Source organism: Citrobacter sp. Cf087 (genome assembly GCF_030334285.1).
Taxonomy (GTDB): domain Bacteria; phylum Pseudomonadota; class Gammaproteobacteria; order Enterobacterales; family Enterobacteriaceae; genus Citrobacter; species Citrobacter freundii.
Genome location: NZ_JAOWED010000029.1, coordinates 404,668 through 520,010, shown reverse-complemented (window position 1 = coordinate 520,010; position 115,343 = coordinate 404,668). Strand labels below are relative to the sequence as shown.

The following is a 115,343-nucleotide window of genomic DNA, read 5'->3' as shown; positions in this document are numbered from 1 at the left end:
ACAGAACTGTTGGATTTGGTTGGTCTTGGTGACAAGCACGATAGCTACCCGGCCAATCTTTCTGGTGGACAAAAACAGCGTGTGGCAATCGCCCGTGCGCTGGCAAGCAATCCCAAAGTGCTGCTGTGTGATGAAGCCACCAGCGCACTCGATCCGGCAACGACCCGCTCGATTCTGGAATTATTGAAAGACATTAACCGTCGTCTGGGACTTACCATTCTGCTGATAACCCATGAGATGGACGTTGTAAAACGCATTTGTGACTGCGTGGCGGTCATCAGTAATGGTGAACTGATTGAACAGGACACCGTTAGCGAAGTGTTCTCACACCCGAAAACGCCGCTGGCACAGAAATTTATCCAGTCCACGCTGCACCTGGATATCCCGGAAGATTATCTGGAACGGTTAAAAGCCGAGCCAGAAGCAGACAGTGTGCCAATGCTGCGCATGGAATTCACCGGTCATTCCGTTGATGCGCCATTGCTCTCTGAGACGGCCCGTCGCTTTAACGTGAATAACAACATTATTAGCGCGCAGATGGATTACGCCGGCGGTGTGAAATTCGGCATCATGCTGACTGAAATGCACGGCACACAGGAAGATACACAAGCAGCCATCAACTGGTTGCAGGAACACCATGTAAAAGTAGAGGTACTGGGTTATGTCTGAGCCGATGATGTGGCTGCTGGTTCGCGGCGTATGGGAAACGCTGGCAATGACCTTTGTGTCCGGTTTTTTTGGTTTTGTGATCGGTCTGCCGGTTGGCGTGTTGCTGTACGTAACGCGTCCGGGGCAAATCATTGAGAACGCGAAGCTCTACCGTACGCTCTCTGCGCTGGTGAACATTTTCCGTTCCATCCCGTTCATCATCTTATTGGTTTGGATGATTCCGTTCACCCGCATGATCGTAGGCACCTCTATCGGACTGCAGGCCGCTATCGTCCCGCTGACCGTCGGCGCCGCGCCGTTTATCGCCCGCATGGTGGAAAACGCGCTGCTCGAAATCCCGACCGGGCTGATAGAAGCCTCTCGTGCGATGGGCGCCACGCCGCTGCAAATTGTACGTAAGGTATTACTGCCAGAAGCGCTGCCAGGACTGGTCAATGCGGCCACCATCACCCTTATCACGCTGGTTGGTTACTCCGCGATGGGTGGCGCCGTTGGTGCCGGTGGTCTTGGGCAGATTGGCTATCAGTACGGTTACATTGGCTACAACGCTACCGTAATGAATACAGTGCTGGTATTGCTCGTCGTTCTGGTTTATTTAATTCAGTTATCCGGCGATCGCATCGTCCGGGCTGTCACGCACAAATAACGTTGCACACAACACTAAAAACTCATTAAGAAAAGGAAATAAGCATGGCGTTCAAATTCAAAACCTTTGCGGCAGTTGGAGCCCTGATCGGTTCTCTGGCACTTGTGGGTTGCGGTCAGGATGAAAAAGATCCTAATCACATCAAAGTGGGCGTTATTGTTGGCGCAGAGCAGCAGGTTGCAGAAGTCGCGCAGAAAGTAGCTAAAGAAAAATACGGTCTGGACGTTGAGCTGGTCACGTTTAACGATTACGTTCTGCCTAACGAAGCGCTGAGCAAAGGCGATATTGATGCTAACGCCTTCCAGCACAAACCGTACCTGGATCAGCAGATCAAAGATCGCGGTTACAAGCTGGTTGCTGTAGGCAATACTTTTGTTTACCCGATTGCGGGCTATTCCAAAAAAATCAAATCACTGGATGAGCTGCAGGACGGTTCACAGGTCGCGATTCCAAACGACCCGACTAACCTTGGCCGTTCCTTGCTGCTGCTGCAAAAAGTGGGCTTAATCAAGCTGAAAGACGGTGTTGGCCTGCTGCCGACCGCGCTGGACGTGATTGAAAACCCGAAAAACCTGAAGCTGGTTGAACTGGAAGCGCCGCAGTTGCCGCGTTCTCTGGACGATGCTCAAATCGCACTGGCGGTCATCAACACCACCTACGCCAGCCAGATCGGCCTGACCCCGGCAAAAGACGGTATCTTTGTTGAAGATAAAGATTCTCCGTACGTAAACCTGATCGTGACTCGTGAAGACAACAAAGATGCTGAGAACGTGAAGAAATTCGTTCAGGCATACCAGTCTGATGAAGTGTACGAAGCAGCAAACAAAGTCTTCAACGGCGGTGCTGTTAAGGGCTGGTAATTTTAGGCTGTTTACCAAATATGTAATATCATCAGGACGGGCGCTTGCCCGTCTTGTCATTTATGCAAGCACCTGATTCAATATCTGACGTTTAGATCATTCATTGAGGAAATATTATGCGTGCTTTACCGATCTGTTTAGTAGCACTCTTGCTGAGCGGCTGTTCTATGTTAAGCAGATCCCCTGTTGAACCCGTTCAAAGCACCGCAACCCCGCCGAAAGCGGAGCCGGAAAAACCGAAAGCACCGCGCGCGACGCCGGTAAGAATCATTACTAACGCTGAAGATTTAGTAGGCAAGCCGTTCCGCGATCTTGGCGAAGTTAGCGGTGAATCCTGCCAGGCATCCAACCAGGATTCCCCTCCGAGCATTCCAACCGCGCGCAAACGCATGCAGATTAACGCATCAAAAATGAAAGCTAATGCGGTATTGCTGCACAGTTGCGAAGTGACCAGCGGAACACCGGGTTGCTATCGTCAGGCGGTTTGCATCGGTTCTGCACTGAACATTTCGGCGAAATGAGCCATTTTCAGTTCGAGAAAATAGGCGTTATCCGCTCACCATATAAAGAAAAGTTCGCCGTTCCACGCCAGCCAGGTCTGGTGAAAAGCGCCTGCGGCGAACTGCATTTGCTCGCACCTTATAACCAGGCCGATGCCGTTCGCGGCCTGGAAGCCTTCAGTCATTTGTGGGTGATTTTTGTTTTTCACCAGACAATGGAAGGTGGATGGCGTCCGACCGTGCGCCCTCCCCGTCTTGGTGGCAACGCCAGAATGGGTGTCTTTGCCACACGTTCAACGTTTCGTCCTAACCCTGTTGGCATGTCGTTGGTAGAGCTGCGGGGCATCCGCTGCCATAAAGAGCACGTAATCCTCGAACTCGGTGGACTGGACCTTGTTGACGGAACGCCAGTAGTGGATATTAAGCCGTATCTGCCGTTTGCCGAATCGCTGCCTGATGCTCGCGCCAGCTATGCCCAGGACGCACCTCAGGCCAGCGTCGAGGTGACGTTCAGTGAAGATCTCGCGGAGCAGCTATCAAAGCTCGAACAACGTTACCCGCGTCTTCGTCAGTTTATTACCGAAGTGCTGGCGCAGGATCCGCGTCCTGCCTACCGTAAAAATGAGGAAGAAGGCAAAACCTACGCCGTCTGGCTGCTGGACTTTAACGTCCGCTGGCGCGTCACACCGTCAGGATTTGAGGTCTTTGCTCTGGAAGCCCGCTAATTTGCGTCGCGTACTCTTTTGACATCCCTTTCTCGCTGGTAAACTAAACCACTTTTGTTTTGTGCCAGGCTCGTTTTGAGCCTGTTCGATCGTTCAACTGGAACCGTAACAACATGCGTACTAGCCAATATCTGCTCTCCACTCTGAAGGAGACACCTGCCGACGCCGAAGTCATCAGCCACCAGCTGATGCTGCGCGCCGGGATGATCCGCAAGCTGGCCTCCGGGTTATATACCTGGCTGCCGACCGGCGTGCGCGTCCTGAAAAAAGTCGAAAATATCGTGCGTGAAGAGATGAACAACGCCGGTGCGATCGAGGTGTTGATGCCGGTCGTTCAGCCTTCTGAACTGTGGGAAGAGAGCGGCCGTTGGGAACAATACGGCCCGGAACTGCTGCGTATTGCTGACCGTGGCGATCGTTCGTTCGTCCTCGGCCCAACGCATGAAGAAGTGATCACCGACCTGATCCGTAACGAGCTGAGCTCTTACAAACAGCTGCCGCTGAACTTCTATCAGATCCAGACCAAATTCCGTGACGAAGTCCGTCCGCGTTTCGGCGTGATGCGTTCCCGCGAATTCCTGATGAAAGATGCCTACTCTTTCCACACCTCTCAGGAATCCCTGCAGGAAACCTACGATGCGATGTACGCTGCGTACAGCAAAATTTTCAGCCGTATGGGGCTGGATTTCCGTGCAGTACAAGCGGATACCGGTTCTATTGGCGGCAGCGCCTCTCACGAATTCCAGGTGCTGGCACAGAGCGGCGAAGACGATGTGATCTTCTCCGACTCCTCCGATTATGCGGCGAACATCGAATTCGCCGAAGCCGTTGCGCCGAAAGAGCCGCGCGCAGCAGCAACTCAGGAAATGACGCTGGTTGATACTCCGAACGCCAAAACCATCGCCGAACTGGTTGAGCAGTTCAACCTGCCTATCGAAAAAACCGTGAAAACCCTGCTGGTGAAAGCGGTTGAAGGCAGCAGCTACCCGCTGGTCGCCCTGCTGGTTCGTGGCGATCACGAGCTGAACGAAGTCAAAGCGGAAAAACTGCCGCAGGTTGCCAGCCCGCTGACCTTTGCCACCGAAGAAGAAATTCGTGCGTTGGTAAAAGCAGGTCCAGGCTCGCTCGGTCCGGTGAATATGCCGATTCCGGTGGTTATCGACCGTACCGTTGCAGTAATGAGCGATTTCGCTGCCGGTGCCAACATCGACGGTAAACACTATTTCGGTATCAACTGGGATCGCGACGTAGTCACCCCGGAAGTTGCAGACATCCGTAACGTGGTCGCCGGCGACCCGAGCCCGGACGGCAAAGGTACGCTGATGATCAAACGCGGTATCGAAGTCGGCCACATCTTCCAGTTGGGTACCAAGTACTCTGAAGCGATGAAAGCCGCCGTACAGGGCGAAGATGGTCGTAACCAGATCCTGACCATGGGTTGCTACGGTATCGGGGTCACTCGCGTGGTTGCTGCTGCTATCGAACAGAACTATGACGATCGCGGCATCGTATGGCCAGACGCCATTGCCCCGTTCCAGGTCGCGATTTTGCCGATGAACATGCACAAGTCCTACCGCGTGCAGGAACTGGCTGAAAAACTGTACGCTGAGCTGCGCGCTCAGGGCATTGAAGTGCTGATGGACGACCGTAAAGAGCGTCCGGGCGTGATGTTTGCCGATATGGAACTGATCGGTATTCCGCACACTATCGTGCTGGGCGACCGTAACCTCGACAACGACGATATCGAATACAAATACCGTCGTAACGGCGAGAAAGAGCTGATTAAAACCGGCGACATCGTCGACTTCCTGGTCAAAGCCATTAAAGGCTAATACCAACAAAAAGGCCCTGATTATCAGGGCCTTTTTTCTATCGATTAATTACACGCTTTACCGGGGATAAATTTCGCGTCTTTATCCGCCATCAACGTTTTCACTTTCTCACCCGTATCCGGGTTTGACTCCAGCGTGAAATGCGCCTCAAGCGTCAGCAATACGGACTGTCCGTTTTCTGCACGCGCAGCTAAATAGTCACGTTCAAGCTGAGCATTATTCGCCACCGGCATCCGTTTACCCGTTGCGCAGTCGGTAAAGATTGCCGCGTCAGCCATATAGAAATACATGCCTCGCATCGGCATTGGCGTCACCGGTAAGCTGGCGGAAACTGGCTGGAGCGTGTAGTTAAACTGTGACTCAATCGGGTTACCTTCACGATCGAGCATTTCCAGCGCCTCGCCTTTAGCCCGGTAGTACGACTTTTCACCTTTGCTGTCGGTCAGCACCAGCTTGTCGGCAGTGCGCGCCCATGTGCCATAAGAGGCAAACGAAGACGGTTCATCCCGCACGCCCTGATAACGTTCATTCATCACCCATGTACCGTCTTTTTCCAGAAACAGAGAGGTTTCAATCCCTTCACAGTCCGCGCAAGGTAAGATGCCACGCCAGCTTTGCTGCATCGGTTTTAATTCTGCCGCCCGCGTCGGCTGTAGTACTTCAACTTCAGTACGGTTATTACAGCCGATCAAGGAAAAAAGCGTGCATGCAGCGACTACGGACAATATTGCTGTTTTCACTATCAATTCCTTATAAATTTTTATTCCCGCTCGTCAGTCTTGCGTTCGACGAACTCTCCCACGCAGTGCTTTCACTGTGGATTTTTGCGCCTTCGATGACAACCTGCGCTCTTTCGAGGCGCGTGTAGGGCGAGTTGCCTGTCGGCTTTTTTGCACTGCGGTTAATTCTTTTATCACCGCTACCAGCCGGGAGATTGCCGCTTCCCGATTAAGTTCCTGGCTACGGTATTCCTGCGCCTTAATGATAATAACGCCATCACCGCTAATCAGATGATGGCTGGCGGCAAGCAAACGTTCCTTGTAATACTCTGGCAGGCCAGAGGCCCGAATGTCAAAGCGCAAATGGATAGCCGTCGAGGTCTTGTTAACGTGCTGACCGCCCGCGCCCTGCGCCCGAATCGCCGTGATTTCCAGCTCATTATCAGGGATAGAGACGTTTCGGGAGATAACAATCATGAACGCGGCTGCCACGCGGTCAGATGAATTTCCAGATTGTTCTGAGAGTCAGACAGCCAGATAGCACCGTCCTGGATAGTTGCCTGCAGCGCCATTGTACGACCTGCAAAATCACTCAGTTGCGCCAGTTGTTCATCATCCAGATACCACACGGTCAGATTTTTAAACTGCGCGCACTTGTTCTGATTTTGCTGCCACCAGATCTGAGCCGCACGGCTGTTGTAAGCAAACAGGGCAACCTCACCAGACTGGGTACAGGCTTTTTTAATACGGCGCTCATCCGGCAGACCCAGCTCAATCCAGAGATCGATACCCAGATGGTCGTTACGCAGCCATGCTTCAGGCTCGTCTTCCGCACTCAGGCCACGCGTGAACTGCAGCCGTTCATCGGCATATTTGATCCAGGCCAGCAGGCGCAACATCATGCGCTCCTGGGTTTCAGAGGGGTGACGCGCCAGCGTCAAGGCCGCGTCAAGGAACTGGTTGCGGTCAAGATCCGCTACGTTGACGACGGCTTTATAAATTGTCGCTTTAAGCGCCATGAGAGAACTCCTTTCGAATCAGGCGCACATTGTAGCGAAAACTGCGGCAAAAGGCTGCTAACTGCTCCACTATCAAGGCGCTGATATTGCTTGAATGAGTATGGTATAGTCACCTTGCTAAACAGAGTTTATCTTCGTAGGCTTAGACTTGCATCCACGGTTAAGTCAGAGTGCTGACAGGAGGGCATGTGGAAAAATATTGTGAGTTAATACGCAAGCGGTACGCGGAAATCGCCAGCGGAGACTTAGGGTATATCCCGGATGCGCTGGGTTGCGTATTGAAGGTGCTTAATGAAGTGGCGGCAGACAGCGCCCTTCCAGAGTCGGTCAGGGAAAAAGCGGCGTATGCTGCCGCGAACTTACTGGTGAGCGATTATGTCAATGAATGAAACGTATCAACCCATCAACTGCGATGATTACGACAATCTTGAACTCGCCTGCCAGCACCATTTGTTACTGACGCTGGCGCTAAAAGATGGCGAAGTTTTGCAGGCGAAAGCGAACGACCTGGTTTCACGCAAAAACGTGGAGTATCTGGTCGCAGATGTCGCAGGTGAAACCCGGGAGCTTCGTCTCGACAAAATTGCCAGCTTCAGCCACCCGCAGATCGGTACCGTGGTGGTCAGCGAATCTTAACTTTTTTCGCCTTATCCGGCCTACTTTCCATGTGAAACGTAGGCCTGATAAGCGCAGCGCCATCAGGCATGCCATACCAGACTTACGCCTTCTTCACCTTCTGCCGTCCCCTCACGCGTCACGAAAACACCCGCAGCCGAAATCAACGTTTCGCCGTAAAACAGCAGCGGTGTGGTATCTCGTCGCCAGGGCGGGATCCCCTGCTCCTGCCAGATTTTCTTTAATTTCCGTCCGCCGTTACGCCCGACAATATGCAATAACCCTGGCGCTTTAAAACGGATACTGACGACTTCATCCGCTTGCGGCAAGCGCAAATCACCCGCAGAGATTAACTGAACCGAACCCAATCCGGCAGGCAGCGTCAACGGTGTTTTCCACTCTAACCACGGGATAACAGTTTCGCTTTGCCCATCGACTGACTTCACCCACCACAGCTGTGACTGATAACGACGGACCTCGTACTCCCCGAGGCGAAAACTTGGTGACGCATCTTCCCGCGCCAGCGCCACTTCCTGCCAGATACGTTCCAGCCCATCACGGGAAGGCATCGGCGCATTTAACCCCGCCAGCCAGCGACGAAGCAGCGCGGCACGACGCACGCCGCTCATCATCATTAATGGCGTCAGTAACAGTGTTCCGCGGGATGTGATGCAATCGGCTAAATCGCTGGCCAGCAGTTCATCCAATAAACTCTCCTGCTCAGCGCACAGCGCAGCGCTGCGGGCAACGGCTTGCGCGAAGTGCGGCCAGCGCTGTTGGAGCAATGGGGTAACGCGCAATCTGAGGAAATTGCGATCGTAGGTATCATCCTGATTGCTTTCATCTTCAATCCAGCATAATTCATGCTGCCGTGCCCATGCTTCAAGCGCCTCTCGCGTTTGCGCCAGCAGCGGTCGAATCAGCTGGGTTCCGGCAAACGGAGAGCTTTCCCCCATGGCGGAAAGTCCGGCAGGACCACTGCCGCGTTTAAGCGCCAGCAGAAAGGTTTCACACTGGTCATCGAGATGCTGTGCTGTCATCAGCACCTCGCCCGGTAGTAAGGTCTGCGCAAACGCCTGATAGCGCGCACGTCGCGCCTGGGCTTCGATGCCCAGACCATCATCCTCAAGGTATACCCGCTCAACCACCAGCGGCACCTGCCACTGCGCGCATACCGACTCACAGTGCTGTACCCAACTGTCTGCGTGTGGGCTTAATCCGTGATGAATGTGGATTGCGCGTAAAGCAACATCAGGATGCAGCGCTCGCCACAGCACCAACTGATGCAGCAATACGGTGGAATCCAGCCCGCCGCTAAAGGCGACCAGAATCGATTGAGAATTCAGCAGCGAAGTGTTCAGCGTGAGTGTCGTCATGATGGTTACTTACAATGGCATTGCCCGGCACGTTACCGGGCTAACGCCACAATGACAAGCCCTACAGCTCGTACAGTTCGAGGGGTAATCCGTCCGGATCGTTAAAAAACGTAAAACGTTTGCCGGTAAACGGATCGATTCGTACCGGCTCGCATTTCACATCATGGCTTTCCAGATGAATTATCGCCTTTTCCACGTCATCTACGCTGAACGCCAGATGACGCAAACCGCAGGCTTCCGGTCGGCTCGGACGGCAAGGTGGAAACGGGAAAGAAAAAAGCTCAATCACATACTGGCCGTTCAATGCCAGATCGCCTTTCCACGAGTCTCTCTCTTCCCGATAGGCTTCGCTCATCAGTGTAAAGCCAAGCACATCGCAGTAAAATGCCTTACTCGCCGCGTAGTCAGTCGCAATAATGGCAATATGGTGAACCTGTTTTAATCCCAGCATAGCGTCATCGCCTCTTTCATTTTTCTGTCAGAACGTTACTCGAACGTCTTGGGGTCAGGCAAGTCGTTATGCCATTTTTAAGACTCTCACGCGATACAGGCCATCCTCACCCAGTTTAGCGCCATGGATATCGGTTTCAAATCCAGGGTAGCGCTGCCCTACCGAGCACAGCATCAGAAGAAAATCGAGGACAGCCCGGCTTTTGGCAGTGATCATTTCCCCGGGCATCAAAAGCGGCACACCGGGAGGATAAGGCAGGATCATATTGGCAGAAACGCGCCCCACCAGTTGATCAAGTGCTACCGTTTCGACCTCACCTTTGATCTGCCGCTGCCAGGCCTGGTGCGGCGTCATTTTCATTTCCGGCAAGGTATCAAATGCCCGCAGCATCAACCCGGAGAGATCATGCTGGCGGATCAACTGATGGATCCCTTGCGCCAGATCCTGAATACGCATATTGCGATAGAAATCGGGATCTTCAGCATATAGATCCGGCAGCATATTTTTCACACGTAAATTCAGATCGTACGAGCGCTTAAATTCCGTCAGGCCACGTAGCAGCCCCATCGCCCGGGTTTTATCAATACCAATGCTGAACAGGAACAACAGGTTATACGGTCCCGTCTTCTCGACTACGACGCCGCGTTCATCAAGGAATTTCGCCACCAGCGCCGCGGGGATCCCCTCTTCGCTCATATTTCCCTGTTCATCCATTCCCGGCGTCAAAATCGTGACCTTCACCGGGTCAAGGAACATGTGGTCGGCATCAGCATCCACAAATCCGTGCCAGTCTTCACCTGGCGCTACCGGCCAACATTCTGCTTCATCTACCTTTTCCGGCTGCCAGATATCAAAGAACCAACCATCCGACTCTTCACGCAGACGCTGCACTTCTTTACGGAAATGCAGCGCCCGTTCCACCGAACGATTGATTAACCGCTTGCCTGAATTGCCACGCAGCATTGCCGCCGCCGTTTCTATCGACGCCACTATCGGATAGCTCGGAGACGTAGAGGTGTGCATCATAAAGGCTTCGTTGAACGTGTCTTCATCATAGTCGCCCTTAATGTGGATCAGCGAAGCCTGTGACAACGCCGCCAGCATCTTGTGGGTGGACTGAGTTTCAAAAATCACCTTTCCCGGTACCCGTTCGCCGCTCATCCCGCTTTTCCCCTGATAGATCGGATGAAAATGGGTATACGGCACCCAGGCTGAATCAAAATGGATGGAGGGCACATCCAGGGTTTGTTTGATCCAGTTGGTGTTATACAACAGGCCATCATAGGTGGAGTTGGTGATCACCGCGTGGACCGGCCATTGCGCCTGATTGGTTTCCTCAACTTTGCGTTCAATGCTTGCGTGGGTAAATTCCCGACGGGGTATACCGCCGAGGATCCCCAGCGCGTTACGCGTAGGTTTTAGCCAGATGGGCACCACATCACTCATCATCAGCAAATGCGCCAGTGACTTATGGCAGTTGCGGTCAATCAGGAGCGTACTGCCTGCAGGTGCAGCATACATACCGACAATCTTGTTCGATGTCGAGGTGCCGTTGGTCACCATATAGCTCTGCTCGGCACCAAAAGTACGCGCGATATACTCCTCCGCTTCCAGGTGCGGACCGGTATGATCAAGCAATGAGCCCAGTTCGGTTACGGAAATGGACACGTCGGCTTTCAGCGTATTACCGCCAAAGAAATCATAGAACAGGCAGCCGACCGGACTTTTCTGGTACGCCGTTCCCGCCATGTGCCCAGGCGTGCAGAAGGTATACTTCCCTTCCTTCACATAGGTAAACAGCGCTTTGGTGAAAGGAGGCGTGATGTTATCGAGGTATTCGCTGGTGTACTGGCGGATGCGGGTGGCAATGTCTTCAGACTGACCCAGCGCATACTCAAAAAACCACAGCGCCATGCGCAGGTCGTGCGCACTGACATCCATCGTCGAATGGGTATTAATAAAGGCGTAGAGCGGGAGATACTCGTTGAGCTGGTTGATGTCGCTGCACAGTTCCAGACTGTATTCATCCCAGTCAAAAATGACGCCGCAAATTCGCGGGTTATGTTCGATAAACTTCAGCAGGTCGACGCTATTCTGCGGCCAGATAATCTGAAACCCCTGCTGCTGCAGCGCACGTTCAAGTTCCTTGATGGGCTCATCTTTATAAAAGACGCCATGCGGTCCCATGATGGCAATGATATTCATGCGTTCCTCCTGGAAAAACCTTAGTTAATCATAGCCTGGCCAAACCACAGGTAAAAAAAAGGGCCACAGCATTGTGGCCCTTTTCAGAATTAATGCAGTTTACGCGTAACCGTAGCTCATCAGACGCTGGTAACGACGGTTTTTCAGATCATCTTTGCTTAACACGTCGAGATCGGCGAGATCGGCCAGTAGCTGTGCCTTCAGGGACGCAGCCATTACTTCAGGGTTGCGGTGCGCGCCGCCCAGCGGTTCCGGGATGATAGAGTCAATCAGCTTCAGCTCTTTCAGACGCGGCGCGATAATTCCCATTGCTTCTGCGGCCAGCGGCGCTTTGTCGGCGCTTTTCCACAGAATGGAAGCACAACCTTCCGGGGAGATAACGGAATAGGTGCTGTACTGCAGCATATTCACTTTATCGCCCACACCGATAGCCAGCGCGCCGCCGGAACCACCTTCACCGATAACGGTGCAGATTACCGGCACGCTCAGACGTGACATTTCGCGCAGGTTGCGCGCAATCGCTTCTGACTGACCACGTTCTTCCGCGCCCACGCCCGGGTAAGCCCCTGGGGTGTCGATGAAGGTAATGATCGGCATGTTGAAGCGCTCGGCCATTTCCATCAGGCGCAGCGCTTTGCGATAGCCTTCCGGCGCTGGCATGCCGAAATTACGGCGAATCTTTTCTTTGGTCTCACGGCCTTTCTGATGACCAATGATCATCACCGGACGGCCATCCAGACGCGCGATACCGCCGACAATAGCTTTATCATCCGCATAGGCTCGATCGCCCGCCAGCTCATCAAATTCATCAAACGCCAGGCGGACATAATCCAGGGTGTACGGACGCTGTGGATGGCGCGCCAGTTGGGCTACCTGCCATGCGCCAAGATCGGCGAAGATTTTACGCGTCAGTTCTACGCTTTTTTCACGCAGACGATGCACTTCTTCATCGATGTTAATATCCAGTTTCTCATCCTGACGGCTAACCGCAGTCAAAGAATCGATTTTTGCTTCCAGCTCTGCAATCGGCTGTTCAAAATCAAGGAAATTCAGACTCATAGTATTCCTGTATTAGTCAAACTCCAGTTCCACCTGCTCCGAACCAATAAGGCCACGGAGATCGTTTAGCAAACGATCGCTCGGAGAGACACGCCACGTCGCGCCAAAACGCAACCGCGCACGTGCATCCGCCCTCTGATAGTAGAGATGTACTGGAATTGTCCCCGAGCGGTGGGGTTCCAGAGACTGACGGAGTCGGTTTAAAAGCTGGTCATCAATTTGCCTGTCCGTCAGCGAGATAGCAAGCCCGCGAGCATATTTTTCCCGGGCTTCGTCAATATCCATGACTTCACGGGCCATCATTTTAAGCCCGCCACTGAAGTCATCAAAGCTGACCTGTCCGCTGACGATAAGTATGCGGTCTTTTTCCAGCAATTGCTGGTATTTATCCAGAGCATCGGTAAACAACATAACCTCCAGACGTCCGGAACGGTCATCCAGTGTACAGATGCCGATACGATTGCCGCGCTTGGTGACCATTACCCGCGCAGCAATGACGAGCCCCGCAGCCGTGGTGACTTTACCACGTTCTGTCGGATGCATGTCTTTCAGCCTGTAGCCTCCGACATAGCGCTCAATTTCTTTTAAATACTGGTTGATGGGGTGTCCCGTCAGGTAAAGCCCCAACGTTTCACGCTCACCGTCTAATACCACCTGCTCCGGCCACGGTTGGCAGCTGGCATAGGATTGTTCAATTTGCTCCGGTTCTTCCGCCAGCACGCCAAACATATCGGCCTGACCAATAGCTTCGGCTTTTGCATGCTGATCGGCGGCTTTTAGTGCGTCGTTGAGCGAATTCATCAACGCCGCACGATGCGGGCCAAGGCGATCAAACGCCCCGGACATGATTAGCTTTTCCAGCACCCGGCGGTTAAGTTTTTTGATATCCGTGCGCGCGCAGAGATCAAACAGCTCACGGAAGTAGCCGCCTTCGTTACGCGCCTCAATAATAGCTTCAATTGGCCCTTCACCCACGCCTTTTATCGCGCCGATGCCATAAACAATCTCGCCATCATCATTCACGTGAAAATGGTAAAGCCCGGAGTTGATATCCGGCGGCAGGATTTTGAGCCCCATGCGCCAGCATTCATCCACCAGTCCGACGACTTTCTCGGTGTTATCCATATCGGCGGTCATTACCGCCGCCATAAACTCGGCAGGATAATGCGCCTTCAGCCACAGAGTCTGGTAAGAAACCAGCGCATAGGCAGCGGAGTGCGATTTGTTAAATCCGTAACCGGCGAATTTCTCCACCAGGTCAAAGATTTTCATCGCCAGTTCGCCGTCTACGCCGCGCTTTTTCGCCCCTTCTTCAAAGGTGCCGCGCTGCTTGGCCATTTCTTCCGGCTTTTTCTTACCCATCGCACGACGCAGCATATCCGCGCCGCCAAGGGTATACCCGGACAACTCCTGGGCAATCTGCATAACCTGTTCCTGATACAGGATAATGCCGTAGGTCGGCTCCAGTACCGGTTTCAGACACTCATGCTGCCATTGTACATCCGGATAGGAAATCTCTTCGCGACCATGCTTACGGTCGATAAAGTTATCTACCATCCCCGACTGTAGCGGGCCAGGGCGGAACAGAGCCACCAGTGCGATCATATCTTCGAAGCAGTCAGGCTGCAGACGTTTGATCAGGTCTTTCATGCCGCGGGATTCAAGCTGGAAGACCGCCGTGGTCTCCGAGCGTTGCAGCATATCGAAGCTTTTCTTGTCATCCAGCGGGATAGCCGCAATATCCAGCGGTGGCTCACCGTTCTTTTCACGGCGCGCGTTGATCATTTCCAGCGCCCAGTTGATGATGGTGAGCGTACGCAGACCGAGGAAGTCGAACTTCACAAGACCGGCATATTCCACATCGTTCTTATCAAACTGAGTAACCGGGTGCAGCCCCTGTTCATCGCAGTACAGCGGAGCAAAATCAGTAATTTTGGTCGGTGCGATAACCACACCACCGGCGTGCTTACCGGCGTTACGCGTGACGCCTTCCAGCTTACGCGCCATATCGATCAGCGCTTTAACCTCTTCATCTGCCTCATAAATTTCCGGCAGTTGGGGTTCGGCTTCAAAGGCTTTTGCCAGCGTCATGCCCGGATCGGGCGGCACCAGCTTCGAAATACGGTCAACGAAGCCGTACGGATGCCCCAGTACGCGGCCCACGTCGCGGATAACCGCTTTTGCTGCCATCGTACCGAAGGTAATAATCTGCGAAACCGCATCACGACCGTACATTTCCGCCACGTGCTCGATGACCTGGTCGCGTTTCTCCATACAGAAGTCAACGTCGAAGTCGGGCATTGAGACACGTTCCGGGTTAAGGAAACGTTCGAACAGCAGGTCAAATTCCAGCGGGTCGAGATCGGTAATTTTCAGCGCATAGGCAACAAGTGAGCCAGCGCCGGAACCACGTCCCGGGCCTACCGGTACGCCGTTATCTTTCGACCACTGGATAAATTCCATAACGATCAGGAAGTAGCCCGGGAATCCCATCTGGTTGATAACTTTAAGTTCAACTTCCAGACGTTCATCGTAAGGTGGGCGCTTCTGCGCACGAACTTCAGGGTCAGGGAACAAAAATTCGAGACGTTCTTCCAGCCCTTCGCGTGATTTCGCCACAAGGAAATCTTCGGTGGTCATATCGCCGGTCGGGAACTGCGGCAGGAAATATTCGCCCAGACGCACCGTCACGTTGCAGCGTTTAGCTATCTCGACGGTGTTTTGCAGTGCTTCCGGAATATCGGAGAACAGCTCGCACATCTCATCTTCGCTGCGCATGTACTGCTGCGGCGAATAGTTACGCGGGCGTTTCGGGTCATCAAGGGTAAAGCCGTCGTGGATCGCTACGCGGATTTCATGCGCATCGAAATCTCCGGTTTCAAGGAAGCGGACATCGTTAGTCGCCACCACCGGTAGACCACGCGTTTCGGCCAGTGCTACGGCTGCGTGCAGATAATTTTCTTCATCTTGCCTGCCGGTGCGAATCAGTTCGAGGAAATAGCAATTGGGAAAATGTTCTTCGTAAAACGCCACGCACTCGTCAACCAGTGCGTTATTGCCGCGCAGCAGACTTCGTCCGACATCGCCCATGCGACCGCCGGAGAGCAAAATCAAACCTTCTTTTAACTCGACCAACCAGTCCCGGTCGATAACCGGTCCTTCTGCGCCATAGCCGCGCTGATAGGCTTTCGAAATCAACAACGTCAGGTTCTGATAGCCGGTATTATTTGCGGCCAGCACGGTAAGCTGCGTGAGTTCATCGCCCAACAGCTCACTGCGGACATGAAAATCTGCGCCAACTATCGGCTTGATACCCGCGCCATGGCCCGCTCCGTAAAACTTCACCAGACCACACAGGTTGGTAAAATCGGTGATCGCCAGCGCAGGCATGCCTAACGCGGCCGCCTTTTTTACCAGCGGTCCGGTTTTCGCCAGCCCATCGATCATGGAGTAGTCGCTGTGCACCCGTAGGTGGACGAAACGTGGTTCAGACATCTTCAGATTCCTTCGACACAAGAATCAGGACGAGAGTCCCAGTGCGCGTTTGACGGGGCCAAAGCTGCGGCGATGGTGCTCAGTCGCACCATGCAGTGCCAATTTTTCCAGATGAAATGCGGTTGGATAACCTTTGTGCTGTGCAAAACCATACTGTGGAAAAACCGTATCCAGCGCCGCCATTTCAGCGTCACGGGTCACTTTTGCCAGAATCGATGCGGCGCTAATCTCCGCCACGCGGCTATCACCTTTGACCACCGCCATCGACGGTACCGGTAATGCCGGGCAACGATTGCCGTCAATCAGCACGTATTCGGGCACAATATGCAGACCCGCAACCGCACGCTGCATGGCCAGCATGGTAGCATGCAAAATGTTCAGTTCGTCGATTTCATGCGGTTCTGCCCGACCCAGGCTCCAGCTTAACGCCTTTTCTTTAATTTCATCAAACAGCGCCAGGCGACGTTTTTCTGACAGTTTTTTTGAGTCGTTAAGACCGATAATAGGGCGAGCCGGATCCAGAATGACGGCAGCAGTGACGACCGCGCCGACCAAAGGGCCGCGTCCGACTTCATCCACACCCGCCACTAAATGCGTATGCGGATACACAAATTCAATCATTGCGCTAACTCCAGGACCGCATCCGCTGCCTGCTCATCAGCATTGCAACGGATCTGCTGGTGCAGTTCACGGAATGTGTCGTGCATCGCATGGCTGGTTTTACCCTTCGCCAGCAACGGCAACAGCGCTTGCGACAGCGCCTGCGGTTCACACTCTTCCTGCAACAGCTCTTTAACCAGTTCTCTTCCCGCCAACAGGTTAGGTAGCGAAACGTAATCAGTCTTCACCAGACGCTTCGCCAGCCAGAAGGTGAAGGGTTTCATACGGTAGCCAACCACCATCGGGCATTTTGCCAGCATACATTCCAGCGCGGCGGTACCTGAAGCCAGCAGTGCGGCGTCGCTGGCCACCATTGCTTCACGTCCCATACCATTGAGCAGATGTACGGAAAGCTCCGGTGCAACTTCCGCTTTAATGCGTTCAAACTGCTCGCGACGTTTGGCATTCACCAACGGCACCACCACTTCGAGATCCGGATAATGCTGGCGTAATAGCTGCGCCGTTTTCAGAAAATCGGCGCTGAGCATCTCCACTTCTGCACCACGGCTTCCCGGCAGTAGCGCCAGGCAGTGAGCGTCATGAGGAATGCCCAGAATATCACGTGCCGCGTTTTTATCCGGGTCCAACGGCATGGCATCCGCCATGGTATGACCTATAAAGCGGCACGGGACGTTAAATTTGTCATAAAACGCTTTTTCGAAAGGCAGAAAGGCCAGCACCATGTTGGTGGATCTGCCTATTTTGAAAACGCGTTTCTGTCGCCACGCCCAGACGGACGGACTGACATAATGAATGGTTTTAATGCCCTGTTTTTTCAAGTTCCCTTCGAGGGTAATGTTGAAATCAGGTGCATCAATGCCAACGAAAACATCCGGCTTTAAGTCGGTGAATCGGCGAGTGAGGTCGGCACGAATATGCAGTAAACGGCGCAGACGTCCGAGCACTTCAACAATGCCCATGACCGCCAGCTCTTCCATTTCGTACCAGGCTTCACAGCCTTCGGCCTGCATCAGCGGACCCGCCACACCAACAAAACGCGCATTGGGAACGCGAGCCTTGAGTGCACGGATTAACCCTGCACCAAGAATATCGCCGGAGGTTTCTCCGGCGACGAGGGCAATCGTTAAAGGACGCTGTTCAGTCATTAACGAATCAGGCCACGCGTTGAGCGCTCAAAGAAGTCGCTGAAAGCCTGAACTTCGGGGTACTGTTTCGCCAGTTCCGCGATTTCTGGTTTCACTTCTTCCAGCGTTTTACCACTACGGTACAACGCTTTGTAGGCGTTACGAATCGCGGTAATCGCTTCGCGAGTGAATCCACGACGCTTCAGACCTTCGATATTGACGCCAAACGGCGTCGCGTGGTTGCCCTGGGCGATAACGTACGGAGGCACGTCCTGGGCTACACCAGAACAGCCACCAACCATCACATGAGCACCGATGATGCAGAACTGATGCACCGCAGTCATGCCGCCGATGATAACAAAATCATCCAGCGAAACATGTCCGGCAAGCGTGGCGTTATTCGCCAGAATACAGCGGTTTCCTACCGTACAATCATGCGCGACGTGCGCATTAATCATCAGTAAGTTATCGCTGCCCACCTTCGTCACTCCACCGCCCTGCACTGTGCCACGATGAATGGTGACGCTTTCGCGGATGCGGTTGCGATCGCCAATTTCCACACGGGTCGGTTCGCCAGCATATTTAAGATCCTGGTTAACTTCACCGATGGAGGCAAACTGATAGATCTCGTTATCGCGACCAATTTTTGTATGGCCATTCACGACAACGTGAGACTTCAGTACGGTACCCTCACCAATTTCAACATGGGGTCCAACAATACAAAATGGGCCAATGTGAGCATTGGCACCAATGCTGGCGCCCTCTTCTACAATGGCGGTCGGGTGAATAAAGGCGGATTTATCAATCACGTATCAGGCCTCCCGGCTACGGGCACACATCATCGTTGCTTCGCACACAACTTTACCGTCGACCAGCGCAACCCCTTTAAAACGGGTCAGGCCACGGCGCGTTTTCTCGAAAGTCACTTCCATGATCATCTGATCGCCAGGCACGACAGGACGCTTAAAGCGTGCTTCGTCAATACCCGCGAAATAATACAGTTCGCCTGGTTCCAGTTTTCCTACGCTTTTAAACGCAAGGATACCGGTAGCCTGTGCCATCGCTTCCAGAATCAATACGCCAGGGAAAATAGGTTTACCCGGGAAGTGGCCCTGAAAGAAAGGCTCGTTAACGGATACATTTTTCACTGCGCGCAGAAAACGACCTTCTTCAAAATCCAGCACGCGATCAACCAGCAGAAACGGAAAACGGTGCGGCAGAAGTTCTAAAATCTCTTCAATATGCAGAGTATGAGTGTTAGTAGTCAAAATACTCTTCCTGTCAAAATATACTAAAAGGCAATAATAACACGGCCTGTCGCAATCGTATGAATGGGACAGGCCGAAAAGTCAGACATGCAAAAACGGTGCTTTAGTCTTGTTGATTAACCTTGCGCTCAATCGCTTTGAGGCGCTTGCTCATATCATCAATATTCATCACCAGTGCAGCTGTTTTACGCCATACCTTATTGGGTTGTAGCGGAATGCCTGAGGAATAGACGCCAGGTTCGGTGATAGGACGCATCACCATACCCATGCCAGTCACCGTGACTTTGTCGCATATTTCCATATGCCCATTGATCACGCTGGCGCCGCCAATCATGCAGTAACGGCCAATCTTCAGGCTTCCCGCCATAATGACGCCACCGGCTACTGCCGTATTGTCGCCAATCACAACGTTATGCGCAATCTGGCACTGGTTATCAATGATAACACCATTACCGATCACAGTATCGTCCAGAGCACCACGGTCAATGGTGGTACAAGCGCCGATCTCGACGCGATCGCCGATAATCACGCGACCAAGCTGCGGGATCTTTACCCAGTTACCGCGATCGTTCGCGTAACCAAATCCATCAGATCCAACGACAGTGCTTGACTGGATCAGGCAATTCTCACCGATCTGAATGTCGTGGTAAATCGTCACATTCGCCCACAAGCGTGAACCTGCACCGATTTTAGTATTTTTTCCGACGAAGCAGCCTGCGCCGATAACGACGTTATCACCCAGTTCTACGCCAGACTCAATGACCGCATTTGCGCCCACAGAGACATTACTACCCAGCTTCGCCGTTGCATCGATCACTGCACTCGGTGCAATGTTCTGTGCAGGCTGAGGCGTGGTATCTAAAATTTGCGCCATACGTGCATAGGTCAGGTAGGGATTCTTCACTACCAACGCGGCACTTTTAGCAAAAGGAAGATCGTCCTGCGTCATTACTACGGCAGAAGCCTGGCATACGCCTAAGTGTTCACGGTACTTAGGATTCACCATGAACGTGATATTGCCAGTTTGCGCAGATTGCATGGACGCTACGCCGGTGATGACGATATCGCCATCACCGTGTAATTCTGCATCCAACTGCTCTGCTAAATCAGCCAGTCGAATTGAAGGCATTACTTATTTAACCTGTTTCAGTACGTCAGCGGTGATGTCTTTTACATCGCTGCTGTTGTATGCAACGGTGTTTGCGTCAACGACCAGATCGATGCTCTGGCTGCTGGCAACAGATTTCACAGCAGTCTGGATACGAGTAACCAGTTTGCCACGTTCTTCGTTGGAGCGACGCGCACGATCCTGCTCAAAAGCCTGAGCTTTCTGAGAGAAAGTCTGGCGCTGAGCCATAACGTCTTTTTCCAGCTTGGTACGATCGCTACCTGCTTTCATTGATTGCAGACGCTGCATCTTAGATTGCAGATCGGATTCCATACGCTGCAGTTCGCTGGCACGGCCTTTGAACTCGTTTTCCAGCGTAGCAGAAACGCCTGTCTTCTGTGCAACCTGTTGGAACAGGCTACCCATGTTGACGATTGCAATTTTGTCAGCCGCTTGTGCGGACGTTGCCATCGCTAAACCGAGACCTGCAGCTAATAACCACTTTTTCACAATTAACTCCTTACCATCTCATTTGCACCCGAAGGTGCAGTTCTTTGCGTGGCCAGGCGATCCCATGCAAGATCGCCTAAAGTCATCGCTACACTACCACTACATTCCTTTGCGAAGAACAATTACCAGGTTTTACCAATGTTAAACTGGAACTGTTCCGCTTTGTCTCCATCGTACTTCTTGAACGGCTGGGCGTAGGAGAAAACCAACGGCCCCAATGGGGACATCCATTGTAAAGCGATACCCGCTGACATACGGATATTACTTGGATCACTGTAGTCCGGCACACCTATAGCACGTGTTTGAGCGCTATCCTGCCAGTTAGTATCCCAAACAGTACCCATATCCCAGAAGAACGAGGTACGAACCGAGTTGGCATACTTGTCGCTAATGAACGGCGTTGGGGTAATAAACTCCAGGCTGGCGACAGCCATGGCGTTACCGCCCACTGCGTCATCCGATTTACAGTCCTTACCGTCCGCGTTGGAACACTCTTCGTAGTCACTATTATCAGAACCACTGGCGTAAGCACCGTTTTTGTAGACTGCTTTTGGACCGATAGTATTCGACTGGAAGCCACGCACGGTGCTGGAACCACCTGCATAGAAGTTCTCATAGAACGGCATTTCTTTGCTGCCAATGCCGTCGCCATAGCCTACCTTCGTACGTCCTAAAACCACCCACTTGTGATCGTCATCGATCGGCACATAGGTCGCGGTATCCATCGACACTTTGTAGTATTCGTTATCAGAACCCGGAATGGTCACTTTACCGTTCAGGTTGACGCGTGTACCGTCCGTTGGGAAATACCCACGGTCCAGTTTGTTGTACGTCCAACCGTAGTTAAAGGTGAAGTCATCAGCGGCAAAGCTGTTGGTATTGGTCTCGCCCATTGACTCAAGATAACGATCCATCGCAACCTGCGGCTGCATGTTGGACAGTTTGTTATGTACATAACCCAGGCCGGCACGCAACGTGTTGTATTCGTTTACCGGGAAGCCAAGCGTTACGTCTGTACCATAACTTTTGTTGGTATAGTCGGACAGATCCGCATCATTCGCTTCAAAGTCGTTATAGAAGACACGGCCACCCAGGCTCACACCATCAACGGTGAAGTACGGGTTAGTCACAGACAACTCAGTATAGGTCTGGTAGTCGTTTTTGGTGCCGTTGATGCCAACAGAATAACCGGTACCTAACCAGTTATCTTGCTGAACGCCAGCCTGGAAGCTCACGCCGCTCTCGGTACCGTAACCGACGCCGAAGTTAAAGCTACCGGTGTTACGCTCTTTGACCTTGTAGACTACATCAACCTGATCCGGTCTGCCCGGAACACGCTGAGTATCGGTATCAACTGTTTCAAAGTAACCCAGACGGTTCAGACGCTCTTTACCCTGGTCGACCAGATCGCTGCCCAACCATGCACCTTCCATCTGACGCATTTCGCGACGCAGAACGGAATCTTTAGAGGTGTCGTTACCTTCAAAACGAATCTTACGCACATAGAAACGGTTACCCGCATCCACGTTTACGCGTAATTTAACGGTTTTGTCAGCGTCGTTGATTTCAGGCTGCGACTGTACGCGCGGATAGGCATAGCCATAGCGACCCAGGAGCTTCTTGATATCATCTTCCATTTTGGTCACTTTGGTGCCGTTATAGAGTTCACCTGGCTCGATCTTCGTCAGGGTCTCAATTTCGGCGGAGTGCCCGGCCAGGTTACCGCTCACCTGAACACCAGAAAGCTTGTACTGCTCGCCTTCTGTGATGTTAACGGTGATGTAGATACCTTTTTTATCCGGCGTCAGGCTGACCTGAGTGGAATCGATATTAAAGCGGGCATAACCGCGATCCAGATAGTAACTGCGCAGGGTTTCAAGGTCACCCGCCAGTTTCTGTTTCTGGTATTTGCGATCGCCCACCACGTTCCACCACGGCACTTCGTCACGCAACTGGAAGTGAGAGATAAGTTCGTCAGTCGTGAAGGCATGGTTGCCGACGATATTGATCTGTTGGATCTTCGCCGAAACACCTTCCTGGAAGACCAGCTTGAGGTCAACGCGGTTACGCGGCAACGGCGTCACCACCGCTTTCACACTGGCGCTGTACTTACCGACGCTATAGTAGAAATCTTCCAGGCCTTTTTCGATATCGGCAAGCGTAGTGCGATCCAGAGACTCGCCAACACGCACGCCAGACGCCTCGAGGTTTTGCTTGAGCATGTCATCTTTCACCGATTTATTACCGGAGAAAGTGATGCTTGCAATCGTCGGACGCTCTTTTACCTGAACCAGAAGGGTATCACCATCGCGCAGGACGCGGACATCCTCAAAGTTACCGGTGGCGAACAGAGCACGAATGGTATTACTGATGTCTTCATCATTAACCGTGTCGCCTGTGCGCACCGGCATACTGAGGAGAGCCGCACCAACGGCGACTCGCTGTAGGCCTTCGAAATGAATGTCCTTCACTACGAACCCTTCAGCACCGTATACGGTGGCGCTGCTAAACAGCAGCGACGCTATGAGCAACTTTTTCATCGCCATCGTTATTATGCGTTCTTCCTAACACTCTCTTACAACCGAGAGAAATCATTGAAAAGTGCAAGCCCCATTAACAACACCAGCAAGATAGAGCCAATGCGATAACTAAAGTCTTGAACCCGCTCGGATACCGGACCGCCCTTCAGCTTTTCAATCGCCAGGAACAGCAGATGCCCCCCGTCAAGAACGGGCAACGGAAACAGGTTGATTATCCCTAAGTTCACGCTGATAAGCGCAAGGAACATCAGGTAATAAATAATCCCGAATTCCGCTGACATCCCAGCCCCCTGGGCGATAGAAATCGGCCCACTGAGGTTGTTCAGTTTTACATCACCGGTAATCAATTTTCCCAGCATACTGACCGTCAGCTTCATCAACTGCCACGTTTTATCCGAGGCTTCGAGGACGGCGCTGAATGGCCCATACTGGCGTACAGTCTTATACTCATCAGGCAGAGGAATAACTTTAGGCACCACGCCCGCAAAACCTTCTGCCTTCCCGTTAACCTGTTTTGAATCTGGGGTTAACGTTAAAGACAAGGAACTTCCTTGTCTTTCAATATCTAGCGCTAACGGCTTATCCGGATTATCGCGCACCAGCGTCACAAACGTCATCCATTGCGTCAGCGGCTGACCATTGACTTTAACGATCCTGTCGCCTGCTTGCAAACCTGCCTTACTTGCAGCGGAGTTAACCTGCACTTCTGACAGCACCGGTTCAATCTGCGGACCGCGCGGACGAATCCCTAAACTGGAGACGGGATCCTCTTTGTCTGGCTCAAATGCCCACTGACGTAAATCCAGCGTTTTGTCCTGACGCTGGTTACTGCCAAACTGCGCTACGCTGAGAGTCGTATGCTCATCGCCAATTTTGGCTACCAGTTGCAACCTCACGGCATCCCAATCAGGGGTTTCGATACCATCAACCGCTTTTAGTTCCGTACCCGGCTGAATTTGCGCCTGCGCGGCAATCGAGTTGGGTGTTATTTCACCAACAACCGGACGAACGCCAGGGACACCGATGATAAACACCAGCCAGTAAGCGAAAATAGCAAAAAGGAAGTTTGCAATCGGACCTGCGGCGATGATGGCTGCGCGTTGTCCAACCGTTTTATTGTTGAAGGCGTAATGGCGCAACTCCGGTGCGACTGGTTCAGCGCGCTCATCCAGCATTTTGACGTAACCGCCGAGGGGAATCAGGGCGATAACGTATTCCGTACCTAATTTATCGGTACGCCGCCAAAGCGCTTTTCCAAAACCAATGGAAAAGCGTTCGACGCGGACTCCGCAGCGCCGCGCAACCCAGAAATGACCAAATTCATGCACGGTGATAAGCACACCAAGTGCGACAATGAATGCAGCCAGATTCCAGAGAATACTCAGCATAAGACCATCCGTTAGAGCGTCCTGAATACCAGTAACAACAGGCAGGCAAATACCGGTACCGCAGCCGTCAGGCTATCAATACGGTCCAGAATACCGCCGTGTCCTGGAATTAAGTGACCACTGTCCTTAATACCTGCTTCACGCTTAAACATACTCTCGGTCAGGTCACCCAGCACGGAGGCCAGGGCTGCAACGATGGAGCAAATGAGCAAGGTGACAGGCGCAACTTCAAGATTCGCCCACATGCCATAACCCCATGAGATTACGGCCGCAGTGGCGAGTCCGCCAATAAAACCCTGCCAGGTTTTACCAGGAGAAACCTTCGGTGCCAGCTTATGTTTGCCAAACAGCTTACCAAACATATACGCACCCGAGTCCGCTCCCCAAACGAGGATCATGACATACAGCAGCCATAGCGCGCCACTATAATGATTCTCATCATAATGCCATGCACGTAGCGCCAGCATTCCCCAAAAGAACGGAACAATGGTTAACACGCCGAAAATTATGCGTAATGTTTTGGAATTACGCCAGACCGACGCAGAGCCGGGATAAAACAATACCAGCAACAGCGCCACGACCCACCAGCCCAGCGACGCCCACAGCGATACTTCAACCAGCGGCTGATGAATATTGCGATGGTATTCCGGCAGTAAGAACAGCATTAGCGCCAGCAATAGCCCGCACAAAACCGCCAGCCAGACTCGCTGTGTACGCGTGGTAAAACCGCTTAACTGTCCCCATTCCCAGGCGGCCAGCATACAAACGACCAGCGTGACAATGGCGAACCCCACCGGCGGCAGCAAAAACAGCGCCGCGATGACAACGGGTATTAAAACAAAAGCAGAAATCAGGCGATACTTCAGCAAAAGCGACCCCCATCAGGCTTTTTCATCACCGGGCTCGGTGCCGCCGAAACGACGCTCACGATTAGCAAAGGCATGCAGCGCACCTTCAAAGTCTTGTTCATCGAAATCGGGCCAGAGAACATCCGTAAAGTAAAGTTCGGCATAGGCAATTTGCCACAACAGAAAATTACTAATTCGATGCTCTCCCCCAGTCCTTATCACTAAATCCACAGGAGCCAGTTCATGCATACAAATTTGCTGCCCAAGCATCTCTTCATCGATTTGCTCTGGACGCAGCAGACCATCCTGCACCTGTTGTGCCAGTTGCCTGACTCCCTGGACTATATCCCACCGTCCACCGTAATTCGCTGCAATATTCAGCGTCAACCCGGTATTCTGGGCAGTAATCGCTTCTGATTTGCGAATCCGTTCTTGCAAACGAGAGTTAAATCGACTGATATCCCCGATAATACGCAGACGTACGTTATGGCGGTGCAGGTTTTTCACTTCACTATCAAGTGCCCACACAAACAGTTCCATTAACGCGCTCACTTCCTGCGCAGGTCGGTTCCAGTTCTCACTGCTAAAGGCATACAGCGTTAACGCATCAATACCGTTATTGGCAGCAAAAGAGACAGCCCGGCGGACGGATTTTGCTCCGGCCTTATGCCCAAAGGCGCGAATCTTCCCTTGCTTTTTCGCCCAGCGGCCATTGCCATCCATGATAATTGCGACATGGCGACAACCATGTGCTGGCAAATTTTCGCTTAATGGTTTAGTTGCAGACAACATAACGCGTTATTAGTCCCTGAAAGGATTTACGGTACTCAGGAATACTGAAGCCCATCCACAAAAAAGCCGTGTCAAACCACGGCTTACCCGACCGAAAAAAAGCAAATACCCGCGATCGGGTGGCGCAGACTATATCACTGAAGCCCAACGCTAACAAATAGCACGATTCTCCGTAGAGGGATTATCATCAGCTTGAGAGTCGCATCACTTCTTTTCTGGCGACGTCCCGCGCGATGGCATCAACCTTCAGCACGTCATCAACGCTCTGCGGCTCCTGCAAATCCATCTTATCCAGCACGGATAAATTCAGGTCAGCAATATCGGTAAATCGGATCTGCTGCGCCAGAAACGCGGCAACGGTAATTTCATTCGCGGCATTAAGTGCGGTCGTTGCCGCCTGCCCTTGCTCAAACGCGTCCATCGCCAGTTTCAGGCACGGATAACGCTGGTAATCAGGTGCAGAAAACGTCAGCGCACTGAGTTTGCAAAAATCGACAGGCTTAACACCGGACGTCACTCGTTCTGGCCATGCCATGGTATGGGCAATAGGTGTACGCATGTCCGGTTCACCCAACTGCGCCAGAACACTACCATCCTGATAACGGACCATCGAATGAATAACCGACTGCGGGTGAATCAGCACTTCCATCTGGCTTGCACTGGCATTAAATAACCAACGCGCTTCAATGTATTCCAGACCTTTGTTCATCATGGTGGCGGAATCGACAGAGATTTTTCGTCCCATCGACCAATTCGGATGACGACATGCCTGATCGGGGGTCATAGAGACCAGATCGCGCAATGGCGTTTCACGGAATGGGCCACCAGACCCGGTAAGCAGAACTGACATAACGCCGTTTTGCTCAAGGTCAGCGTATCCCAGATTGTGTTGGATAGGTTGCGGTAAACTCTGAAAAATCGCGTTATGCTCGCTATCTACCGGCAAAAGCTGCGCTTTGTGGCGTTTCACGTCGTCCATAAACAGACGACCGCAGGTCACCAGAGACTCTTTGTTCGCCAGTAAAATACTTTTGCTCGCACGAATTGCCGCCAGCGTTGGCAATAAGCCCGCTGCGCCGACAATTGCAGCCATGACCTGATCAACATCATCCAGCGCAGCCATATCACAGGCAGCCTGCTGACCGCTCATGACCTCTGTGCGACTGCCCTGCTCCAGCAGAGCTGCTTTTACCAACGCAGCGCTTTTTTCATCGTCCATTACCGCATAGCGAGGAGAAAACTCCAGGCATTGCTCTACCATGCGGGCGACATTTTTACCCGCCACCAACGCAGTAACACGAAATTTTTCCGGGTTATGGCGTACTACATCCAGCGTACTGCAACCAATGGAACCGGTTGATCCCAGGATGGTTAATTGCTTCATGAGACATCCAGAAGAATTTTACCCTTTAAGGTATATAGACAGAAAAAAGCAAAACGCCGCCATCCAGCCTTCTCAGGCCTTCTAAGCGGCGTTTTTAGCGTACAGGCGAATCAGAACTGCATCAGTTCCGCTTCTTTCTCTGCCAGCGCCGCATCAACTTTCTTGATTGCAGCGTCAGTCAGTTTCTGTACGTCGTCCTGAGAACGGCGATCGTCATCTTCGCTGATCTCTTTTTCTTTCAACAACGCTTTCACTTTGTCGTTTGCATCGCGGCGTACATTACGTACCGCAACACGCGCGCCTTCAGCTTCGCCACGCACGATCTTGGTCAGATCTTTACGACGTTCTTCGGTCAGCGGCGGCAGCGGAACGCGGATGTCGGAACCCGCAGAGCTTGGATTCAGACCGAGGTCGGAAGCCATGATGGCTTTCTCAACGGCTGGCCCCATAGAACGGTCAAACACGTTGATTTTCAGGGTACGGGAATCTTCAACCGTTACGCTTGCCAGTTGGCGCAGCGGAGTCGGTGTGCCGTAATATTCCACGACAATACCATCCAGCAGGCTAGGAGAAGCACGACCCGTGCGAATTTTGCTGATTTGGTTTTTGAACGCTTCGACGCATTTGTCCATGCGTACTTCAGCATCTTTTCTGATATCGTTGATCACGTTACGAATCCTTGAAAGCTTGTTTCAGTCAGACCATACCCGCCGTGCAAGATGTGACAAGTATAGTCTTGATTAATTTTGAGGGACGTATCCCGCGACATTAAAGCGGAATATTACCTGCATTTAGCCGCAACGGGAATTATTCCGTGATTAACGTGCCTTCTTTTTCACCCATAACAACACGGCGCAGTGCACCTGGTTTGTTCATGTTAAAGACACGAATCGGTAATTTGTGGTCACGAGCCAGCGTGAACGCAGCCAGATCCATGACTTTCAGCTCTTTATCCAGTACTTCAGTGTAGGTCAACTGTTCGTACATGGTCGCCGTCGGATCTTTAGCCGGGTCGGCAGTAAATACGCCATCGACTTTGGTGGCTTTCAGTACCACATCCGCTTCAATTTCAATACCACGCAGGCAGGCTGCTGAATCGGTGGTGAAGAACGGATTGCCGGTACCCGCAGACAAAATAACAACGCGGTTGTTACGCAGCAGGCTGATAGCTTCAGCCCAACTGTAGTTATCACACACGCCGTTCAGAGGAATTGCGGACATCAAGCGAGCGTTCACATAGGCGCGGTGAAGCGCATCGCGCATCGCCAGACCGTTCATTACGGTGGCTAACATGCCCATGTGGTCGCCCACAACGCGGTTCATCCCTGCTTTCGCCAGACCAGCGCCACGGAACAGGTTACCACCACCAATCACTACGCCAACCTGAATACCCAGCTCAACCAGCTCTTTGATTTCCTGAGCCATGCGGTCAAGGATGCTTGCATCAATACCGAAGCCTTCTGAACCTTGCAGAGCTTCGCCACTTAACTTAAGCAGAATACGTTTGTAGACGGGTTTTGCATTGGTAGCCATGTTTCTTTCCTGAGACTGTCAACGAATGAGATGAGTTAATTCCAGCGACATTGTATGTCGCTTTTCAGCAGGACCACTATAGCGGTTCGCTGAATTTACAAGCCAGACACAAAAAGAAGCCGCCCTCAGGCGGCTCCTTTCAAAATTAAGACTGCTTGGACATCGCAGCAACTTCTGCTGCAAAGTCAGTCTCAACTTTCTCGATGCCTTCACCCACTTCAAAGCGGATGAAGCCTGTTACGTCAGCGTTATGCTCTTTCAGCAGCTGACCAACAGATTTGCTCGGTTCCATGACGAAAGGCTGACCGGTCAGAGAAACTTCGCCGGTGAATTTCTTCATGCGGCCTTCAACCATTTTCTCTGCGATTTCTTTCGGCTTGCCAGACTGCATAGCGATGTCCAGCTGAACCTGGTATTCTTTTTCTACCACTTCAGCGGAAACGTCTTCCGGCTTAACGAATTCTGGTTTGCTTGCAGCAACGTGCATTGCCAGCTGTTTAACCAGTTCTTCGTCAGCGCCAGTTGCAGCAACCAGAACACCGATACGAGCACCATGCTGGTAGTTACCCAGAACTTCGCCTTCCAGGGAAGCAACGCGACGGATGTTGATGTTCTCACCGATTTTAGCAACCAGAGCAACACGTTCTTCTTCGAACTGTGCTTTCAGAACTTCAACGTCAGTGATTTTGCCAGCAACGGCAGCGTCCAGTACTTTGTCAGCAAATGCCTGGAAACCAGCATCTTTAGCAACGAAGTCAGTCTGGCAGTTAACTTCCAGAATGAAAGCGATGTTGCCGTCGATTTTGGTTTTGATTACGCCGTCAGCAGCAACGTTGCCTGCTTTTTTCGCCGCTTTGATTGCACCGGACTTACGCATGTTTTCGATTGCCAGCTCGATGTCGCCATTAGCTTCAGTCAGTGCTTTTTTGCAATCCATCATGCCTGCGCCAGTACGCTCACGCAGCTCTTTTACCAGGGATGCGGTAATTTCAGCCATTCTAAAATCCTCGGAAGATTTGATCTGCCCGGCATGAAACCGCACAGATTTAAAAGTGAAAAAGGGGGCCATATACAGGCCCCCTAACCAAACGTGATACTACCTGGTCTATAAGGGCTCTAACGAGCGTGCCTTATTATTCAGCTTCTACGAAGCTTTCTTCCGCCTGGGAAGCCAGATCCTGAGAACGGCCTTCACGAACGGTAGTAGCTACAGCGCCCAGGTACAGGGTCACAGCACGGATTGCGTCGTCGTTACCCGGGATAACGAAGTCAACACCGTCCGGATCAGAGTTGGTATCAACGATTGCAAATACTGGGATACCCAGGTTGTTTGCTTCTTTGATAGCAATGTGCTCGTGGTCAGCATCGATTACGAACAGAGCGTCCGGCAGACCGCCCATGTCTTTGATACCGCCCAGGCTGTTTTCCAGTTTCTCAAGCTCACGAGTACGCATCAGCGCTTCTTTCTTGGTCAGCTTTTCGAAAGTACCGTCCTGAGACTGAGTTTCCAGATCTTTCAGACGTTTGATGGACTGACGAACGGTTTTCCAGTTAGTCAGCATACCGCCCAGCCAGCGATGGTTCACGAAGAACTGGTCGCAGCTGTTAGCAGCTTCTTTCACCGCTTCGCTTGCAGCGCGTTTAGTACCAACGAAAAGGATTTTACCTTTACGAGCAGAGATCTTGTTCAGTTCAGCCAGAGCTTCGTTGAACATCGGTACAGTTTTCTCAAGGTTGATGATGTGAACTTTGTTACGCGCACCGAAGATGAACGGCTTCATTTTCGGGTTCCAGTAACGGGTCTGGTGACCGAAGTGAACACCAGCCTTGAGCATGTCGCGCATGGAAACAGTTGCCATGATTAAAACCTCTATATATAAAAGTTGGGGTTAAGCCTCCACGCATCCCATATTACCGACCCCAAAGGGCACCCCGGAATATGTGCCGATACGTGTGTGTTGTTACACAAAGTGAGATTTGTCGCTCCCGTCCATCGTGTGTAGTCTTCGAATGGATCGGAAGTCCGGCGCGCTTTATACCACAAATACGCCATAGACACCAATAATTGTTGGCACTGTGTGCTGTTAATGATTCTCAATTTGGCAGCACGTATGCGGGACTGATACCATTGGCAGCACTTAAACAATTATTGCCGATATCATCGGCACTGATGGACAGAATTCATGGCTATCTCAATCAAGACCCCTGAAGAAATCGAAAAAATGCGCGTCGCTGGCCGCCTGGCCGCTGATGTACTGGAAATGATCGAACCGTTTGTTAAACCGGGCGTCAGCACCGGCGAGCTGGATCGTATCTGTAATGACTATATCGTGAATGAGCAGCAGGCCATTTCCGCCTGCCTGGGTTACCACGGCTATCCGAAGTCCGTGTGTATCTCTATTAATGAAGTGGTGTGCCACGGGATCCCGGACGACGCCAAACTTCTGAAAGACGGCGATATCGTCAACATCGATGTGACTGTGATTAAAGACGAGTACCACGGCGACACCTCGAAAATGTTTATCGTCGGCAAACCTACTATTCTGGGCGAGCGTCTGTGCCGCGTCACGCAGGAAAGCCTGTATCTGGCGCTGCGGATGGTGAAACCGGGCATTCGCCTGCGCACGCTGGGCGCTGCAATTCAGAAATATGCGGAAGGTGAAGGTTTCTCTGTCGTTCGTGAATACTGCGGTCACGGTATCGGTCGCGGCTTCCATGAAGAGCCGCAGGTTCTGCACTACGATGCAGACGACGGCGGTGTGGTACTGCAGCCGGGCATGACGTTCACCGTAGAACCGATGCTGAATGCCGGTGATTACCGCATCCGCACCATGAAAGACGGCTGGACGGTGAAAACCAAAGACCGGAGCTTGTCTGCACAGTACGAGCATACTATTGTAGTGACGGAAAACGGCTGTGAGATTCTGACGTTACGCAAGGATGACACCATCCCGGCGATCATCACACACGGCGAATAATGTTTTGCCTGATGGCGATGCATTCGCATCTTATCAGGCCTACAAATTGTACTACTTAGTAGGCCGGGTAAGGCGTTCACGCCATCATCCGGCTTTTTAATGGGTGGCGCATAATGAATACTCTTCCTGAACAGCACGCAAATACTGCCCTCCCCACCCTGCCTGGCCAGCCACAAAACCCAGGGACATGGCCACAGCACGACCTCAACTGCACCGGTATTAAAGCGCATATCGACACCTTCCAGAGCTGGTTAGGCGAAGCGTTTGACAGTGGAATTTCCGCAGAACAGCTCATTGAGGCCCGCACCGAATTTATTGATCAGTTGCTTCAGCGCCTGTGGATTGAAGCCGGTTTCGGTCAAATTGCCGACCTGGCGCTGGTTGCCGTTGGCGGCTACGGGCGCGGCGAACTGCATCCGCTCTCCGATATTGATCTGCTGATCCTCAGTCGTAAAAAGCTACCTGATTCGCAGGCAGAAAAAGTCGGTGAGCTGTTAACGCTGCTATGGGACGTGAGGCTGGAGGTTGGGCACAGCGTGCGTACGCTGGAAGAGTGTCTGCTGGAAGGATTGTCAGATTTAACCGTCGCCACTAACCTGATTGAAACACGCCTGCTTATCGGCGATGTGGCGCTGTTTCTTGAGCTGCAAAAGCATATTTTTAGCGAAGGTTTCTGGCCGTCCGATAAATTTTACGCCGCCAAAGTGGAAGAGCAAAATCAGCGCCACCAGCGTTATCACGGCACCAGCTACAACCTGGAGCCGGATATCAAAAGCAGTCCCGGCGGCCTGCGCGATATCCATACTCTGCAATGGGTGGCCCGTCGCCATTTTGGCGCCACCTCGCTGGACGAAATGGTCGGCTTCGGCTTTTTGACGCTGGCAGAACGCGCCGAACTGAATGAATGTTTGCATATCCTGTGGCGGATTCGCTTCGCCCTGCATCTGGTCGTTAGTCGTTACGACAACCGCCTGCTGTTTGACCGCCAGCTCAGCGTGGCGCAACGGCTAAACTACGGCGGCGAAGGCAATGAGCCTATCGAGCGGATGATGAAAGACTATTTCCGGGTCACGCGACGGGTCAGCGAACTGAACCATATGCTGTTGCAACTGTTCGACGAGGCGATCCTCGCCCTGCCAGCCGATGAAAAACCGCGCCCGATTGATGACGACTTTCAACTGCGCGGCACATTGATCGATCTGCGCAACGACGACCTGTTTATCCGTAAGCCCGAAGCGATACTGCGGATGTTTTACATCATGGTGCGTAACAGCGCGATCAGCGGGATTTACTCCACAACGCTGCGCCATTTGCGTCATGCCCGCCGTCATTTAACCCAGCCGCTATGCTACATTCCGGAAGCGCGTTCGCTGTTTCTCAGTATGTTGCGCCATCCGGGCGCGGTGAGTCGCGGCCTGCTGCCGATGCATCGGCACAGCGTTTTGTGGGCCTATATGCCGCAATGGTCGCACATTGTCGGCCAAATGCAGTTTGACCTGTTTCATGCCTATACGGTGGATGAGCACACTATCCGTGTGATGCTCAAGCTGGAGAGTTTTGCTAACGAAGAGACCCGTCCGCGCCATCCGCTGTGCGTGGATCTGTGGCCGCGCTTGCGACAGCCGGAGCTAATTCTGATTGCCGCGCTGTTCCACGATATCGCCAAAGGTCGCGGCGGCGATCACTCGGTTCTCGGCGCCCAGGACGTGCTCAAATTCGCCGAACTGCACGGTCTGAACTCACGTGAAACGCAGCTGATCGTCTGGCTGGTGCGTCAGCATTTGCTGATGTCGGTGACCGCTCAGCGCCGTGATATTCAGGATCCGGAAGTGATCAAGCAATTCGCTGAAGAAGTACAAACGGAACATCGTCTGCGCTTTTTAGTGTGCCTGACCGTCGCGGATATTTGCGCTACTAACGAAACGCTGTGGAATAGCTGGAAGCAAAGTCTGCTGCGCGAGCTGTACTTTGCGACGGAAAAACAACTACGTCGTGGGATGCAAAACACGCCGGATATGCGCGAACGCGTTCGCCATCATCAGCTTCAGGCACTGGCGCTACTGCGTATGGACAACATTGATGAAGAAGCGCTGCACCACATCTGGTCGCGCTGTCGCGCCAACTATTTCGTGCGCCACAGCCCAAATCAACTGGCCTGGCATGCGCGTCATCTGCTGCAGCACGATCTCAGTAAGCCGCTAATCCTGCTCAGCCCGCAGGCCACGCGCGGCGGAACGGAAATTTTTATCTGGAGCCCCGATCGCCCTTACCTGTTTGCCGCCGTCTGCGCCGAACTGGACAGGCGCAATCTAAGCGTCCACGATGCGCAGATTTTCACTACCCGCGATGGGATGGCGATGGATACGTTCATCGTGCTGGAACCGGACGGCAGCCCGCTGTCTTCAGACCGACACGAAGCGATCCGTTTTGGACTGGAACAGGCGATCACGCAGCGCAGCTGGCAGCCACCGCAACCACGTCGTCAGCCGGCAAAATTACGCCACTTTACCGTCGATACCGAGGTTACTTTCCTGCCGACCCACACCGACCGAAAATCATTCCTTGAGCTTATCGCTCTCGACCAGCCTGGACTGCTGGCGCGGGTCGGGCAGATTTTTGCCGATCTGGGAATTTCGCTGCATGGCGCCCGAATTACAACCATTGGCGAGCGAGTAGAAGATTTATTCATAATCGCCACCGCCGACCGGCGCGCCCTTAATAATGAGCTGCAGCAGGAAGTACATCAACGGTTGACAGAGGCCCTCAATCCAAACGATAAAGGGTGATGTTTTTATTTATTATGGAAAGAGTTTAACAATGCAGCAGTTACAGAACGTTATTGAGTCCGCTTTCGAGCGCCGTGCCGATATTACTCCGGCAAATGTAGATACCGTAACCCGCGAAGCGGTGAATCAGGTTATTGCTTTACTGGATTCCGGTGCACTGCGCGTCGCAGAAAAGATTGAGGGTCAGTGGGTCACGCATCAGTGGCTGAAAAAGGCGGTCCTGCTCTCTTTCCGTATTAACGATAATCAGGTTATCGAGGGTGCAGAAAGCCGTTACTTCGATAAAGTGCCGATGAAATTCGCCAACTACGACGAAGCACGCTTCCAGAAAGAAGGTTTCCGCGTGGTTCCGCCAGCGGCCGTACGCCAGGGTGCGTTTATCGCCCGTAACACCGTGCTGATGCCGTCTTACGTGAACATCGGCGCTTATGTGGATGAAGGTACGATGGTTGATACCTGGGCGACCGTGGGTTCCTGCGCGCAAATTGGTAAAAACGTTCACCTGTCCGGCGGCGTTGGCATCGGTGGCGTACTGGAGCCGTTACAGGCTAACCCGACCATCATCGAAGACAACTGCTTCATCGGCGCACGTTCTGAAGTGGTTGAAGGCGTGATCGTCGAAGAAGGCTCTGTTATCTCTATGGGCGTGTACATTGGTCAGAGCACCCGTATTTACGATCGTGAAACCGGCGAAGTGCATTATGGCCGCGTTCCGGCGGGCTCTGTGGTTGTCTCCGGCAACCTGCCGTCGAAAGATGGCAAATACAGCCTGTACTGCGCGGTGATTGTGAAGAAAGTCGATGCCAAAACGCGTGGCAAAGTAGGAATCAACGAACTGTTACGCACTATCGACTAACAGTGATTTGAAAAAGCGGGCTTAGCCCGCTTTTTTTACATCTGCGAGTGGCATAAACAAGGCTTTTCGTTAATTATTCAATGGTTATGGTGAGCTTAAGGGTACCGCTATGTATGACAATCTGAAAAGTCTGGGCATTACTAATCCTGAAGAAATCGATCGTTACAGCCTGCGGCAAGAAGCCAACAACGATATCCTGAAAATCTATTTCCAGAAGGATAAAGGCGAGTTTTTTGCCAAGAGCGTGAAGTTCAAATATCCCCGTCAGCGTAAAACGGTTGTCGCCGATGGCGTCGGCCAGGGTTACAAAGAAGTGCAGGAGATCAGTCCCAACCTGCGCTATGTGATCGACGAACTGGATCAGATCTGCCAGCGCGATCGCAGCGAAGTCGATCTTAAACGCAAGATCCTTGATGATTTACGTCATCTGGAAAGCGTCGTGACCAACAAGATCAGCGAAATTGAAGCCGATCTGGAAAAACTAACGCGTAAATAACCGCGAGTGAATGTGTTCGTATGCCGGGTAAGGCGAAGCCGCCCCCCGGCATTTTGCCTGATAAGCGTAGCGCCAACAGGCAAGGAATTAATGCTGCTCATCCAGTTGTAGCGCGACATACAGCAGCAGTCGGTCGTCAAAACTCCCTAAATCCAGCCCGGTCAGCTCTGAAATTCGGTTCAGGCGATATTCCAGCGTATTACGGTGGATAAATAACGCTTTTGAGGTCGCCAGCGGCTGAACGTTATGCCGAAACCACGCCGCTAATGTTCGACGCAGTAAGCCGTTGTTATCCATTGCTTTCAGCCGTACCAACGGACGCGCCAGCTCGTTGGCCTGCCAGCCGCCGCGCAGGCTGTCCAGCAGAACTGGCAGCATCAAATCCTGGTAGAAATAGCTACGACTTTCCGGCATCCGTTGCTTGCCGACCATCATGGTCGTGCGCGCCGTACGATACGAACGGGCAATACTGCCTGGCCCGGTAAAATAGTTGCCCAGCGACACGCGAAAACGCAGCTGTCCGTTCTCTTTCATGCGAGCAATGAGCTGCTCAACACGCTTGCGGTGATCTTCCGCGTCCCAGCGACCAAACTGATTGAGCGCCGGTTTCAGCACCACCATCTCGGTCAGGGAAACAATCGCAATCAGATTATTACGTTCAGGCGTAGTCAACGCGTTCTGCAATTGCTGTAGCTCCGCCATCGCGCTGTCAACGCCAAGCTGGCCACTATCAACCTCTACCACTGCCACCACGCGCGGCTGGTTCAAATCAATGCCTAAACGTTGCGCCCACTCCATCAGCGCCGGGGTATTCTCTTCCGCCTGAATCAGATTCATCACCAGCTCTTCACGCAGGCGGCTATCCTGCGCTAACAGATGCATCAGGCGCGACTGCTCCAGCATCATTTCGGCTGTCATGCACACCAGCTCGCCGTATTTACGCAGATGTTCCGGTTCACCGGTAAGCCCGATAACGCCAACGATTTCGCCTTCCAGGCGCAACGGCAGGTTTATCCCCTGACGCACGCCGTGCAAATGCCTCGCCACTGCATCGTCAATGTCCACCACCCGGCCCTGCGAAAGCACCAGCAGCGCACCTTCGTGCAATTCACCAATGCGTTCGCGATCGCCACTGCCAATGATCCGCCCACGGGCATCCATTACGTTGATATTGGTATCAATGATGCGCATGGTTCGCGCCACGATATCCTGCGCCATTTTGGTATCGAGATGCCAGCCAGCCATAAAGCCCTCCTGTGAGCAGTGCTCAAGCATAGGGAAGAAAACAGGCTGCGACATTGTGCAAATGCACAAAGCAGAAGAGAGAAGTATGGAGTTGTGGTAGGTATCACAAAAAGAAACCCCTTCCCTGATATGGGAAGGGGTTCAGAGGGATTATTGCATCAACAGATAGATAGAGCTGTCACCACGCTGAATGTTCAGCGCCAGAACAGCCGGTTTACTGTCGAGAATTTTGCGCAGTTCCGCGATGTTTTTCACCGGTTGCTGGTTAGCACCAATGATGACATCCCCTTTCTTCAGGCCAATCTGTGCCGCCGGCGAATTCGGTTTCACATCGCTTACCACGACACCTTTGTCCTGGCCTTTGTTGCTCATATCCGCACCTTCAATGCCTTTGAAGATAGAGCTGGAATCAACCTGAGTCTGGCTGCTCTGCTGCAGTTCCAGGTTCACCGTTACCGGCTTACCGTCGCGCAGCAGGCCAAGGTTAATTTTGCTACCCACTGGCATGGTGCCGACCTGCGCACGCAGGGCAGCGAAGCTGCTGATTGGTTTACCGTTCAGGGAGGTAATCACGTCCCCGGCTTTGATACCGGCTTTCGCTGCAGAAGAGTTCGGCATAACCTGGCTGACGAATGCCCCACGCTGGGCATCCACTTTCATCGCTTTCGCCAGCTCAGAGCTCAGCTCAGTCCCCATAATACCCAGCTCACCGCGTTTAACCTGGCCGAACTCAACCATCTGCGAAGTCAGGTTTTTCACCATGTTGCTTGGGATAGCAAAACCAATCCCGATGTTGCCACCGTCCGGCGCGAGGATCGCGGTGTTAATCCCGATCAACTCACCATTCAGGTTAACCAGCGCACCGCCAGAGTTACCGCGGTTGATCGCCGCATCCGTCTGGATAAAGTTCTCGTAGTTTTCGGCATTCAGGCCACTACGCCCCAGTGCAGAAACGATACCTGATGTCACCGTTTCACCGAGGCCAAACGGGTTACCAATCGCTACAGTGTAATCACCCACGCGCAGCGCATCAGAATCTGCCAGCTTAATTGCCGTCAGGTTTTTCGGATCCTGAATTTGGATCAGCGCGATATCAGAGCGCGGATCTTTTCCGACGATTTTTGCGTCAAACTTACGCCCATCGCTCAGTTGAACCTTGATCACCGTGGCATTATCGACCACGTGGTTGTTGGTCACAACATACCCTTTCGCGGCATCAATGATGACGCCAGACCCCAGCGCCATAAATTTCTGCTGCTGGCCGCCGCCGTTGTCAGCGCCCGGAGCACCGCCCTGGCAGAACGGTGAGCTCTGGAACGGAGAACCGTCCTGGCAGAACGGAGAGTTATCACCAAAGAACTGCTGGAAATTACGCGGCATACGCGGCGTATTGACCGTCGTGCTCCCCTCGACATTAATACTCACCACCGATGGCATCACTTTTTCGAGCATCGGGGCCAGGCTTGGCATCTGTTGGGCTGTTGTCGCTGAAGACGCTGTCTCAGCCGCCGTTGCAGACAGGGGGGACAACGCCAAACCTAAACTCAGAGCCAGTGCACTCATTGCTAATGTGGTTTTTTTCATGTGTTTCGTTCTCGATTAACAGGTAACGCAAAATTGCTGTATACGTCAGATTCGTTTTATAACGCTAAGTTCCAGAATTGAGTTTAAGGAAAAAGTAAAATTTTATTGGCCGTCTTTACAAATGAGTATTTATTGTTCTACGGCCATCAAGCGACGATATTCATCCCAGGCATACAAATCTGTCATCCCGCTGATATAATCCTGGATCAACCGGCAGCGATAATAATATTCCAGAACCGAATACTCAGCGCACTCCGTCGATATTTTACTAACCGCCTCAACATACGCAAGACGATGGCGGGTAGACAACTTCTGAAATAAACGGGACTCGATAGGAAAACGTTTTACTCTTTCCTTGTCGACCAGTTCAGTAAAATCTGACTGAGACATTTTCAATAACGGTTGATAGATCTCCAGCAACCCGCTGATCACCCGATAGCCCTGTAATTCCAGTTGCTCAACATCCGGATGGCTAAACACATGTTTTACCGCCACATTCTTATAAACGCCCAGTAACTGGCTGAAGCTACTGGCATCTTCTAACAGCGCATGATTAAAGCTGCCTTCATAAATCTGCGGCAAATTATCAATAAACCGCTGGGCCGCATACGGAACCAGTTTATTCAGCGTATTGACGCGTAAATACATAAAGAACTGATCTTCGGTGCTGCGGCTTAATGTATTTGAACGTGATTTTTCCCAGGCGTTCTCAACAACCTGACTAAACAGAGAGCCTTTTTCGTGATGCCCCCACGCTTCATGCAGATGATGGTAAAGTTGCTCGACGCTAAAGATTCTTTTCTCAACGGCATCTTCCAGGTCGGCCACGCAATATGAGATATCATCGGCAGCTTCCATAATCCAGGTTAATGGAAAACGACTGTAAGGTGCTAATGATAATTCTTTACGTAACCGCTCAATATACGGTTCCTCGGAAAGGTAATAACCAGGCTTCTTCATTAAATAGTTGTGCGTCTCGGGTGCACTGCCGCGCCACCATGCCGGACGGGTATATTTTAAAATACCGCCAACCTGCGCCCAGGTAAGGTTCATACGCATCAAAGTATGCACCAGACGAATACCCTGCGCATTGCCTTCAAAATGACACAAGTCCTGGCGTACCTTGCGGCGAATATCATTCAGCGACTCTTCACCTTCACGCAAACGTAATGCCGTCACCTGGCAGCGGTCATCACTCAGAGGCTGACTTTCCGCGTCTGCGGGATACAACCGCTGGCGAAACCAGTCATTAATCGCCGCTTCGCCAAAATGACCAAACGGCGGATTACCGATGTCATGCATCAGGCACGACATTTCGACAATACTCTCAAACGGTCCCGTCAGTTCATCCAGACCATACTGCTCTAGCAGCTTTAGCTCTTTCAGTCGGCTGAGGATCTCTTTCGCGATATAGCGCCCAACCTGCTGCACTTCCATCGAGTGCGTCAGACGCGTACGCACCGCTGCATTACGCTCCAGCGGAAAGACCTGGGTTTTTTGTTGCAGCCGGCGAATAGCCGGAGAATTGATAATACGTCCACGATCGCTTTCAAAAATTCGCAGGATCTCATGCTCCGTCTTCACGCCCTGCGGCGAACGGTAACGGCGATGCCAGTTTATTTTTTTTCGGAAATCGATCTGTACCATATCCTCTCCCGCCTGAGAAATGCGCTACCCCTTAAGCGCATGATAGACTATGCCCTCAAATCTGGCTTATCGCGAGTAAATCTATGAAAATCGGCATCATTGGTGCAATGGAAGAAGAAGTTACGCTGCTGCGTGACAAAATCGAAAACCGTCAGACCATCACGCTCGGCGGTTGTGAAATTTACACCGGCCAACTGAACGGTACTGAGGTTGCGCTTCTGAAATCAGGTATCGGTAAAGTAGCTGCGGCGCTCGGCGCTACGCTGCTGCTTGAACGCTGCAAGCCGGACGCCATCATTAATACCGGTTCCGCGGGCGGCCTGGCCTCTACGCTGAAAGTCGGCGATATCGTAGTTTCTGATGAAGCGCGCTATCACGACGCCGACGTCACTGCCTTTGGTTATGAATTTGGTCAGCTACCGGGTTGCCCGGCTGGTTTTAAAGCCGATCCTGCGTTGATTGCAGCCGCAGAATCTTGCATCGCCAAACTCAATCTGAACGCTGTTCGCGGACTTATCGTCAGCGGCGATGCATTCATTAATGGTTCCGTGGGGCTGGCTAAAATTAAGCATAACTTCCCGCAGGCGATTGCCGTTGAGATGGAAGCGACCGCAATTGCGCACGTTTGCCACAACTTTAAGGTGCCATTTGTCGTGGTTCGCGCTATCTCTGACGTTGCCGATCAGCAGTCCCATCTCAGCTTTGACGAATTCCTGGTGGTTGCCGCGAAGCAGTCAAGCCTGATGGTTGAAACGCTGGTGCAGAAACTGGCGCATGGCTAAATTATTCTCCAGGGCGCTGGTCGCCCTGCTTTTCACTCTCCCGGCGTTCCTTTACGCCGCACCGCGTGTTGTAACGCTTTCTCCTGCCAATACCGAACTCGCTTTTGCCGCAGGCATTACCCCAGTTGGCGTCAGCAGCTACTCAAACTACCCGCCAGAAGCCAAAAATATTGAAGAGGTCTCAACATGGCAAGGTATGAATCTTGAGCGTATTGTGGCGCTGAAGCCTGATTTGGTCATCGCCTGGCGCGGGGGAAATGCTGAGCGGCAGGTGAATCAACTGACCTCCCTGGGAATTAAGGTCATCTGGGTGGACGCCGTTACCATTGAGCAGGTTGCCGATGCGCTACGCCAGTTGGCTGCATGGAGCCCCAAGCCTGAACAAGCTAAACAGGCGGCGCAAACCATGCTTGATGACTATGCTTTACTTAAATCTCAGTATGCCAACAAACCGAAAAAACGCGTGTTTCTCCAGTTTGGTGCCAATCCTCTGTTTACCAGTGGAAAAGGTTCTATTCAGCACGAAGTTCTTGAGGTATGCGGCGGAGAAAACATCTTTGCCGGTAGTCGGGTTCCCTGGCCGCAGGTTAGCCGTGAGCAGGTCCTGGCACGAGCCCCCCAGGCTATTGTTGCAACCGGCGGTCCGGGCGAAACTCTGAAAATTGAGCAATACTGGGGAAACCAGCTAAAAATACCCGTTATTACACTTAATAGTGACTGGTTCGAACGCGCGAGCCCGCGTATTATCCTCGCCGCAAAACAACTCTGTAATGCGCTTTCACAGATAAATTAGCGCCTGCCCCCACCAGGTCTGTTGTGAGGATTTAAAAATGCTCGTCTATTGGCTTGATATTGTCGGCACCGCGGTATTTGCAATCTCTGGCGTATTACTGGCCGGAAAATTACGTATGGATCCGTTTGGCGTCCTGGTCCTCGGCGTGGTTACCGCCGTCGGAGGTGGCACGATCCGCGATATGGCGCTGGATAATGGACCGGTTTTTTGGGTTAAAGATCCAACCGATCTGGTCGTAGCGATGATCACCAGCATGCTGACGATCCTGTTGGTACGGCAGCCAAGACGCCTGCCGAAATGGATCCTTCCGGTGCTTGATGCCGTTGGCCTGGCGGTGTTCGTGGGTATTGGCGTCAACAAGGCCTTTCTCGCAGGAACAGGACCCTTGGTGGCGATTTGTATGGGGGTGATTACCGGCGTCGGCGGTGGGATCATTCGCGATGTATTAGCACGTGAAGTCCCGATGATTTTGCGTACCGAGATCTACGCCACAGCCTGTATTATCGGCGGGATCGTGCATGCGACGGCGTTTTATACCTTTGATGTTTCACTGGAAAACGCCAGTATGATGGGGATGATTGTCACCCTGCTGATTCGGCTTGCCGCCATTCGCTGGCATTTGAAATTACCGACGTTTGCGCTGGATGATAACGGACGTTGACATGATGATGCAGAATATGTAGGCCGGATAAGGCGTTTACGCCGCCATCCGGCACATTGCCCGGTGGCGCTACGCTTACCGGGCCTACACCATCAGACCACTGGTATTACAGACAGCAATCAGATGCTGAAAGAAGAACCACACCCGCAGGTGCTTTTCGCATTCGGGTTAGTCACAACGAAGCGGGAACCTTCCAGACCTTCGGTATAGTCAACCGCGCCGCCCACCAGATATTGCAGGCTCATCGGGTCAACCACCAGACCAACACCTTGTTTCTCAATGGTCATATCACCATCGTTCACCTGATCGTCAAAGGTGAAACCGTACTGGAAACCGCTGCAACCACCGCCGGTGATATACACACGTAATTTCAGATTCGGGTTATCTTCGTCAGCGATCAGGCTTTTTACTTTATTGGCTGCTGCTTCAGTAAATTGCAGTGGCAGCGCTACGTCATCACTCATATTTTGCTCCAAACGACATTGGCAATTGGGCAAATTATAACCCAATGGTTAAGGCCATTATCTAATACCCTGGTATTTCGTTCAAGTATTCTCGCCAGCGGCTGTACCCTGGCTTTTAGCCGCCTGCTCCGCTTCCTGTTTTGCCAGCGTACGGGCAAGGATAGTCGAGTATAGCGGCTTTCCGCCCATAAATTGGGCTAATAGTGTTGCGCCAAGACAGGTAATAATCATTGGCAAAATGAGCTGATAGTTATCGGTCATCTCCAGCACCAGCACAATACCGGTGAGCGGCGCCCTTACCGACGCCGCCAACAATGCCCCCATTCCGGCGATGGCAAAGGTCCCGGCCTCCAGATGATAATGCGGAAAAGAGGCCGCTGCCGCCATACCGAACGCGGTGCCAAGCAACGTGCCCAATGCCAGCATCGGGGCAAATATCCCGCCGGGCGCGCCGGACGAGAAGCACAGCAGCGTGGTAATGACGCGGGCAATAAAGATAAACAGCAGTAAACCAACGCTGAAATTCCCTGCCGCAGCGATAGGTATCAGGTTAAACCCGCCTCCAGCCGCTTCTGGTGTAATTAAGCCAAGAATCCCGCACAGACCGCCGATCGCACCGCCCATCAGCACCCATTTTTTGAGATCGCCGCCGTGGAAACGCTGGAACATATCCTGAGTCCGTAACACCATGGTGTTGAACAACGGTCCGACACAGCCAAAAATAACCCCCAGGACCAGATACAACCACAGCGTGTTCACCGGCGCATTGGAGAGCTTCCCAACTTCAATAAGCGGTGCCTCGCCGTTGAAAACACGAAACACAATGCTCGACATGATGACGCCGGTAAACACGGCTTTGATCGAGACAAGGTTATAGCGAAACTGCGGGCGCATCTCTTCAATAATGAACAGGATCCCCGCCAGAGGGGCGTTAAACGCCGCCGAAAGGCCCGCTGCCGCACCGGTAGCCAATAAGGTATGTCGCGCTTCTGCGCTACGCATGCGGAAAATATCCAGCACCATGCGCCCGAGGTTACCACCGATCTGCACGGTCGGTCCTTCTCGCCCGAGCACCATACCGGCACCCAGCGTGCCCATACCGCCGAAAAATTTCACCGGCAGTACGCGCCACCAGCGCACAGGCCGCAGCTCTTCCAGCGCGCCTTCAATCTCTGGGATCCCCGAACCACCGGCTTCCGGCGCAAATTTACGCACCAGAAAGTAGCCAACCATCGCCAGCAACGCAGAGAGAATAAATGCCAGCGGCCACAGCAGAATGGCATGGTCCGCAACCTGAGCCAGCGCGCCAATGCGCTGATTCTGCACCCAGGTCACCGCTTTCTCAAATGCCACGCCAACAAGCCCTGTCACTGTACCCACTACGGCAGCCATCAACAGGATCGCCAACGGCGTTTTGTCTCGTTCCAGGAGTCGACGGATTTGATCCCTGCGGCGTAAACGCACAATTTGTTGTGCTTCAAAAGAGGGAGTGTCTGTCTTCATCAGATGATCATTAATTGGTAATACAAATACGGAATCGGCATTCTACTCGCACATTTCACGAAAATCCCCTGCAAATCGTATTGTTTCAAATGCGTAAAACTTTCATAACCTTCTCTGAATAACTAGAATAGCGGGCATTTACTTTTTCTACGAACCAGGACCCCATCCATGAGTAAGTCTGAAAATCTCTACAGCGCAGCACGCGAACTTATCCCTGGCGGCGTTAACTCCCCCGTTCGCGCCTTTACTGGCGTGGGTGGTACTCCGCTGTTTATCGAAAAAGCCGACGGCGCGTATCTGTACGATGTCGATGGTAAAGCCTATGTTGACTACGTCGGTTCCTGGGGACCGATGGTGCTGGGCCATAATCACCCGGCAATCCGTAATGCGGTGATTGAAGCTGCGGAGCGCGGTTTAAGCTTTGGCGCACCGACTGAAATGGAAGTGAAAATGGCGGAGCTGGTCACTGAACTCGTGCCGACCATGGACATGGTGCGCATGGTGAACTCCGGCACGGAAGCGACTATGAGCGCAATCCGTCTGGCGCGCGGTTTCACCGGTCGCGATAAGATCATCAAATTTGAAGGCTGCTACCACGGTCATGCCGACTGTCTGCTGGTCAAAGCGGGTTCGGGCGCGTTAACGCTGGGTCAGCCGAACTCCCCGGGCGTTCCGGCTGATTTCGCGAAACACACTCTGACCTGCACCTATAACGATCTCGCTTCAGTACGTGCGGCATTTGAACAATATCCGCAGGAGATCGCCTGCATCATCGTTGAGCCGGTCGCAGGCAACATGAACTGCATCCCGCCGCTGCCGGAATTCCTGCCGGGCCTGCGTGCACTGTGCGATGAGTTTGGCGCGCTATTGATCATCGATGAAGTGATGACCGGTTTCCGCGTGGCGCTGGCCGGTGCACAGGATTATTACGGCGTCGTGCCGGATCTGACTTGTCTTGGCAAAATCATCGGTGGCGGAATGCCCGTTGGCGCATTTGGTGGCCGTCGCGATGTGATGGACGCACTGGCGCCGACTGGACCGGTTTACCAGGCGGGGACGCTTTCCGGTAACCCAATCGCGATGGCGGCAGGTTATGCCTGTCTGACCGAAGTCGCCCAGCCGGGTATTCATGAAACGCTGAACGAACTGACGACGCGTCTGGCGGAAGGTCTGCTGGAAGCTGCTGAAGAAGCGAATATTCCGCTGGTAGTTAATCATGTAGGCGGGATGTTCGGGATTTTCTTCACCGATGCAGAAACCGTAACCTGCTATCAGGATGTGATGGCATGCGACGTTGAACGCTTCAAGCGTTTCTTCCACATGATGCTGGATGAAGGAATTTATCTGGCGCCGTCTGCGTTTGAAGCAGGCTTTATGTCCGTGGCGCACAGTGAAGAAGATATCAATAACACCATCGACGCCGCGCGCCGGGTGTTTGCGAAACTGTAAAGGATGAATTGCCGGGTGGCGCTTACGCTTACCCGGCCTACATTCTACGCCGTAGGCCGGATGGCGGCATAAATTACCGGCTCTGCTTACGTAGCAGATAGATAAAGTACGGCGCGCCAATAAACGTCGACAGTAATCCCGCCGGGATCTGATACGGAAACAACACCATCCTGCCGCACCAGTCAGCAAAGACCAGCAACACGCCACCCGCCAGCGCCGAAATCAGCATATGCGGCATCGCCCGACGAAAACCCATCATCCGGGCAATATGCGGTGCCATCAGCCCGACAAAGCTCAACGGTCCAATAGTCATGGTGGCTGTCGCCGTCAGCCCTGCCGCCAGCAGCAGTAATCCCACGCGTGATGGCGTAATAGCCATACCGACAGCCCGTGCCGTATCGCCGCCGAGCGGTAAAATTGTCAGCCAACGGCGGCACAGCGGCGTCATCGCCAGCAGGATAACCATTACAATCCCGGTGCGCAGCACCTGTTCGCCACTCGCGTTATAGGTTGAGCCGGAGATCCAGGTTAGCACCCCCGCCATACGCGGATCGCCGCTGGCCTGCAGCATCATCAGCAGCATTGTAAACGCCGTGCTGAGCGCCATCCCTGCCAGCAACATGCGGTGCGGTGAAAAGCCCCCGCGCCCGGCGGCAATCATAATGATAAGCAAGGTGGCTGCCGCACCGAGGCTCCCGGCCGGCAGCAGCCAGCCAAAGGCATTGCCAGGGACCAGAAATAACATTAGCACCACGCCAAATGCCGCCCCGGAGCTAATTCCTAATACTTCCGGACTGGCCATTGGATTTCCGGTCAGACGCTGAATAATACAGCCAGCTACCGCTAACATTACCCCGGCAATCAGCGCTGCCAGAACACGTGGCCAGCGCCAGGGCATGAGCTCATCCAGCATCGCGCCGCTGGCCCATGTCCAGCCGTGCGCATCGCGGCCAAACGCGAGCGCCACAATAACGGTAAGCAGCAATATCGCCCCGCCCGCCAGGGCAAACATCAGTACATTCTGGCGCTCAGCAGCGATGCGGTTACTGGCATTCATATCCGGCGCGCTCATACTTCTAAGGCGCGGCAACAGCCACAGCAGCAATGGCGCGCCAATCAGCGCCGTCACCGAACCAGTGGAGACTTCCATCCATACGCGGGTCAGCCACAGAATGATTTGGTCGGAGAGCCAGAGGATCAACGCACCAATCAGAGGGGCCAGCATCAGACGCGCCAGCAGACGACGCGCGCCGAGCATTTTCGCCAGCAGCGGTGCAAACAGGCCAATAAAGCCGATAATCCCAACCGCGTTAACCAGTAAGGCGCTGATAACAATGGCCAGCGATAACGCCGCCAGACGTGCCAGCGACAGCGCCAGACCGAGGTTACGCGCCACGCCGTCATCCAGTCCCATCAGCGTCATTGGGCGTAATAACAACAGCGTCAGCATCACACCGCCCAGCAGTTGCGGCCACAGACGCTGTACGCCGCTCCAGTCGGTCTGCGTTAGCGTACCGCTGCTCCATAAAAACATGCTTTGCAGTTGATCGTGATGGAAGATAACCATCAACTGGTTAATTGCCCCGCAGTACAGGCTGACCACCAGCCCGGCAAGGATTAACGTCACCGGAGAAAGACGTTTGCCCCAGGCAACGCCAAACACCAGTGCCCCAACAACACATGCTCCCGCCAGCGCCGCAAATTGCGTGGTCAGCGCACCGGGAATAGCCCACAGCGTGGTAACCGTAATGCCCAACTGCGCCCCGGTTGCGACACCTAACGTAGTGGGTTCTGCCAGTGGGTTACGCAGCACCTGCTGAAACAAGACACCGACCAGCCCCAGCCCGGCACCGACCAACAGCGAAATCGCCAGCCTCGGCAGCAGACTGTAGTGGAAAACCATCTGCTCAATAGCATTGATATCCGGTGACCAGATAGCCTGTTGCCACTGACTGCGCGGTAGCGCAACAGAGAAGTTAACCCAGGTCAGCCAACAGGCAGCGACAAACAGAACCGCCAGAAGAAGCGTTGGGAACAGCGCAATTCGTTTACTCACGCTTTGCCTCCCAGCGCATTATCCAGAATGCGGGCAAAATGCATCGCCGAGAGCGTGGCACCATAGAACCAGACGGCAGGCACACGCTGAAAACGTCCGCTGCGGACAAACGGCATCGCCTGCCACAACGGCGTAGACATCAGCGCAGCCATCTCTTTATCGTTGCCGTGGTCAAAACACAGCACATCGACATCCTTATAAGCAGCCAGACGGTCAATACTCACGGCAGTGCTGCCCCAAAAGTTTGTCTCGCCCTGCCAGGCGTTGGGGATCCCATAATCATCCAGCACGTCCTGAAACAGGCTGTTTGGGCCAAACACCAACATATGTCGCGAATCAAGCAGGGAAGTGAGAAGTACAGGGCGCGCGCCGCGTTGAATGAAGCGCGGTTTCAGGCTGGCGATAAAACGATCGTACTCGGTCAGATGGCGTTCAGCAGAGGCTTGCAGATTGAACAATTGCGCCATTTCCTGCAGCGATTGTCGCGCAACGGCCAGCGGCTTTTTACCGTCACTGAAGTTAAATCCCCGGCCAGGTGCAATCCGCGCCAGCTTTTCAGGGGAAGGACCATAGCCTGCCGACCACAGCAAAAACGAGGGTTTCATTTCGGTCAACAGTTCGAGATTGGGCTCCGTACGTAGCCCGACATCAATCACAGAATCCGGCAACGGGGGCTCACTGACCCACAGCTTGTAGTTAGGGATATCGGCAATGCCATACGGCGTAATACCCAGCGCCAGCAATAGCTCTACCGGTAGCCATTCCAGCGCCACAATGCGCTGCGTATCAACCGCCGCAGCGTGCGCCGTATTCATCCGCCACAGCAGCGGCGACAGCGCCATCGCCGCAAGCAGCCGCCGACGGGTAATATGATGTAATTCAATCATTAATAGACAAAACTCACGGGTGCGGCACCGGCCGGATGCGGCAAAATGCCCATCGGGATACCGTAAATCTGTTCCAGAGTTTCACTGCGCATCAGTTCAGCAGGCGTCCCTTGTGCAATCATTTCACCACCGCGCAGCGCAACTAAGTAATCACAGTAGCGGGCCGCCATGTTGATATCATGCAGCACCGCAATCACCGTCAGCCCGCGCTGCTGACTTAAGCGATGCACCAGTGCCAGTACGTCAACCTGATGAGCGATATCCAGCGCGGAAGTCGGTTCATCAAGCAGCAGACAGCGGCTGTCCTGCGCTACCAGCATGGCAATCCACGCGCGCTGGCGTTCTCCGCCGGACAGACTATCAACCAAACGGTGCGCCAGCGGTTTTAAGCCAACCAGCGAAATCGCCTCTTCTACTTTCTCTCTGTCGGCAACGCCAAAACGTCCTAGCGCCCCGTGCCACGGATAGCGGCCAATCGCCACCAGTTCGCGCACCGTCATCCCTTCGGCCTGCGGCAACTGCTGCGGCAGATAGGCGACCTTGCGGGCAAACGCTTTACTGCTCCAGTTCTCCAGCGGCTGTTCGTCGAGCAGGATTTCACCTTCTGACGGCGGCTGATGACGTCCCAGCATTTTCAATAACGTCGATTTTCCGGAACCGTTGTGGCCGATAAGGCCGGTCACTTTACCCACAGGAAAAGTTAATGAGAGAGGATGCAAAAGCGTGCGGCCAGGCACACGAAAGGAGACATTACGCAACGCAAAAGTAGTGTCGGGATGGGATCTGTTTTCCTGCATAGCAGCCAACTTGTAAAACGGGCACGCAAAGCGTGCCCAAAAGAAATTAGAAACGGAAGGTTGCGGTTGCAACGACCTGACGTTCTGCGCCCCAGAAGCAGCCATAGGTCTGGAAGCAGCTGGCGACGTATTCACGATCAAGCAAGTTATTAACGTTAACCGCAATACTGGAGCCAGCCATACCGAAACGCGCTAAATCGTATTTTACAACAGCATCCATGACTGCTGCGCTACCCACCTTAAAGGTATTTGCTGGATCGCCATAGCTTGAACCAATAAAGCGCCCACCGGTACCCAGCGTCAGGCCAGATAACGGACCTTCATAGAAGGTGTAATCACCCCACAGAGAAGCCATTTGTTCTGGCACCTGCTCAGGTGTATTTCCCTTAAGATTGGTGTCTTTCGTGTATTCCGCATCGGTATAGGTATAAGACGCAGTCATGTTGATATTCGCGGTAAGCGCCGCTTTAGCTTCCAGTTCAACACCACGAGCACGGATTTCACCGGCAGGAACCTGAGCCAGTGGATTCGTTGGATCAGCAGTCAGATTATTGGTTTTCGTCAACTGATAAACCGCACCGGTGACGACAATCGGCAGATCTTTCGGTACATACTTAATCCCGGCTTCATACTGCTCGCCTTTGGACGGCTCATAGGAAACGCGTGGCACGCTCCACAAGTCAAATGAACTCGGTTCAAACGACTGACTGTAGCTGATATACGGCGTAATCCCATTATCAAACAGGTAGTTTACACCACCACGCCAGGTGAACTGGTGATCATTACGCTCAATATATCCTTCCGTTGGCGTATAAGAGTTCTGGCGTATTGTTGTAGCTTGCTGAGACCAGTCGTAGCGACCGCCGACGGTAAACACCCACTTATTCCACTCAGCCTGATCCTGAACGTAGATACCAGTCTGTTTGGTTTCATTCATCTGATACGGTTCGGTATCACCAAATGCAAAATACTCAGGGTCATAGTTGCCGTTAAGATCAATGGGTGGCGCACTACCAAACGCAGCATTGATATCATTACGCATGCGCATGAAATCAACACCAGTTAACAAAGTATGTTCCACAGCACCGGTAGCAAATTTGCTTTCCAGTTGCGTATCGACGCTAAAGTTTTGCAGGCGCTCATCATCCACGACCGTTCCACGGTTCAATGTATGGCCATCGGAAGCGATCCCGGTGCCGTATACACTCTGCTGCGACGTCTTCATTTCAGTAAAGCGCAGGTTCTGGCGAACGGTAAATGTATCGTTAAAGCCATGCTCAAAGCTGTATCCCACCATTTTCTGATTGCGGGAATAAGTATTGTTTGAGGCACCTTCATTGAAATCGGTCGGCAAACGCTTGCCGTTTGGCAGCGGTTCAACGGTGCCTTCTTTTGGTAACCAACCGTAGTAACCTGTTTCCGGTTCGTTCTGGAAATAGGACAGGAACGTAAAGTTGGTTTTGTCATCAGGACGCCATGAGAAGGAAGGCGCGATCGTATAACGCTGTGATTCAGAACCCTGCTGCTGCTCATTTGTTGAGCGCGCCAGCCCGGTTAAACGGTAGGAAAATTCCCCGTTGTCATCCAGCGCATCACTAAAATCAAAACCGGTCTGGAACAAATTGTCCGACCCCATTTTGAACTGAATTTCTTTTAACGGCTCTGTGGTCGGGCGCTTGCTGACCATAGAGATGATGCCGCCAGGATTGCTCTTACCATAGAGTACAGACGTTGGGCCACGCATCAACTCAACACGTTCAAGCATGTAGGGATCAATAACCGCATCGTTATAGAAGTTACCCTGCAATTTCAGTCCATCCAGATAGTTATTCTGGCTCAGGCCGACGGAAGAGAAACCACGGATAATCACAAAATCATAGGTGTTAGATGCGCCACGACTGTTAACAGTCACACCAGGCGTATATCCCAGAGCCTCTTTCACCGACTGGAATTGATGCATTTGCATCTCTTCGTTGGTCACTACCGAAACAGACTGTGGTGTCTTTTCTATAGGCGTATCAGTCTTGGTCGCAGTAGCGGAACGCTTAGCAGCAATGGTCGGAGCTGGCCCCCATGCGCTTTCCTGCGGAGCAGGAGCTGCAGTTACGGTGATGGTTTCTTCTTTCGGGTCAACCGCCGCCTGTGCATAGACAGACATGCCGCTAACCGCTGTGGCTACCACTACTGCGATTTTACGCAGTGATGAACTTGGCTGAGCAGTTTTAAGACGCGCCATTGGTATTTCTCTGATGAAAGTGAATGATAACGTAAACGAGAATTATTATTATAACGGCAGCATAATATTCGAAACTCTGGCGAGATAGCAAGCAATACGCGCCCCTACTAAAACTGAGGGGTTAAGAAATAACCAGATGAAAAGAAAGGGTTAATAAATTAGGCTGGAATGTTAGAGCGCTGACAACCCGCCGCAGCGGGTCGCAAGGCGTTAGCGGTAAAAGACCTCAAAAGTCGCGACGGCGTCCACTTTCCCGGCTTTGACATTGCCGGTTTTGGCATAGCGTGCCTTCAGCGGAATTTCTGCCACTTCGTTAGCGCTGGTGCTGCTCACAGCGGTATAGGTTTGATCAAAACTCAGCACATTATTGTTCGTGTCCAGAATCTGGATACCGACACCGCTGGCAGAGCTGTCTCCACTGGCGATAGCCAAAATATTGCCATCCGTAACGCCTGTCGAACCAGCACTGTTGAACTTATAATCGATTTGGGTACCTGCCCGACAATCAGAAATCTCGATTTTGAAACTGTTATCGGTGAGTACTTCTGAAAATTGACTGTCAAAGTTATCGACATTAATCGTCTTCAGCGGCACGTAGATATTTTTATCCTCCAGGTTACAGGTATTAGTCTGGATATGAATGCTGGTGGGAGATACCAATATCTGAGCTATCACATCATTCCCCCACTTCTCTTGCGCTGTCAGCCGGGAGGTATCAAGATAACCATCCTCGACGTCGCCCGTCACAACCAACTGCATTGACGCATGGTACTTTGTATGAATACTGTTCCATCCGCTTGCTCCATAGCTATAAAAATGCATGGGTGTGACGATATCCTCAGAGGTAAAGGTAGGTGTTCGTTCTTCCGCTTCAGCCATGCGGATACCTATACCTGGAATGCTAGTCTGATAAACGCCTTCCAGCACTCCATTGCGGGCATCGGCATCCGTTAACACTGCGTAACCTTTGTATTTGTTGCCAGTATCCTGGCAATCCATATCGATTTGGCCGCTCTCAATGCTTCCCTCATAAATAACCGTACCAACTGATACGTCAGGCTCCACAGTGATGCTTGCCGGTAGCTGAAAGGTCATTGCGCCATTTTCCGGGTAATTTCCGGTACATGTGGCGGCATAAACAGGTGCCGCAGATCCAGCTAAAATCAATATGATCAACATAGCCCTGAAAATGTTTATGTTCCTTTTACTCATATCTGACAATTTCCGTATTCATAAGCCATCTTCCATTATTGGCAATTAACCGTAGCTGAGAGAATTCCCGTACCCATGTTCTCAGGCACGCTTACGCTACCCGTACATTTCGTCTGTGCGGTATTTCCCCATTGCACCTCAATGCGCTGTGTTCCTTTTAGCCCAGTGACATACACTTCACCGTCGTCACCCACGATCGATGTCGTACCGTCCATACTTAACAGAGCACCAAAAGGAACCACGCTCTGACCATGTTTTAAGGTAAGTAATGCACGCTTACCTGAACGCGCCGTGAAGTCAGCCTTCAGGACGGCCCCTTTTGTCGGAACCACATCCAGAGAAGCATCCTGAATATCAATATCATCACGTCCCTGAGTATTCACAGTAATAGTATTACGGCGATAATTGGTTAAAGTTGGCACAATGGCATTGCCCCAATAATCGGTGTAAACCCCCCGGGAATTTTGTATTTTTACATTATCGCCATCGGTAATGTGCACAATGGCAAAAGCATCCTGAATGGATTGTCCAAGCGTTATTCCCTGCGAATGCGCAACAACGGAACCTTGGGCGCCATAGCCCCACTGTTTACTGTCTTTTTGATAACTGTAATTGGCGCTGAACTCGCCAACCGATGTCCGATACCGGGAAGAGAGATAGGCACCATAACCGACATCGTTATCGGTGTAGGTTTGCTGAAGGTTATAATTTAAATTGTTATCTTCCAGTAGCGTTCCACTGACGCCAACCTGATGTGCACTATTACCATTTTTTGAACTTGTCAGAGTATATGTTCCCCAGGCATTCGCCAGCCAACGCGAAAGAGGGACATTCATTGAGATAGAAAACTGCTGATCGTTAGTGGTTGATGGCGTTTTTGTCATGCTGTAATTCAGCGACCAGTTAACGCCCTGCCAACTGCTGCTGTAACCGAGACTCACGCTTCGTTCATGGCCTTCCATTCCCCAGTAATCTTGCTGATAAGCGTTGGCGTATACCGATCCCCAGCTCTGTAACGACTGAGAAAGATTAAGTTGCAGGCGGCTGCGACGGTTATAGCTATCGCGATAGCTATAGATGCTGTCATCGTCGTAGCTGTTATTACGCTGATCGAGAGCCTCCTGAAAGGTATAAAACCCGGAGGTGGAATAACGATAGCTGGCCAGCGTGACCGTGGTATTGGTTAACGGAAAATCTTTTGCGTACTGCGCGCGCCACGACTGGCCATTCGCATCCGCGCGTTCGTCGTCAAACGCGGTTCTCGCCGCCGTCAGATCCATCGACAGCGAACCAAAATCGCGTAAATCGGCTCCGATGCCGACCAGTCCGGCGCGATACATCGACGCGCCCTGCAGACCGCCGTAAGCGGTAATTCCGAAAGGCAAGCCATAAATTGCCGTAGCCTGGCTGAATTCCGGCTCCTCGCCGTTATCAACATCGCGATATTTCCCGGCTGCCAGGCTGTACTTCAGCGCGCCTTCACGTTGCATAATCGGCACCGAGGAGCTGGCCTGAATAAAGCTGTGCTCTGTACCGTCGGCCTCCGTCACGGTGACTTCCAGATCCGCTCCTGCCGTCACCTGCGTTAAATCACGAATTTCAAACGGGCCAGGCGAGACGTTGGTCTGGTAGATGGTGTAACCGTTTTGCTTAATGGTGACTTTGGCATCGCTATTAGCAATCCCACGAACGACCGGGGCAAAGCCCTGTAATCCACTGGGCTGCATACTGGTATCGGTCTCCAGCTTAACGCCCGTCATCTGCACGCTATCGAACAGTTCGCCGTTAGTGTAGGTTTGCCCTATCTGAAGCTGGCTACGCAATGCTTTGACATCGCGTCCAAGCGTCGTATTAATAGATTGCCAACCATTATCACTCCCCCAATTGCTGGTGTTACGCAAACGCCAGGGGCCGATATTCATCCCTGAATTCAAACTTGCCCAGTTCGAAGCATTATTTTGACCACTGGATTGTTGGTGCGATCCCGAAATATAGTAACTGGTCCACAGAGCCGGAATGCCGTCATCCCAGAAAGTGGGATTGCTTTCGCCCGAAATTTTGCGGTCGCGGTAGATCTGCGGAATACGTAATTGCAGCACCTGTGTTTCCGGATTGAAGTCATAGCGTCCATCCACGATATATTCGCTAATATCACCCAGCAACGTATCTTCGTTAACATTATTTAATGCCGGAACCGTATCAACTTTAACGCCCAGTTCGCGCAGCTCCGCTTTGGTAAATTGCGGAATCAGTTTGCTGTTATCTTTTGAAAGGAGGTAATTTAAATTTCGTTTATCAATGCGATCCTGATCCCAAACAATCGACGTTAAATAACGTCCGGGGGATAAACCATTATGCTGTAAAAAAGCTTCAAGCGCCCCGGTATTCTCAAGTGGGGTTCCCGTTTCAAGTACACTGAGATTGAAATAATCATCAGCACAAACGGAACCACTCGCAGTCAATATAGCGAATGTCAGCGTATTGAGAGCAAAAAGCCGGGCAGTACGATGTGAAGGCATAAATGTCACCCCATAACTCATCGATAGCTGATTTACAGCGACTGTTTACGCTGTTCGGTTTCTGAGCCAAAATCATTAATTGCGGTCCAGACAACGTTGCCTTTTACTGCCGATGGCAGCGGAAAACGCTGCTCACCAAATGGAGCGACCATCATCGTTAATGCCGTCGGAGAGGACTGGTTTGTAGCCGGTTTAATCGCTTTTCCCGCCACAGAGATCTGTCCGAAGGTGACATAGAAGGGTGTGGGGTTTTTCACCACCAGTTGATTTTGATGGCGGCTAAATTGCAACGATTGCCAGGCCATTTTTGCCTCGTCTTCTGTCAATGAGGCCGGGCGATAAAACAGTTTTAATTTAGTTTTAATGGCAAATTGTAACGTGTTCTTGTCATGCAATTCTTCTGGGATCGCTGCAACAGATTTGATGTTCGCCATAAATAATGACTCACGATCCTGAGGCAGCGCCGATTTATTTCCGGTATAAACCACGTGTAGCAGCGTCTGGCGGTTTTCGTCCAATTTGTAAATTGGCGGTGTCATAATAAATGGCGCTTTGCTGTCATCAATATTACTGACCCAGCTCTGCACCAGATAACGTTTATCATTATCTTTATTTTTTAAAGCAATCTGTACTTCAGACTGGTTAGCCGGATATATAATTCGTGTGCCACCCACTACTACGCCAGCTTGAACCGAATTTAATCCCGAAGTTAATATAAATATTAATGCTGTGAAAAGTCGTTTCATCTTTCCATTCCATTGAAATACTGGCCCTGCCTGGGCCAGGTTTATGATGATTAACGATAAAGCAGAGTATAGGTCGCTTGTGCGGTATAATCACCGGTAGTTGGTAAAGTGCTACCAACCTGGATAACCTCAGCTTTATAATTAAAAACCACGCTCTCGCCGTTAGTCTTATTCAGTGCCGCTTCAGGATCTGAGCCATCAAATTTCACGTAGTTGCTGCTCCCTTCTGGAAGCATACGTACCCCGAGGTTCTGCGCAGTCCCTGTCGCCTGCAAGACTTCATCGTCGTATCCGGCAATACGCGTCCCATCAAATTTGATATTGAGGTTGGCAACCGCAGCATCACATTCTGTCAGCGTAATCGCAAAAGATTGCGTGTCGCCGACTTTTTTATCTTCGCCAAACGCAGTTTGAGAAAGGTTGTTAAACGTCACAGTACCGTTTGTCGCTGTACCATTTACATCAACCACGCAACTATCGGGAAGAATTTTCCCATTAAACGTTACCGTCCCGGTATCAACGGCAAAAGCAGATGTTGCTACAGTTGCCATTGCACTACTGACAAGCAACGAGATGATAATTTTTTTGCACATAACGTATTCCTTACATATGTTCACAAAAATCAATGAAGAGAAAAGTTAACACAGAGGGGAAATAGACAATGGCTGGAGATGTGCTGGAATATAAAATCAACAACATCATAGATATAATATATCTTTATCAACTCATTCAGTTTAAAACATTCCCTTGTGTCATCTATTCTACGTACCATAATGAATAAAAGCTAATCAACGCATTCACCAAAATTAAAGAAACAACACACAACATCTTGTTTTAGCAGAACAATTTATGAAAACAATATTTTCTTAATGGTGATTTAAGCCAGCATGAACATATTCATAAAAACAATATTACTCACATATGAATACGGGCAGACAATAAAAAAATGCAGAAAAAATAGAATAAAATCAACCAACCGATGATATATACACAAAAATAATATATTGAATTTATGATTAAACGGAAAATATAGGCAGGAAACACCATCACTGTTCACCCTATCCTGAGCTTGCAATACAGACCGCAATGCGAATACCACAAGAGGGAGAATTCCCCCACATCAGCAGGCACCGATGCGGGGGAGGACAGCTAAAAAATCAGTTACCGCCAAACATATCTTTTATCCAACCAGCCACGCCATCGCTGTCTTTCTTCTCTTGCTGCGGCGGTTGCTGCTGTTGAGGCTGCTGCTGCGGCTGTTGAGAAGATTGATCGAACGGATTCCCCGACTGCTGCAGCATTTCACCCTGCTGACACAGCGAATCAGGATCGGTGGTCCATACCGGAAGCGTGCGTATCCCGCCACTACAAACGAAGTTACCGTCGTAGTCTACGCCCATATCCACCACATCCTCCGGTGGCGTCAGCACCAGCGGTGTTGGCGTCTGGTTAGCCAGATAACGCTGATAAATCGACATCGCGCCGCTGGCACCGTACAGCTTGGTTGGCTGGTTGTTATCGCGGCCCACCCAGGTGATGGTCACCTGGCTGCCGTCGATCCCGGCAAACCAGGTATCCACGTTGTTGTTGGTGGTCCCGGTTTTCCCTGCCAGATGCAAGCCAGGATATTTCGCGCCAAGCTGACGACCCGTACCACGCTGAACCACCTGCTGCATGGTCCACAGCGTCATATACGCCGCCTGCGCCGGAACGGCACGCTCAGCCTGCGGGAAGCTCTGGTACAGCACGGTACCATCTTCGGCAATCACCGAACGCAGCGCCGACAACGGCGCACGGTTCCCGCCGCTGGCGATAGTCTGGAACGCCTGTGCTACTTCGATTGGCGTCAGGTTCAACGCCCCCAGCAGCATGGCCGGAACCGGGTTAAGCTGATCTTTCGGCGCGCCCAGTTTCAACCAGGTATCGGTTACCGCAGGCAAGCCCAGCGCCATCCCCAGATTTACCGTCGGTACGTTCATGGAGCGGGTTAACGCATCCACCAGCATCACTCTTCCGCTTTCGCTATAGCGACGGTCATCGTTCTGCGGTGACCACACCTGGCCGTTCGGCTGGCGCAACGCAATCGGCGCATCAGCAATCCAGGTATTCAGGCGGTAAAGCTTCGGCTGGCTGAGCGCAGTCAGATAGGTCGCCGGCTTCGCCAGAGAACCAATCGAACGACGCGCCTGCATCGCACGGTTATAGCCCGCGAACTGCGGCTCTGCCCCGCCAACCATGGCGCGAACTTCGCCACTGAATCGGTCAACCACCACAATCGCGGTTTCCAGATCGCTCAGCTTACGCTGTTTCTTCAGCACCGGAATGCCTTCCACCGCCGCTTTTTCCGCAGCGTCCTGCGCCACGGAATCAAAGGTGGTGAAAATTTTCACGCCGGAGAGATCTTTAACTTTATCGCCCAGCTTCGCCTGAAGCTCCTGACGCACCATCTGCATAAAGGCTGGCTGTGGCGAGATCACTCCACCACGCGGCTGTACGCCTAACGGACGCGCGCTCAGCATGTCATACAGATCCTGATCGATGATCTGCTGCTGTTGCAGCAAACGCAGCACGAGGTTACGACGCTCCAGCGCCAGCTTCGGATTACGCCATGGGTTATAGATTGACGCCCCTTTAACCATCCCCACCAGCAACGCCTGCTGGTCGAGACTCAGTTCTTCCACCGGACGACCGAAATAATAGAGGCTCGCCAGCGGGAAGCCGCGAATTTCATTATCGCCGCTTTGACCGAGATAGACTTCGTTCATGTACAGCTCAAGAATGCGATCTTTGCTGTAACGCGCATCCATCAGCAGCGCCATGTAGGCTTCGTTGGCCTTACGCCAGTAAGAACGTTCGCTGGACAGGAACAAGTTCTTCACCAGTTGCTGAGTCAGCGTACTCGCCCCCTGCACCGTGCGACCGGCCGTCAGGTTGGCCAGCACCGCACGACCAATCGAGTAGAGGCTGACGCCATCATGCTCATAGAAGTGACGGTCTTCGGTTGCCAGCAGCGTATCTACCAGCAGATCCGGGAATCCACTGCGCGGGACAAACAGGCGCTGCTCGCCGTTAGGTGAAGAGAGCATGGTAATCAGGCGTGGATCGAGACGGAAGAAACCGAACTGGCGGTTGTTATCCATATTCTCGATAGTATCCAGATGATCGCCATCAAAGGTCAGACGTGCGCGCACCTGCCCTTCTTTACTGTCCGGGAAGTCAAACGGACGACGAATCATCTCAATGCTCTTCGCCTGTACGGTGAATTCGCCCGGACGCGTCATCTTCGAGACCTGACGATACTGCGTGGCCTCTAGCAGCTTCACCATCTCGTTCTTGCCGATGGGCATTTCTGGCTCGAGGTTAACCATGCGGCCATATACTGCCGCCGGAAGCTGCCAGACTTTACCGTCGATACGGCTACGGATTTTTTGGTCCAGATAGACGCCGTAAATAGCGATCAGCACCAAAAAAACAATCGACAGTTTTACCAGCAGCCAGAACCAGCCGCGTTTACCACGAGGCTTACGCCCTTTGCCTTTACCCTTACGCGGCATCGGTTCTTCATCCTCATAGTCATCATCATCATAATCGTCGTCATACTCTTCATCTCTGAGTTGACGACGGCTCACCTTTTGTTTCACTGGACGTGAGGGTTTCCCTTTACGTCCAATTGGCTCGCGGTCATTCCCCGCCATGCTTTTTCTCCGCAACATTCAGGCGCAAAGGCCCGATTCTCTGTTCTTCCGTCCTGCGACAGAAGAAGAAATCTCTCAATTTTCAGCTGTATTTATGCCGGATGGCGGCGTAAAACGCCTTATCCGGCCTACGTTCGCCCTGATAAGCGCAGCGCCATCAGGCAACCACGCATACAGCTATGAATACTTTTTGGTGCGCCGCGTTGGCGCGGTATTCGCCGGATCGTCCGGCCAGACATGTTTGGGATAACGCCCTTTCATCTCTTTTTGCACCTCGCGGTACGATCCCTGCCAGAACGCGCTTAGATCGCTCGTCACCTGTAGCGGTCTTTGGGCCGGAGACAACAGCTCAAGTACCAGCGGCACGCGTCCCTGGGCGATAGTCGGGGTGTTTGCTTCACCAAACATTTCCTGCATCCGAACGGCCAATACCGGAGGATTATCCTCATGATAGCGAATAGCAATCCGGCTTCCCGTCGGCACAGTGTAATGCGCCGGCAGTTCACTATCCAGACGTTGCAGCATTGACCAGTCCAGCAAACCGCGCAATGCCTGACCCACATTGAGTGCTTTTAACGCGCGTAAAGAGTGCACACCGCTCATGTGTGGCAACAGCCAGCGCTCCAGCGTCTTCAGCAGAGAATCCTCATCTACCGCAGGCCAGTCGTACTCCGGTAACCAGTTTGCCGCACATTGCAAACGCAGCCGAAACTGCTCGGCCTCCGGCGTCCAGTTGAGCACACTTAGCCCTTTATCGCGAATACCATTCAGCATGGCCTGGTGTAGTTCCTCTTCCGAGGGCTTGGCCAGCGGCTGTACTTTTACCGTCAACTGGCCGATACGCGACCGACGCAGTGCCTTTAATGTTCCCTGGGTTTCATCCCATTCGATAGTATCGGACTGTTGCAGCAGCTCAGGACATGCCTGCATCAACACTTCAATATCCAACGGCAACGCTAACAAAATACGCGCATCTGGCGATGCGCTGCCCTGCAGTAACAGTGGTGCTATCAGCCATTCATGGCGTCCAAGGGCGTCATCGGCATCCAGCATCGCACCCATGCCGTTGGCCAGTTGATAGCGCCCTTCTTGTCCACGTCGACGGGCGATCCGATCGGCAAACGCCTGTGCCAGCAACGAGAGAAGCAGCGCGCTGTCGGGCTGCCCGCTGCGAACGTTAAGCCGTTTCAGCAATTGTTGACTGCGCTGCTGCCAGGCGGGCTGATTTCGTGAAAACGCGACGGCCAAATCAGTGCTGCCCCCGCGCGGCGGCTCTTCCAGAATTGCGGCCAGTTTTGCGGCCGATGCCGCTTCATCGTCATTTTTGGTGCTAACCAGCATAGCCGCTAAACGGGGATCGTTACCCAATGCCGCCATTTTTTGCCCACGGGCACTGAGCCTGTCGCCCTCAAGCGCGCCCAGCATCTGCAACAACCGTTTTGCCGCCTGCAGGTTAATAGCGGGCGGCGTATCCAGCCAGTTCAGTTGCTCAGGATCGGTACATCCCCATTGCAGCAGCTCCATCAGTAGCCCGGACAGATTGCTCTGTAATATCTCAGGCTCTCCCTGCGCCGCCGCTCTTTCCGCCTGCTCTTTGGCAAGCAAATGTAGGCAGATACCTGGCTCCAGACGCCCGGCACGTCCAGCACGCTGGGTCATTGAGGCCTGGCTGATGCGCTGGGTAATCAACCGCGTTAAACCGGTACGCGCGTCATAACGCGCCACTCGCTCCTGAGCGCAATCCACCACCAGCCGGATACCTTCAATCGTTAAGCTGGTTTCGGCAATATTGGTCGCCAGCACCACTTTGCGCTTACCTTGCGGCGCGGGCAAAATCGCCTGACGCTGCTCAGCCAGCGTCAACGCGCCGTACAACGGACATAACACAACATCGCCGCCCACACGCGTTGCCAGTTGTTCCTGCACGCGCAGGATTTCCCCAACGCCCGGTAAAAACAGCAGCAGCGACCCGCTTTCATGGCGCAGTAGCTCCGCCGTCGCTATCGCCACCGCTTCGTCAAAACGCAGATGTGCCGCCAGCGGCTGATACCGTCGCTCGACCGGGAATGTGCGGCCTTCAGAGATAATCATGGGCGCATCGGGCAATAACTGCTGCAAGCGCCCGTTATCGAGCGTTGCGGACATGATCAATAGTTTCAGATCGTCACGAAGACCTTGCTGTACATCCAGCAACAGCGCCAGCGCCAGGTCGGCCTGCAGGCTCCGTTCGTGAAATTCATCGAGGATCACTAACCCGACGCCAGTGAGTTCGGGATCGCGCTGGATCATGCGCGTCAGGACGCCTTCCGTCACAACTTCCAGCCGGGTCTGCGACCCCACGCAGCTTTGCGCACGCATCCGGTAACCCACGGTCTCACCGGGCTTTTCGTTCAGCAACTCCGCCAACCGCTGCGCCACGTTGCGTGCCGCCAGACGACGCGGCTCCAGCAAAATAATCCGCCCCTTGATGCCACCATGTTCAAGCAGTCGCAACGGCAGCCAGGTCGATTTCCCGGCACCGGTCGGCGCGGTCAGCAGCACCTGAGTCGAGGCATCAAGGGCGGTAAGCAGTTCAGGCACTACGGCGGCAACGGGCAACGACGTCACAAATAGCTCCAGAGGGTTAACATTCTTCGCGCTGCATTGTAGCATCGCGTTAATTCATAACCGAGTATCCATAATGTCTGAGCCAAAAAGGCTGTTCTTTGCGATTGAATTGCCTGGCGCAATCCGTGAGCCAATTGTTCACTGGCGTGCGGAGCAGTTCCCCGCAGAAGCCGGGCGTCCCGTTGCGGCAGAAAACCTGCATCTGACGCTGGCCTTTTTAGGTGATGTCAGCGCAGAGAAGCAACAGGCGTTGTCGCAACTAGCCGGACGCATTCGCCAGCCAGGTTTTACGCTCAAACTGGATGATGCCGGGCAATGGCTGCGCTCGCGGGTCGTGTGGCTGGGGATGCGTCAGCCGCCGCGCGGACTGTTACAACTGGCGAATATGCTGCGGGCGCAGGCCGCGCGCAGCGGGTGTTATCAAAGCCCGCAGCCGTTTCACCCACATATCACGCTGCTGCGCGATGCCGGACACGCGGTTCCCATCCCCCCACCGGGCTTTGGCTGGTCATTTCCGGTCACAGAGTTCGCACTTTACTCCTCTTCATTCGCACGAGGACGCACGCGTTATACGCAGCTGCAACGCTGGACGCTGACTGAATAATTAAAGGGACTGTTTATGCAATTTTCTCCACCTTTACAACCCGCAACACTCATCCAGCGCTACAAGCGTTTTTTAGCGGATGTGATCACACCGGATGGCTCAACGTTAACGTTACACTGCCCAAATACTGGCGCGATGACCGGATGCGCCACCCCGGGTGATACCGTCTGGTATTCGACATCAGAAAATACTAAACGGAAATATCCACATACCTGGGAATTAACGCAAACCCAATCCGGGGCATTTATTTGTGTTAACACGCTGTGGGCCAATAGATTAACGAAAGAGGCTATTCAGAATGAGCTTATTTCGAAAGTTTCAGGCTACAGTGCCTTGAAAAGTGAAGTAAAATACGGCGCAGAAGGGAGCCGTATCGACTTTTTGTTGCAGGCGGATTCCCGACCTGACTGCTATATTGAAGTGAAATCAGTCACGTTGGCGGAAAATGATCAGGGTTATTTTCCCGATGCCATCACTGAACGAGGTCAGAAGCATCTTCGGGAATTGATGAGCGTAGCGGCAGAAGGCAAGCGGGCGGTGATATTTTTCGCCGTGTTGCATTCAGCCATTACACGGTTTTCACCCGCGCACCATATCGATGCAAAATATGCGCAATTATTAGTTGAAGCACAGCTTAAGGGGGTAGAAATTCTGGTTTATAAAGCGGAACTTTCTGCCCATGGCATGACTCTTAAAGAGCCGTTGCCCATTACCTTGTAATGGTGTAAACATTTGGTTAATTAGTATTCTGGGCGCGTGGGCAAATACGCTTTTCCTCACAGGGTTGTCAAGTGTTACGTTTAGATAATTGCTATCCGGAAAAGCATCTGCTATTTATAGCGACCTGATTTTTCCCCCGAACATGGGGATCGATAGTGCGTGTTAAGGAGAAGCAACATGCAAGAAGGGCAAAACCGTAAAACATCGTCCCTGAGTATTCTCGCCATCGCTGGGGTGGAGCCGTACCAGGAGAAACCGGGCGAAGAGTATATGAACGAAGCCCAGCTGTCGCACTTCAGGCGTATTCTTGAGGCATGGCGTAATCAACTTAGGGATGAAGTTGATCGCACCGTATCTCATATGCAAGACGAAGCGGCTAACTTCCCTGATCCGGTGGACCGCGCCGCGCAGGAAGAAGAATTCAGCCTTGAGCTGCGTAACCGTGACCGTGAGCGCAAACTGATCAAAAAGATCGAGAAGACGCTGAAGAAAGTAGAAGACGAAGATTTCGGCTACTGCGAATCGTGCGGCGTAGAAATTGGTATTCGCCGTCTGGAAGCGCGTCCGACAGCCGATCTGTGTATCGACTGCAAAACGCTGGCAGAAATCCGCGAAAAACAGATGGCAGGTTAATTCCGGTCATTTTTACCACATTTACTACAGGCGGGAGTTTCTCCCGCCTTATTATTTGTCAGTCCGCAAAATGAGCGATTCACACTATATTGGCCGCTTCGCCCCTTCCCCCTCCGGCGAACTGCATTTCGGTTCACTGATTGCCGCCCTCGGCAGTTACCTGCAGGCTCGTGCCCGGCGCGGAATCTGGCGAGTACGCATTGAAGATATTGATCCCCCTCGTGAAGTTCCCGGTGCTGCAGATACGATCCTGCGTCAGCTGGAACATTACGGTCTGCACTGGGATGGCGATATTTTATGGCAATCCCAACGCCATGAAGCCTACCGCGAAGCGCTTACCTGGCTGCATCAGCAAGATCTGAGCTATTATTGCACCTGCACGCGAGCGCGTATTCAAAGCGTCGGCGGTATTTACGACGGTCACTGCCGTGAGTTACGCCTCGGGCCAGAACAGGCGGCCGTCCGTATTAAACAACGCCATCCCGTGATGCAGTTTACTGACCGGCTACGCGGTGTGATTCAGGCTGACCCGCAACTTGCTGGTGAAGATTTTATCATCCACCGCCGCGACGGGCTGTTTGCCTATAACCTCGCCGTGGTAGTTGATGACCACTTTCAGGGCGTAACGGAGATTGTTCGCGGCGCCGATCTCATCGAACCCACGGTGCGGCAAATCTCTTTGTATCAGCAGTTTGGCTGGCAAGCGCCTGACTATATTCATCTTCCGCTGGCGCTCAACGAACAAGGCGCTAAACTTTCAAAACAAAATCATGCACCTGCGCTACCACAAGGCGATCCGCGCCCAGTGATTATTGCCGCGCTACGCTTTCTCGGCCAGCGTGCCGATATCCCGTGGCAGGAGATGCGTGTGGACCAGATCCTGGCGTTTGCCGTTGATAACTGGCGTCTGACAACAGTGCCTGAATCAGTGATCTTAAATCCGGCATTCTCAAATGCGCCACGCTGAGCTATGATTAGCCGCTATTTTTACACAGCAACACTTGTTCTGATTGAAGTTTGACACTACCGAGGTGCACTATTTTTACCCGAGTCGCTAATTTTTGCCGCAAGGTGCTAAGCCGCGAGGAGCGCGAGGCTGAGCTCGCCGTCGCCCGTCCACATATGACGGTAATTCCGCGTGAGCAGCACTCTATCTCCCGCAAAGATATCAGTGAAAATGCCCTGAAGGTAATGTACAGGCTCAATAAGGCCGGATACGAGGCATGGCTGGTTGGCGGTGGTGTACGTGATCTTTTGCTGGGCAAAAAGCCGAAAGATTTTGATGTCACCACTAACGCAACGCCGGATCAGGTGCGCAAACTGTTTCGTAACTGTCGCCTGGTCGGTCGCCGTTTCCGTCTGGCTCATGTCATGTTCGGCCCAGAAATTATCGAAGTGGCGACATTCCGCGGCCATCATGAAGGCAGCGAAGCCGATCGTACCACGTCGCAACGCGGGCAAAACGGTATGTTGCTGCGCGACAACATCTTCGGCTCCATTGAAGAAGATGCCCAACGTCGCGATTTCACGATAAACAGCCTGTATTACAGCGTGGCCGATTTCACCGTACGTGATTACGTCGGCGGTATGCAGGACCTCGAAGAGGGCATCATTCGCCTGATCGGTAATCCGGAAACGCGCTATCGCGAAGATCCCGTGCGTATGCTGCGCGCCGTGCGCTTTGCCGCCAAGCTCGACATGCGTATCAGCCCGGAAACCGCAGAGCCGATCCCGCGTCTGGCAACGCTGCTGAACGACATTCCTCCCGCACGCCTGTTTGAAGAAGCACTGAAGCTGTTACAGGCGGGCTATGGGTATGAAACCTATAAAAAACTGCGTGAGTACAGCCTGTTCCAGCCGCTGTTCCCAACCATTACACGCTACTTCACCGAAGACGGTGACAGCCCGATGGAACGCATTATCGCTCAGGTACTAAAGAATACCGATAACCGCATTAACAATGATATGCGCGTTAACCCGGCGTTCTTGTTCGCCGCGATGTTCTGGTATCCGTTACTGGAAGCCGCGCAGAAAATTGCGCAAGAAAGCGGTTTGGCTTACTACGACGCTTTCGCGCTGGCAATGAACGACGTGCTGGACGAAGCCTGCCGCTCGCTGGCGATCCCGAAACGTCTGACCTCGCTAACCCGCGATATCTGGCAGTTGCAATTACGTATGTCCCGTCGTCAGGGTAAACGCGCCTGGAAGCTGATGGAACATCCAAAGTTCCGCGCAGCTTACGACCTGTTAGCACTGCGTGCCGAAGTAGAACACAACGCTGAACTGCAACGACTGGCGAAATGGTGGGGTGAATTCCAGGTTTCCGCGCCGCCGGAACAAAAAGGCATGCTGAACGAACTGGATGAAGAGCCTGACGTACGCCGTCGCCATCGCCGCCCGCGTAAGCGTGCGCCGCGTCGCGAAGGTAGCGCGTGACCGTCGTTTATATCGCCATCGGCAGTAATTTAGCTTCTCCCCTGGAGCAGGTGAATGCTGCCGTGCAAGCGATCGGCGAAATCCCTGACAGCCGTATCGTTGCGGTTTCTTCGTTTTATCGCACCCCCCCGTTGGGTCCACAGGATCAGCCCGACTATCTGAACGCCGCCGTGGCGCTGGATACCGCTCTCGCCCCCGAAGCGTTGCTGGATCATACCCAGCGAATTGAACTGCAACAGGGCCGGGTGCGCAAAGCTGAACGTTGGGGACCGCGAACGCTGGACCTCGATATTATGCTGTTTGGCGATGAAGTGATTAACACCGAACGCCTGACCGTGCCGCACTACGACATGAAAAACCGTGGTTTTATGCTGTGGCCGTTATTCGAAATTGCGCCTGAGCTTATTTTTCCGGATGGTATCAGACTGCATCAGCACCTCACCCATCTTGGTATTGCAAAACCTGCACACTGGTAAAGTATCTCCTCCCCTTTAGCGTTTACTGCTTTAGCGCCAAACGATTGCTTAAAACAATTGCCCCCCTGAATGTGACTGTTAGAATGCCGATAAATATGACTTTCATCATCAGGAAATGTTATGAAACCCACTACCATTTCACTGCTGCAGAAATGCAAGCAAGAGAAAAAACGCTTCGCGACAATTACCGCCTACGACTACAGCTTTGCCAAACTATTTGCTGACGAGGGCATTAACGTGATGCTGGTTGGCGACTCGCTGGGCATGACGATCCAGGGGCATGACTCCACTCTGCCTGTCACCGTTGACGATATCGCCTACCACACTCGCGCTGTGCGTCGCGGCGCCCCTAACTGTCTACTGCTTTCCGATCTCCCATTTATGACGTACGCCACGCCGGAACAGGCGTTTGAAAATGCCGCGGTGGTTATGCGTGCGGGCGCCAACATGGTCAAAATTGAAGGCGGCGCGTGGCTGGTTGATACGGTGAAAATGCTCACCGAACGCGCCGTACCGGTTTGCGGCCATCTGGGGTTAACCCCGCAGTCGGTGAACGTGTTTGGCGGCTATAAAATTCAGGGCCGCGGCGATGCCGGACAAGTGCTGCTGGATGACGCGCTGGCCTTAGAAGCCGCTGGCGCTCAGCTGTTGGTGCTGGAGTGCGTGCCGGTTGAGTTGGCTAAGCGCGTCACTGAAGCACTTTCTATTCCGGTTATCGGTATTGGCGCAGGTAACGTCACCGACGGGCAAATTCTCGTCATGCACGATGCGTTTGGCATTACCGGTGGTCATATCCCGAAATTTGCGAAGAATTTCCTCAATGAAGCAGGCGACATGCGCGCCGCAGTGCGGCAGTATATGACTGAAGTGGAGTCCGGCGTTTACCCGGGCGAAGAACACAGCTTCCATTAATTTATCTGCCAGCACGCCATTACGCCGGATGGCGACGCTACGCGCCTTATCCGGCCTACAATTTCACGCGTAGGCCTGATAAGCGAAGCGCCATCAGGCATCGTATTTAAGGAGTCTTGTTGTGTTAATTATTGAAACCCTGCCGCTGCTGCGCCAGCATATTCGTCGTCTGCGTCAGGAAGGTAAACGCATCGCACTGGTTCCCACCATGGGAAATCTGCACGACGGCCATATGAAGCTGGTCGATGAGGCAAAAGCCCGGGCTGATGTGGTAATCGCCAGCATTTTCGTCAACCCGATGCAGTTTGACCGACCGGACGATCTGGTGCGTTATCCGCGCACACTGCAGGAAGATTGTGAAAAGCTGAACAAGCGCAAAGTCGATTATGTTTTTGCACCAGCCGTTGAGGAAATCTATCCACAGGGTCTGGAAGGCCAGACTTTCGTTGAGGTTCCCGGTCTCTCCACCATGCTGGAAGGCGCAAGCCGTCCGGGCCATTTCCGCGGCGTTTCCACTATCGTCAGCAAGCTGTTCAACCTTATCCAGCCTGACCTCGCCTGCTTCGGCGAGAAAGATTTCCAACAGTTGGCGCTGATCCGCAAAATGGTGGCGGATATGGGTTATGACATTGAGATCGTTGGCGTGCCGATTATTCGCGCCAAAGACGGTCTGGCGCTTAGCTCACGTAACGGTTATCTGACCGCAGAACAGCGTAAAATTGCGCCGGGTCTGCACAAAGTGATGAATAGCATCGCAGAAAAACTGATTGCGGGTAATCGTGAGTTGCAGGAGATTATTGCTATTGCCGAGCAGGAGCTGAATGAAAAAGGCTTCCGCGCCGACGATATTCAGATTCGTGATGCCGACACGCTGCTGGAGCTGACGGAAACCAGCAAACGCGCGGTGATTCTGGCTGCCGCCTGGCTGGGTCAGGCGCGTCTGATCGATAATCAAAGCGTTACATTAGCCCAGTAGACAGGGGTTAAAAATCGGGCAATACTGCCTGAGAATTTCTCAAAGCAGGCCAGTTTCGTCTGCTTAGCCAAGGTAAACGACAGGGTATAGAAGTTATGATTCGCACCATGCTGCAAGGCAAGCTCCACCGCGTAAAAGTCACGCAGGCGGACCTGCATTACGAAGGCTCCTGCGCCATCGACCAGGATTTCCTCGATGCCTCAGGTATTCTGGAAAACGAAGCTATTGATATCTGGAACGTAACCAACGGTAAACGTTTCTCAACCTATGCAATTGCGGCTGAACGCGGCTCCAGAATCATCTCGGTGAACGGAGCAGCGGCGCATTGCGCTGATGTTGGCGATATTGTAATTATCGCCAGCTTCGTCACCATGTCTGACGAAGAAGCCCGCACCTGGCGTCCGAAAGTGGCCTATTTTGAAGGCGACAACGAGATGAAGCGCACCGCGAAAGCTATTCCGATACAGGTTGCCTGACAGTACTTACCCCTGCGGCTGATTGACTATCAGCCGCGACATCGTCTCCAGCGAATCAGTCCTTAAAATATAAAGCCTTTTCAATAAGAACCGATTATCTCCCGGCTTAACCTTCCCTCTCACCGTGGTGACCGCCATGTGGAATCCCGCGTCGCCTGCTGCTTTTACCGCCGTGGCGTTATAACCCCCAAACGGATACGAAAGATACAGAACGTGAGGATTAAACTGGGACAATGCCCGGCGCGAACGGGCGAAATCGAACAGAATATTATGATAGCTGCGACTCAGTAGGATCGGCCGGCGATTCGCATCAACCCGATGCAAAAAATGGGTATGCGACTGGTAGTCGAACACGTCCCGGATCTCGTTCAGTTCAGAGAGGCTCATAAACTGCAGTGATTTCGGATCCCACTTCTGCGGGTGGCGCTTGATGCGTGAGGAGATGATAAACGCCGTGGCCTTCATGCCGTGCTGCTTCAAAATGGGGTAAGCATAACGGCTCACTGACTTGAGACCATCATCAAAAGTCAGCACCACCGCCCGCGCCGGGAGATTCATTTTATTCTGCACGTAGCCTTCCAGTTGATACATCGTCAACGTGGTGTAGCCGCGATCTTGAAGCCAGGCCATCTGGTTGCTGAAAGCGCGAACGGAGGTTGTGGTGGAGGTATGGCGAAAGCGGGTATTCTCTTCATCGCGCAAAATATGATGGTAGGTTAACACCGGGATACCGTTGTCTTCCTGCGCATCCAGCGCGCTAACATAGGCCAGTCGGCCACCAATGCGAATCTGGTACCAAGTCTGGTTGAGTCGGTCTTTAAGCTTGCTGATAATCGGATAACGCAGATTATCCGCCAGCACGCCAAACGGGGCGCTACCGACATCCGGAGCGTTATAAACCGATGTATCTTTCCAGGTTATCAGACTTTGGTTACTGAGCGGTTTATTGAGATCGCCCAGACCATCATCGACTTTCTGCCGCCCCTGAACGGGCTCCAGGTGTCCCTTATCAATAAACCCGGTGCCAAAACCAAAGGAAAATTCGTAATAGTCTGCCGCAATAGGCTCAACAGCGAGGATCTGCCCGGCGCGAATATTCCCAACCGTCACCATCTTATTGCCAATCTGCGCCCATACGGCGGCGGCTTCGGTGGTTTGCATATAACGAGCAGGCAAAGCCGCAGCGACGCTGCCAGAAAACAGGAGCAATAAAACAAGCAGAACGCGCATAACCATATGAGATAACCGAGGCGAGTAACCTCGGCTATTGTAGCAAAAGCGCCATCAATACCAATGATTAATACTCATACAAATCATGCTTCAACACGAAGGGGGGATTTTTTTGTTGTTGATGCCAGAGGCTGGAGACTTCGGGGCCTCCAAGTGCGACGATGCAATCCCGAAACGCAGAACTGCTCAGCGATTCCCGTGACGAAATCATTCGCTCAAGCAATGGATAGCTGATACCTGAAATCACTTCACACTGGGGATGTTTATGACTCATTAACGACGCGACACGGTAAGGCGCAGCCCCAGCCATATCCGTCAGGAATACCACACCCTCACCTGAATCTGTCGCATGCAGAGCATGGCACATCATGCGGCTTAGCATATTCGAGCTGAGTCCACGCCAAAAACTTACCGCCTGACATTGGGCCAACGGGCCGTACTTTTTCTCCAGACGATGCAGCATATCCTGTGCCTTATCGTCATGACAGGTAATTACCCAACCTAACATTGCCTACCTCCTTAGCAGGCAAGTAGTTTATCAGTGTGATAAATCCATAATGGTGACAAGCATCAAAAGTCTTCCTCTCCCTGGCAAGGAGAGGAAGAAAGAATTAGCTGCGCAGGCCGCGTCCGCGCTGAATCAGGTACCAGCACAGCAAATAAAACGCAGCGATAAACACCACCAGCACACCAAACGTGGTGACCAGCGGAACATCATGAATCCCCAGAAAGCCGTAGCGGAAACCGCTAATCATGTAGACAATCGGGTTCAGATGCGACAGCCCCTGCCAGAACGGTGGCAGCAGCGTTAGCGAATAGAACACGCCACCCAGATAGGTCAGTGGTGTCAGTACGAAGGTTGGGATCAGGCTGATATCGTCAAAGGTTTTAGCAAAGACAGCGTTCAGCAAACCGGCCAGCGAGAACAGTACCGCCGTTAACATCAGCGTAAGCGCCACAAAGACCCAGGAATGCACCTGGAAAGGCACGAAGAACAGTGAAATAGCCGTTACCAGAACGCCCACGCACAAGCCACGTGCCACGCCGCCGCCAACGAAACCAGCGATGATCACGTGCGTTGGTACCGGGGCGACCAGCAGCTCTTCAATATTGCGTTGAAACTTAGCGCTGAAAAATGACGATGCCACGTTCGCGTACGAGTTGGTGATCACCGCCATCATAATCAGCCCTGGCACGATAAACTGCATATAGCTAAAACCATGCATTTCGCCGATACGCGAGCCGATTAGGTTACCAAAGATAATAAAATAGAGCGTCATGGTGATGACGGGGGGAACCAGAGTCTGAACCCAGATACGCATAAAGCGGTGGATCTCTTTCGCCCAGATGCTTTTCAGCGCCACCCAATAAAGCTGCATCATGCGCGATCTCCTTGTTTTTCATGAACCAGAGAAACAAACAGTTCTTCCAGTCGGTTCGCTTTGTTACGCATACTCAATACCTGAATGCCCTGCGCGCTCAGCTGAGAGAAGACGCTGTTAACCCCCTGTTCACGCAGCACCTCCACTTCCAGCGTGGAAGTGTCGACCAGCCGGTACTGATAACCGTCCAGTTTCGGCAGCGGGCTTTTCGGCGCCAGATCGAGGATAAAGGTCTCGGATTTCAGCTTGGAGAGCAGCCCCTTCATCGAGGTGTTTTCCACCAACTCGCCGTGCTGAATAATGCCGATATTGCGACACAGCATTTCTGCTTCTTCGAGGTAGTGAGTGGTCAGAATAATGGTGGTGCCTTTGTCGTTTAAATCCTTTAAAAAGCCCCACATTGAACGACGCAGTTCAATGTCGACACCCGCCGTTGGTTCATCCAGGATGAGTAATTTTGGTTCGTGCATCAGAGCACGAGCAATCATCAGACGGCGTTTCATTCCGCCGGAAAGCATGCGCGCACGCTCGTTACGTTTTTCCCATAAATCGAGCTGCTTTAAATATAATTCGCTGCGTTTGACCGCCTCTTTATGCTCAACGCCGTAGTAACCCGCCTGGTTGACCACGATCTGCTGCACGGTTTCAAACGGGTTAAAGTTAAACTCCTGCGGTACCAGACCAAGCTGGCGTTTCGCGTTAACCGTATCTTTTTCGAGATCGTATCCGAAGACGCTCACCCGCCCGGAGGTTTTGTTCACTAGCGAGCTGATTATTCCAATGGTGGTGGATTTTCCTGCGCCATTCGGTCCCAAAAGCGCATAAAAATCACCCGCTTCGACTTGCAAATCTATCCCGCGTAACGCTTGAACGCCACCGGGATAGGTTTTTTTAAGTTGTTGAAGTTCCAGAGCAATGGTCATGGTTTTTTACTTACCTTACGTTCTGACATTTTATATATAGTTTAATTAATGCTGGAGTTACCCTATATTAGCCCATCGAATTTATCTGGCTTCGGGTCGTACAACTCCATGAAAGACATAGATACACTCATCAGCAACAATGCACTATGGTCAAAGATGCTGGTAGAAGAGGATCCCGGATTTTTTGAAACGCTGACGCATGCACAGAATCCGCGTTTTCTATGGATTGGATGTTCCGATAGCCGCGTTCCCGCTGAACGATTAACCGGTCTTGAACCGGGCGAATTATTTGTTCACCGCAATGTTGCCAATCTGGTTATTCACACTGACCTGAACTGTCTCTCAGTCGTTCAGTATGCGGTGGATGTGCTGGAAGTGGAACATATTATTATATGCGGCCACTACGGATGCGGCGGCGTCCAGGCGGCGATTGAAAATAAAGAACAAGGGCTGATTGATAACTGGTTACTGCACATCCGCGATATCTGGTTCAAACACAGCTCACTGCTGGGCGAAATGCCGCAGGAACGTCGCATGGACACCCTATGCGAACTGAATGTCATGGAGCAGGTCTACAACCTCGGCCACTCAACCATTATGCGTTCAGCCTGGAAGCGCGGTCAGAAAGTTACCATTCACGGCTGGGCTTACGGTATTCATGACGGTCTATTGCGCGATCTCGACGTCACCGCCACCAGCCGCGAAACGCTGGAGCAGCGCTATCGCCAGGGGTTGTCTAACCTGAGTCAGAAACACAGCAACCATAAATAATGTGACATTGCCGGGAGGCGGAGACGCCTTACCCGGCCTACAAACCTACGCCGTAGGTCTGATAAGCGAAGCGCCATCAGGCGCTCCCGCCAATTACTCGTCCAGCAGCACCACTTTGCCAACATACGGCAGATGGCGATAACGCTGGGCATAGTCAATGCCGTAACCGACCACAAACTCATCTGGAATAGAGAATCCGATAAACTCGACCGGAACATTCACTTCACGACGAGAAGGTTTGTCCAGCAGCGTGCAGATAGCCAGTGATTTCGGCTCGCGCAGGCTCAGAATTTCACGCACTTTGGACAGCGTATTGCCGGAGTCGATGATGTCTTCGACAATCAGCACGTCTTTGCCACGAATGTCTTCATCCAGGTCTTTCAGGATCTTAACATCACGCGTAGTAGACATTCCGCTGCCATAGCTGGATGCCGTCATGAAATCGACTTCGTGGGAGACATGCACTTCACGGCACAGATCCGCCATAAACATAAATGAGCCACGTAACAGACCAACCAGCACCATATCGCTGCCGCTGTCTTTGTAACGTTCGTTAATCTGGCGCCCCAGTTCAGCAATACGCGCTTTGATCTCCGCTTCCGGGATCATCACTTCAACAGTATGTTTCATAAACCCTATAACTCACTGATTTTTATCAGTTGACACATCATGCAGATCGAAAGAAAGCGCTTACGTTGATACACCGACTGACAGACGGCGACCCGCTCTAACCACAAAACTTGCGACAGCATACAAACAATTCAGTTGATGAAGTATACCAGTAAAGAGAGCGGGTTCCTCTGATAGTTCACAGGAGAACCCGTTTGCGTCGTTTTTTGTATGCTTATTAATCAAAACCAGGTTCGCACGACAGCATGCGGCTAAAACGTTTCCCAATGCGGGTCTTGTGTCGTACTCCCTGCAGAGGTTGCTTGCGGAGCATCCTTAGGCGGTTTCCGATGCTCACTGTTGGAGGTATCGCGAGTGATGCGAAATGCTGCCACGGCCAGGCGTAACTGTTCAGCTTGTTGTTCCAACGAAGCGGCGGCGGCGGCAGACTCTTCTACCAGCGCGGCGTTTTGTTGTGTGACACTGTCCATCTGCGAGACCGCGAGACTCACCTGCTCAATCCCCCGACTCTGTTCCTCTGAGGCTGAGGCGATTTCCCCCATGATGTCCGTCACGCGGGTGACCGCAGCGACAATCTCTTTCATCGTTTTACCCGCGTCCGACACCTGCTGAGATCCCATCCCCACGCTGTGAGTTGAGTTATCAATCAACGCTTTGATCTCTTTGGCTGCCTGAGCGCTACGGCTTGCCAGGGTACGGACTTCACCCGCTACAACAGCAAATCCTCGTCCCTGCTCTCCTGCTCTGGCTGCCTCAACCGCCGCGTTGAGCGCCAGAATATTGGTCTGGAAAGCAATACTGTCGATGACGCTGGTGATCTGCGCAATTTGCTGTGAACTACCGGCAATTTCACTCATCGTGTGCACGACAGTATCAACAACCCGTCCACCACGCGCGGCAGTATCAGACGCATTCTTAGCCAGTTGAGTCGCCTGTTTCGCATTGTCCGTATTTTGCTTCACGGTTGCAGTAAGCTGTTCCATGCTGGCGGCAGTCTCTTCAAGTGAAGCAGCCTGCTGTTCGGTACGCGAAGACAGATCGTTGTTACCTGACGAGATTTCCGCTGCACCGCTATGAATCGTTTCTGAGCTGTTACGCACCGACGTGACTGTCGAAATCAGCGACTGTCGCATTTCATCTAACCCCGTCGCCAAACGCCCCATTTCATTACGTCCCTGGACGTCGAGTTGATGGGTCAAATCACCACGGGTAATAATGCGAATATGCTCCATAATCTGCGCCAGGGGTTTAAGCAGCATATGCTGCAACCCACTCCAGATCATGCCCAGAACGATGAGCACAGCGATGACAATTGCCCCTAATGTCCATTGCATGCGGGTAAAGCTGTGCTGATTCTCCGCCGCCGCGTGCTGAAGCAACGCGTTATTTTCGTTACGCCACTGGTCATAGCTGGCTTCCATTTCATCTTGCGCCTTCTGAGCATCAAGATCGCCATAGGCCTGATAGTTATTCGCGCGCAGATACTCTATCGATAACGCCATCACGTCGTGCATCTGTCGATACTGTTTTTCCATTTCAGATGCAATTTGCGGATTCTGCCCCGACACCTGCGGCAATGACTGATAATGCGCGAAGTATCCCTCAGCCTTCTTCATCGACTCACTCGCCGTTTTTAGCAAAGTATCAATTGCCGCCAGTGAGGCCGGATCGCGTTGGTTCTTTAAGAAACGAATTGCTACGCGGGTTACCGTTACCCGGGTTTTAATCAGCGTATTGACGCTATCACTCAGATTTTCCTGTTGGGCATTCAGGGTGCCTGAGTTCTGGAAATTATGGCGATCATTGTTTACTGCAGAATAAAAAAAACTTCCTGTCACGGCCTGTAGCAAACAGAAAATGGCGAGAACCAGAAGAATGCCGGTAATAACGCGCACATTTTTAATCATAGTATTTCATCCATTGAACTCACATTGGGTACCCAATGATTATCGGCTCTAAAGGCGATTACTTTATGTGCAATAGCAGAATTAGCAGGAGGAGGGAGTCGTGCGATGAAACGCTGTAAAGAGACTGTGTCTCATCCGGCTTACGAGAGATTTCTGTAGGCCGGATAAGCACAGCGCGATTTTTTTAGACGGTGAAGCCGAGCATCATCCCGGTATCTTCATGCTCTAACAGATGGCAGTGCGCCATATAGGCATGCTCTTTTGGCGCGTCATGGTCAAACTTAACCAATACCTCGCTCACGCCGCCTTCTACCCGCACCGTGTCCTTCCATCCCGCACGGTGTGCGGCAGGCGCTTTGCCATTCTCAGACAGAATGCGGAACTGCGTGCCGTGAATGTGGAACGGATGCAGCATCATGTCGCCCTGACCAGAAATCACCCAGCGTTCATGCTGCCCTTTTGCCGCGGCAAACATCGGTTTATTCATATCAAACGCCTGACCATTAATCCGGTTGGCATTATGGAAATCAAACGATCCGCCATGCTTCATGTTGCCCATGTTGCCATGCTGCATATTCCCCATCTCACCGTGGTTCATATTGCCATGATTCATATTGCCGTGGTCCATATTGTCATTATTCATATGGCCCATCATCTTTCCATGATCCATACCCGCCATGGCCTGACCGCCGAATTTCTTCATCAGCATTTGCATGCCCATCATATCGAGCATCGGATCCATCGACAGCTGCAGCTTGCGCACCGTCAGACCTTCCAGTGACGGCAGCGATGGCATGGATGTCAGCGTATCCGGCAGCGTGCCGGAAGCGGTAATCAGCAGCGGCTGAACGCGCATCACCGGGTGCGGCTTATCAAATGGCGCAATTGCCATCCCCATCTGGCTGACCGGCAGAGTGACCAGATCAAAAGCTTTGCCGTCACTGACATCCACCAGCACTTCAAAGCGCTCGCCCATCAGCATAGGAAGCTCGGTCACTTTTACCGGTTCCGCCAACAGTCCACCGTCGCTGGCAATGACGTACAAAGGACGATTGTCGCTGGCCGCAATGTTCAGCGAGCGCGCGTTACAACCATTCAACAGACGCAGGCGCAGCCAGCCGCGCGGTGCGGCATGCTGAGGATAAATCGCCCCATTGGTCAGCAGCGTATCGCCAAACCAGCCGACTGCGGCGGTCATGATGTCCAGTTGATAATCAACCTGCCCATCAGCAGAGAACTGTTTGTCCTGAATAATTACCGGCACATCATCAATTCCCCACTGCTTAGGCAGCATCAGCTTGCGAATCTCTTCGTCTTCAATCAGCACCAGTCCGGCCAGCCCCATCGCTACCTGATGACCGGTCTTTCCATGCTGATGAGGGTGGAACCAGCAGGTTGCCGCGCGCTGATCCGGCGTGAAGGTCACTGAACGTTTCCCGCCCGCCGGGATTATGCCTTGCGGCCCACCGTCGACTTCACCAGGGATTTCCAGCCCGTGCCAGTGCAACGTCGTCTCTTCGGCAAGCTGGTTATGGATATCCACGTTCACCGATTGCCCTTTGTTCAGCTTGACCGCCGGTCCGAGCAGATTGCCGTTATATCCCCAGGTCGTGGCCGTCTTACCGGCAAAGTTTGACTGCCCGGCTTGCACGATCAGTTGGATGCGATTCGAAGCATCGGCGGTTAACAGATCAGGAATGGGTAAGGCGGGACGGTCGGCGGCAAATACGCTCCGGCTCCACAGAGGTAACGCTGACACAACACCCAGCGCCACGGAGTACTTTAAAAAGTCACGACGTTGCATTCTCACTTCCTTATATTCAGCAGCTTAAGCAGGCTATCTTTTAAGCATAAGCCTTCCCCTTACGGGAAGGTCAAGTGAACGGCTAATAATAAAGGTCGTCGCTTCGCTCGCAGTATGCTAACGTTTAAATTCCGTGATGCAGTGGTAGAAGCAATGAAGACGTTTTTCAGAACAGTTTTGTTCGGTAGCCTGATGGCCGTATGCGCAAACAGCTACGCGCTCAGCGAGTCCGAAGCCGAAGATATGGCCGATTTAACGGCAGTTTTTGTTTTTCTGAAAAATGACTGTGGATACCAGAATTTGCCTAATGGGCAGATCCGTCGCGCACTGGTCTTTTTTGCCCAGCAAAACCAGTGGGACCTGAGTAATTACGACACCTTCAATATGAAAGCGCTGGGTGAAGACAGCTACCGCGATCTCAGCGGTATCGGCATCCCTACGGCAAAGAAATGCAAAGCACTGGCGCGTGATTCTTTAAGCCTGCTGGCGTACGTGAAGTAACAGACATAGCGGAGCCCGCTGGCTCCGCATGAATTAACGCTGTTGCACAAATTCGCGGTATGCCGCCACAACCTGAAGAAAGTCCTCTACACCACAAAGTGAAAAACTTTCTTCGTCGTAATAGCTCATCCCCTCTTCCATCTCATCTCCAGAGAACTCCAACTGATTAGCGCGAACCATCACTTCTTCGCCATCCAGCCAGAGCGTGTATTCATGCCCTGCTCGCTGCCAGGAGCGCTCACTGCCCTTAACCGCACGCGCCGCCTGCTCCACTTCATCAAGTAAGGCCAGGTTTTCTTTCACTTCTTCATTAAACCAGTGCCCCACCACCTCGTGGCCCATGGACATACGCACTTTTACCACCCCGGTAATATCGCGCAGAAATTCGTAATCCATAATGTCTTCCTCTACTCCCGGCAATGCGCCAATACCGCATCGCGCCTTGCTGTAATTATCGCAGCAGCGCGGCAGAAAAAAAGCGTAGTGGGTATAAGGAATAGAAATAAAAATGCCCGGAGAAGCAGACTTCTTCGGGCATTGATGTGTTTTTACACAAAACGCGTTAGCGCATTACACCGCGGTCTGGAAAATCACACCATCGGCTTTCTCCGTATACTGAGACAGCTGGTCGAAGTTCAGATAACGGTAAGTATCCACGGCAGTTTTATCCACCTGCGCCACATAGGTCTGGTACTCTTCCGCCGTCGGCAGTTTGCCAATCAGCGCCGCAACCGCCGCCAGCTCCGCAGAAGCCAGGTAGACGTTTGCCCCGGTACCTAAACGGTTCGGGAAGTTACGAGTAGAGGTCGAGACCACCGTTGCGCCGTCGGCGACACGCGCCTGGTTACCCATGCACAGAGAGCAGCCTGGGATTTCGATACGCGCACCGCTCTTACCGAACACGCTGTAATAACCTTCTTCGGTCAGCTGTGCCGCATCCATACGGGTTGGCGGAGCCACCCACAGACGTGTCGGCAGTTGGCCTTTGTGCGCATCCAGCAGCTTACCTGCGGCACGGAAGTGGCCGATGTTAGTCATGCAGGAGCCGATGAACACTTCGTCGATCTTCTCACCCTGTACGTCAGACAGCAGACGCGCGTCGTCCGGATCGTTCGGTGCACACAAGATTGGTTCTTTGATGTCAGCCAGGTCAATGTCGATCACCGCCGCGTATTCTGCGTCAGCGTCGGCTTCCAGCAACTGCGGATCCGCCAGCCATTTTTCCATGCCCTGCACACGACGTTCCAGCGTACGACGGTCGCCGTAGCCTTCCGCGATCATCCACTTCAGCAGAACGATGTTAGAGTTCAGATACTCAATGATCGGCTCTTTGTTCAGCTTGATGGTACAGCCCGCAGCAGAACGCTCTGCGGAAGCATCGGTCAGTTCGAACGCCTGCTCCACTTTGAGATCCGGCAGACCTTCGATTTCAAGGATGCGGCCAGAGAAGATGTTCTTCTTACCTTTCTTCTCAACGGTCAGTAGACCCTGTTTGATCGCGTACAGCGGAATGGCGTGAACCAGGTCACGCAGAGTGATACCCGGCTGCATTTTACCTTTGAAGCGCACCAGTACCGATTCCGGCATATCCAGCGGCATCACGCCGGTCGCTGCAGCAAACGCCACCAAACCAGAACCTGCCGGGAAGGAGATCCCGATAGGGAAACGGGTATGGGAGTCACCACCGGTACCTACGGTATCCGGCAGCAGCATACGGTTCAGCCAGGAGTGGATAACACCATCGCCCGGACGCAGGGAAACACCACCACGGTTCATGATGAAGTCTGGCAGCGTGTGGTGCGTGGTCACGTCAACCGGCTTCGGATAGGCAGCGGTGTGACAGAAGGACTGCATCACCAGGTCAGCTGAGAAGCCCAGGCACGCCAGGTCTTTCAGTTCGTCACGGGTCATTGGACCGGTGGTATCCTGAGATCCCACGGAGGTCATCTTCGGTTCGCAGTACGCGCCCGGACGGATACCTTTCACGCCGCAGGCGCGGCCAACCATTTTCTGTGCCAGGGAGAAGCCACGGCTGCTTTCCGCCACGTCTTTCGCCTGACGGAAGACGTCTGAGTGCGGCAGACCCAGCGCTTCGCGCGCTTTGGTGGTCAGGCCACGACCGATGATCAACGGAATACGACCACCGGCACGTACTTCGTCGATCAGGACATCGGTTTTCAGCTCAAAGCTGGCCAGCAGTTCGCCTGTTTCGTGGTTGCGTACTTCGCCTTTGAACGGGTAAACGTCAATCACGTCGCCCATGTTCATGTTCGACACGTCCACTTCAATCGGCAGTGCGCCCGCATCTTCCATGGTGTTGAAGAAGATAGGTGCAATTTTGCCGCCGAGGCACAGGCCGCCGCCGCGCTTGTTCGGCACATGAGGAATGTCGTCACCCATGAACCACAGCACGGAGTTGGTCGCGGATTTACGCGAAGAACCGGTACCGACAACATCACCCACATAAGCCAGCGGGTAACCTTTTTTCTGCAATTCTTCGATCTGTTTGATCGGGCCAACTACGCCCGGCTGATCCGGTTCGATACCTTCACGGGCGTTTTTCAGCATCGCCAGCGCGTGCAGCGGGATATCTGGGCGGGACCATGCGTCCGGTGCCGGAGAAAGGTCATCGGTGTTGGTTTCACCAGTCACTTTAAAGACGGTAACGGTGATTTTTTCAGCCAGAGCCGGACGGTTCAGGAACCATTCGGCATCGGCCCAGGATTGCATTACCTGCTTCGCATATTCGTTGCCCGCTTTGGCTTTTTCTTCCACATCGTAGAAGTTATCGAACATCAGCAGCGTTGAAGAGAGCGCTTTGGCGGCAATCGGTGCCAGTTTGGCGTCATCCAGCGCGTCGATCAGCGGATGAATGTTGTAACCACCCTGCATGGTGCCCAGCAGTTCAATGGCTTTTTCTGGGGTAACCAGCGGGGAGGTGGTGTCGCCTTTCGCGACGGCAGCGAGAAAACCGGCTTTAACATAAGCGGCTTCATCTACGCCAGGAGGAACACGGTTGATCAACAGGTCTAACAGGAATTCTTCTTCGCCCACAGGCGGGGTCTTCAGCAGCTCGACAAGTGCGGCCATTTGGGTTGCGTCTAAAGGTTTTGGCACAATCCCCTGGGCAGCACGCTCAGCTACGTGCTTACGGTATTCTTCTAGCACGACGATATCTCCTCGCTCTCATTGTCATAATGCGGCGCTTTTGTAGATGGGCGATTCTCTTCACGCTCCTGTGAGACAGTAGTTAGTAGGGTAAATGCCCGGTACCGCATAAGGCACAATAACAGGATTTTCATTAAGTGTTAATCCGTTTACAAAAAAGCAACATAAAAAATTGGCTGAATCGTTAAGAATGGTGTAGCGGCAAGGAGGAACGTAATTCAGGCTACCTAAACCACCCTGAAACGGTTGATTTTCAAGCGCGAGATGCTGGATTTTCCAGCGACTTTTCAGCCATCAGATATAATTGTGTAATAAATCCTCACACTCTTTTTCCGGACCTACCGGGTGAATCCCCAATAAAAGTCAAAACTGTCTAACACGGGTGAATAATACTCGCGGCAACAGGAACGCCTCACGGCACAGCGCTTGTCTCGTTGGAGTCATTTTATGAAGTTGCCCCTTAAGCCACATCTGCTTGTCCTTTTGTGCAGTGTCGGGCTGTTTGCCGCCTCAGGCGTGATGTTCGTTAAAAGTCGTGCTACGGAGCCTGCAGCACCGGCTCCAGCGCCAATAGCGGCCCCTGCCCCGGCCGACCAAACAGCGCCCGTCGTGGCACCAACCTACTCGGCAGCACAAATCGATCAGTGGGTTGCACCTATCGCACTCTATCCAGACTCGCTGCTGTCGCAAATTTTGATGGCCTCAACCTATCCGGCTAACGTCATCCAGGCCGCACAGTGGTCAAAAGACAATCCCAAAATGCAGGGCGATGCCGCCATTCAGGCCGTTGCCAGCCAGCCCTGGGATCCCAGCGTGAAATCGCTGGTCGCCTTTCCTCAGTTGATGTCGCTGATGGGTGAAAATCCGCCGTGGGTACAAAGTCTGGGCGATGCTTTCCTTGCGCAGCCAAAAGATGTTATGGATTCCGTTCAACGCCTGCGTGCACTGGCGCAACAGACCGGTGCGTTGCAATCGACACCGCAGCAGACAGTCACCACGAGTGTGAAAAATGTGCCTCCTCCTCGTACCCAAACTCAAGAAGGAGTAACAGTTCAATCGACGGCCCCACCGGCTCCAACGGTAATCAAAATTGAATCCGCCGATCCGCAGGTGGTGTACGTTCCTACCTATAACCCGAATACGGTTTACGGTACCTGGCCGAACACCGCCTATCCGCCAACCTATCTGCCGCCAACGCCCGGTGAGCAGTTTGGTAACAGCTTCGTTAATGGTTTAGGCTTCAGCCTCGGTGTTGCCACAACCTATGCCATCTTCAGCAACATCGACTGGGATGACGACGACGATCACCATCATAATGATGACTGGGATAACCATGGCGGCTATAACCGTAATGGTGATAACAACATCAATATTAACGTTGATAACTTTAATAAAATCAGTGGGCAACGACTGACAGACGCCAACCGTACCTGGCAGCACAACCCGGCCTATCGTGAGGGTGTGCCATACCCAAATAACCAGCTCAATAACCGCTTCCACTCCACTAACACGGCTACAGGTTTAAGTTCAACCCAGCAAAGACCGGTCAACCGTGATAGCCAACGCCAAGCTGCGATGAGCCAAATGGAAAAATCAACGGGAAAAACATTCCCGCAGACGGCGCGTACGGGCACGAAAGACGCCCAGCGTCAGGCATCCAGCCAACAGCTGAAGCAAATTTCCCAACGTAATAACTACCGTGGTTACGATACCAAACCGCAAACCGCGAAACGGACAAGCACACAGCAACGTGAGAATCGTCAGGCAGTCGCCCAGCGACAGGAGAAACGGGTCACGCAACCGGCGCAGCAACGCAATCTTCAACAACGGACCAGCCAGCCACGCGCCAATGCGCTGAGCGGGAACGACAGTCGCTCCGCCAACTGGCAGGCGCAGCAACAGCGGGGGGCACAGAGCCGGCAGGTCGCCCGTAATCAGCCATCGCGCCAGCCTTCTGGCGGGCGTGCTGAACACCGTGAATTCCGTCATCGTTAAGGGAACCGACATGAAAAATAAACTACTCAGTGGAATTGTGTTGTTCATGGTTTCGGCTGCCGCGATGGCACAACAATCCTTCAGCACACCAGACCAGGCGACCGATGCGCTGGCAAACGCGATTAGTGAGCAAAATGAAAGTGCAATGAGCAACCTGCTCGGGGAAAACTGGCGTGATTTTCTACCGCCAGAAGGCGTCGATCCTGATGCGGTTGATCGTTTCCTGCGCGACTGGAAGGTTCGCCATAATACCGTTGTCGACGGCAATACTGCGCATCTGGTGGTCGGGGATAGCGACTGGCAACTGCCAATCCCGGTCGTCAAAAACGCTTCAGGCTGGCAATTTGATATCAAGGAAGCGGCCGAAGAGATCCTGACCCGTGAGATTGGACGTAACGAACTCGCGGCTATCGAGGCGTTACACGCTTATGTTGACGCCCAGCAGAGCTATTTTGCGATGAACCAGAAATACGCGCAAAAGATTGTCAGTTCTGAAGGGAAAAAGGATGGTCTGTACTGGCCTGTTTCGCCCGGCGAAGCACCAAGCCCGCTCGGTCCGGCCTTTAGTCCACAGGAACCTGGCACGGGCTATCACGGCTATCATTTTCGTATCCTTCCCGACAAAACCAGCGGTTTTGCCATGGTGGCCTGGCCTGTTAGCTATGATCACACCGGCGTGATGAGTTTTATGATTAACGGTGATGATAAAGTCTATCAGGCCGATCTCGGCGTTGATTCTCAGCAAAAAGCACAGGCGTTAACCACATTCCATCCGGATAAAACCTGGCAGCCCGTAGCGCCCTGATACCAATTCGAAAGATTAGTTGGCCGGGTAAGGCGTAGCCGCCCCCCGGCAACCCACAGCAAATTACAGGATGTTAGCGACAGATTTCGCCAACTGAGCTTCCAGAACCGGCTTCGCTTCTTCGAACTTCAGATTCACTTTGTTAGCATTAGACACGACGCGAGTCTGATATTTTGCACGATCGCCTTGCGCGCTGCTGGTTTGCAACTTGATACCGGATGTCCCTTGACGCAACGCCGCAACGTTATCCGTTGTCACTTTCGCTTTGCTGCGTTCAGAGATCTGCAGGTCAGTGACCATGGTGTAGTTTACGTCTTCCACCATCGCATCCGCAGCCATGCCGATCAGCCCCGCCGCGATACCAACACCCAGCGCCGCACCAGAGGAGTTGCTATTATAGGCGGTAATCCCCGCCCCCAACGCTGCGCCCATCGCGGCACCTTCATAACCCGTTTTCAGGAAGCCCTGAGCTTCACGCAGATCCATTTTGTCCGCTTTCAATACGTTCGCCTGTACCCAGTAATAAGCGCTGTCTGGTGAGCTGGTCACCTTATAACCTTTCGCGGACAGGTCATTTGCCAGCAGGGTTTGCAGGTTACTCATGTCTTTGTCAGAGGTATTTTTTACCTGAATGTAGACGGTCTTCTCGCTGGAAGGCTCCAGCCAGATGGTTTCACTCATCTGCGTTTTCACTTCAAGGTTACGTTTTTTAACGGCGGTGGTCATCGCGCCACAACCGGTCAGTGTCATTGTCGCGACAATCATGCCAACAACCGCGATTTTTTTTAAAGACATGTATTTTCCTTTTTTCGTGTAATAGAGAGTCCAGAGCCTCTTAACCGCGCGGCCAGTAGCCACACAATGGCGAAAAAAGTATCGGCAGTTGCGCAATTTTTTTTAGTGGAGATATCAATAAGATGACTACCAGAACTGGTAGCTTTCGGGAAAAAAAACGCCTCCGAAGAGGCGTTTTCACAAAAGAGGGAAGATTACTTTTTCTTCGCTTTCGGGTTCGGCAGGTCGGTGATGCTACCTTCGAACACTTCAGCTGCCAGACCAACAGACTCGTGCAGAGTCGGGTGAGCGTGGATGGTCAGCGCGATGTCTTCAGCGTCACAGCCCATTTCGATCGCCAGACCGATTTCACCCAGCAGCTCGCCGCCGTTGGTACCGACAATCGCACCACCGATCACACGGTGAGATTCTTTGTCGAAAATCAGTTTGGTCATACCGTCTGCGCAGTCAGAAGCGATAGCACGGCCAGAAGCAGCCCACGGGAAGGTGGCGGTTTCGTAGCTGATGCCTTTTTCTTTCGCTTCTTTCTCAGTCAGGCCAACCCATGCAACTTCTGGTTCAGTGTACGCGATGGATGGAATAACTTTCGGATCGAAGTAGTGTTTCTTACCGGCGATAACTTCAGCGGCAACGTGACCTTCGTGAACACCTTTGTGCGCCAGCATCGGCTGACCGACGATATCGCCGATAGCAAAGATGTGCGGCACGTTGGTGCGCAGCTGTTTGTCAACGCGGATGAAGCCACGGTCATCAACTTCAACGCCAGCTTTGCCCGCGTCGAGGTTTTTACCGTTCGGTACACGACCGATAGCTACCAGCACAGCATCGTAACGCTGAGCTTCGGCAGGGGCTTTTTTGCCTTCCATGGAAACGTAGATACCGTCTTCTTTCGCTTCAACGGCAGTCACTTTGGTTTCCAGCATCAGGTTGAATTTCTTGCTGATGCGCTTGGTGAAGACTTTAACCACGTCTTTGTCGGCAGCTGGGATAACCTGGTCGAACATTTCAACCACGTCGATCTCTGAACCCAGTGCATGGTACACGGTACCCATTTCCAGACCGATAATACCGCCGCCCATAACCAGCAGGCGCTTAGGAACAGTTTTCAGTTCCAGCGCGTCAGTGGAGTCCCACACGCGCGGATCTTCGTGCGGAATGAACGGCAGTTCGATCGGACGGGAACCCGCCGCGATGATCGCGTTGTCGAAGTTGATTACGGTTTTGCCGTTTTCGCCTTCAACTTCCAGGGTGTTCGCCCCGGTAAATTTACCCAGACCGTTAACCACTTTCACTTTACGGCCTTTGGCCATACCAGCCAGACCGCCAGTCAGTTGAGTGATAACTTTTTCTTTCCAGGTACGAATCTTGTCGATATCGGTTTTCGGCTCGCCAAAAACGATACCGTGTTCAGCCAGCGCTTTGGCTTCTTCGATAACTTTTGCTACGTGCAGCAGCGCTTTAGAAGGGATACAGCCGACGTTCAGACAAACACCACCGAGGGTGCTGTAACGTTCTACGATGACGGTCTCCAGACCTAAATCTGCGCAACGGAAGGCAGCAGAGTAACCTGCAGGGCCTGCCCCAAGTACCACGACCTGAGTTTTGATTTCAGTGCTCATCATGACCTCTTAATTTATACCCGTCGTCCACCGGGTCGTTCTATCCGCCCGTATTTTACAAAATTGTTAACAATTTTGAAACAACAAACGGCAACCGATTTGTCTTTCGCACAATAACCTCACTGACTTCATGAGATTACCAGAAAAAAGCCGGCCGTCGGGCCGGCTTTTTCGCTTACATCACCAGGCGGCGAATGTCAGACAGCATGTTGTTGATGATGGTGATAAAGCGCGCACCATCCGCACCGTCAATTACACGGTGGTCGAAGGAGAGCGAAATCGGCATCATCAGACGCGGCATAAACTCTTTACCGTTCCACACTGGCTCCATAGAGGACTTGGAGACACCGAGGATAGCCACTTCCGGCGCGTTCACAATCGGCGCGAAGTGGGTAGTACCCAGGCCACCGATGCTGGAGATGGTGAAGCAACCGCCCTGCATTTCGCCAGCAGTCAGCTTGCCATCACGCGCTTTCTTGGAGATCACGGTCAGTTCACGAGACAGCTCGGTAATGCTCTTCTTGTTCACGTCTTTGAAGACCGGAACAACCAGACCATTCGGAGTATCAACCGCTACACCGATGTTGATGTATTTCTTCAGGGTCAGGCGCTGACCGTCTTCAGACAGGGAGCTGTTGAAGCGCGGCATCTGTTCCAGAGCAGCGGCAACGGCTTTCATGATGAAGACTACTGGGGTGAATTTCACGTCCAGTTTACGTTTTTCAGCTTCGGCGTTCTGCTGTTTACGGAACGCTTCCAGATCGGTGATATCGGTCTTATCGAAGTGAGTAACGTGCGGGATCATCACCCAGTTACGGCTCAGGTTAGCACCAGAGATTTTCTGGATACGGCCCAGTTCCACTTCTTCGATTTCACCAAACTTGCTGAAGTCCACTTTCGGCCAAGGCAGCATGCCCGGGATACCGCCGCCTGCTGCTGCAGCCGGAGCCGCTTCAGCACGCTTGATAGCGTCTTTCACGTAAGCCTGAACGTCTTCACGCAGGATACGACCTTTACGGCCAGAACCTTTCACTTTCGCCAGGTTCACACCGAATTCGCGCGCCAGGCGACGAATCAGCGGTGTTGCATGAACGTAAGCGTCGTTTTCAGCAAACTCAGATTTGCCTTCCGCTTTCGCGGCCGGAGCTGCGGCTTGCGCAGGCGCTGGTGCTGCGGCCGGAGCCGGAGCTGCTGCTTGTGCTGGAGCGGCTGCAGGTGCTGCGCCTTCGACTTCGAAGACCATAATCAGAGAACCGGTTTTAACTTTGTCACCGGTGCTGATTTTGATTTCTTTCACGGTGCCCGCGAACGGTGCCGGAACTTCCATTGACGCTTTATCGCCTTCAACGGTGATCAGTGACTGCTCAGCGGCAATTTTATCGCCCACTTTAACCATCACTTCAGTGACTTCGACTTCGTCACCGCCGATATCCGGTACGTTAACTTCTTTCGAGCCGGAAGCAGCCGGAGCCGCCGCTGCTGCTGGAGCAGCCGCCTGAGCCGGTGCTGCAGCAGGCGCTGCGCCCGCTACTTCGAAGACCATAATCAGGGAACCGGTAGACACTTTGTCGCCAGTGTTGATTTTGATCTCTTTAACGGTACCTGCGAACGGTGCCGGAACTTCCATTGACGCTTTGTCACCTTCAACGGTGATCAGAGACTGTTCAGCCGCAACGGTGTCGCCCACTTTAACCATGATCTCGGTAACTTCAACTTCGTCGCCGCCGATGTCCGGTACGTGTACGTCTTTCGCCGCCGCAGCAGCAGGTGCTGCTGCCGGAGCCGCTTCTTTCTTCTCTTCTGCCGGAGCAGGTGCAGCTGCTGCTGCACCGTCGGCGGAATCGAAAATCATGATCAGTTTGCCGGTCTCAGTTTTATCGCCAACAGAGACTTTAATCTCTTTAACGATACCAGCCTGAGGAGACGGAACTTCCATAGAGGCTTTGTCGCCTTCTACGGTGATCAGCGACTGTTCAGCTTCAACTTTGTCGCCCACTTTGACCAGGATCTCGGTGATTTCAACTTCATCAGCCCCGATGTCCGGTACATTGATTTCGATAGCCATTATTCTTTTACCTCTTACGCCAGACGCGGGTTAACTTTATCTGCATCGATGTTGAATTTGGTGATTGCGTCTGCAACCACTTTCTTATCGATTTCGCCACGTTTAGCCAGTTCGCCCAGGGCCGCTACAACCACGTAGGAAGCATCAACTTCGAAGTGGTGACGCAGGTTTTCACGGCTGTCAGAGCGACCGAAACCGTCAGTACCCAGTACGCGATAATCATCAGCCGGTACATAAGTACGAACCTGTTCGGCAAACAGTTTCATATAGTCAGTAGATGCTACTGCCGGAGCGTCGTTCATCACCTGAGCGATGTACGGAACGCGCGGAGTTTCCATCGGGTGCAGCATGTTCCAGCGCTCACAATCCTGGCCATCACGCGCCAGTTCAGTGAAGGAGGTTACGCTGTAAACGTCAGAACCTACACCGTAGTCGTTCGCCAGGATCTGTGCTGCTTCACGGACGTGACGCAGGATTGAACCGGAGCCCAGCAGCTGAACTTTACCTTTCTTACCTTCGAGGGTTTCGAGTTTGTAGATACCTTTACGGATACCTTCCTCGGCACCTGCTGGCATTGCCGGCATGTGGTAGTTTTCGTTCAGCGTGGTGATGTAGTAGTAAACGTTCTCTTGTTTCTCACCGTACATACGCTCCAGACCATCGTGCATGATGACCGCAACTTCGTACGCGTAAGACGGATCGTAAGAGATACAGTTCGGGATAGTCAGAGACTGAATATGGCTGTGACCATCTTCGTGCTGCAGACCTTCACCGTTCAGCGTCGTACGACCGGAAGTACCACCAATCAGGAAGCCACGAGCCTGTTGGTCGCCTGCCTGCCAGCACAGGTCACCGATACGCTGGAACCCGAACATGGAGTAGTAGATGTAGAACGGAATCATCGGTAGATCGTTGGTGCTGTAAGAGGTCGCAGCAGCCAGCCAGGATGCGCCAGCACCCAGTTCGTTGATACCTTCCTGCAGGATCTGACCTTTCTCGTCTTCTTTATAGTAAGCAACCTGCTCACGGTCCTGCGGGGTGTACTGCTGACCGTTCGGGCTGTAGATACCGATCTGACGGAACAGACCTTCCATACCGAAAGTACGTGCTTCATCAGCGATGATCGGAACCAGACGATCTTTGATCGACTTGTTCTTCAGCATCACGTTCAGGGCACGAACGAAAGCGATAGTGGTGGAGATTTCTTTGTTCTGCTCTTCCAGCAGCGCACCGAAGTCTTCCAGAGCCGGCAGTTCCAGCTTCTCAGTGAAGTTCGGCTGACGAGCTGGCAGGTAGCCATGCAGTTTCTGACGCTGAGCGTGCAGATAAGTGTGCTCTTCAGAACCTTCCGGGAAGGTGATGTAAGACAGGTTTTCAACCTGCTCATCGGTCACAGGAACGTTGAAACGGTCGCGGATATAACGCACGCCGTCCATGTTCATTTTCTTAACCTGGTGAGCGATGTTTTTACCTTCAGCGGTATCACCCATGCCGTAACCTTTGATGGTATGGGCCAGGATTACAGTTGCTCTGCCTTTGGTTTCCTGCGCTTTTTTCAGTGCAGCGTAAACTTTCTTCGGATCGTGACCACCGCGGTTCAGAGACCAAATCTGCTCATCAGTCCAGTCAGCAACCAGTGCTGCGGTTTCCGGGTATTTACCGAAGAAGTGCTCACGTACGTATGCGCCATCTTTGGATTTGAAGGTCTGGTAGTCGCCGTCAACGGTTTCGTTCATCAGCTGGATCAGTTTACCGCTGGTGTCTTTACGCAGCAGCTCATCCCAACGACCGCCCCACATGACTTTGATAACGTTCCAGCCAGCGCCCGCGAAGATGCCTTCCAGTTCGTTAACAATCTTGCCGTTACCGGTTACCGGGCCGTCAAGACGCTGCAGGTTACAGTTGATCACAAAGACCAGGTTGTCCAGTTTCTCACGGGTCGCGATGGTGATCGCACCTTTTGATTCTGGCTCATCCATCTCGCCGTCGCCCAGGAAGGCGTAAACGGTTTGTTTAGAGGTATCTTTCAGACCACGGTGTTCCAGATATTTCAGGAATTTAGCCTGGTAGATAGCACCGATTGGGCCCAGACCCATAGATACGGTCGGGAACTGCCAGAATTCTGGCATCAGTTTCGGGTGCGGGTAGGAAGACAAGCCTTTGCCATGTACTTCCTGACGGAAGTTGTTCATCTGCTCTTCAGTCAGACGACCTTCCAGGAATGCGCGTGCGTAGATGCCCGGAGAGATGTGGCCCTGGAAGTACACCAGATCGCCGCCATCTTGCTCGTTGCGTGCACGGAAGAAGTGGTTGAAGCAAACATCATATACCGTTGCGGAGGACTGGAAGGATGCCATGTGGCCACCCAGCTCGAGGTCCTTTTTAGACGCACGCAGTACGGTCATGATGGCGTTCCAACGGATAGCAGAACGAATACGACGTTCCAGCTCCAGATTGCCCGGGTATTCCGGTTCATCTTCAACGGCAATAGTGTTTACATAATTGCTGGCCCCTGCACCTGCCGCTACTTTCACGCCGCCTTTGCGGGCTTCTGAAAGCAGTTGGTCGATCAGATACTGAGCACGCTCAACACCTTCTTCACGGATGACCGATTCGATCGCCTGTAGCCAGTCGCGAGTTTCGATCGGATCCACGTCATTTGGGAAACGTTCTGACATGGGGGTATTCCTTATCTATCTAATACGTTGAGTTATCTGGAACCTGTCCCATTACGTTCTCGTCAGAGAGCGTAATAAGACAGGTTCTGCGTTTAGTTGCCGCGCACTTTATATGGCGCTTGATTTACAACATCTTCTGGTTAACGTTCTGCCAGAAAAATCACTAATTCTTTCGTTGCTCCAGGCGGCGTAAGGCGCGTTCACGACGGCTTTCCTCACGGCTTCTGTCCAGCAGAATCTCTTCGATAAACGCCAGGTGACGGTGGGACGCTTCACGCGCCTCTTCCGGCTTCCCGGCAATAATTGCTTCAAAAATACGGGTACGGTGACTGCTAACCAGTGGCAGCATTTCACGACGCGCATACAGCAATTCGAAGTTTTGCCGAACGTTCTGGGCCAGCATCGGCTCCATACACCTTAGCAAATGGAGCAGCACCACATTATGTGCCGCTTCGGTGACAGCAATTTGATACTGGAGTACCGCATCAGATTCACCGTCAAGATCGCCGGACTGTTGAGCAAGCTCGATCGCATGGTGGAGTTCACGGATACGCGTTTTGTCTTCATCCGTGCTGCGCAGTGCAGCGTAATAAGCTGCAATACCTTCCAGCGCATGGCGCGTCTCAAGCAGGTCAAACTGGGATTCAGGATGGTCGGAGAGCAGCTCTACCAGTGGGTCGCTAAAGCTCTGCCACAGGCTGCTCTGAACAAAAGTGCCACCGCCCTGACGACGAAGCAGTAACCCCTTCGCTTCAAGGCGTTGGATCGCCTCGCGTAAGGAGGGGCGGGAGACGTCGAACTGTTTTGCCAGCTCGCGTTCCGGTGGGAGTTTTTCTCCGGGGCGAAGTGTCCCCTCAAGAATTAAAAACTCCAGCTGCTGCTCAATCACATCGGAGAGTTTTGGTTGGCGGATTTTGCTGTAGGCCATGATTTCCTGTCTTAAGCCATTTGCCCGGAGTCAATTGGTCTTACCAATTTCATGTTCTTGACGCTAAAGTAACAAAGTATTCACCTTCTGTCCATACAGGTTTTGATTGAAATCAGTAAAGGAGGCATATTTTAACAACATTACAGAAATAACGTTTCAAACATGTAACTATGCACAAATGTTAAATTTACCCACCTCGAGGTAGTTTTAACGGAATTGAAACGAAAAATTATCTCATCTGAACCGATTCACCTGCTTATTTATCGATAATTAAATCACTATTAATGAATAGAAATTCAAAATGGAAATTTTGTGGTAGATAAACTCGCATTTACAAATGGTTTCTTTTTATTCAACTCGTCATCTTCCCCGCATAAAGCAGGTGCATTCGCGCTCGCATATCATTATTCTGATCAAGACAAAAGTATTAAGGCAACATTTTATCAAAAGCATCTGTAAACAAATTAATACAACAAACGGAATTGCAAACTTACACACGCATTGCTGCGTAGTTCAAAAAATAAGTACTCGAAATATGAAGAGTAAAACCACACACGAGGTTTCATGATGGAAAGTCAACAGCATGGCGATCAGCTCAAGCGCGGTCTTAAGAACCGCCATATACAGCTAATCGCGCTGGGTGGCGCGATTGGTACCGGGTTATTCCTCGGTAGCGCATCAGTTATCCAGTCTGCAGGACCGGGTATTATTCTGGGTTACGCTATTGCCGGCTTTATCGCCTTTTTGATTATGCGTCAGTTAGGTGAAATGGTGGTTGAAGAGCCGGTAGCAGGCTCCTTTAGCCACTTTGCTTATAAATACTGGGGCAGTTTCGCGGGTTTCGCCTCTGGCTGGAACTACTGGGTACTGTACGTGCTGGTTGCCATGGCTGAGCTGACTGCAGTCGGTAAATATATCCAGTTCTGGTACCCGGAGATCCCAACCTGGGCCTCTGCTGCAGCCTTCTTCGTGATTATCAACGCCATTAACCTGACCAACGTGAAAGTGTTTGGTGAGATGGAGTTCTGGTTCGCCATTATTAAAGTCATTGCTGTCGTCGCGATGATCATCTTCGGCGGCTGGCTGCTGTTCAGCGGCAACGGCGGGCCGCAGGCCAGCGTCAGCAACCTGTGGAACCAGGGGGGCTTCCTGCCGCATGGCTTCACCGGTCTGGTGATGATGATGGCGATTATCATGTTCTCTTTCGGTGGACTGGAGCTGGTTGGGATCACCGCAGCAGAAGCGGATAACCCGGAGCAAAGCATTCCCAAAGCAACCAACCAGGTTATCTACCGTATCCTGATTTTCTATGTGGGTTCGCTGGCGGTTCTGCTTTCCCTGATGCCGTGGACGCGCGTTACGGCTGATACCAGCCCGTTTGTCCTTATTTTCCACGAGCTGGGCGACACGTTTGTTGCTAATGCCCTGAACATCGTGGTGCTGACTGCTGCCCTTTCTGTCTATAACAGCTGTGTGTACTGCAACAGCCGTATGCTGTTCGGTCTGGCACAGCAGGGCAATGCGCCGAAAGCGCTGATGAACGTCGACAAGCGCGGCGTGCCGGTGAACACCATTCTGGTTTCCGCACTGGTGACGGCTCTGTGCGTGCTGATCAACTACCTGGCGCCAGAATCTGCCTTTGGCCTGTTGATGGCGCTGGTAGTTTCCGCACTGGTGATCAACTGGGCAATGATTAGCCTTGCGCACATGAAGTTCCGCAAAGCCAAACAGCAGCAGGGCGTTACCACCCGCTTCCCGGCGCTGCTCTATCCGCTGGGTAACTGGGTGTGCCTGATTTTCATGGCTGCAGTATTGGTGATTATGCTGATGACGCCGGGCATGGCGATCTCGGTGTACTTAATCCCTGTATGGATTGCTATTCTTGGCATTGGTTACCTGTTCAAACAGAAAACGGCCGGCACGGTTAAAGCACATTAATTTTTCCTCCCCCACCTGCGCCAGGTGGGGGTTGTTACCTGCCTCACACTTTCCCACTCACGACTGTTTAGTCCATATCAGCGGCGTTATCCTGCAACGCAAAAACACCGGTACCAGACAATAATTCTCTCCATATCTCATTCATGGAGTGCAGTTGATGGAAACCAGTAAGCTCACGGTGAAAGAAAAGATTGGCTATGGAATGGGCGACGCCGGATGCAACATCATCTTTGGCGCCATCATGTTGTTTGTTAACTATTTTTACACAGACATTTTTGGTCTGGCGCCTGCTCTGGTCGGCGTATTACTGCTCTCAGTACGCGTTATTGATGCCGTTACTGATCCCATTATGGGCGCAATGGCCGACCGTACGCGCAGCAAATATGGTCGATTTCGTCCATGGCTTTTGTGGATGGCTTTCCCGTACGCATTATTCAGCGTACTGATGTTTACCACCCCTGAGTGGACATATAACAGCAAAGTTATCTATGCCTTTGTTACCTATTTCCTGCTCTCAATTACCTATACGGCGATCAATATCCCCTATTGCTCTCTCGGCAGCGTCATCACCAACGATCCGCAAGAACGCGTCGCCTGCCAGTCATATCGCTTTGTATTGGTAGGAATTGCAACTCTGCTGCTGTCACTCACCCTGCTCCCCATGGCCGACTGGTTCGGCGGGGAAGACAAAGCCAAAGGGTATCAAATGGCGATGGCGGTACTGGCCTTCATCGGCATGTGTATGTTCCTGTTCTGCTTTGCAACCGTCCGTGAGCGTGTCCGTCCTGCCGTCCCGACCAATGACGATTTAAAAGCCGATCTAAAAGATGTGTGGAAGAACGATCAGTGGGTAAAAATTCTGCTGTTAACCCTGTGCAACGTCTGTCCGGGTTTTATTCGCATGGCTGCCACCATGTACTACGTGACCTGGGTTATGCAGCAGAGTACACAATTTGCGACGTTGTTTATCAGTCTTGGCGTTGTAGGCATGATGATCGGCAGCATGTTGGCGAAGGTGTTAACCGATCGCTGGTGCAAACTGAAAGTGTTCTTCTGGACCAATATCATCCTGGCGATTTTCTCCGCCGCGTTTTACTTCTTCGATCCGAAAGCCACCATGATGATTATGGTGCTCTACTTCCTGCTCAACATCCTGCATCAGATCCCATCCCCGCTGCACTGGTCGCTGATGGCGGATGTCGATGACTATGGCGAGTGGAAAACCGGTAAACGTATCACCGGAATCAGCTTCTCCGGTAACCTGTTCTTCCTGAAACTGGGCCTGGCGATTGCCGGAGCGATGGTTGGCTTCCTGCTCTCCTGGTACGGCTACGACGCTGGGGCGAAAACGCAAAGCGACTCCGCCATTAACGGTATTATGCTGCTGTTTACCATCATACCTGGCGCAGGCTACCTGATTACTGCAGGCGTGGTTCGTCTGCTGAAAGTTGACCGCGAGTTTATGCAACAAATCCAGACAGATTTAGAAAAGCGCCGCGCCAACTACCGTGAACTGAATGAATACCACGATATAAAAACGACTGAAACCGTAAGGAAAGCCTAATGAATCAGTGGCCAAATCCCTTTATTGAACAGCGTGCCGATCCGTTTATCTTACGTGACGGTAGCCACTACTATTTCATTGCTTCAGTACCTGAATATGACCGGCTGGAGATACGCCGGGCCGACTCGCTGGAAGGGTTGCGCACTGCCGCCCCGGTTATCATCTGGCGCAAGCCAGAAAGCGGCCCCATGAGCCAACTCATCTGGGCGCCCGAAATCCATCATCTGGCAGGCAAGTGGTACATCTATTTTGCCGCCACCCACACACAGTCGCTCGACAAGCTGGGGATGTTCCAGCATCGCATGTTTGCGCTCGAATGTGCCGACACCGATCCGCTGACCGGAAAGTGGACGGAGAAAGGTCAGATTAAAACGCAGTTTGATACCTTTGCGCTCGATGCCACCACCTTTAACCATCAGGGAAAACAGTGGTATCTATGGGCGCAGAAATCGCCCGATATCGCCGGAAACTCCAATATCTATCTCGCAGAACTGGAAAATCCATGGACGATTAAAGGCGAGCCGGTCATGCTAAGCCATCCTGAATATGACTGGGAATGCCGGGGTTTTTGGGTCAACGAAGGTCCTGCCGTCATGGTTCACGGCGACAAGTTGTTTATCAGCTATTCCGCCAGCGCTACCGATGAGAACTACTGTATGGGATTATTGTGGATTGACTTAGACGCAGATCCGCTCAACCAGCAGAACTGGCACAAATCACCGCGCCCGGTCTTTACCACCAGCTATGAAAACCGCCAGTTTGGGCCAGGACACAACAGCTTTACGCAAACGCCAGAAGGTGAAGATGTGCTGGTGTATCACGCGAGAAATTACACTGAAATCGAGGGCGATCCGCTGTACGACCCAAACCGCCACACTCGTCTGAAGCTCGTGCGTTGGGACGAAAACGGCATGCCAGATTTTGGCATCCCGCCTGCTGATACGAACTAAACCGTTGCACTGCCCGGTGGCGCTAACGCTTACCGGGCCTACACGTTTTTCCATTGTAGGCCGGATAAGCGTTAGCGCCATCCGGCACAACGCTATACTAATGCCCCATAAATGGTCAGCAACGCAATAATCACCACCACCACAAACGAGGTCTTCTTCGCCATCGAAACAGCCGCTTTTGGCGTTTCGACTTTATCGGTATGAGGTTCGCGCGCCAGCGAGAACTGCGCCAGACGCGTAAGCACCTGATATTGCGAAGTATGCAGATCAGCAAGCGACGCAAACCAGGCTGGCAACGCCTTCTCGCCGTGTCCCAGCAGCGCATAGACCACGCCCGCCAGACGCACCGGGATCCAGTCCAGCACATGCAGGATCGCATCAATACCCGATTGCAGACGCTGGTGCGGTGTCTGATAGCGCGCCAGCCAGGACTGCCAGGCACGTAAAAAGGCATAACCAACCACCGTCACAGGTCCCCACGGGCCACCGACAATCAGCCAGAATAACGGCGCCAGGTAAAAGCGAAAGTTGTTCCATAACAGCGCGTTCTGCAGTTCACGCAGGAACTCACGCTCATCACAGTCCGGCGGAACACCATGGATAAGCGTCAGCTCGCTGGCCATCGCCTCACGAGCGTGAGCATCATCGCGAGCAGCCGCGTTCAGGTAAGCGTGATAGTGAAGGCGTGCCTTGCCTGCGCCGATGCACAGCAAGCCAATTAAGATCCACGCCACCAGCAACGGAACGTTAAACAGCAGCCCATGAAGTGCGCGCAGTAGCAGAAACGTCACTCCCATCGCAATAAGAGTCATGCCTACCGTACGCATCATCGAGAAATGCTTAATCCGGCGGAAAAAAGCTTCAACCCGGTGATCAAGCTGCCAGTGCTCACCCAGCTTAAACAGGCGTTCAACAATCAACACCAGTAATGTTGTAAACAGCGTCATGTCATCTCCTTGTGCGACGAGGGGGTGACCAGGGCGCGAAACCTTGCCCAGTCAAATGAGGGCCCGGGATCGGTCTTACGCTCGGGCGCAATATTGCAATGTCCTGTCATATTGTTAGCAATAGCCGGATAACGCGTAATCAGGGCATTGGTCACGGCTGCTAGTTGCTGGTACTGCGCGTCGGTATAGGCCAGCGTATCCGTCCCTTCCAGCTCAATACCAATTGATAAATCATTACAGCGTTCACGGCCCTGATAGCTCGAGACGCCGGCATGCCAAGCGCGTTTATCAAAGGGGACATACTGCACGATTTCACCATCACGGCGAATTAAACAATGGGCCGAAACGCGCAAATGGGCGATTCCGGCAAAATAAGGATGGGCGTTGGGATCAATCGTGCCAGTGAACAGCGCGTCTATCCACGGGCCGCCAAACTCGCCGGGCGGCAGGCTGATATTATGCACCACCAGCAGAGAAGGGTTTTCGTCATCCGGGCGGCAATCGTAATGCGGAGAGGGAACGCGTCGCGCCTCTGCCAGCCAGCCCTCGTCTAACAACATGCAGAATCTCCTTATTGGTGGTGCTCATATCAGGTTCAGGGTAGCATGTTTCCACCTTATGATTCGTTAGCAATTTGGAGTTTTATCATGCCGCCTCGCCGCTATAACCCTGACTACCGACGTGACGCGCTGTTGGAACGCATAAATCTCGATATCCCTGCCGCTGTCGCTCAGGCGCTGCGTGAAGATTTAGGCGGAGAAGTTGATGCCAATAACGATATCACCGCACAGCTTTTACCCGAAGACATGCGCTCCCACGCTACCGTAATCACCCGCGAAGATGGCGTTTTTTGTGGGAAACGTTGGGTGGAAGAGGTCTTTATTCAACTGGCTGGCGATGATGTAAACATCACCTGGCATGTCGAAGATGGCGACAGCATTAAGGCTAATCAGCCACTGTTTGAACTGGACGGCCCTTCCCGCGTGTTACTGACCGGTGAACGTACCGCGCTTAATTTTGTGCAGACGCTTTCAGGTGTAGCAAGCGAGGTGCGTAAATACGTCGACCTGTTAGCGGGGACCAAAACCCAACTGCTGGATACGCGTAAAACCCTGCCAGGACTGCGTACCGCGCTAAAATACGCCGTATTGTGCGGCGGCGGTGCGAATCATCGTTTGGGGCTGTCCGACGCTTTCCTGATTAAAGAAAACCACATTATTGCTTCCGGCTCGGTACGTCAGGCCGTAGAAAAAGCATTCTGGTTGCACCCGGATGTGCCGGTTGAAGTCGAAGTAGAAAGCCTGGATGAGCTGGACGACGCGCTGAAAGCCGGAGCCGACATCATCATGCTCGATAACTTCGAAACCGACCAAATGCGCGAAGCGGTAAAACGCACCAACGGCCAGGCGCGTCTGGAAGTCTCGGGCAATGTCACCCAGGAAACGCTGCGCGAATTTGCCGAAACCGGCGTGGATTTTATCTCTGTTGGCGCGCTGACCAAACATGTTCGCGCACTCGATCTCTCCATGCGTTTTCGCTAATTGCTGATTGTATTGCCCGATGGTGCTTCGCTTATCGGGCATCCTACACAGGTTTATTCTGTAAGCCGGATACGGCATCTACGCCGCCATCCGGCAGTTTCTTCGAGCCTCTTAGCAAATACATTGTCTGATTCTGTAATTTCGTAAAAGTCCTCGGAATCCGCCTTCCCATTCTGTTTTTTGTCTCTCGCCGTCCTCCCGTCGGTTTGCCAAAGTAGCGCCAGCAAACTCAAGGAGTGAACAATGAACAAGCAACGAGGCTTTACGCTTATCGAACTCATGGTGGTGATTGGCATTATTGCCATTCTTAGCGCCATCGGTATTCCGGCATATCAAAACTATCTGCGCAAGGCCGCGCTGACAGACATGCTGCAAACCTTTGTCCCCTATCGCACAGCGGTTGAGCTCTGTGCACTGGAGCATGGAGGAACAGATACCTGCGATGCCGGAACGAATGGTATTCCCACTCCAACAACTACCCGTTACGTCTCAGCCATGAGCATTGAAAAAGGCGTTGTCAGCCTTAGTGGGCAGGAAAGCCTGAACGGGTTAAGCATCACCATGACGCCGGCTTGGGACAATGCCAACGGCATTACCGGTTGGAACCGTAACTGCATCATCCAGAACGACAGCGCATTGCAGCAGGCCTGTGAAGATGTTTTCCGCTTCGATACCCACTAAGGAACAGAGATGAATACCACCCAGCTTACAGCGCTATGCCAACGTTATCAGGGAATATTACTGGATGCAGACAATGAAGTGGTGCATATCGCCGTCGTAGACGCCCCATCACACGAACTGCTGGATGCACTGCATTTTGCCACCACCCGGCGCATCGACATTGTCTGCTGGACACGTCAGCAAATGGAAGGCCACACGCATACACCGCAAAAAATGCTCCCTGCAGTAGTCACAAAAAGCAGCGCCAGCGCAGCAGACTTGCTGAATCAGACGTTTCATTCCGCTCTGGAGAAACGGGCTTCTGATATTCATTTTGAGCCAGCGGAAAATCACTATCGGATCAGATTACGTGTGGATGGAGTACTCCACGCGTTACCGGAAATCAGGACCGAGATGGGCATTGCCATCACCGCAAGGTTAAAAGTATTAGGCAGTCTGGATATTGCCGAGCATCGGCTTCCACAAGACGGGCAATTTACCGTTGAGATTTCAGGAGAACCCATCTCATTTCGCATCGCCACCCTGCCCTGTCGCTACGGCGAAAAAGTCGTGTTGCGGCTACTTCATCAGGTCGAGCTGTCACTGGAGATCGCCGCACTGGGAATGCAAGACGCGCAGCTGGCCGCATTTTCGCAAGCCTTGCAGCAGCCTCAGGGGCTGATTCTGGTTACCGGGCCTACCGGAAGCGGTAAAACGGTCACACTGTACAGTGCGCTGCAAACCCGAAACACGCCAGATGTTAATCTCTATAGCGTGGAAGATCCGGTAGAGATCCCGATCGCCGGCATCAACCAGACGCAAATTCACCCACGCGCCGGTTTGACTTTTCAGGGAGTCTTACGTGCTCTGTTGCGTCAGGATCCCGACATTATCATGGTGGGTGAAATCCGCGATGGAGAAACAGCAGAAATAGCCCTTAAAGCCGCACAAACCGGTCATCTGGTTCTTTCTACGCTGCATACCAATTCCACCAGTGAAACGCTGGTGCGTCTGCAACAAATGGGGGTTGCACGCTGGATGATCGCCTCCGCGCTGACGCTCGTCATTGCACAGCGATTGGTCAGAAAGTTGTGCCCCCATTGCCGACAACGTCAGAGTACGCCTATCACACTCCCGAAAGCTGTCTGGCCTACACCACTACCGAATTGGCAGGCCCCTGGCTGCAAACATTGTTATCACGGATTTTATGGCCGTACGGCATTGTTTGAAGTACTCCCTGTTACTCCGGCATTACGTCAGAGTATTGCCAGTGGCGCCCCCGTAGACGGAGTGGAACCTGATGCTCAGCTATCAGGGAGAACGCTTTTCGAGAATGGCTGTCAGGCCGTCGAGCAAGGATTAACGACATTTGAAGAGCTGATTCGTGTACTGGGCATGCCTCATGTCCGCTAAACAGCTTTGGCGCTGGCAAGGCATTAACAACAAAGGTAAATCGCTGGAAGGAATGCTATGGGCCGATACGCGACCGTCATTAATGCTGGCTCTTGAGAAACAACAGATTACGCCGCTACGCATTAAACGTATGCGTGTCAAAACCTCGCACTGGAGCCGTACAAGAAGTGCCGAAACCATACACCAGTTGGCGACATTGCTAAAAGCAGGGTTAACGCTCTCAACAGGGCTAGCTCTGCTTGCTGAACAGCATCCCAGTAGTCAATGGCAGGCGCTACTGCGTACGCTGGCTTACGATATGGAACAGGGCATTACCCTCTCCACCTCACTATCACAATGGCAACACGTTTTTCCGCCCCTTTACCAGGCAATGATCCGCACCGGAGAGCTTACGGGTAAGCTGGACGACTGCTGTTTTGAACTCGCCTACCAGCAAAAGAAACAACAGCAACTTGCTGATAAAGTTAAAAAAGCCCTGCGTTATCCGCTTATCATCATCACAATGGCGGTGTTGGTCGTATTTGCGATGTTGCAGTTTGTACTCCCTGAGTTTGCCGCCATCTACCAGACATTCAACACCCCGCTACCGGCCCTCACTCAGTGGATTATTACCATCGCACACTATAGCAGCCAATGGGGATGGCTGGCGGTAGCACTTGGCCTGGTAGCGGTTGCGGCACATCATTTGATAAATCAGAAACCGTACTGGCTCGTTCTGCGCCAGAAATTGCTGCTCAGCCTCCCGGTCATAGGGCCGATGGTGAGAGGGCAAAAGCTCACGCAGATCTTCACCGTTCTGGCGTTAACGCAAAATGCGGGCATTCCCTTTTTGCAGGGTCTTGAGAGCGTTACCGAAACGCTGGCTAACCCTTTCTGGTCGCAGCGTTTAGCGCTGGTTCAGCACGACATTAGCGCCGGAAAGCCGGTCTGGTTAGCGCTTAAAAATAGCGGTGAATTCAGCCCATTGTGCATACAGCTGGTCCGAACTGGTGAAGCTTCCGGCTCGCTGGATGCAATGCTGCGCAATCTCGCGCATCACCATGGTGAGAAAACCCTGGCTCAAGCTGAGAATTTGGCTGCATTACTTGAGCCTGCGTTGCTGGTCATTACGGGGCTTATCATCGGTACGCTGGTTGTCGCGATGTATTTACCGATTTTCCATTTGGGAGATGCGATGAGCGGAGTGGGATAAATTCAAATGCCGGATGGCGACGTAACGCCATCCGGCATTTCACAGAACGACCTGTTTTACAGGCTATTGAATACGCGGTTCTCTTGTTCCTGTACACGAATAAACGTTGTACGTTTGGTCAGCTCTTTCAGACGGGATGCGCCTACATAGGTGCAAGCAGAACGCAAACCGCCGAGAATATCGCGAGCGGTATTATCAACCGGGCCGCGCAGAGGCAGCTTAACGGTTTTACCTTCAGCGGCACGATACTGAGCAACACCACCAACATGGCGGGTCATAGCAGATTCTGAGCTCATACCGTAGAACAGCATGAATTTCTCACCGTTTTCTTCAACAATTTTGCCGCCGCTTTCTTCGTGACCGGCCAACATACCGCCGAGCATAACGAAGTCTGCGCCGCCGCCAAACGCTTTTGCAACGTCACCCGGCATTGTGCAGCCGCCGTCGCTGACAATCATGCCGCCCAGACCGTGGGCTGCATCCGCACATTCAATAACCGCAGAAAGCTGTGGATAGCCAACGCCGGTTTTTACACGTGTGGTGCATACAGAACCCGGGCCTATGCCTACTTTGACAATATCAGCACCGGAGAGCACCAGCTCTTCACACATTTCACCGGTGACTACATTGCCCGCACAAATCGTTTTTGTCGGCCATGCTTCACGCGCTTTCGACACAAACTGAACAAAATGCTCTGAGTAGCCATTTGCCACATCAATGCAGATAAAATTCAGCGCTGGGTTGAGCGCCAAAATCTGTTTGGTTTTTTCGAAGTCTGCGTCAGACGTGCCGGTTGAAACCATTACGTGTTTGAGTACATCGGCAGAAGTCTCTGCGATGAAGGCGGCCCAGTCTTCAACAGAATAGTGTTTGTGCACAGCGGTCAGGATGTCGAAGGATGCCAGCGCCGTTGCCATGGCAAACGTCCCGACAGTGTCCATGTTCGCGGCAATAATAGGTACGCCGGACCAGGTCTGACCTGAATGCTTAAAGGTAAATTGACGTTCCAGCTCAACATCGGAACGGCTTTTGAGAGTAGAACGCTTAGGGCGGATAAGAACGTCTTTGAAACCTAACTTCAGATCTTCTTCGATACGCATGTGCGGATTCCTGGGGTTAATGGCGAAAAATCGAAACTCACAACTCCAGTGACGCTATCATACGCACTAATCAATGCCGCGCAAGACTGCGAAATTCTCTTTTTTTACGCTACAATCCCATAAATTTACCTGGCGAATAGTAGGTTAATCCTGCAACAGCCTCGCCTTCGCACGCTTAACTTTTAACTGTTTGATAATCAAACTTAAACTCCAGGATCGGCATCTATGAGGTATACGGTAGCCTTAACCGGCGGCATTGGCAGTGGTAAAAGCACCGTTGCAAATGCGTTCGCTGACCTCGGAATAAACATCATTGATGCAGATATTATTGCGCGCCAGGTGGTTGAACCCGGCACACCTGCTCTTAAGGCAATCGAAGAACATTTTGGTTCCGAGGTTATCGCCGCAGACGGATCGTTGCAGCGGCGCATTTTACGCGAACGCATTTTTTCCGCCCCAGAGGAGAAAAGCTGGCTGAATGCCCTGCTCCATCCGCTTATTCAGCAGGAAACGCAGCGCCAGTTTCAGCAAGTGACCTCACCTTACCTGTTATGGGTTGTCCCTTTGCTGGTGGAAAATTCGCTGTATAAAAAAGCCGACCGCGTACTTGTGGTGGATGTCACGCCCGAAACCCAGCTCAGACGCACCATGCAGCGTGATGACGTCACACGTGAGCATGTTGAACAAATTCTTGCTGCCCAGGCAACGCGTGAAGCGCGGCTGGCCGTGGCAGACGATGTTATTGATAATAATGGCGCACCGGAAGCCATCGCCTCGGATGTCGCCCGCCTGCACGCGCTCTATTTGCAATGCGCGTCGCAGTTTGTCTCACAGGAAAAACCGTAATGCACACCCAGGTCCTTTTTGAACACCCTCTCAATGAGAAGATGCGTACATGGCTGCGCATTGAATTTTTAATCCAACAGCTCTCCGTTAATTTACCCATTGCTGACCATGCCGGCGCTCTGCATTTTTTCCGCAATATCGGAGATTTACTGGATGTATTTGAACGCGGCGAAGTCCGTACCGAACTCCTCAAAGAACTGGAGCGACAGCAGCGTAAACTCCAGGCCTGGGTCGAAGTTCCCGGCGTCGATCAAAGCAGAATCGACTCTTTGCGCCAGCAGTTAAAAAGTGCAGGCAGCATTCTGATTTCTGCCCCGCGTATTGGACAGACGCTGCGCGAAGATCGTCTGATTGGTCTCGTACGTCAGCGTTTAAGTATTCCTGGCGGGTGCTGCAGTTTCGATCTGCCGACTCTGCATATCTGGTTACACCTGGCGCAATCGTATCGTGACGCGCAGGTTGAAACCTGGCTTGCCAGCCTGAATCCGCTCAATCAAGCGCTGTCGCTGGTGCTGGATTTAATTCGCAACTCAGCGCCGTTTCGTAAGCAAACCAGCCTGAATGGTTTTTATCAGGACAACGGCGAAGATGCAGATCTGCTGCGCTTGCAGCTGCCGCTTGATTCGCAGCTTTATCCGCAAATTTCTGGTCATAAGAGCCGTTTTGCCATCCGCTTTATGCCGCTGGATAGCGAAAATGGTCAGGTGCCTGAGCGCCTCGATTTTGAACTGGCGTGCTGTTAAGGAGTCAACATGTCTGAACAAACCATCGTCAACTGCCCAACCTGCGGCAAGCCTGTAGTATGGGCTGAAGTCAGTCCGTTTCGCCCATTCTGCAGCAAGCGCTGCCAGTTAATCGATCTGGGAGAGTGGGCTGCAGAAGAGAAACGCATCCCAAGCTCAGGCGATCTGTCGGAAAGCGACGACTGGAGTGAGGAGCAGAAGTAATTCTGCTAATACGTAGGGCGGGCAAGCGTAGCACCCCCGCCATAATTTGCCGGATGGCGGTGTTGCCTTATCCGGCCTACGAACACCATTATCCAGTAATCAGCTTTTCAATGACCGGTGCATTCGCCGGCGGGAAATCTTCCGCATTCAGAGCATATTGCGCTATCCACTGCGCCGGTTGCCCCTCTTTTCCCCACGGCTCGCCTTCCCAGCTTTCAACCAGCCAGAACCACAGAGTGATATGCCTGTCCGGAAACTGATACTCCAACTTTTCGAACAATGAACTTTGAGTCGGCGTGATCCCTACTTCTTCCTGTAGCTCGCGAATCAGCGCCTGCTCCGGCGTTTCGCCCGCTTCAATTTTCCCGCCGGGGAACTCCAGCTTATTGGCCATGTGGGCATCAGCCGCACGCTGGGTGATAAAAATTTCATTGTGCTGATTACGAATAATCCCGACGGCGATCTGCAATATTTTCATTTTCATCGTCCATAAAAAAGGCGCAGAAGTCTGCGCCTTTTCAATAAGTTATTTTCTTAGCTCAGACGGCCATGACACTGTTTGTATTTCTTGCCGGAACCGCAAGGACACGGATCGTTACGACCCACTTTACGATCGCCGGTTTGTGCCGCCAGCTCTTCTGCCGCAGCAGAATCATCACCTTTATGGCTCAACTGCTGCATCTGCGCTAAACGCTCAGCTTCTTCGCGACGCTGCTGCTCCATCGCTTCTACTTCTTCAGGCATACGCACCTGAACTTTGCTCAGAGTGCTGATCACTTCGTACTTCAGTGATTCCAGCATTGATGCAAACATAGAGAAGGATTCACGCTTGTATTCCTGCTTCGGATCTTTTTGCGCGTAACCACGCAGGTGGATACCCTGACGCAGGTAATCCATCGCCGCCAGGTGCTCTTTCCACAAAGAGTCGAGCGTTTGCAGCATCACGCCTTTTTCGAAGTGACGCATCATCTCCGCGCCCACAACTTCTTCTTTGCGCTGATAAACTTCTACTGCGTTTGCCAGAATACGTTCGCGCAGCGTTTCTTCGTGCAGCTCAGGTTCTTTATCCAGCCACTCTGAAATCGGCATATCCAGATCGAAGTCGTTTTTCAGGCGCTCCTGCAGACCCGGAATATCCCACATTTCTTCCAGAGACTGCGGCGGAATATAGGCATCAATCGTCGCTTTGAAGACGTCTTCGCGAATGCTGTTAATGGTTTCGCTAACGTCAGTTACGTCCAGCAGTTCGTTACGCTGGGTGTAGATAGCACGACGCTGGTCGTTGGCAACATCATCATATTCCAGCAACTGCTTACGAATATCGAAGTTGCGGCTTTCCACTTTACGCTGCGCGTTAGCAATTGCTTTGGTCACCCATGGGTGTTCAATGGCTTCACCAGGCTTCATACCCAGTTTACGCATCATGCCGGACACGCGGTCAGAGGCAAAAATACGCATCAGCGCATCTTCCATCGACAAATAGAAACGAGAAGAACCCGCATCCCCCTGACGACCCGAACGACCACGCAGCTGGTTATCGATACGACGAGATTCGTGACGCTCAGTACCGATAATATGCAAACCACCAGCAGCTAATACCGCGTCATGGCGAACCTGCCACTCGGCTTTGATCTGCGCGATTTGTTCCGGAGTTGGGTTTTCCAGCTCGGCAACTTCTGCCTGCCAGCTACCGCCCAGCACGATATCGGTACCACGACCCGCCATGTTAGTAGCGATTGTCACGGCAGACGGGTAACCCGCCTGTGCGACGATATCCGCTTCGCTGGCATGGAACTTGGCGTTCAGAACGTTATGTTTGATGCCTGCCTTGGTCAGCTCGTTAGAGACCACTTCAGATTTTTCAATGGAGATAGTACCCACCAGCACCGGCTGGCCATTTGCGGTACGCTCTTTAATATCTTCAATGATCGCCTGAATTTTTTCCGCTTCGGTCATGTACACCAGATCCGGTAAATCCTTACGGATCATCGGACGGTTAGTTGGTACAACTACGGTATCCAGCTTGTAGATGGAGCTAAATTCAAAGGCTTCGGTATCTGCTGTACCGGTCATACCGGCCAGTTTTTCGTACAAACGGAAGTAGTTCTGGAAGGTAATAGATGCCAGCGTCTGGTTCTCGTTCTGGATCTCTACGCCTTCTTTAGCTTCAACAGCCTGGTGCAGACCATCAGACCAGCGACGCCCGTGCATGGTACGGCCGGTGTGTTCATCAACGATGATAACTTCGCCGTCTTTCACGATGTAGTCAACATCGCGGGTAAACAGCACGTGCGCACGCAGTGCGGCAGTCACGTGGTGCATCAGCATAATGTTGCCTGGAGAGTACAGAGACTCGCCCTCATCCATAATGCCTTCGTTAACCAACAACTCTTCAATCAGTACCAGACCACGTTCGGTCAGGTTAACCTGGCGCGCTTTCTCATCAACAGAGAAGTGGCCTTCCCCCTGGAACGTGTCGGAATCTTCCTTCTCCTGGCGGATCAGGTGTGGGATGATTTTGTTCACTTTTTTATACATTTCCGAGCTGTCTTCAGCCGGGCCGGAAATGATCAGCGGCGTACGCGCTTCATCGATCAGGATGGAGTCAACTTCATCGACCAGCGCATAGTGAAGTTTACGTTGAACACGCTCTTCCGGACTAAACGCCATGTTGTCGCGCAGGTAATCAAAGCCGTATTCGTTGTTGGTACCGTAAGTAATATCGGCGTTGTAGGCTTCACGCTTGGCTGGCGCTGGCAGGCCAGACATGTTGATACCAACGGTCATGCCGAGGAATTCAAACAGCGGGCGGTTATTTTCGGCATCACGCTGAGCCAGGTAGTCGTTCACGGTAACCACGTGTACGCCCTTCCCGCTTAATGCGTTCAGGTAGGCTGGCAGCGTCGCGGTCAGGGTTTTACCTTCACCAGTACGCATTTCCGCGATGCAGCGATCGTTAAGCACCATACCGCCCAGCAGCTGAACGTCGAAGTGGCGCATACCGAACACGCGTTTACTCGCTTCACGCACCACTGCGAACGCTTCCGGGATCAGGCTCTCAACGCTGGCACCTTTTTCCAGACGGGCGCGGAATTCAGCGGTCTTCGCTTTCAGTTCATCATCGGAGAGTTTTTCCATCTCCGGTTCCATTGCGTTGATGACATTGACCACTTTACGCATACGACGCAGCGTACGCTCGTTACGGCTACCGAATACTTTGGTTAATAATTTGATTAGCATAATAAAATCTCAAACGCCCCGCGATGCGGAGTCAAAAATTATAAGTTGGAAGGTTCTTTTTTAGCTGAGGCGTTGAGGACCAGCGCGGATACCCTGCAGCTGGCTGATCCAGACCGGAACGCTAAATGCGGCCTGAGAAGTAAAGTGGGCGTATGTCACGCGACTTACTGTCGCGGGCGGAGTGCCTTCTTGCGTCAGCATCGCGCTGAGCGTATTCAGTAACGCAAGATGGTGCGCCTGGATTGGCAACGGCTCTTCGGCAACAGGCAACGCCTGAGGCGCCATGGCAAAAGAAAGATGGCGGATAACCGTACGAATGGCATGTTGATGCCAGTAATCGACGGTAAAATTTGGGCGGCGATTAGTCGCTTCCAGCAAAGCAAGCTGGCTAAAGTTAACTTTAGCGGATTGATCGTGATTGCTGGCGGTCGCCTTCGCGGGGGTATTGGGTTCAGCAGCATTACCGAGCGCGGGCAGGCCAAAACTCGCCGCGACCATCCCCAACAGGAGATGCGGCCAGAAGTACCGTCTGCCTAACTGTCGCCAACGCGTCAGTATTCCACTCACGTTTTTGCCACCTGATATACCCTGCGTTTGGGGTTACGAATGCAAAACATTTTTTTTGCGCACGAATCTTATCATTAAAGCGTACGCTCCACAGCAGTAATGACAACCGGCCATGGGTAAATATGCTCAAGAAAGCAGCGATCGCACACTATTTTAACCTAGTGGCAGGGAAATATTTGCGTTGGAAAAGGCTGCGCTAATGAGTACATAAAAAAACGACTGGCTCACCTGGCCGGAGAGAGTGCCAGATTTACCAGTCGAATTTATACGACAGTGTATGTCGTTATGCCAGTACGGTCGAAGGTGCTTTGAACGCCAGAGGCAGTTCTGCATCGTCCTGGAAGGTCACATATTCCCAGGCTTCCTGTTTTGCCAGGACCGCCTGCAACAGTTTGTTATTCAATGCATGACCGGATTTATACGCGGTGAATGCACCAATAATGTTGTGACCACACATGAACAAGTCACCAATCGCGTCGAGCATTTTGTGACGAACGAATTCGTCTTCAAAACGCAGACCGTCTTCGTTCAATACGCGATAATCGTCAACAACGATGGCACAATCGAAGCTGCCGCCCAAGGCCAGGCCACGAGACTGCAGATATTCGATATCACGCATGAAGCCGAAAGTACGCGCACGGCTGATCTGACGCATGAACGCATCTGCAGAGAAGTTCATCGCGTAGCGCTGCGTGCTGGCATCAATCGCTGGATGGTTAAAGTCGATGGTAAAATCCAACGAGAAACCATTAAACGGTTTGAATTCAGCCCACTTATCACCATCTTCGACACGAACGGTCTCTTTGATGCGAACAAATTTCTTAGCGCTGTTCAGTTCTTCAATACCCGCATCGAGCAGCAGATATACGAATGGAGCAGCACTACCATCCATGATCGGGATTTCCGGGGCGTTAACTTCAATAACAATGTTATCGATACCTAAGCCCGCCAGAGCAGCATTCAGGTGCTCTACGGTTGAAATCCGCACATCATGCTCATTGACCAGACACGTACAGAGCATGGTATCACGCACAGATTTGGCATCGGCCGGGAAATCTACCGGAGGATTCAAGTCGGTGCGACGATAGATGACCCCGGTGTTGGCCGGCGCAGGGCGTAGCGTCAGCGTGACTTTTTTGCCGGTATGTAAACCGACGCCAGTCGCCTGAACGATACGTTTAAGTGTCCTTTGTTTGATCATCGTATAATCTCGCCAAATTAACTATCCAACCGAAGTGTACTATACATTCGGCGGGCCAGTTTAGCACAAAGAGCGCAGATTCCCAAATTCCAGCTAATTCTTAATCAGCTTGCTTACGCAGGAATGCAGGGATATCCAGATAATCCGGCTCTTTAGTGGTTTGCGGCGTATTGTCGTTAACCACTTTCGCTACCGGCTTCTGTTCTTGCGTCAACGGCGCCATGCCGTGTTGCTGGTAACGATCCATTACCGGCTGCTGTACCTGCTTGTTGGTTACCAGAGTGATTTCAGGACGCTTGTCCATACCAATTCCAGTCGCAACAACGGTCACACGCAGTTCGTCGTTCATATCCGGGTCCAGAGAGGTACCGATTACCACGGTCGCGTTATCCGATGCAAAGGCACGGATGGTGTTACCCACGGTTTCGAACTCATCCAGACGCAGGTCGAAGCCCGCAGTAATGTTGACCAGCACACCGCGTGCGCCGGACAGATCGATGTCTTCCAGCAGCGGAGAAGAGATAGCCATTTCAGCCGCTTCTTCTGCACGGTCTTCACCGCTCGCCACGCCAGAACCCATCATCGCGTAGCCCATTTCGGACATCACGGTGCGCACGTCTGCAAAGTCGACGTTCATCAGGCCCGGACGAGTAATCAGTTCAGCGATACCCTGAACTGCGCCTTTCAGTACGTCGTTCGCTGCGCCAAACGCATCCAGCAGGGAGATACCGCGACCCAGTACTTTCAGCAGTTTGTCATTCGGAATAGTAATTAGAGAGTCCACATGTTTGGACAGCTCGGTGATACCCTGCTCCGCGAATGCCATACGCTTCTTGCCTTCAAAGTTGAAAGGCTTAGTCACGACAGCAACGGTCAGAATACCTAAATCTTTTGCTACTTCAGCAACCACTGGCGCTGCACCGGTACCGGTACCGCCGCCCATGCCTGCTGCGATAAACACCATGTCTGCCCCGTCAAGCGCTGCACGCAGAGCTTCACGATCTTCGTCTGCCGCATTACGGCCGACTTCCGGGTTCGCACCCGCGCCCAGACCTTTGGTGATGCCGCTACCAATCTGAATGGTCTGTCCAACCGCCGTTTTACGCAACGCCTGAGCGTCGGTATTCACCGCGAAGAATTCAACACCTTCGATGCGCTCACGCACCATGTGTTCAACGGCATTACCGCCACCGCCGCCGACGCCGATGACTTTAATCACCGCGTCATTGGTAAGTTCCATAGGTTCAAACATAGTTTCTCTCTCCGTTGTGCCTGTCGCCTGAGACCGTTAATGTGCGATGGTCTCTTTAAAAATTAAAACTCTTTTCGCAGCCAGCTATTGAGTCGTTTGATCCACGAGCCAACTGATGCCGTTACGCGTTTTTCTACTTCAGCCTCACCACTCAAATGGGATTCTTTTCCGTAGTGAAGCAGCCCCACTGCCGTTGAATAATACGGCTCCTGAGCATAATCCGTCAGACCAGTGATATTCAGCGGCGCGCCAATACGTACTTGCGTATGGAACACGCGCTGTGCGCAGGCCGCAAGACCTTCAATTTGCGCAGCACCACCGGTTAACACAATCCCCGCCGCCAGATGATGTTTCACACCCTGCTGGCGAAGCTGTTCTTGTAATTGCAAAATTTCTTCGTTGACCAGGTTGAGCAGCTCGGTATAACGCGGCTCAATGACTTCTGCCAGGGTCTGACGTTGCAGGCTACGCGGTGGACGACCACCTACGCTTGGCACTTCAACGCTTTCGTCTTTACCCACGATGGACCCCAGCGCACAGCCATGGCGCACTTTAATGGCTTCAGCATCGCTCGGGGGCGTACCAAAGGCATACGCGATATCACTGGTCACTACATTCCCTGCATAAGGGATAACTTTGGTGTGGCGCAACGCCCCGCCAGTATAAACGGCGATGTCCATTGTACCACCACCAATATCCACCACGCAGACACCCAGCTCACGTTCATCTTCCGTCAACACGGAATAACTGGCTGCCAACCCGGCAAAAATCAGTTGGTCAACTTTCAGACCACAACGTTCAACAGCTTTGACAATGTTCTTCGCCATGTCGTTGTGGCAGGTAATAAGGTGGACTTTTGCCTGCATACGTACGCCGGAAAGACCTACCGGATTTTTAATGCCTTCCTGGTAGTCAATGGCGTATTCCTGCGGAATAACGTGCAGAACACGATGTTCATCGCGAACGCGTACGGATTTTGCCGTATGTACCACGTTTTCCACATCTTCCTGCGTCACTTCCTCTTCGGAAATGGGCACCATACCAATTTCATTTTGACAGCTAATATGTTTACCGGAAAGTGCCAGATACACCGAGGAAATCTGGCAATCTGCCATCAGTTCAGCCTGGTCAATGGCGCGCTGTACGCACTTCACCACTGACTCAAGGTCATTCACCCCGCCTTTATCCATACCTCGCGATGGGCAACTGCCCACGCCAATGATATTGACCATACCGTCGGGCAGAACTTCCCCTACTAAAGCGGCTACCTTCGCGGTGCCAATCTCCAGTCCAACTACCAGTTTTCTGTCCGTCGCCTTGATCATTGTTGTTCTGCCTGTGCCTGATTCTGTTGCTGATTAGATTCCTCAGGAGGCAAGGGAACCCAGCCTACTGCCGCTCCTGAGTCATAACGCAAATCAACGTAGCTAATCCGTTTGCCATCGGTTTGCGCCTGCTGCTGTAAAACCGGGTAGAGTTCCACAAAGCGAGCCAAACGTTTTATCGTATCGCCCCTGCCCAGATTGAGCTTAATATCGTTATTCAGCGTCAACTGCCAGGAACGACGAGCGGTCATCGCCGCTTCCTTCAGGGTGAATCTATCCTTAGCCAGCACCTGCCCCATTTCACGGAACCCTTGCAACACTTCACTTGCGCTGCCTTCCGGTCCGTACAACATAGGTAATACCTGCTTATTGGCCCGACCGGTTGGGACGCTGAACGTATTGCCTTCGGCATCCACCATATGCTGGTCATTCCAACGCGCAATGGGCACATATTCAACCAGATGAATCTTCAATTCATCGGGCCATTGCTTTCTGACGCTCGCCTGTTTAATCCAGGGGAGACGTTCAATTTGACTCTGAATGATGTTCACATCCTGAGTCATAAAGGTTCCCGGAGCGCCCAGAGCCAGAATGGACTGACGAATATCGTCATTGCGCGTGTAATGCCGTTCGCCGGTTAACACCAGCTTTGACAATGGCAACCGCTGCGCATCTTCCATCCACCCCAACACTACCCAGCCGCTGACAAACACGGTGCACAGCACTGTCAGCAGGAACAGTATTCCTGCAAGACGCGTTCCATTATTGCGGCGTGAGGAGTTTACTTCTTCTTCATCACCGTTTCGCGTGTTCAGCGCAGCCTGCGACATATCAGTCCGCCAACTCCAGAATTCTTACCACCAACTGCGAGAAGCTCAGGCCAGCCTGACGTGCCGCCATCGGCACCAGGCTGTGGCTGGTCATACCCGGAGAGGTATTC

The 115,343-nt window shown here is 52.5% G+C and carries 102 protein-coding genes and 1 pseudogene (2 of these 103 only partly in view); 39 read left to right on the top strand and 64 right to left on the bottom strand.

All coding sequences use genetic code 11. From position 1 onward, the window contains the following. The 6 genes from metN to proS all read left to right on the top strand — a co-directional run. Positions 1-669, top strand: partial view of a methionine ABC transporter ATP-binding protein MetN gene (gene metN, locus OGV57_RS13860; RefSeq protein ID WP_003018468.1) — the 3' portion only. Its footprint begins 363 nt before the window's first position; the window shows 669 of its 1,032 coding nt (coding positions 364-1,032); the start codon falls outside the window, past its left edge; it ends in the stop codon at positions 667-669. Next, positions 662-1,315, top strand: coding sequence for a methionine ABC transporter permease MetI (locus tag OGV57_RS13855; RefSeq protein WP_003018471.1), 654 nt, complete (start codon positions 662-664; stop codon positions 1,313-1,315). Before metN ends, OGV57_RS13855 begins: the two co-directional genes overlap by 8 nt. Positions 1,316-1,359: 44 nt before the next feature. Further along, positions 1,360-2,175 carry a methionine ABC transporter substrate-binding lipoprotein MetQ gene (gene metQ / locus OGV57_RS13850; RefSeq protein ID WP_003018474.1) on the top strand — a complete coding sequence of 272 codons (816 nt, stop codon included), beginning with the start codon at positions 1,360-1,362 and terminating at the stop codon, positions 2,173-2,175. 116 nt (positions 2,176-2,291) lie between these two features. Then, positions 2,292-2,696 (top strand): envelope stress sensor lipoprotein RcsF, encoded by a 405-nt coding sequence (gene rcsF / locus OGV57_RS13845; protein WP_003018477.1) that lies wholly within the window; start codon positions 2,292-2,294, stop codon positions 2,694-2,696. After that, on the top strand, positions 2,693-3,400 hold the full coding sequence (gene tsaA, locus OGV57_RS13840; RefSeq protein ID WP_054528068.1) for a tRNA (N6-threonylcarbamoyladenosine(37)-N6)-methyltransferase TrmO: 708 nt from the start codon (positions 2,693-2,695) through the stop codon (positions 3,398-3,400). Before rcsF ends, tsaA begins: the two co-directional genes overlap by 4 nt. Positions 3,401-3,513: 113 nt before the next feature. Continuing rightward, complete coding sequence (proS, locus tag OGV57_RS13835; RefSeq protein ID WP_016149584.1) at positions 3,514-5,232, top strand: proline--tRNA ligase; 1,719 nt, start codon at positions 3,514-3,516, stop codon at positions 5,230-5,232. A gap of 44 nt (positions 5,233-5,276) precedes the next feature. Here proS and nlpE read toward each other — a convergent pair whose 3' ends face one another. The 3 genes from nlpE to OGV57_RS13820 are packed head-to-tail and all read right to left on the bottom strand — an operon-like array spanning position 5,277 to position 6,970. After that, positions 5,277-5,975, bottom strand: a complete 699-nt coding sequence (gene nlpE / locus OGV57_RS13830; RefSeq protein WP_085951559.1) for an envelope stress response activation lipoprotein NlpE — start codon at positions 5,973-5,975, stop codon at positions 5,277-5,279. A gap of 30 nt (positions 5,976-6,005) precedes the next feature. Continuing rightward, complete coding sequence (gene arfB, locus OGV57_RS13825; RefSeq protein ID WP_003018489.1) at positions 6,006-6,428, bottom strand: alternative ribosome rescue aminoacyl-tRNA hydrolase ArfB; 423 nt, start codon at positions 6,426-6,428, stop codon at positions 6,006-6,008. After that, positions 6,425-6,970: a YaeQ family protein gene (locus OGV57_RS13820; RefSeq protein ID WP_003018497.1), complete on the bottom strand. Its 546-nt coding sequence runs from the start codon at positions 6,968-6,970 to the stop codon at positions 6,425-6,427. Before OGV57_RS13820 ends, arfB begins: the two co-directional genes overlap by 4 nt. Positions 6,971-7,158: 188 nt before the next feature. Here OGV57_RS13820 and OGV57_RS13815 point away from each other — a divergent pair, with 188 nt between their 5' ends. Together OGV57_RS13815 and rof are read left to right on the top strand one after the other, a co-directional pair. Further along, on the top strand, positions 7,159-7,359 hold the full coding sequence (locus OGV57_RS13815) for a YaeP family protein (protein ID WP_003018499.1): 201 nt from the start codon (positions 7,159-7,161) through the stop codon (positions 7,357-7,359). After that, complete coding sequence (gene rof / locus OGV57_RS13810; RefSeq protein ID WP_003018503.1) at positions 7,346-7,606, top strand: Rho-binding antiterminator; 261 nt, start codon at positions 7,346-7,348, stop codon at positions 7,604-7,606. Before OGV57_RS13815 ends, rof begins: the two co-directional genes overlap by 14 nt. Before the next feature lie 62 nt (positions 7,607-7,668). Here the strand turns inward: rof and tilS are convergent, their stop codons facing one another. The 20 genes from tilS to rpsB form a co-directional block, all read right to left on the bottom strand. Next, the gene (tilS, locus tag OGV57_RS13805; protein ID WP_054528067.1) at positions 7,669-8,961 is read right to left on the bottom strand and encodes a tRNA lysidine(34) synthetase TilS; all 1,293 of its coding nucleotides are present in this window, start codon (positions 8,959-8,961) and stop codon (positions 7,669-7,671) included. 61 nt (positions 8,962-9,022) lie between these two features. Then, positions 9,023-9,412 carry a VOC family protein gene (locus tag OGV57_RS13800; protein ID WP_003018507.1) on the bottom strand — a complete coding sequence of 130 codons (390 nt, stop codon included), beginning with the start codon at positions 9,410-9,412 and terminating at the stop codon, positions 9,023-9,025. 66 nt (positions 9,413-9,478) lie between these two features. Further along, positions 9,479-11,617: a lysine decarboxylase LdcC gene (gene ldcC, locus OGV57_RS13795; protein ID WP_003018509.1), complete on the bottom strand. Its 2,139-nt coding sequence runs from the start codon at positions 11,615-11,617 to the stop codon at positions 9,479-9,481. 99 nt (positions 11,618-11,716) lie between these two features. After that, entirely contained in the window at positions 11,717-12,676 is a 960-nt protein-coding gene (gene accA / locus OGV57_RS13790; protein ID WP_003018513.1) for an acetyl-CoA carboxylase carboxyl transferase subunit alpha, read from the bottom strand. Between the two features lie 12 nt (positions 12,677-12,688). Beyond that, positions 12,689-16,171: a DNA polymerase III subunit alpha gene (gene dnaE / locus OGV57_RS13785; RefSeq protein ID WP_003018516.1), complete on the bottom strand. Its 3,483-nt coding sequence runs from the start codon at positions 16,169-16,171 to the stop codon at positions 12,689-12,691. A gap of 24 nt (positions 16,172-16,195) precedes the next feature. Beyond that, complete coding sequence (gene rnhB, locus OGV57_RS13780) at positions 16,196-16,792, bottom strand: ribonuclease HII (RefSeq protein WP_003845817.1); 597 nt, start codon at positions 16,790-16,792, stop codon at positions 16,196-16,198. Next, positions 16,789-17,937 (bottom strand): lipid-A-disaccharide synthase, encoded by a 1,149-nt coding sequence (gene lpxB, locus OGV57_RS13775; protein ID WP_003018522.1) that lies wholly within the window; start codon positions 17,935-17,937, stop codon positions 16,789-16,791. Before lpxB ends, rnhB begins: the two co-directional genes overlap by 4 nt. After that, positions 17,937-18,725 (bottom strand): acyl-ACP--UDP-N-acetylglucosamine O-acyltransferase, encoded by a 789-nt coding sequence (gene lpxA / locus OGV57_RS13770; protein ID WP_003018525.1) that lies wholly within the window; start codon positions 18,723-18,725, stop codon positions 17,937-17,939. The genes lpxB and lpxA overlap by 1 nt, the downstream gene beginning before the upstream one ends. 3 nt (positions 18,726-18,728) lie before the next feature. Beyond that, positions 18,729-19,184: a 3-hydroxyacyl-ACP dehydratase FabZ gene (gene fabZ / locus OGV57_RS13765; RefSeq protein WP_003018528.1), complete on the bottom strand. Its 456-nt coding sequence runs from the start codon at positions 19,182-19,184 to the stop codon at positions 18,729-18,731. A gap of 103 nt (positions 19,185-19,287) precedes the next feature. Further along, entirely contained in the window at positions 19,288-20,313 is a 1,026-nt protein-coding gene (lpxD, locus tag OGV57_RS13760) for a UDP-3-O-(3-hydroxymyristoyl)glucosamine N-acyltransferase (protein ID WP_016149581.1), read from the bottom strand. A gap of 3 nt (positions 20,314-20,316) precedes the next feature. Continuing rightward, positions 20,317-20,802, bottom strand: coding sequence for a molecular chaperone Skp (gene skp, locus OGV57_RS13755; RefSeq protein WP_003018533.1), 486 nt, complete (start codon positions 20,800-20,802; stop codon positions 20,317-20,319). Between the two features lie 122 nt (positions 20,803-20,924). Then, complete coding sequence (gene bamA / locus OGV57_RS13750; protein WP_003018536.1) at positions 20,925-23,348, bottom strand: outer membrane protein assembly factor BamA; 2,424 nt, start codon at positions 23,346-23,348, stop codon at positions 20,925-20,927. A 29-nt stretch (positions 23,349-23,377) separates the two neighbouring features. After that, positions 23,378-24,730 (bottom strand): sigma E protease regulator RseP, encoded by a 1,353-nt coding sequence (gene rseP, locus OGV57_RS13745; protein WP_044714937.1) that lies wholly within the window; start codon positions 24,728-24,730, stop codon positions 23,378-23,380. 11 nt (positions 24,731-24,741) lie between these two features. Then, positions 24,742-25,599, bottom strand: coding sequence for a phosphatidate cytidylyltransferase (gene cdsA / locus OGV57_RS13740; protein ID WP_003018541.1), 858 nt, complete (start codon positions 25,597-25,599; stop codon positions 24,742-24,744). Positions 25,600-25,611: 12 nt separating this feature from the next. Further along, positions 25,612-26,370: a (2E,6E)-farnesyl-diphosphate-specific ditrans,polycis-undecaprenyl-diphosphate synthase gene (gene ispU / locus OGV57_RS13735; protein ID WP_003018543.1), complete on the bottom strand. Its 759-nt coding sequence runs from the start codon at positions 26,368-26,370 to the stop codon at positions 25,612-25,614. Between the two features lie 187 nt (positions 26,371-26,557). After that, the gene (gene ispC / locus OGV57_RS13730) at positions 26,558-27,754 is read right to left on the bottom strand and encodes a 1-deoxy-D-xylulose-5-phosphate reductoisomerase (protein WP_048233869.1); all 1,197 of its coding nucleotides are present in this window, start codon (positions 27,752-27,754) and stop codon (positions 26,558-26,560) included. Positions 27,755-27,864: 110 nt separating this feature from the next. Next, a complete protein-coding gene (frr, locus tag OGV57_RS13725; RefSeq protein ID WP_003018547.1) occupies positions 27,865-28,422 on the bottom strand; it encodes a ribosome recycling factor in 558 nt (185 codons plus the stop codon). Positions 28,423-28,561: 139 nt separating this feature from the next. Further along, complete coding sequence (pyrH, locus tag OGV57_RS13720) at positions 28,562-29,287, bottom strand: UMP kinase (protein ID WP_003018549.1); 726 nt, start codon at positions 29,285-29,287, stop codon at positions 28,562-28,564. 145 nt (positions 29,288-29,432) lie between these two features. Next, positions 29,433-30,284 (bottom strand): translation elongation factor Ts, encoded by an 852-nt coding sequence (gene tsf / locus OGV57_RS13715; protein WP_003018551.1) that lies wholly within the window; start codon positions 30,282-30,284, stop codon positions 29,433-29,435. 136 nt (positions 30,285-30,420) lie between these two features. Next, complete coding sequence (gene rpsB / locus OGV57_RS13710) at positions 30,421-31,146, bottom strand: 30S ribosomal protein S2 (protein ID WP_003018553.1); 726 nt, start codon at positions 31,144-31,146, stop codon at positions 30,421-30,423. Between the two features lie 324 nt (positions 31,147-31,470). On the opposite strand from rpsB, the gene map reads away from it, so the two are divergent. From map to OGV57_RS13690, 4 genes are all read left to right on the top strand, one after another. Then, the gene (gene map / locus OGV57_RS13705) at positions 31,471-32,265 is read left to right on the top strand and encodes a type I methionyl aminopeptidase (RefSeq protein ID WP_003018555.1); all 795 of its coding nucleotides are present in this window, start codon (positions 31,471-31,473) and stop codon (positions 32,263-32,265) included. 113 nt (positions 32,266-32,378) lie between these two features. Continuing rightward, a complete protein-coding gene (glnD, locus tag OGV57_RS13700; RefSeq protein WP_003837534.1) occupies positions 32,379-35,051 on the top strand; it encodes a bifunctional uridylyltransferase/uridylyl-removing protein GlnD in 2,673 nt (890 codons plus the stop codon). Positions 35,052-35,082: 31 nt separating this feature from the next. After that, positions 35,083-35,907, top strand: coding sequence for a 2,3,4,5-tetrahydropyridine-2,6-dicarboxylate N-succinyltransferase (dapD, locus tag OGV57_RS13695; RefSeq protein WP_003837532.1), 825 nt, complete (start codon positions 35,083-35,085; stop codon positions 35,905-35,907). A 109-nt stretch (positions 35,908-36,016) separates the two neighbouring features. Further along, positions 36,017-36,403 (top strand): DUF3461 family protein, encoded by a 387-nt coding sequence (locus OGV57_RS13690; protein WP_003018562.1) that lies wholly within the window; start codon positions 36,017-36,019, stop codon positions 36,401-36,403. Positions 36,404-36,490: 87 nt separating this feature from the next. Here OGV57_RS13690 and cdaR read toward each other — a convergent pair whose 3' ends face one another. From cdaR to dgt, 3 genes are all read right to left on the bottom strand, one after another. Then, complete coding sequence (gene cdaR, locus OGV57_RS13685; protein ID WP_054528066.1) at positions 36,491-37,648, bottom strand: DNA-binding transcriptional regulator CdaR; 1,158 nt, start codon at positions 37,646-37,648, stop codon at positions 36,491-36,493. Between the two features lie 150 nt (positions 37,649-37,798). After that, on the bottom strand, positions 37,799-39,232 hold the full coding sequence (gene degP, locus OGV57_RS13680; protein ID WP_005132129.1) for a serine endoprotease DegP: 1,434 nt from the start codon (positions 39,230-39,232) through the stop codon (positions 37,799-37,801). A gap of 129 nt (positions 39,233-39,361) precedes the next feature. Then, on the bottom strand, positions 39,362-40,879 hold the full coding sequence (gene dgt, locus OGV57_RS13675) for a dGTPase (protein ID WP_046670962.1): 1,518 nt from the start codon (positions 40,877-40,879) through the stop codon (positions 39,362-39,364). 83 nt (positions 40,880-40,962) lie between these two features. Between dgt and mtnN the strand changes: the two genes are divergently transcribed. The 3 genes from mtnN to OGV57_RS13660 are packed head-to-tail and all read left to right on the top strand — an operon-like array spanning position 40,963 to position 43,115. Next, positions 40,963-41,661, top strand: a complete 699-nt coding sequence (mtnN, locus tag OGV57_RS13670; protein WP_003845802.1) for a 5'-methylthioadenosine/S-adenosylhomocysteine nucleosidase — start codon at positions 40,963-40,965, stop codon at positions 41,659-41,661. Then, positions 41,654-42,454 (top strand): vitamin B12 ABC transporter substrate-binding protein BtuF, encoded by an 801-nt coding sequence (btuF, locus tag OGV57_RS13665; RefSeq protein WP_003845800.1) that lies wholly within the window; start codon positions 41,654-41,656, stop codon positions 42,452-42,454. The genes mtnN and btuF overlap by 8 nt, the downstream gene beginning before the upstream one ends. 37 nt (positions 42,455-42,491) lie before the next feature. Beyond that, positions 42,492-43,115 carry a TRIC cation channel family protein gene (locus OGV57_RS13660; protein WP_003018578.1) on the top strand — a complete coding sequence of 208 codons (624 nt, stop codon included), beginning with the start codon at positions 42,492-42,494 and terminating at the stop codon, positions 43,113-43,115. Positions 43,116-43,234: 119 nt separating this feature from the next. Here the strand turns inward: OGV57_RS13660 and erpA are convergent, their stop codons facing one another. The 3 genes and pseudogenes from erpA to clcA form a co-directional block, all read right to left on the bottom strand. Further along, positions 43,235-43,579, bottom strand: a complete 345-nt coding sequence (gene erpA / locus OGV57_RS13655) for an iron-sulfur cluster insertion protein ErpA (RefSeq protein ID WP_003018581.1) — start codon at positions 43,577-43,579, stop codon at positions 43,235-43,237. Then, positions 43,572-43,637, bottom strand: a pseudogene (gene yadW, locus OGV57_RS13650) (small protein YadW). Before yadW ends, erpA begins: the two are co-directional and overlap by 8 nt. A gap of 23 nt (positions 43,638-43,660) precedes the next feature. Further along, on the bottom strand, positions 43,661-45,082 hold the full coding sequence (clcA, locus tag OGV57_RS13645; RefSeq protein ID WP_048233871.1) for a H(+)/Cl(-) exchange transporter ClcA: 1,422 nt from the start codon (positions 45,080-45,082) through the stop codon (positions 43,661-43,663). A gap of 168 nt (positions 45,083-45,250) precedes the next feature. Here clcA and hemL point away from each other — a divergent pair, with 168 nt between their 5' ends. Beyond that, the gene (hemL, locus tag OGV57_RS13640; RefSeq protein ID WP_003837523.1) at positions 45,251-46,531 is read left to right on the top strand and encodes a glutamate-1-semialdehyde 2,1-aminomutase; all 1,281 of its coding nucleotides are present in this window, start codon (positions 45,251-45,253) and stop codon (positions 46,529-46,531) included. Positions 46,532-46,604: 73 nt separating this feature from the next. Here hemL and fhuB read toward each other — a convergent pair whose 3' ends face one another. The 10 genes from fhuB to hrpB form a co-directional block, all read right to left on the bottom strand. Next, positions 46,605-48,587, bottom strand: coding sequence for a Fe(3+)-hydroxamate ABC transporter permease FhuB (gene fhuB / locus OGV57_RS13635; RefSeq protein ID WP_003018589.1), 1,983 nt, complete (start codon positions 48,585-48,587; stop codon positions 46,605-46,607). Continuing rightward, positions 48,584-49,474, bottom strand: a complete 891-nt coding sequence (gene fhuD, locus OGV57_RS13630) for a Fe(3+)-hydroxamate ABC transporter substrate-binding protein FhuD (protein WP_003837517.1) — start codon at positions 49,472-49,474, stop codon at positions 48,584-48,586. Before fhuD ends, fhuB begins: the two co-directional genes overlap by 4 nt. Continuing rightward, positions 49,474-50,271 (bottom strand): Fe3+-hydroxamate ABC transporter ATP-binding protein FhuC, encoded by a 798-nt coding sequence (gene fhuC / locus OGV57_RS13625; RefSeq protein ID WP_003845793.1) that lies wholly within the window; start codon positions 50,269-50,271, stop codon positions 49,474-49,476. The genes fhuD and fhuC overlap by 1 nt, the downstream gene beginning before the upstream one ends. Before the next feature lie 46 nt (positions 50,272-50,317). Further along, positions 50,318-52,507 (bottom strand): ferrichrome porin FhuA, encoded by a 2,190-nt coding sequence (fhuA, locus tag OGV57_RS13620; RefSeq protein ID WP_003018594.1) that lies wholly within the window; start codon positions 52,505-52,507, stop codon positions 50,318-50,320. Between the two features lie 210 nt (positions 52,508-52,717). Beyond that, the gene (locus OGV57_RS13615; RefSeq protein WP_226791561.1) at positions 52,718-53,719 is read right to left on the bottom strand and encodes a fimbrial protein; all 1,002 of its coding nucleotides are present in this window, start codon (positions 53,717-53,719) and stop codon (positions 52,718-52,720) included. 35 nt (positions 53,720-53,754) lie between these two features. After that, positions 53,755-56,238, bottom strand: coding sequence for a fimbria/pilus outer membrane usher protein (locus tag OGV57_RS13610; RefSeq protein ID WP_054528064.1), 2,484 nt, complete (start codon positions 56,236-56,238; stop codon positions 53,755-53,757). Positions 56,239-56,270: 32 nt separating this feature from the next. Then, positions 56,271-56,984 (bottom strand): fimbrial biogenesis chaperone, encoded by a 714-nt coding sequence (locus OGV57_RS13605; protein WP_168927633.1) that lies wholly within the window; start codon positions 56,982-56,984, stop codon positions 56,271-56,273. A gap of 50 nt (positions 56,985-57,034) precedes the next feature. Next, positions 57,035-57,577 (bottom strand): fimbrial protein, encoded by a 543-nt coding sequence (locus tag OGV57_RS13600; RefSeq protein ID WP_003837506.1) that lies wholly within the window; start codon positions 57,575-57,577, stop codon positions 57,035-57,037. Positions 57,578-58,141: 564 nt separating this feature from the next. Then, entirely contained in the window at positions 58,142-60,679 is a 2,538-nt protein-coding gene (gene mrcB / locus OGV57_RS13595) for a bifunctional glycosyl transferase/transpeptidase (RefSeq protein WP_054528063.1), read from the bottom strand. A gap of 177 nt (positions 60,680-60,856) precedes the next feature. After that, on the bottom strand, positions 60,857-63,286 hold the full coding sequence (hrpB, locus tag OGV57_RS13590; RefSeq protein WP_054528062.1) for an ATP-dependent helicase HrpB: 2,430 nt from the start codon (positions 63,284-63,286) through the stop codon (positions 60,857-60,859). A 73-nt stretch (positions 63,287-63,359) separates the two neighbouring features. Here hrpB and thpR point away from each other — a divergent pair, with 73 nt between their 5' ends. The 9 genes from thpR (at position 63,360) to panD (ending at position 70,519) form a co-directional block, all read left to right on the top strand. Next, positions 63,360-63,890, top strand: coding sequence for an RNA 2',3'-cyclic phosphodiesterase (gene thpR, locus OGV57_RS13585; protein WP_003018620.1), 531 nt, complete (start codon positions 63,360-63,362; stop codon positions 63,888-63,890). Positions 63,891-63,905: 15 nt separating this feature from the next. Beyond that, positions 63,906-64,610, top strand: coding sequence for a DNA/RNA nuclease SfsA (gene sfsA, locus OGV57_RS13580; RefSeq protein ID WP_054528061.1), 705 nt, complete (start codon positions 63,906-63,908; stop codon positions 64,608-64,610). Positions 64,611-64,787: 177 nt separating this feature from the next. Further along, positions 64,788-65,243 carry an RNA polymerase-binding protein DksA gene (gene dksA, locus OGV57_RS13575; RefSeq protein ID WP_003018625.1) on the top strand — a complete coding sequence of 152 codons (456 nt, stop codon included), beginning with the start codon at positions 64,788-64,790 and terminating at the stop codon, positions 65,241-65,243. Between the two features lie 70 nt (positions 65,244-65,313). Then, a complete protein-coding gene (gene gluQRS, locus OGV57_RS13570; RefSeq protein ID WP_003018627.1) occupies positions 65,314-66,210 on the top strand; it encodes a tRNA glutamyl-Q(34) synthetase GluQRS in 897 nt (298 codons plus the stop codon). Between the two features lie 71 nt (positions 66,211-66,281). Next, positions 66,282-67,679 carry a polynucleotide adenylyltransferase PcnB gene (pcnB, locus tag OGV57_RS13565; RefSeq protein ID WP_203237415.1) on the top strand — a complete coding sequence of 466 codons (1,398 nt, stop codon included), beginning with the start codon at positions 66,282-66,284 and terminating at the stop codon, positions 67,677-67,679. Then, the gene (folK, locus tag OGV57_RS13560; protein ID WP_003018634.1) at positions 67,676-68,155 is read left to right on the top strand and encodes a 2-amino-4-hydroxy-6-hydroxymethyldihydropteridine diphosphokinase; all 480 of its coding nucleotides are present in this window, start codon (positions 67,676-67,678) and stop codon (positions 68,153-68,155) included. Before pcnB ends, folK begins: the two co-directional genes overlap by 4 nt. Positions 68,156-68,275: 120 nt before the next feature. Beyond that, positions 68,276-69,067 carry a 3-methyl-2-oxobutanoate hydroxymethyltransferase gene (gene panB / locus OGV57_RS13555; RefSeq protein WP_003018636.1) on the top strand — a complete coding sequence of 264 codons (792 nt, stop codon included), beginning with the start codon at positions 68,276-68,278 and terminating at the stop codon, positions 69,065-69,067. Positions 69,068-69,188: 121 nt separating this feature from the next. Further along, positions 69,189-70,043 (top strand): pantoate--beta-alanine ligase, encoded by an 855-nt coding sequence (panC, locus tag OGV57_RS13550; protein WP_003018638.1) that lies wholly within the window; start codon positions 69,189-69,191, stop codon positions 70,041-70,043. Positions 70,044-70,138: 95 nt separating this feature from the next. Continuing rightward, the gene (gene panD / locus OGV57_RS13545) at positions 70,139-70,519 is read left to right on the top strand and encodes an aspartate 1-decarboxylase (protein ID WP_048233894.1); all 381 of its coding nucleotides are present in this window, start codon (positions 70,139-70,141) and stop codon (positions 70,517-70,519) included. 6 nt (positions 70,520-70,525) lie between these two features. Here the strand turns inward: panD and OGV57_RS13540 are convergent, their stop codons facing one another. The 4 genes from OGV57_RS13540 to OGV57_RS13525 form a co-directional block, all read right to left on the bottom strand. Then, positions 70,526-71,755: a polysaccharide deacetylase family protein gene (locus OGV57_RS13540; RefSeq protein ID WP_054528060.1), complete on the bottom strand. Its 1,230-nt coding sequence runs from the start codon at positions 71,753-71,755 to the stop codon at positions 70,526-70,528. Positions 71,756-71,816: 61 nt separating this feature from the next. Beyond that, positions 71,817-72,257: a PTS sugar transporter subunit IIA gene (locus OGV57_RS13535; protein WP_003837482.1), complete on the bottom strand. Its 441-nt coding sequence runs from the start codon at positions 72,255-72,257 to the stop codon at positions 71,817-71,819. A gap of 103 nt (positions 72,258-72,360) precedes the next feature. Beyond that, positions 72,361-73,131 carry an ABC transporter permease gene (locus tag OGV57_RS13530; RefSeq protein ID WP_044698968.1) on the bottom strand — a complete coding sequence of 257 codons (771 nt, stop codon included), beginning with the start codon at positions 73,129-73,131 and terminating at the stop codon, positions 72,361-72,363. Continuing rightward, positions 73,128-74,054 carry an ABC transporter ATP-binding protein gene (locus OGV57_RS13525; RefSeq protein WP_003837480.1) on the bottom strand — a complete coding sequence of 309 codons (927 nt, stop codon included), beginning with the start codon at positions 74,052-74,054 and terminating at the stop codon, positions 73,128-73,130. Before OGV57_RS13525 ends, OGV57_RS13530 begins: the two co-directional genes overlap by 4 nt. 108 nt (positions 74,055-74,162) lie before the next feature. Between OGV57_RS13525 and can the strand changes: the two genes are divergently transcribed. Beyond that, the gene (gene can / locus OGV57_RS13520) at positions 74,163-74,825 is read left to right on the top strand and encodes a carbonate dehydratase (RefSeq protein ID WP_003018654.1); all 663 of its coding nucleotides are present in this window, start codon (positions 74,163-74,165) and stop codon (positions 74,823-74,825) included. Between the two features lie 93 nt (positions 74,826-74,918). Here can and hpt read toward each other — a convergent pair whose 3' ends face one another. The 3 genes from hpt to cueO all read right to left on the bottom strand — a co-directional run bounded on the left by hpt (position 74,919) and on the right by cueO (position 79,166). Next, a complete protein-coding gene (hpt, locus tag OGV57_RS13515; RefSeq protein ID WP_003018658.1) occupies positions 74,919-75,455 on the bottom strand; it encodes a hypoxanthine phosphoribosyltransferase in 537 nt (178 codons plus the stop codon). Positions 75,456-75,706: 251 nt separating this feature from the next. Further along, positions 75,707-77,362: a methyl-accepting chemotaxis citrate transducer gene (gene tcp, locus OGV57_RS13510; protein ID WP_054528059.1), complete on the bottom strand. Its 1,656-nt coding sequence runs from the start codon at positions 77,360-77,362 to the stop codon at positions 75,707-75,709. A gap of 184 nt (positions 77,363-77,546) precedes the next feature. Continuing rightward, positions 77,547-79,166: a multicopper oxidase CueO gene (gene cueO / locus OGV57_RS13505; RefSeq protein ID WP_044712916.1), complete on the bottom strand. Its 1,620-nt coding sequence runs from the start codon at positions 79,164-79,166 to the stop codon at positions 77,547-77,549. A gap of 153 nt (positions 79,167-79,319) precedes the next feature. On the opposite strand from cueO, the gene OGV57_RS13500 reads away from it, so the two are divergent. After that, entirely contained in the window at positions 79,320-79,667 is a 348-nt protein-coding gene (locus tag OGV57_RS13500; RefSeq protein ID WP_003018667.1) for a YacC family pilotin-like protein, read from the top strand. A gap of 33 nt (positions 79,668-79,700) precedes the next feature. On the opposite strand, the gene yacL is transcribed toward OGV57_RS13500, so the two are convergent. Continuing rightward, positions 79,701-80,063, bottom strand: a complete 363-nt coding sequence (gene yacL, locus OGV57_RS13495; protein ID WP_003018670.1) for a protein YacL — start codon at positions 80,061-80,063, stop codon at positions 79,701-79,703. A 174-nt stretch (positions 80,064-80,237) separates the two neighbouring features. Further along, the gene (acnB, locus tag OGV57_RS13490) at positions 80,238-82,835 is read right to left on the bottom strand and encodes a bifunctional aconitate hydratase 2/2-methylisocitrate dehydratase (protein WP_003837471.1); all 2,598 of its coding nucleotides are present in this window, start codon (positions 82,833-82,835) and stop codon (positions 80,238-80,240) included. 447 nt (positions 82,836-83,282) lie between these two features. Here acnB and OGV57_RS13485 point away from each other — a divergent pair, with 447 nt between their 5' ends. Continuing rightward, complete coding sequence (locus OGV57_RS13485) at positions 83,283-84,830, top strand: DUF3300 domain-containing protein (RefSeq protein ID WP_054528058.1); 1,548 nt, start codon at positions 83,283-83,285, stop codon at positions 84,828-84,830. 10 nt (positions 84,831-84,840) lie between these two features. Then, positions 84,841-85,635, top strand: a complete 795-nt coding sequence (locus OGV57_RS13480; protein WP_003018680.1) for a DUF2950 family protein — start codon at positions 84,841-84,843, stop codon at positions 85,633-85,635. Between the two features lie 63 nt (positions 85,636-85,698). Here OGV57_RS13480 and traT read toward each other — a convergent pair whose 3' ends face one another. From traT to pdhR, 5 genes are all read right to left on the bottom strand, one after another. Next, entirely contained in the window at positions 85,699-86,430 is a 732-nt protein-coding gene (gene traT / locus OGV57_RS13475) for a complement resistance protein TraT (protein ID WP_003837465.1), read from the bottom strand. 194 nt (positions 86,431-86,624) lie between these two features. Continuing rightward, a complete protein-coding gene (lpdA, locus tag OGV57_RS13470; RefSeq protein ID WP_003018686.1) occupies positions 86,625-88,049 on the bottom strand; it encodes a dihydrolipoyl dehydrogenase in 1,425 nt (474 codons plus the stop codon). A 175-nt stretch (positions 88,050-88,224) separates the two neighbouring features. Further along, positions 88,225-90,114: a pyruvate dehydrogenase complex dihydrolipoyllysine-residue acetyltransferase gene (aceF, locus tag OGV57_RS13465; protein WP_003018689.1), complete on the bottom strand. Its 1,890-nt coding sequence runs from the start codon at positions 90,112-90,114 to the stop codon at positions 88,225-88,227. Positions 90,115-90,128: 14 nt separating this feature from the next. After that, a complete protein-coding gene (gene aceE / locus OGV57_RS13460; protein ID WP_003845758.1) occupies positions 90,129-92,792 on the bottom strand; it encodes a pyruvate dehydrogenase (acetyl-transferring), homodimeric type in 2,664 nt (887 codons plus the stop codon). A 163-nt stretch (positions 92,793-92,955) separates the two neighbouring features. After that, on the bottom strand, positions 92,956-93,720 hold the full coding sequence (gene pdhR, locus OGV57_RS13455) for a pyruvate dehydrogenase complex transcriptional repressor PdhR (protein WP_003018699.1): 765 nt from the start codon (positions 93,718-93,720) through the stop codon (positions 92,956-92,958). A 564-nt stretch (positions 93,721-94,284) separates the two neighbouring features. On the opposite strand from pdhR, the gene aroP reads away from it, so the two are divergent. From aroP to OGV57_RS13440, 3 genes are all read left to right on the top strand, one after another. Then, positions 94,285-95,658, top strand: coding sequence for an aromatic amino acid transporter AroP (gene aroP / locus OGV57_RS13450; RefSeq protein ID WP_085951556.1), 1,374 nt, complete (start codon positions 94,285-94,287; stop codon positions 95,656-95,658). 157 nt (positions 95,659-95,815) lie between these two features. Further along, positions 95,816-97,222 (top strand): glycoside-pentoside-hexuronide (GPH):cation symporter, encoded by a 1,407-nt coding sequence (locus OGV57_RS13445; RefSeq protein ID WP_003837460.1) that lies wholly within the window; start codon positions 95,816-95,818, stop codon positions 97,220-97,222. Next, a complete protein-coding gene (locus tag OGV57_RS13440; RefSeq protein ID WP_003845754.1) occupies positions 97,222-98,172 on the top strand; it encodes a glycoside hydrolase family 43 protein in 951 nt (316 codons plus the stop codon). The genes OGV57_RS13445 and OGV57_RS13440 overlap by 1 nt, the downstream gene beginning before the upstream one ends. A gap of 92 nt (positions 98,173-98,264) precedes the next feature. On the opposite strand, the gene ampE is transcribed toward OGV57_RS13440, so the two are convergent. Together ampE and ampD are read right to left on the bottom strand one after the other, a co-directional pair. Beyond that, on the bottom strand, positions 98,265-99,119 hold the full coding sequence (ampE, locus tag OGV57_RS13435) for a beta-lactamase regulator AmpE (protein WP_046670944.1): 855 nt from the start codon (positions 99,117-99,119) through the stop codon (positions 98,265-98,267). Continuing rightward, complete coding sequence (ampD, locus tag OGV57_RS13430; RefSeq protein WP_286531270.1) at positions 99,116-99,679, bottom strand: 1,6-anhydro-N-acetylmuramyl-L-alanine amidase AmpD; 564 nt, start codon at positions 99,677-99,679, stop codon at positions 99,116-99,118. Before ampD ends, ampE begins: the two co-directional genes overlap by 4 nt. A gap of 87 nt (positions 99,680-99,766) precedes the next feature. On the opposite strand from ampD, the gene nadC reads away from it, so the two are divergent. From nadC to hofC, 4 genes are all read left to right on the top strand, one after another. Then, positions 99,767-100,660, top strand: a complete 894-nt coding sequence (gene nadC / locus OGV57_RS13425) for a carboxylating nicotinate-nucleotide diphosphorylase (RefSeq protein ID WP_054528667.1) — start codon at positions 99,767-99,769, stop codon at positions 100,658-100,660. A gap of 243 nt (positions 100,661-100,903) precedes the next feature. Further along, entirely contained in the window at positions 100,904-101,341 is a 438-nt protein-coding gene (ppdD, locus tag OGV57_RS13420) for a prepilin peptidase-dependent pilin (protein ID WP_003018724.1), read from the top strand. A gap of 9 nt (positions 101,342-101,350) precedes the next feature. Then, positions 101,351-102,733, top strand: a complete 1,383-nt coding sequence (gene gspE / locus OGV57_RS13415; protein WP_054528057.1) for a type II secretion system protein GspE — start codon at positions 101,351-101,353, stop codon at positions 102,731-102,733. Continuing rightward, positions 102,723-103,925, top strand: coding sequence for a protein transport protein HofC (hofC, locus tag OGV57_RS13410; RefSeq protein ID WP_054528056.1), 1,203 nt, complete (start codon positions 102,723-102,725; stop codon positions 103,923-103,925). The genes gspE and hofC overlap by 11 nt, the downstream gene beginning before the upstream one ends. A gap of 56 nt (positions 103,926-103,981) precedes the next feature. Here the strand turns inward: hofC and OGV57_RS13405 are convergent, their stop codons facing one another. Further along, positions 103,982-105,025, bottom strand: a complete 1,044-nt coding sequence (locus OGV57_RS13405; RefSeq protein ID WP_003018732.1) for a GMP reductase — start codon at positions 105,023-105,025, stop codon at positions 103,982-103,984. 225 nt (positions 105,026-105,250) lie between these two features. Between OGV57_RS13405 and coaE the strand changes: the two genes are divergently transcribed. The 3 genes from coaE to yacG are packed head-to-tail and all read left to right on the top strand — an operon-like array spanning position 105,251 to position 106,818. After that, entirely contained in the window at positions 105,251-105,871 is a 621-nt protein-coding gene (gene coaE, locus OGV57_RS13400) for a dephospho-CoA kinase (protein WP_044698980.1), read from the top strand. After that, on the top strand, positions 105,871-106,614 hold the full coding sequence (zapD, locus tag OGV57_RS13395) for a cell division protein ZapD (protein ID WP_003837445.1): 744 nt from the start codon (positions 105,871-105,873) through the stop codon (positions 106,612-106,614). The genes coaE and zapD overlap by 1 nt, the downstream gene beginning before the upstream one ends. 9 nt (positions 106,615-106,623) lie before the next feature. Next, the gene (gene yacG, locus OGV57_RS13390) at positions 106,624-106,818 is read left to right on the top strand and encodes a DNA gyrase inhibitor YacG (RefSeq protein WP_003018740.1); all 195 of its coding nucleotides are present in this window, start codon (positions 106,624-106,626) and stop codon (positions 106,816-106,818) included. 88 nt (positions 106,819-106,906) lie between these two features. Here yacG and mutT read toward each other — a convergent pair whose 3' ends face one another. From mutT to OGV57_RS13350, 8 genes are all read right to left on the bottom strand, one after another. After that, on the bottom strand, positions 106,907-107,296 hold the full coding sequence (mutT, locus tag OGV57_RS13385) for an 8-oxo-dGTP diphosphatase MutT (protein WP_003837443.1): 390 nt from the start codon (positions 107,294-107,296) through the stop codon (positions 106,907-106,909). 56 nt (positions 107,297-107,352) lie between these two features. Then, complete coding sequence (gene secA, locus OGV57_RS13380; RefSeq protein WP_054528055.1) at positions 107,353-110,058, bottom strand: preprotein translocase subunit SecA; 2,706 nt, start codon at positions 110,056-110,058, stop codon at positions 107,353-107,355. Between the two features lie 60 nt (positions 110,059-110,118). Continuing rightward, positions 110,119-110,625 carry a secA translation cis-regulator SecM gene (gene secM, locus OGV57_RS13375; protein ID WP_003018748.1) on the bottom strand — a complete coding sequence of 169 codons (507 nt, stop codon included), beginning with the start codon at positions 110,623-110,625 and terminating at the stop codon, positions 110,119-110,121. 283 nt (positions 110,626-110,908) lie between these two features. After that, on the bottom strand, positions 110,909-111,826 hold the full coding sequence (gene lpxC / locus OGV57_RS13370) for a UDP-3-O-acyl-N-acetylglucosamine deacetylase (protein ID WP_003018750.1): 918 nt from the start codon (positions 111,824-111,826) through the stop codon (positions 110,909-110,911). A 100-nt stretch (positions 111,827-111,926) separates the two neighbouring features. Then, on the bottom strand, positions 111,927-113,078 hold the full coding sequence (gene ftsZ, locus OGV57_RS13365) for a cell division protein FtsZ (RefSeq protein ID WP_003018753.1): 1,152 nt from the start codon (positions 113,076-113,078) through the stop codon (positions 111,927-111,929). Positions 113,079-113,140: 62 nt separating this feature from the next. Next, positions 113,141-114,403 (bottom strand): cell division protein FtsA, encoded by a 1,263-nt coding sequence (gene ftsA, locus OGV57_RS13360; RefSeq protein ID WP_003018755.1) that lies wholly within the window; start codon positions 114,401-114,403, stop codon positions 113,141-113,143. Beyond that, positions 114,400-115,233: a cell division protein FtsQ gene (ftsQ, locus tag OGV57_RS13355; protein WP_003845741.1), complete on the bottom strand. Its 834-nt coding sequence runs from the start codon at positions 115,231-115,233 to the stop codon at positions 114,400-114,402. The genes ftsA and ftsQ overlap by 4 nt, the downstream gene beginning before the upstream one ends. Position 115,234: 1 nt before the next feature. Beyond that, positions 115,235-115,343 carry the 3' portion of a D-alanine--D-alanine ligase gene (locus tag OGV57_RS13350; RefSeq protein WP_054528054.1) on the bottom strand. It continues 812 nt past the right edge of the window, so 109 of the gene's 921 nt are visible here — the last part of the coding sequence; its start codon lies beyond the right edge, outside the window — the gene reads right to left on this strand; it ends in the stop codon at positions 115,235-115,237.

Excerpts from the sequence above, each read along its gene's own strand:
- OGV57_RS13855 (WP_003018471.1), top strand. The coding sequence starts at position 662 with ATGTCTGAGCCGATGATGTGGCTGCTGGTTCGCGGCGTATGGGAAACG.
- metQ (WP_003018474.1), top strand. The coding sequence starts at position 1,360 with ATGGCGTTCAAATTCAAAACCTTTGCGGCAGTTGGAGCCCTGATCGGT.
- rcsF (WP_003018477.1), top strand. The coding sequence starts at position 2,292 with ATGCGTGCTTTACCGATCTGTTTAGTAGCACTCTTGCTGAGCGGCTGT.
- tsaA (WP_054528068.1), top strand. The coding sequence starts at position 2,693 with ATGAGCCATTTTCAGTTCGAGAAAATAGGCGTTATCCGCTCACCATAT.
- proS (WP_016149584.1), top strand. The coding sequence starts at position 3,514 with ATGCGTACTAGCCAATATCTGCTCTCCACTCTGAAGGAGACACCTGCC.
- arfB (WP_003018489.1), bottom strand. The coding sequence starts at position 6,428 with ATGATTGTTATCTCCCGAAACGTCTCTATCCCTGATAATGAGCTGGAA.
- OGV57_RS13820 (WP_003018497.1), bottom strand. The coding sequence starts at position 6,970 with ATGGCGCTTAAAGCGACAATTTATAAAGCCGTCGTCAACGTAGCGGAT.
- rof (WP_003018503.1), top strand. The coding sequence starts at position 7,346 with ATGTCAATGAATGAAACGTATCAACCCATCAACTGCGATGATTACGAC.
- tilS (WP_054528067.1), bottom strand. The coding sequence starts at position 8,961 with ATGACGACACTCACGCTGAACACTTCGCTGCTGAATTCTCAATCGATT.
- OGV57_RS13800 (WP_003018507.1), bottom strand. The coding sequence starts at position 9,412 with ATGCTGGGATTAAAACAGGTTCACCATATTGCCATTATTGCGACTGAC.
- ldcC (WP_003018509.1), bottom strand. The coding sequence starts at position 11,617 with ATGAATATCATTGCCATCATGGGACCGCATGGCGTCTTTTATAAAGAT.
- accA (WP_003018513.1), bottom strand. The coding sequence starts at position 12,676 with ATGAGTCTGAATTTCCTTGATTTTGAACAGCCGATTGCAGAGCTGGAA.
- dnaE (WP_003018516.1), bottom strand. The coding sequence starts at position 16,171 with ATGTCTGAACCACGTTTCGTCCACCTACGGGTGCACAGCGACTACTCC.
- rnhB (WP_003845817.1), bottom strand. The coding sequence starts at position 16,792 with ATGATTGAATTTGTGTATCCGCATACGCATTTAGTGGCGGGTGTGGAT.
- lpxB (WP_003018522.1), bottom strand. The coding sequence starts at position 17,937 with ATGACTGAACAGCGTCCTTTAACGATTGCCCTCGTCGCCGGAGAAACC.
- lpxD (WP_016149581.1), bottom strand. The coding sequence starts at position 20,313 with ATGCCTTCAATTCGACTGGCTGATTTAGCAGAGCAGTTGGATGCAGAA.
- bamA (WP_003018536.1), bottom strand. The coding sequence starts at position 23,348 with ATGGCGATGAAAAAGTTGCTCATAGCGTCGCTGCTGTTTAGCAGCGCC.
- rseP (WP_044714937.1), bottom strand. The coding sequence starts at position 24,730 with ATGCTGAGTATTCTCTGGAATCTGGCTGCATTCATTGTCGCACTTGGT.
- ispU (WP_003018543.1), bottom strand. The coding sequence starts at position 26,370 with ATGTTGTCTGCAACTAAACCATTAAGCGAAAATTTGCCAGCACATGGT.
- ispC (WP_048233869.1), bottom strand. The coding sequence starts at position 27,754 with ATGAAGCAATTAACCATCCTGGGATCAACCGGTTCCATTGGTTGCAGT.
- pyrH (WP_003018549.1), bottom strand. The coding sequence starts at position 29,287 with ATGGCTACCAATGCAAAACCCGTCTACAAACGTATTCTGCTTAAGTTA.
- tsf (WP_003018551.1), bottom strand. The coding sequence starts at position 30,284 with ATGGCTGAAATTACCGCATCCCTGGTAAAAGAGCTGCGTGAGCGTACT.
- rpsB (WP_003018553.1), bottom strand. The coding sequence starts at position 31,146 with ATGGCAACTGTTTCCATGCGCGACATGCTCAAGGCTGGTGTTCACTTC.
- map (WP_003018555.1), top strand. The coding sequence starts at position 31,471 with ATGGCTATCTCAATCAAGACCCCTGAAGAAATCGAAAAAATGCGCGTC.
- glnD (WP_003837534.1), top strand. The coding sequence starts at position 32,379 with ATGAATACTCTTCCTGAACAGCACGCAAATACTGCCCTCCCCACCCTG.
- dapD (WP_003837532.1), top strand. The coding sequence starts at position 35,083 with ATGCAGCAGTTACAGAACGTTATTGAGTCCGCTTTCGAGCGCCGTGCC.
- OGV57_RS13690 (WP_003018562.1), top strand. The coding sequence starts at position 36,017 with ATGTATGACAATCTGAAAAGTCTGGGCATTACTAATCCTGAAGAAATC.
- cdaR (WP_054528066.1), bottom strand. The coding sequence starts at position 37,648 with ATGGCTGGCTGGCATCTCGATACCAAAATGGCGCAGGATATCGTGGCG.
- degP (WP_005132129.1), bottom strand. The coding sequence starts at position 39,232 with ATGAAAAAAACCACATTAGCAATGAGTGCACTGGCTCTGAGTTTAGGT.
- dgt (WP_046670962.1), bottom strand. The coding sequence starts at position 40,879 with ATGGTACAGATCGATTTCCGAAAAAAAATAAACTGGCATCGCCGTTAC.
- mtnN (WP_003845802.1), top strand. The coding sequence starts at position 40,963 with ATGAAAATCGGCATCATTGGTGCAATGGAAGAAGAAGTTACGCTGCTG.
- btuF (WP_003845800.1), top strand. The coding sequence starts at position 41,654 with ATGGCTAAATTATTCTCCAGGGCGCTGGTCGCCCTGCTTTTCACTCTC.
- OGV57_RS13660 (WP_003018578.1), top strand. The coding sequence starts at position 42,492 with ATGCTCGTCTATTGGCTTGATATTGTCGGCACCGCGGTATTTGCAATC.
- erpA (WP_003018581.1), bottom strand. The coding sequence starts at position 43,579 with ATGAGTGATGACGTAGCGCTGCCACTGCAATTTACTGAAGCAGCAGCC.
- clcA (WP_048233871.1), bottom strand. The coding sequence starts at position 45,082 with ATGAAGACAGACACTCCCTCTTTTGAAGCACAACAAATTGTGCGTTTA.
- hemL (WP_003837523.1), top strand. The coding sequence starts at position 45,251 with ATGAGTAAGTCTGAAAATCTCTACAGCGCAGCACGCGAACTTATCCCT.
- fhuD (WP_003837517.1), bottom strand. The coding sequence starts at position 49,474 with ATGATTGAATTACATCATATTACCCGTCGGCGGCTGCTTGCGGCGATG.
- fhuC (WP_003845793.1), bottom strand. The coding sequence starts at position 50,271 with ATGCAGGAAAACAGATCCCATCCCGACACTACTTTTGCGTTGCGTAAT.
- fhuA (WP_003018594.1), bottom strand. The coding sequence starts at position 52,507 with ATGGCGCGTCTTAAAACTGCTCAGCCAAGTTCATCACTGCGTAAAATC.
- OGV57_RS13615 (WP_226791561.1), bottom strand. The coding sequence starts at position 53,719 with ATGAGTAAAAGGAACATAAACATTTTCAGGGCTATGTTGATCATATTG.
- OGV57_RS13610 (WP_054528064.1), bottom strand. The coding sequence starts at position 56,238 with ATGCCTTCACATCGTACTGCCCGGCTTTTTGCTCTCAATACGCTGACA.
- OGV57_RS13605 (WP_168927633.1), bottom strand. The coding sequence starts at position 56,984 with ATGAAACGACTTTTCACAGCATTAATATTTATATTAACTTCGGGATTA.
- OGV57_RS13600 (WP_003837506.1), bottom strand. The coding sequence starts at position 57,577 with ATGTGCAAAAAAATTATCATCTCGTTGCTTGTCAGTAGTGCAATGGCA.
- mrcB (WP_054528063.1), bottom strand. The coding sequence starts at position 60,679 with ATGGCGGGGAATGACCGCGAGCCAATTGGACGTAAAGGGAAACCCTCA.
- thpR (WP_003018620.1), top strand. The coding sequence starts at position 63,360 with ATGTCTGAGCCAAAAAGGCTGTTCTTTGCGATTGAATTGCCTGGCGCA.
- sfsA (WP_054528061.1), top strand. The coding sequence starts at position 63,906 with ATGCAATTTTCTCCACCTTTACAACCCGCAACACTCATCCAGCGCTAC.
- dksA (WP_003018625.1), top strand. The coding sequence starts at position 64,788 with ATGCAAGAAGGGCAAAACCGTAAAACATCGTCCCTGAGTATTCTCGCC.
- gluQRS (WP_003018627.1), top strand. The coding sequence starts at position 65,314 with ATGAGCGATTCACACTATATTGGCCGCTTCGCCCCTTCCCCCTCCGGC.
- panB (WP_003018636.1), top strand. The coding sequence starts at position 68,276 with ATGAAACCCACTACCATTTCACTGCTGCAGAAATGCAAGCAAGAGAAA.
- panD (WP_048233894.1), top strand. The coding sequence starts at position 70,139 with ATGATTCGCACCATGCTGCAAGGCAAGCTCCACCGCGTAAAAGTCACG.
- OGV57_RS13540 (WP_054528060.1), bottom strand. The coding sequence starts at position 71,755 with ATGGTTATGCGCGTTCTGCTTGTTTTATTGCTCCTGTTTTCTGGCAGC.
- OGV57_RS13535 (WP_003837482.1), bottom strand. The coding sequence starts at position 72,257 with ATGTTAGGTTGGGTAATTACCTGTCATGACGATAAGGCACAGGATATG.
- OGV57_RS13530 (WP_044698968.1), bottom strand. The coding sequence starts at position 73,131 with ATGATGCAGCTTTATTGGGTGGCGCTGAAAAGCATCTGGGCGAAAGAG.
- OGV57_RS13525 (WP_003837480.1), bottom strand. The coding sequence starts at position 74,054 with ATGACCATTGCTCTGGAACTTCAACAACTTAAAAAAACCTATCCCGGT.
- can (WP_003018654.1), top strand. The coding sequence starts at position 74,163 with ATGAAAGACATAGATACACTCATCAGCAACAATGCACTATGGTCAAAG.
- hpt (WP_003018658.1), bottom strand. The coding sequence starts at position 75,455 with ATGAAACATACTGTTGAAGTGATGATCCCGGAAGCGGAGATCAAAGCG.
- tcp (WP_054528059.1), bottom strand. The coding sequence starts at position 77,362 with ATGATTAAAAATGTGCGCGTTATTACCGGCATTCTTCTGGTTCTCGCC.
- cueO (WP_044712916.1), bottom strand. The coding sequence starts at position 79,166 with ATGCAACGTCGTGACTTTTTAAAGTACTCCGTGGCGCTGGGTGTTGTG.
- OGV57_RS13500 (WP_003018667.1), top strand. The coding sequence starts at position 79,320 with ATGAAGACGTTTTTCAGAACAGTTTTGTTCGGTAGCCTGATGGCCGTA.
- yacL (WP_003018670.1), bottom strand. The coding sequence starts at position 80,063 with ATGGATTACGAATTTCTGCGCGATATTACCGGGGTGGTAAAAGTGCGT.
- OGV57_RS13485 (WP_054528058.1), top strand. The coding sequence starts at position 83,283 with ATGAAGTTGCCCCTTAAGCCACATCTGCTTGTCCTTTTGTGCAGTGTC.
- OGV57_RS13480 (WP_003018680.1), top strand. The coding sequence starts at position 84,841 with ATGAAAAATAAACTACTCAGTGGAATTGTGTTGTTCATGGTTTCGGCT.
- traT (WP_003837465.1), bottom strand. The coding sequence starts at position 86,430 with ATGTCTTTAAAAAAAATCGCGGTTGTTGGCATGATTGTCGCGACAATG.
- lpdA (WP_003018686.1), bottom strand. The coding sequence starts at position 88,049 with ATGAGCACTGAAATCAAAACTCAGGTCGTGGTACTTGGGGCAGGCCCT.
- aceF (WP_003018689.1), bottom strand. The coding sequence starts at position 90,114 with ATGGCTATCGAAATCAATGTACCGGACATCGGGGCTGATGAAGTTGAA.
- aceE (WP_003845758.1), bottom strand. The coding sequence starts at position 92,792 with ATGTCAGAACGTTTCCCAAATGACGTGGATCCGATCGAAACTCGCGAC.
- pdhR (WP_003018699.1), bottom strand. The coding sequence starts at position 93,720 with ATGGCCTACAGCAAAATCCGCCAACCAAAACTCTCCGATGTGATTGAG.
- aroP (WP_085951556.1), top strand. The coding sequence starts at position 94,285 with ATGATGGAAAGTCAACAGCATGGCGATCAGCTCAAGCGCGGTCTTAAG.
- OGV57_RS13445 (WP_003837460.1), top strand. The coding sequence starts at position 95,816 with ATGGAAACCAGTAAGCTCACGGTGAAAGAAAAGATTGGCTATGGAATG.
- OGV57_RS13440 (WP_003845754.1), top strand. The coding sequence starts at position 97,222 with ATGAATCAGTGGCCAAATCCCTTTATTGAACAGCGTGCCGATCCGTTT.
- ampE (WP_046670944.1), bottom strand. The coding sequence starts at position 99,119 with ATGACGCTGTTTACAACATTACTGGTGTTGATTGTTGAACGCCTGTTT.
- ampD (WP_286531270.1), bottom strand. The coding sequence starts at position 99,679 with ATGTTGTTAGACGAGGGCTGGCTGGCAGAGGCGCGACGCGTTCCCTCT.
- nadC (WP_054528667.1), top strand. The coding sequence starts at position 99,767 with ATGCCGCCTCGCCGCTATAACCCTGACTACCGACGTGACGCGCTGTTG.
- ppdD (WP_003018724.1), top strand. The coding sequence starts at position 100,904 with ATGAACAAGCAACGAGGCTTTACGCTTATCGAACTCATGGTGGTGATT.
- gspE (WP_054528057.1), top strand. The coding sequence starts at position 101,351 with ATGAATACCACCCAGCTTACAGCGCTATGCCAACGTTATCAGGGAATA.
- hofC (WP_054528056.1), top strand. The coding sequence starts at position 102,723 with ATGTCCGCTAAACAGCTTTGGCGCTGGCAAGGCATTAACAACAAAGGT.
- OGV57_RS13405 (WP_003018732.1), bottom strand. The coding sequence starts at position 105,025 with ATGCGTATCGAAGAAGATCTGAAGTTAGGTTTCAAAGACGTTCTTATC.
- coaE (WP_044698980.1), top strand. The coding sequence starts at position 105,251 with ATGAGGTATACGGTAGCCTTAACCGGCGGCATTGGCAGTGGTAAAAGC.
- zapD (WP_003837445.1), top strand. The coding sequence starts at position 105,871 with ATGCACACCCAGGTCCTTTTTGAACACCCTCTCAATGAGAAGATGCGT.
- yacG (WP_003018740.1), top strand. The coding sequence starts at position 106,624 with ATGTCTGAACAAACCATCGTCAACTGCCCAACCTGCGGCAAGCCTGTA.
- mutT (WP_003837443.1), bottom strand. The coding sequence starts at position 107,296 with ATGAAAATATTGCAGATCGCCGTCGGGATTATTCGTAATCAGCACAAT.
- secA (WP_054528055.1), bottom strand. The coding sequence starts at position 110,058 with ATGCTAATCAAATTATTAACCAAAGTATTCGGTAGCCGTAACGAGCGT.
- lpxC (WP_003018750.1), bottom strand. The coding sequence starts at position 111,826 with ATGATCAAACAAAGGACACTTAAACGTATCGTTCAGGCGACTGGCGTC.
- ftsZ (WP_003018753.1), bottom strand. The coding sequence starts at position 113,078 with ATGTTTGAACCTATGGAACTTACCAATGACGCGGTGATTAAAGTCATC.
- ftsA (WP_003018755.1), bottom strand. The coding sequence starts at position 114,403 with ATGATCAAGGCGACGGACAGAAAACTGGTAGTTGGACTGGAGATTGGC.
- ftsQ (WP_003845741.1), bottom strand. The coding sequence starts at position 115,233 with ATGTCGCAGGCTGCGCTGAACACGCGAAACGGTGATGAAGAAGAAGTA.